Origin of the sequence: Neorhizobium sp. LMR1-1-1.1, from assembly GCF_040675795.1 — a bacterium.
GTDB lineage: Bacteria > Pseudomonadota > Alphaproteobacteria > Rhizobiales > Rhizobiaceae > Neorhizobium > Neorhizobium cellulosilyticum.
This window is the reverse complement of sequence record NZ_JBEGHE010000002.1, coordinates 1-110,105: the sequence shown is the minus strand read 5'-3', so window position 1 is coordinate 110,105 and position 110,105 is coordinate 1. Positions and strand designations below refer to the sequence as shown.

Genomic DNA, 110,105 nt, shown 5'->3' with positions numbered 1-110,105 from the left:
GATGCCAAGCGTATTCAGAAACTCGCGCAGCGTCTCCTGCTTGGCGAGCGACGGGCCGTCATGGGCGCGGTAGATCAGCGCCTGGCGCTTCTTTTCCAGCGTTTCGGCGGCACAGACATTCGCCTGGATCATCATCTCTTCGATGAGCTTGTGCGCATCCAGGCGATCAGGCACGAAAACCCGGTCGACTGTACCGTCGGACTTCAGCAGGATCTTGCGCTCCGGCATGTCGAGTTCGAGCGGCTGGCGGCGGTCGCGACCGATCTTCATGATCTTGTAGGCGGCCCAGAGCGGCTTCAGGATTGGCTCGAGCAGCGGCCCGGTCTTGTCGTCCGGCTTGCCGTCGATGGCCGCCTGTGCCTGCTGGTAGGAGAGCTTTGCTACGCTCTTCATCATGACGCGATGGAAGGTGTGGCCCGCCTTGCGGCCTTCCTTGGAGAACACCATGCGAACGGCTATGGCTGGCCGGTCCTCGCCCTCACGCAGCGAGCAGAGATCGTTGGAAATCCGCTCCGGTAGCATCGGCACGACGCGATCGGGGAAGTAGACCGAGTTGCCGCGCTTCAGTGCTTCGCGGTCGAGCGGCGAGCCAGTGCGCACATACCAGGAGACATCGGCGATCGCAACGGTGACGATCACGCCACCCGGATTGTCGTCAGATGTGTCCGGCTCTGCATAGACGGCGTCGTCATGGTCCTTGGCATCGGCCGGGTCGATCGTGACGAGCGGCACGTCGCGCCAGTCTTCATGCTTCGACATCGAGGCCGGTTTGGCCTCTTCCGCCTCATCCATGACCTGCTTTGGGAATATGTGGGGGATACCATGCGAATAGATGGCGATCATCGAGATCGCCTTTTCCGACGCGACGGATCCGACGACCGAGAGCACACGGGCGCGCGGCAGGCCGAAACGACCGGAACGTACGGTTTCGCTCTCGACCAGATCGCCATGCTTGGCATCGCCCAGACCATCGGGCTCGATCACCATTTCCTCGCCGCGCCGGTCTGTCGGCAGGAGGCGGATCTCGCCATCGGCAAGTTTGTGCACGACGCCGAGGGTGGCGCCGCGACGTTTGTCGATCACCTTGATGACGCGTGCCGTATAGGCGGGACCGGTGCGATCCTTGTTCGGGAAGATCTTTGCGAGAATTCGGTCGTTGAGGCCGGCGGCAGGGGCCTTACCCTTGCCGCGTTGTTCCGACGACTGACGGATCAGCACGGCCGGTGCCGCACCCTGGTCTTCCGGCCATTCCGCCGGACGGCCGATCAATTCTCCATCCTTGTCGCGGGTGGTGATGTCGAGAACCGTGACCGGGGGCAGGGCGCCGGGACGCGACAGGGATTTGCGGCTCTTGTTGACCAGACCCTCGTCTTCCAGCTGGCGAAGCAGGTCCTTCAACTCGACGCGCGTTTCTCCCTTCAGCCCGAAAGCCTTGGCAATCTCGCGCTTGGAGGCCTTGTCCGGATTGTCGGAGATGAATTCGAGCAGGACTTCGCGCGGCGGGATGGCGCCCTGAATGATCGCAGGTTTTCCCTTGGAACCGGTCGCCCCCGAACCAGAGGTCATGCCGCGTTCGGCTCTCTCCGCCCGCTTCCGCTGCCGGTGCGATCTGATGTCGTCGTCCTGCTCTTCGCTCACGTATCCGTCTTCTTTGTTTTCGCGGCAGTCTTCTTCGCCGGCGCCTTCTTGGCCGCCGCCTTCTTCGGTGCCGCCTTCTTGGTCTCGCCGTCAGCCTTGGCAGCAGCCTTCTTCGGCTTTGCCTTGGCCTTTCCGGAAGAGGCCTTGCCACCCTTTTCGATGATCAGCGCCATGGCCTGTTCCATCGTCACCGACTGCGGGTCCATGCCCTTGGGCAGTGTCGCGTTGACCTTGCCCCAGTTGACGTAAGGGCCGTATTTCCCGTCACGAACAGTGACTGCGCCGCCATCCGGATGGTCTCCGAGTTCCTTGAGCGCTGCCGGCGTGCCGCGGCCGCGCCCGCCCGGACCCTTGGCTGCCTTTTCGGCCAGCACGGTGACAGCGCGGTTCAGGCCGATCGAAAATACGTCCTCGATGCTTTCCAGGTTGGCATAGGTGCCATCATGCAGCAGGAACGGCCCGTAGCGGCCGAGGCCCGCCGAGATCATCTTCCCGGTTTCCGGGTTCTGACCCACGTCGCGCGGCAGGTTGATCAGCGCCAGCGCCTTTTCATGGTCGATGTCTTCCGGCCTCCAGCCCTTCGGCAGCGAGGAGCGCTTGGCTTCTTTGCCTTCGCCGCGCTGGATGTAAGGCCCGAAACGGCCCGAGCGCAGTGTCAGTTCTTCGCCGGTATGCGGATCTGCCCCGAGCGCCTTGGGTTCGTTGAGGCCGGATGCTTCAGCTTCATTGCCGTCAGACGAAAGCTGACGAGTGAAATTGCATTCGGGATAGTTTGAGCAGCCGACGAAAGCGCCGTATTTTCCGAGCTTGAGCGACAGGTTGCCGGTGCCGCAGACTTGGCAGATACGCGGGTCGGAGCCGTCCTCGCGCTTCGGGAAGACGAGCGGAGCCAGTGCCTCGTTCAGCGCATCGAGCACGTTGGTGACACGCAGTTCCTTGGTGTCTTCGATCTGGGCGAAGAAATCCTGCCAGAAATCGCGCAGGACCTGTTTCCAGTCGAGCTCGCCGGCGGAGATCCTGTCGAGCTTCTCTTCCAGATCGGCAGTGAAATCGTATTCCACATACTTGGTGAAGAAGTTCTCGAGGAAGGCTGTGACGAGACGACCCTTGGAATGCGGGATCAGCTTGCGCTTTTCGGTCACCACATATTCGCGGTCGGACAGCGTCTTAAGCGTCGCGGCATAGGTGGACGGGCGGCCGATGCCGAGCTCTTCCATCTTCTTGATCAGCGAAGCTTCCGAATAACGCGGCGGCGGCTCGGTGAAGTGCTGGCTGGAATTGATTTTCTGCTTGGCGAGATTTTCGCGCGCATTGATCTCCGGCAGGCGACCATCCTCGTCGTCATCCTCCGACTTTTCGTCTTCGTCGCGACGATCCATGTAGGCGCTCAAGAAGCCGTCGAAACGGACGACCGAGCCGACGGCGCGAAGGCCGGCTTTGTCCGCGCCATTGGAGGCGAGGATTTCGACCGTCGTGCGTTCCATCTCGGCGGACGCCATCTGGCTGGCGATACCGCGCTTCCAGATCAGTTCGTAAAGCCGCGCCTGGTCGGCATCGAGGAATTTCCTCACCTGATCCGGTGTGCGATTGAAGTCGGTCGGGCGGATCGCTTCGTGCGCTTCCTGGGCGTTCTTTGCCTTGGTGGAATAAAAACGCGGCTTTTCCGGCAGATAGCGGTTGCCGAACTGATCGACGATGGCCGCGCGGGCTGCATCGATCGCTTCGGGCGCCATCTGCACGCCGTCGGTACGCATATAGGTAATGAGACCGACCGTCTCGCCGCCGATATCGATGCCTTCATAAAGCTTCTGCGCCACCTGCATGGTACGCGATGCGTTGAAGCCGATATTCGACGAAGCTGCCTGCTGCAGGCTCGAAGTGGTGAAAGGCGGGCCGGGATTGCGCTTGACAGGCTTCGCCTCGACGCTGTCGACCACAAAGCTTGCGCCTTCGAGCAGGGCCTTCAGCCGGTTGGCATCATCGCCCGTCTTGACTGCGCGCGGTGCCAGGCGCTTGCCATCGGCAGACACAAGCTTGGCCTCGAACTCATCGCCGCGTGGTGTCTTCAGGAGAGCCGAGAGGTTCCAGTATTCTTCCGAAACGAAACGCTCGATCTCGTTTTCGCGATCGCAGACAAGGCGCAGCGCCACGGATTGCACACGACCGGCGGACCGTGCGCCCGGCAGCTTGCGCCACAGGACCGGCGACAGGTTGAAGCCGACGAGATAGTCGAGTGCACGGCGGGCCAGATAGGCGTCGACCAGCGGCACGTCGATATCGCGCGGAGCGGCCATCGCGTCGAGCACGGCCTTTTTGGTGATGGCGTTGAAGACGACGCGCTTTACCGGCTTGTCGCCGAGCACCTTCTTCTTCTTCAGGAGATCGAGAACGTGCCAGGAAATGGCTTCACCTTCGCGATCCGGGTCGGTCGCGAGAAACAGGCCGTCGGAGCCTTTTACGGCATCGGCGATGTCCTTCATGCGTTTCTGCGACGCGCTGTCGACCTCCCAGGACATTTCGAAATCCTGATCGGGAAGCACGGAGCCGTCTTTCGCGGGAAGATCGCGGACGTGGCCAAAGGATGCGAGAACCTTATAACCCGAGCCCAGATACTTATTGATCGTCTTGGCTTTGGCGGGAGATTCTACAACGACAACATTCATTTTCGGTTCTCTGTAATAGAGCAGGGCCCGGCACCGCATTCGGTCCAGGCGGAGATTTGCTTCCCGACATGGAGGGCGTTTGTCCCGCGGTCAAGGGCTTAAGTGAAATTAGCACATTTCGAAGGATGCAATCGGTGGATGCTTTAATCGGACTTGCAATCATGAATATTTCAAATAAAGTCCATAAAGTTTCTTGTAGTGAATAAAAATTCACTGAAACTTCTGGTGGGGTGGGGCATGTCGATTCACATGGGTGGGCTCCGCGAGGGGCATTCTGTCGATAACGTTGCATATATATGCCAGATGCTTGGCGAGCTGCGGCAGGTCGCTTTCGCCGAAGGCGCAGACATGCTCTGCTATCTCATCGAGATGGCCTATGTCGAAGCCGGTGATATCAAGTCCGGCCGCCGGCCGCGCTCAGCCGGGAAGCGCGATGGAAACGGATCCTCCGGGATGGCGGTATAGCCGTCCGGCCAGATCGAGTTCTAGCAGTACGAGATAGACGGACGACGCGGGAAGGCCCGTGTGGCGGATGATGTCATCTATTTCAGCAGGTGTGGGGCCGAGGGCTGAGATGATCGCATACCGGTCATCGTCATCCGGCGGCACGATGGCGCCTGTCTGCGTATCCGGCTCCTCGATCATAGGCGGCTCGAAAAGATCGAGTTGCGATAACGGGGCGAGAGCTTCCAGCACATCTTCCGGTCCGGTGGTCACAATCGCACCCTGCTTCAGCAGGGCGTTGGTTCCGTGGCAGCGCGGATCGAGCGGGGAGCCGGGCACGGCAAACACGATCCGGCCAAAATCACCTGCCATCCGGGCGGTAATCAGCGATCCGGATTTTTCCGCCGCCTCGACCACGACGACGCCAAGCGAAATGCCGGCGATCAGCCGGTTACGGCGAGGAAAATCCCGTGCTCTCGGCTCCCAGCCGAACGGCATTTCGCTGATCGCGAGACCTCCACCTTTGGTGATCTCATCGAGAAGCCCGAGATTTTCGGGCGGATAGGGGCGGTCAAGCCCGCCCGCAAGCACTGCGATCGTGCCGGTCTCGACGCTGGCCCGGTGTGCGGCGGTATCTATCCCGCGCGCCAGCCCCGAAGTGATGACATAACCGTTCTGGCCGCAGCGCCTGGCGATCATCGCCGCAAACTTGGCGCCGACGACCGAAGCGTTGCGCGAGCCGACGATGCCGACAGACGGACGTGTGGCGCTTGTCAGGTCGCCCTTGATGGCGACGAGCGGTGGAGCGCCATCTATATGCCTGAGCGCGGGCGGATAATCCGGCTCTCCGATGCCGACAAAGCAAGCCCCATGTCTGCTGGCGACTTCAAGCTCCCGCTCGGCATCCTCGATGCTGGAAATACGTAACGAGCGCGTGGCGCCGCCTCGCCGAGAAAGTTCCGGCAGCATGGCGAGTGCATTTTCTGCAGAGCCGCAATGGTTGATCAATTGCCGGAAAGTGGCCGGGCCGACATTGTCTGAGCGGATCAGCCTCAGCCAGGCGATCCTCTGCTTCTCGGTCAGCGCAATTCCCGATCTCCGTGCGCTGCCATCAGGCATGAATCGCCTCTTCGGGCAGATTGCCCGTTTGAGCCGATCTTGCTTTCGGTGCCGGCGATCAACCGCTCGATATTGGTGTTGTGCTTCACCCAGAAAATTACGGTCATGATTGTCGAATGGGTGCAATCTTGACGACACGTATGAACCACGACGCAACCGGAAAGGCAAGGGCGGAAAACGGTACCATGCGCTGTGAGCACGTGCCGGGCCCGGTGGCAGCGAGTGACGCAGTAGCGGCGAGCGCCGCCTGAAGTGACGCGGGCTTTTCCGCAGGCGCAATCGGCTTTCATGTCGTCGGACGGTCGGCTTTGATCCGCTTTTGTCGCTTTCTTTACAGGAAAGCCAAGCAGCCAGATTTGATGGCGGAAAATTTAAGGTACTGGCCGGGTCCAAAAATTAAAACAGAACGACAGGGAGCGGAAACTATCAGGAGGATAGGGAGGACAGTCTTTATATCACAGTTACGGCAGGCCGCGAAAGGCGTTTGAGACGCGCCGTATTTCGTGCCGCTGTCGCAAGCGATTTCGCGCAAGACTACGCGCGGCAATTCGGACGATGAAAGCGCTATCGGCTGCCCGTCATTTTTGACGGTAGCGCGCCATTCCGTCTTCACGCCCGAACAAAACCGGCTGCTCGCGCATACGGTTTGTTCTGATCCAGACGACCAGCTTTCGCTCTCCGCTGCCGAATGGCGGCGGCGTGATCTGCTGCGCCATTGCCTTCATCGAATAACGAATTCCCGACCGTATTGTGGTGAGAGACACAATGCGATGGGCTTCCTTTTTTCTCTGAAAACAGAAAAGACCCACGAAAATGAATGCAGCAAGGAAAATAACCTGGAAGAATTACTTTGGTGTGTCTTCCGTTAATATTTTTATTGCCACCACGCAGAATGTTTTATCTGCGTGGTTGATGTACTACTATACAACATATGCCGGCTTGTCGATAATGGCGGTGGGGACCCTGTTTGCGATCAGCAAACTGGCCGGGGCCTTTTTCTCTCTGTTTTTCGGTGAACTGTCGGACAAATTCGGCCAGACCCGCCTTGGCAAGAAATTCGGTCGTCGCCGCTTCTGGCTTCTCGCCATCATTCCGGTCCACACCATCCTCTTTCCGTTGGTGTGGCTCCCCGGCATGGGGGTGGCTTACTACTATTTCATCTACATTCTCTATAATTGCGTGCTGCGTGTTCCGCAGATCATCATCCCCACTTTGACAACCGAGATGACCACGGATTCGACCGTGCGCGCCAAGATCGAGGGTATGAAGCAGGCCGTTGGTGCGATCGCCACCACGGCGCTTTCGGCGCTGCCCGGCATCATGTTCCTCTATTTCGGCAAGGATCTGGCTGCCTTTACCTGGACCATGATTATTTGTGACGTTCTGGCCTGCGTGGCATTATTCCTGCAATACAAGTGGAGCTTCGAACGGCCGGCGGAGGAACTGCATTTCACCCCGGGCCGAAGCGCCTGGCAGGACATGAAGTTGATGTTCCGCGATCTGGGTTCCACGCTACGGGTCCGTGCATTTCGTCAGTTGCTGGCCATGTTCGTTGCGCAGATCTCGGAGCGTACCATCTCCGGATACGTCAACACCTATTTCATCATTTTCGTCATGTTGATGAGCCCGACCGTCGTTGCCGGTGCCAACAGCGTCGCTTACCTTTTAGGCCTGCTGTTTCTGTCCTTTTTCCTCTGGTACACGATCAAGACTGACGGTGCGACCTCGTTCCGCCTCGGCGCATGGGTAACGCTGCTTGTCTTTGCCGCTTTCGCCTGGCTGGCACTGGTACGCCCACCCCACGCGGAGATCTGGCTGATCGGTCTGACGATCGTCCTGAATTTCGGCAAGACCGGCATTGCCAACGCGTCTTTCTACCTGATGTCATTCATTCCCGATGTCGACGAAATGGTCACCCGCGAACGGCGTGAAGCTCTGTTCTCCGGCGTGTTCAACTTTGTTGATACTGTCATTCAGGCATCGATCATGTTCACCCTCGGTCTGGTTTTGTCGGCCACCGGCTTTCAGCAGGGCGTGGACGTCCAGCCGGAATCCACCGTTACCAGCATCATTGCCATCTATACCTGCGTGCCATTCTGCTTCGGGCTATGGGGTATCATCGTTTCCAAGCGCTTCAAGCTCAACCGCGAGAACCACCTGATCGTGTTGCAGGAAATCGCACGCCTCAAAAATGGCGGTGACCGCAGTGCGGTTGATCCGCAGACCCGCGCGACCGTCGAATTGCTGACTGGTCTTCCCTATGAGCAATGCTGGCAGGAACCGGCTGCGGCGACGGAACACCATGTGGCGGCTGCCGCAGCACGCTGATCCCCGCACTGAAAGGAATGGACAAATGATGATGGTTGAACCAGACGACTTTCCGACAGCGAAGGACGGCATTCCTGTCGCATGGTGTGACGAGGTGACGGGAAAGAAGATTATCCGGCTGTCTGCGCAAGCGGGCACGTCCTCCCTGTATTTCCATCAGCATGCCTATAGCCATGATGGACAACGCATGGTCGTCAGCCGACCTGACGGAATTGGCGTGATCGAACTGGGTAGTCGGCGCAACAGCCTCATCCTGGCAGACCCAGGCGCCGAAGTGCTGATGGTCGGCAGGCAAACTTCGCGGCTTTGGTACATTGATTGCAGTGGTCCTGATCGTGAAGTGTGCACTGTCGATCTTGAGGGCCAACAACGGCAAGGCCACTATCGGCTGTCGCCATCCGAGGCGATCTTCGCGGTCAACGCCGATGAAACCCTGCTGCTTGGAAGCGAGACCCATGAGGGCAAGTCGTTCAACGACGAGTTTACCTCCGGTTCGTCTGATGCGGCCGGAGGCAATGCCAATCCACAAGGAGAGTGGATGGTCGATAGCGACATGTACCACCCCGTCACGGGCCGGCGGCTGACATTCGCGGAACAGAAGGAGGTGCATATCAATAGGCGACTGGAGAGACGTCTTCCGATGACCATCTTCGTCGTCGATCTAAAGACCCGTCTGCGCCGCGATGTCTATCATGCCGCCGACTGGTTGAACCACCTGCAGTTTTCCCCCACCGACCCGCAGCAGATCATGTTCTGCCACGAGGGACCGTGGCACAAGGTGGACCGCATCTGGACAATGCGCCTGGGCAATGATCCCTGCGCCCCGCTTCGTGTGCATACACGCAGCATGAACATGGAGATCGCCGGGCACGAATTCTTTGGCCATGACGGTCAAACCATCTGGTACGATCTCCAGACGCCGCGCGGTGAAGTCTTTTGGCTGGCGGGCTACGAGCTTGAGAGCGGAAGGCGGCATTGGTACGCCCTGGAGCGGGACTTCTGGTCGGTTCATTTCAACGTGTCACCCGACGGCACTTGTTTCGCCGGCGACGGGGGGGATGAAGAAATGGTCGCTCACGCCAAAGACGGCAAATGGATTTCGCTATTCGTCCCTGAGTCGGTTCCGGATGTGGCGGGTATATCCGCGGCCAATGCCGGAGAACTCATCGATCCCGGAGTGCTGCGTGCGGTGCGTCTCGTCGATATGCAAAACCATAACTACCGGCTGGAGCCAAATCTCTCCTTCACGCCCGACGGGAAACAGTTGGTATTTCGCTCCAACATGCATGGAGATGTGCACACCTATGCCGTGGATATCGGCTAGTAACGTTGAGCCGAAAAAAAAACGGGGCTGAACAATGTTGCTCAGTCCCGTTTGTCATAATCTCTATTGTCCGCGGATGAACGGAGGTCAGGTTGAAAGGGCTATCCCTTCGAGCCGATCTTGCTTTCGGTGCCGGCGATCAGTCGCTCGATATTGGTCTTGTGCTTGACCCACGAGATTACTGTCATGACCGCCATCACGGCTGCAATCTTGGGTTCCTGTATGAACCACAGCACAACAGGAACAATAAGCGTCGCCACCAGAGCGGAGAGCGACGAATATTTGCTGAGCTTGGCGATCGTCAGCCACACGGCGGCAAAGACGAGCACCATCCATGGTGCGACGCCGAGCAGGGTGCCGATATAGGTCGCCACACCCTTGCCGCCCTTGAAACCGAGCCAAACCGGGTAAAGGTGTCCGATGAAGGCAGCGAAGCCTGCAAGCAGCCCGGCTTCGGAGCCGAAGAAATGCCAGCCGATGATGGCCGCGACAGTCGCTTTCAGCGCATCGAGCAGAAGCGTCGCTGCGGCGAGTTTTTTGTTGCCGGTTCGGAGCACATTGGTCGCGCCGATGTTCCCCGACCCAATCGAGCGGATGTCGCCGAGCCCTGCAGCACGGGTGAGCAGCAGGCCGAACGGGATCGAGCCGAGCAGATAGCCCAGGATCAGGGCGCCGGCTGCGATCGGCAGTGTGATCTGCCAGTTGAAGAGTTCGCTCACGCTCGGCCCCCATCGATTGCATGCACGCATTTGCCCGCCACATAGGTGGCGACCGCGCGGCCGGAGAAGCGCGCTTCGTCGAACGGCGTGTTCTTCGAGCGCGAGAGGATTGCATCCTTGGAGACGATCCAGGGATCATCGAGATCGATCAGCGTGATGTCGGCCTTGGCACCCACTTTCAGCGTGCCGGCGTCGAGGCCGAAGATATGTGCAGGGCGGGTCGACATGGCGTCGATCAGCCGCATCAGTGGCACGCGCCCGTCATGATGCAGGCGGAGCGCTGCGGACAGCATCGTCTCAAGCCCGATCGCGCCATCGGCGGCGTCGGCAAACGGCAAGCGCTTGGTATCGACGTCCTGCGGATCGTGCGACGAGACGATGATGTCGATATCGCCTGCAGCCAGGGCATCGGCCATGGAGACGCGATCGTCCTCGGTTCTGAGAGGCGGAGACAGCTTGAAGAAGGTGCGGTATTCGCCGATGTCATTTTCGTTGAGTGACAAATGGTTGATCGAGATGCCGCAGGTCACGTTTGCACCGCGGCCGCGAGCAACCTTCATCGCCTCTACCGATTCAGGCACCGAAATCTTGGCTGCGTGGTATTTGGCTTTGGTGAGAGCCGCAATCCTCAGATCACGTTCCAACGGAATGATTTCCGCTTCTTTGGGAACACCGGACAGGCCGAGCCAGCTGGCGAACAGCCCTTCGTTCATTACCCCGTTGCCGAGATATTTGTCACGCAGTTCAAGCGAGATGACCGCATCGAACTCCCGTGCGTAGGTCATTGCGCGGCGAAGCAGCAGCGAGTCGGAAAGCGCATGCCGGCCATTGGTGAAGGCGACGGCGCCGGCTTCCTGCAGCAGACCGAATTCCGTCATTTCCTTGCCTTCAAGGCCACGGGTCAGGGCGGCTGCGGCATGAACATTGACGAGCGCCTTGTCGCGGGCCGTCTTGTGGACGAATTCGACGAGCGCGATGTCGTCGATCACCGGATCGGTCTCGGGCATCATGATGAAGGAGGTGACGCCACCGGCCGCTGCCGCGCGACTGGCCGATTCGATCGTTTCAGTATGCTCTGCACCGGGTTCGCCTACATAGACGCGGGCGTCGACAAGGCCGGGAGTGGCAACGAGACCCTGGCATTCACGGACGCTGGAACCGTGCGGTACACCCTGGTTCAGGGCGTCTTTGCCGCAAGCAAGGATATGTCCGTCTTCGCCGATGATGATCGTGCCGGTTTCGTCAAGATTGCGCGACGGATCGAGGATGCGGACATTTTTGAGAACGGTTGATTTCATGCGCGTTCTCCCTGGTTGGAGGTGAGGAGCGTTTCCATCACGGCCATGCGCACGGCGACCCCCATTTCAACCTGCTGCTCGATCACGCTCTGCGGGCCGTCCGCCACTTCCGAGGCGATTTCAACGCCGCGGTTCATCGGGCCGGGATGCATGACGAGCGCGTCTTCCTTGGCCGCCTTCAGTTTTTCCGCATCAAGCCCGTAGAAATGGAAATATTCGCGAACCGACGGCACGAAGGAACCAGCCATGCGCTCGCGCTGCAGGCGCAGCATCATCACCACATCGGCGTTCTTCAGGCCTTCTGCCATGGAGTGGAAGACTTCCACGCTCATGTCACGAATGCCCGAAGGAAGAAGCGTGGAAGGAGCAACGACACGGACGCGGGCACCCATGGCGTTGAGAAGGATGATGTTCGAGCGGGCGACCCGCGAGTGCAGGACGTCGCCGCAGATCGCCACCGTGATACCGGTCAGCGTACCCTTGGCGCGGCGGATCGTCAGTGCGTCGAGCAGCGCCTGTGTCGGATGTTCATGCTGGCCATCGCCGGCATTGACCACCGAGCAGGCGACCTTCTGGGCAAGAAGCGCTGCCGCACCGGCGGAAGAATGGCGAAGCACCAGCACGTCGGGGCGCATGGCGTTCAGCGTCATCGCCGTATCAATCAGCGTTTCGCCCTTTTTGACCGACGAGTTGCCGACCGACATGTTCATCACGTCGGCGCCAAGCCGTTTTCCGGCAAGTTCGAAGGACGACTGTGTGCGCGTCGAGGCTTCGAAGAAAAGGTTGATCTGGGTAAGGCCGCGTAAGGTGGACGTCTTTTTCTCCCGCTGCCGGGAAATCTTCACGGCCTCGTCAGCCTTGTCGAGAAGATAGGTGATGTCCTGTTCTTTGAGACCCTTGATGCCGAGGAGGTGGCGATGAGGGAAGAAGACCATTGGGCGTGTCTCCGCTTGCGTTCGGCGGTCTATAAGGTTTGGGGGGGCAAGCTGCAAGCGGCATGGTGCAATATACCATCCCACTTTCTTCATTCTGCTTGTGTTTTGGCAGGCGGAAACGGCCATTTGTTGAGAAGCCCAATTTAGGGTCGTGCGCCCGTTCCCACTCCCGTTAACTTCCGCTAGAAGCGGAGCATGAACGAGTTAACCCGCGCCGAAGAAAAATTCGCCGAATTGAACCAGCCTGCGCCCTGGTCCGGCATCAATGCCTATCGCTCCGATCCGCTTCTGGTCGATCTGACGGGTGGGCTCAATCGCGTCATCCGCGAGGAATACGATCAGCTTGGCCGTTACGTGACGTCGCCCGAAGCGCAGGAGCTGGCGCGTATGGCGAATGAAAATCCGCCAAAGCTGAAGACCCACGGTCCGCGCGGCGAGCGTCTCGATGTGGCCGAATTCCATCCCGCATGGCATGCGCTGATGCGCCGTTCGATGCAAACGGGCCTTCATTCTTCCATATGGGAGAACATCCCGGAAGCGAAGGGCAGCGAGCACAAGGCGCGCGCCACGCGCTTCTATCTGACGGCGCAGCTTGAAAGCGGCCACCTCTGCCCGTTGACCATGACCAGCGCTTCCGTTGCAGCCCTGATGGCGTCGCCACGGGTGCAAAAGGAATGGGCTCCCAAAATCCTGTCGCGCAAGTATGATTCAACCAATCGTCCGGCCATGCAGAAAAGCGCGATCACGCTCGGTATGGGCATGACGGAAAAGCAGGGCGGCACCGACGTGCGCGCCAACCGCTCCATTGCCGAGCGGGTAGGTGAGGGCATCTATCGCCTGAATGGCCACAAATGGTTCATGTCGGCACCTATGAGTGACGGTTTCGTCATGCTGGCAAAGACCAAGGATGATATCAGCTGCTTCCTCGTTCCGCGTCTTCTCGAAGACGGTTCGGCCAACGGTCTGCAGTTCCAGCGGCTGAAGGACAAGATCGGTAATCGCTCCAACGCGTCGGCTGAAGTCGAGTTCTCCGATGCATTCGGTTTTCTGCTCGGTGAACCGGGTGCGGGTATTCGCACCATCCTCGATATGGTCACGCTGACGCGGCTTGATTGCGCGGTCGCTTCTGCCGGCATCATGCGCGCATCGCTTGCCGAGGCCGTTCATTTTACGCGCGGCCGCAATGTATTCGGCCGCAAGCTCGTCGATCAGCCTTTGATGACGCGCGTGCTTGCCGATATGGCGCTGGATGTGGCAGCCGCAACCGCACTTGGTTTCCGTCTTGCCGAAGCCTTCGATCGCGCCGCCGGCAATCCGGCGGACGCGGCCTTTGCCCGCGTCATGACCCCGGTCGTCAAATATTTCAACTGCAAGATTGCTCCGTCGCTGATCTACGAGGCAATGGAATGCCTTGGTGGCAACGGTTACGTGGAGGAACGCCCGATCGCGCGTCACTACCGGGAAGCGCCGGTCAACGCGATCTGGGAAGGCTCCGGCAACGTCATGGCGCTTGATGTCCTGCGTGTCCTCTCACGTGGTCGCGACCTGTTCGAGCTGGTACTTTCCGGTTTCGAGCGGGATCTTGGCGCATCCGGCCGCAAGACGATCGAGGTTCTGCGTGCCGCCATGGCGCTTTGCGAACGGGATGAGGGCGCGGCGCGCCTGCTGGTCGAACAACTGGCCCTGGCCGCCGGTGCCGCCGAACTGGCGCGTCTCGGCGCCGGCAAGATTGCCGATGCTTATCTCGAAACCCGCTTGGCCGGTGGCTGGCGCTCGACCTACGGCATGCTCGATGCCCGTTTCGACGCAAGCTATATCGTCGACCTTCTTTATCCGCCGGCAGCGTAGTTCGCTACGAACATCGCGACCGGAATGGAAAAGAAGGCGAGCGCCGTCTGCACGGTTGCGGCTGCAGCGTAAAAATCTGCGTCGCCGCCCATCTGCTTGGCAAGCACATAGCCATTCATCGCGGTCGGGACTGCGGCGCTCAGCGCCAGCAGCGCCAGATTGGTGCCGGTAAGTCCGACGGCAAGGCCGACTGCAATGGCGAGAGCCGGAAATACGACCAGTTTCATGACCACGGCCGACAGCACGCCGATGCTCGGCTTCAGCGCATCTGCAACCTTGAGGCCTGCTCCAACCGTGATCAGGCCAAGGCTGAGCGAGGCCTGAGACAACATCTCGACCGTTGCCATCACCGGCCGATAGAGCGGCAAGCCGATCAGGTTGATGCCGATGCCGAGAATGGTGGCGATGATCATCGGGTTGCTGATGATTTTGATCGCGATGGCGCGATAGTCGCGTTTCTGCCCGGAGAATACGGCAAGTACGGCGATGCTTCCTGCATTGACCGGTACGATCACCGCCGCCATCACCATGCCGACGACGACAAGCCCATGCGCATCATAGGTCTTGGCGGCGATTGCAAGCGCCATGAAGCCGTTCCAGCGCGTCGATGTCTGATAAAGCGAGGTGAAGGTGGAGGGTGTCATCTGGCCGCGTTTGAGAACCGGCCATGAGGCGAGCACGACGATGGACATCGTCGTGAAGGCAAGGATAGCGATCAGGCTGACATGGATGCTGCTTGCATCCGAGAAATCGGCCTTTGCCATGGTCTGAAAGAGAAGGGCGGGAAACAGCACATAATAGCTGCACTGCTCCATCCCCTCCCAGAAATTACCGTTGATGACGGTCGTCCGTTTGAGGCCGATGCCGAGAAGGACGAGCAGGAAGACGGGTAAAATGCTTTCGAATATGGTCAGCATGAGCCGCGGGCGCGCTTATCAGTTTATGTGTTATTCCTCCCGTGCGTCACTCTGCATGTAATCAGTGGCAAGGCAATGGCCGCAATTCTGTGCATCATGTCGCAACACGCTTGCTGCCCGGCGGCCGGGGGATTATCGCCTATGCTGGAGTTTCTTGAAGAATAGGCCGAAGATGCTGCAGATCCCCGAGATGACCACGCAACAGAACCAGCCATTACGGCCGCGCAATCGGGCCAATACCGAGCGTGCGATTTTTCTGGCGGCGCGTGGTCTCCTGTCCGAACACGGTTTCCAGGGTTTCGGGATCAATGCGGTGGCGCGCCGTGCCGGCTGCGACAAGCAACTGATCTACCGTTATTACGGCGGTCTCGATGGTCTGCTCGATGCAATCGGCGAGGAACTCGGCAGCTGGGTGAGCGACAAGATCCCGCAGGATACCGGCGGCATGTTCGTCCTCACCTATGGCGACCTGATGGAAAAGCTTTCGATGTATTTCATGGAAGCGCTGAGGGACGACCCGCTCGTCTGCAGGATCGTCGCCTGGGAAGTCTCTCAAGATACGCCGCAGGTTCGCCGACTTTCCGAGTCGCGCATGAAGGCGCTCGGCAAATGGCTGGAGCGGATGCAGGGAAGCCTGAAGCCGCCGAAAGGCGTCGATACCGCCACGACCAATGCGCTGCTGTTTGCGTCCATCCAGCATCTGGTCATTTCCGCTTCCGTCAGCGGCCAGTTTGCCGGTGTTGCGCTGAAGACGGAAAAGGACTGGGAAAAGGTGGCTGCCGCGGTTCGCCGCCTCGTTCGCGCCATATACGGCTGATCCCAACCATCATTGTCCACAGTCACACCTCGGAAATTAACCATAACCATGGGTTTCCGTTGCACTGAACTGCTGTGTCTTTAGGCTGGTTAATGTATTGTTAACCGAGTTTCGTAAGACAAATGCCAGCTGTGGTAACATTCCTCAGAGAGCGCCTTTTGCTGATCGTCCTGACGGGGGCTTTCGCCGCATTGGCGCTTAACATCGCGGTCCCTGCGTTGGTGCTGAGTGTTATGGCGCTGTCGAGATGGGTTGTCTCGGCGGATTTGGGTTTGGCAGAGCTTGAAGGTAAGGCCGCATGAAGTGGTTCTTGATACTCTGGGCAGGCCCGGTCGCACTGCTGTCGAGCTGGTATGGCTTGTCCTATTATGACATGAGCTTCGGCTTTTTCATGCTGACGCGGCACACCCACGATCTCGTTTTCGAGGTCTATGGAAACATTCTCGGCATTCCGCCCGAAACGATCCCGCCACTCGTTGCAAGGGCGATTGCGTTCGATAGCCTGATCGTCTTTGCGATCATCGCCTTCAGAAAGCGCAAGGCGATCGCTGCATGGTGGCGCAAGCGTCAGTCTTCGAAGGAAGACGTCATTGCCGTACGCAGAGACGAGAGCCTGTCGAGCGCCCCCTGAAGAATGAAGCTTGCCGCAGCCGAATCGATCCGTTCGGCCCGCTTGGCGCGCGAAACGTCCATTTCCAGCAATGCCCTTTCAGCCGCGACGGTCGAGAGCCGTTCGTCCCAGTAGACGAAGGGTAGGGCGGTCTTGTCCGACATGGAGCGGACAAAGGCGCGGGTCGCCTGAACGCGAGGGCCAGCCGAGCCATCCATGTTCATCGGCAGGCCGATGATGAAGGCAGCAACCTTCTCCTTTTCAGCAAATGCCAGCAGCACCTGGGCGTCCTGAGTGAATTTCACCCGCTTGATCACCGGCCGGGGGGATGAAAACCGCCGGCCGAGATCCGACATGGCAAGCCCGATCGTCTTGGTGCCGAGGTCCAGCCCGGCAATTGCCTGGTTCGGCTGAAGCGCTTCGGCCAGTTCTTCGATCGTCAATGTTGCCATGTCTAAAAATCCTGCACTCAGCTTTTCTTGCGCACGAATTCGGTACGCAGCACCAGTCCCTTGATCGTATCGTGCCGGCAGTCGATCTCTTCCGGGTTATCCGTCAGGCGGATGGAGCGGATCACCGTGCCCTGCTTCAGCGTCTGACCTGCGCCCTTGACCTTGAGGTCCTTGATCAGCGTGACGGCGTCGCCATCGGCAAGCACATTGCCGGCGCTGTCATGAACCGCTGAAGCCGCAGCTGCTTTTGCGGCCGCTTCAGATGCAGGCAGCCATTCGCCGCTTGCTTCGTCATAGATGTATTCGTCGTCATTGCCCGCCATGTCGTTTCCTTTGGTGATGAAATGTCGTCCGCTGCCAGTATTGCTCGCAGGAGCTGGGAGCGGCTGGAGGTCGCTTAGCCCACGGTCTACTGGCTGGCAACCGTTGTCGTCAGGACATGGCTATAGCACGATCAGGTATCGGTGGCGCTCATGATCACCATTCCCGCTCGAATCAACCATCGCGAAGTTTGAAATCGGCGAGTGACATGCTATCTTTGGGGCAGGAGGTGAGACGACCTTCATTCCGGTGGGAGCCGGGCTTTCGCTCGACCCCCGTGCTGTTAACGGCTTATCGTCATTGTCAGGCGCCAACCGAACAAACTGACGATCACCGTAACCCGGATTTCAATCGTCTCACCTCCTTTCGTCGCGCCGGAACGTCCGTTCCGACCTTTCCTTTTTATCAAATTTCGATTTGGTTTGTTCCCCCTGATTCCCCTGTATTGGAGGACGATTACCCATGAAGATCACCTGGCTCGGCCATGCCGCTTTCCGTATCGAGACAGCCAAGGCCAAAATCCTGATCGACCCATTTCTCAGCTATAACCAGCCTTTTGCCGATGCCGGTCTCGACATCAAGGATGTGTCTGAAGGTGTGACCCATATCCTACTGACGCACGGCCACGCGGACCATGTCGGCGACACGGTTGCGATTGCCAAGGAAAAGGGCGCGGTCGTTTTAGCCAACGCCGATCTCGGTTCCTGGCTCGGCACCAAAGGCGTCGAAAAGATCGAGATGGGCAATACCGGCGGCACGGTCGCATTCGACGGCTTCACCGCCACTTTCACCCAGGCACTGCATTCCTCCGGCCAGGTCGATGAAATGGGCGTTGCCCATTCACTCGGCTCCGCCAACGGCTTGATGCTGCATTTCGACGATGAGCTTTCGGTTCTCCACATGGGCGATACCGACATCTTCACCGACATGGGCCTGATCAACGAGCTGCACCAGCCGGATCTCGGCATCGTGCCGATCGGCGACCGTTTCACCATGGGCGGCGCGGTGGCGGCTTTGGCCTGCCAGCGCTTCTTCGATTTCAAGCACGCCATTCCCTGCCACTACGGCACTTTCCCGATCATCGACCAGACGCCGGAAAAGTTCGTCAAGGGCATGGAAGGCAGCCGCACCCGCGTTGAAACGCCAGCGCCGGGCACTGTGCTGAGCTATTAATTCCTTGAGCAAGTTTGGCGCGTCGCCACTGCGGCGCGCCGCCTGCGGCCAAATCGTTGCGCATTGTTGCTATTCCGGTTGCGCTTGTTGTTGCGATCACAATACATGGCCATTATAGCGAAGTAGATTTTTATTGCCCGGAGTTGAGCCATGTCCGTCGATCTCGCCACCGTAAAGCGCGTTGCGCGCCTTGCTCGCATTGCCGTCACTGAAGACGACGCCAATCGCATGGTCGGCGAGCTGAATGGTATCATCAATTTCGTCGAGCAATTGGGCGAGGTCGATGTGACCGGCGTCGAGCCGATGACGTCTGTCACCCCGATGGATATGCGCAAGCGCGTTGACGCCGTGACCGATGGCGACAAGGCCGACGACATCGTTGCCAATGCGCCCGTGACCGACCGCAATTTCTTCCTGGTGCCGAAGGTCGTTGAATAAGCCGCTTTTCAAAGCGCTTCCGACCCTCTCCACGCATTCGAACATTTTGAAGAGCCCATGACCGAACTCACCAGCCTCACCATTGCCGAAGCCCGCGAAAAGCTTGGCTCCAAGGAAATCACCTCGGTCGAGCTGACCAAGGCCTATGTCGACGCGATCGACGCCTTCAACAGCACGTTCAATGCCTACATCACCACCACGCCGGAAAAGGCGATGGAGATGGCAAAGGCTTCCGACGAACGCCGCGCTTCCGGTAAGGTCGGTACGCTGGAAGGCATTCCGCTCGGCATCAAGGACCTGTTCGCCACCGAAGGCGTCCACACCCAGGCCGCTTCGCACATTCTCGACGGCTTCAAGCCGAAATACGAATCGACCGTCACGCAGAACCTCTGGGACGATGGCGCCGTCATGCTCGGCAAGTTGAACATGGACGAATTCGCCATGGGCTCTTCGAACGAGACCTCCTTCTACGGTCCGGTCATCAACCCGTGGAAGGCGGAAGGCTCCAACCAGCAGCTCGTTCCGGGCGGCTCGTCCGGTGGTTCGGCTGCAGCCGTTGCTGCCCATCTGTGCGCCGGCGCCACCGCAACCGACACAGGCGGCTCGATCCGCCAGCCCGCCGCCTTCACCGGCACCGTCGGCATCAAGCCGACCTATGGCCGCTGCTCGCGCTGGGGCACGGTTGCCTTCGCATCCTCGCTCGACCAGGCCGGCCCGATTGCACGCGATGTGCGCGATGCCGCGATCATGCTGAAGTCGATGGCATCCGTCGACAAGAAGGACACGACCTCGGTTGATCTTCCGATCCCGGATTACGAGGCCGCACTCGGCCAGTCGGTCAAGGGCATGAAGATCGGCATTCCGAAGGAATACCGCGTCGACAACATGCCGGAAGAGATCGAGGCGCTCTGGCAGCAGGGTATCGCCTTCCTCAAGGATGCCGGTGCCGAGATCGTCGATATCACCCTGCCGCATACGAAATACGCCCTGCCGGCCTATTACATCGTCGCGCCTGCCGAAGCCTCGTCCAACCTTGCCCGTTATGACGGTGTTCGTTACGGCCTGCGCGTCGACGGCAAGGACATTGCCGACATGTACGAAAAGACCCGCGCGGCCGGCTTCGGCACAGAGGTAAAGCGTCGTATCATGATCGGCACCTATGTTCTGTCGGCCGGTTATTACGATGCCTATTACCTGCAGGCGCAGAAGGTCCGCACGCTGATCAAGCGCGACTTCGAGACCGTCTTCCACGCAGGTGTAGATGCGATCCTGACGCCGGCCACCCCGTCGTCCGCCTTCGGTATCGCCGACGAAAACCTCGCAGCCGATCCGGTCGCCATGTACCTGAACGACATCTTCACGGTGACGGTCAATATGGCCGGCCTTCCGGGTATCGCCGTCCCGGCCGGCCTCGACAAGAAGGGCCTGCCGCTCGGCCTGCAGCTTATCGGCAAGCCGTTCGAGGAAGAGACACTCTTCCGCACCGCCCATGTCATAGAACAGGCCGCCGGCAAGTTCACGCCGGCCAAGTGGTGGTAAGCGGGCTTAAAATTCGAGAAATGACTGTCGCCGATCACATTGTGGTCGGCGAAGTCGGTTTTGTGGCCTGGCAATCCAGCGATGCCTTCAAGGATGTCGAGCTTTCGGCCGACGTCCTGGAGCGGACCCGCAGGGCCTACGAGATTTTTGCCGGGGAAACCAAGGTAGACGTCTGGATTGCCGAACTGGACGGCAAGGTCGTTGGCTGGTGTGCGCGCGATGGCGCGCCCAATTATATCTCCGATCTCTGGATTCTGCCCGACCATCAGGGCAGGGGCATCGGCAAGGCGCTGGTTTGGGATGCAATCGCTCGCATCAAGGCGGAAGGGCATAGGACGGCCACCATCCATACCCATGGCCGCAATGCCGGTGCGATCCGGCTTTATCAGCGCTGCGGCTTTGCCATCACGTGGCGCGGCATCGAATATTCGAAAAGCATGGGCATCGACCTGGAAAAGGTTCATCTGGAACAGTCATTAATCTGACCTGGCCGAGGAGAGTAAGATGAACCCCGAACTGATGTCTCTGATCGCAGCATTCGACCGCCTTGCCGCAGCCGGCTTTAAGGTGGGGCCGGAATGGGAAGACGTTCACAATCTCTGCCAGCAACATGAAGGCGAACAGGCATTCGACTGGGGACACGCGCTCTGCCATCGCATCGAAGGCGACGACTGGAATGCCGATTACTGGTATCGTCGGGCGGGTCGGCGACGTATAGGGGCGATCAGCGAGGAGTGGACCGCGATGAAGGCCGCGCTTTCAGCCGCCTGAGGCAAGCAGGATTAGCCACGCGCCTTTGATGACGCGCGGCTCCGGTCCATTTACCGGTTATTCAGCTCGGCTCTCACCAGCACCAGTCCCCGCTCGGTAATCCGGTAGGGCCTGCCACCTTGCGATCGGATCGCCTTCTTCTGCTTCAACTTTCGAAAGGTGAGGAGATCAAGGCCCGAAAAGATCCAGCCTTCGCGGGTGAAGAGTTGCAGTTTTTCGATTTTGCGATTGTCGTCGCGGGTGATCTCGATCCGGCCGCCCTGGGCAAGCAGGTGGAGGATGCGCTGTTCGGCGCGGGAAATGTCCATTGTTTCGATGTCCGGAGAGGCGCTCGCATTGGAGCGCACAAAAACGGTTCCGACACCCGGATTGGGGGTCGGGGCTTACGTTTTTGTCTGGGCCAGTCGCCTGACGGCTACCGGCCCCTCAACGGGTCTCTTGGGACGAGAACATCAAAACTCCATCAATGCTCTTTCGGGTTAAACGCCTTGCGGGCGGCGGTCAAGTTTTGCAACCGTCGCGGTTCTTGAAGTCAGACGCAAAAAAAACGCGCCGGTTGCCCGACGCGTTTCCTGTTTCGAATGGGCGTTATCCGCTCAGTCGAGCGTATAGGCGATGACCGAATCGCCGGGCGTGGTGCCGAGCGAGCCGTGGCCACCGGCGGCAACCACGATATACTGCTTGCCGTCTTTGCCACGATAGGTCATCGGCGTTGCCTGGCCACCGGCCGGAAGTGCCATTTTCCACAGCACTTCGCCTGTCTGCATGTCGTAACCACGGATCGAGTCGTCGAGGGCTGCGGCCGTAAAGGCAACGCCGCCGGCGGTCGTCAGCGTTCCACCATGGGCGAGCATGCCCATTTCGAACGGGATCGGGAACTTCACGCCGGCGAACTGCTGTCCGGCCACCGTGCCGTTGCGGTATTTCCAGGCGGTCTTGCCGGTCTTCAGGTCGACGCCGACGCGCACACCCCAGGCCGGGGCATTGCATGGAGCGTTCAGCGCCGAACGGAAGTGCTGGATCGATACGGCATAGGGGCCGCCGAGGTTTTCGTTGCCCGGTTTGGACTCGCCGCCCGAATTGTCCCCGCCGAATACGCGCTTGTTAAGGTCGCCTGCCTGACGCGGATAAAGCTTGTAGAGATAGGCGAGATATTGCGGTGTGCCGATCAGCCACTTGTTGACCGGATCGGTTGCAACCGAACCCCAGTTGAACACGCCGATATTGCCCGGCCATACGAGCGAACCGGTCGTTGTCGGCGGCGTCCACGGATTGCCGTCATAACGATACTGGTTGTAGGTCGTGCGGCATGCCATCTGGTCGAATGGTGTCGCGCCCCACATGTCGGCTTCGCGCAGCGGAGCCGGTGTGAAGTTGAGCGAGGACATCGGTTGCGTCGGCGAAAGCTTCTCGCCGGCAATGTCGGTATTGGTGCTTACCGGCACGTCGCTGATTGGCAGGATCGGCTTGCCGTTGGTACGGTCGAGAACCCATAGATTGCCGATCTTGGTCGGGATGATGATCGCCGGTGTATCGACGCCGTCCTTCGGCAGGTTCAGGAGAACCGGCTGGGAAGGGTTGTCGCGGTCCCACAGATCGTGATGCGAAGTCTGGAATTTCCACTTCAGCTGGCCGGTCTTCAGGTCGAGGGCGGCGAGCGCATCGACGAATGCCTCCTGCTCGGGCGTGCGCGAAATGCCGACCTGGTCAGGCGAGGCGTTACCGAACGGGATATAGGCGAGACCGAGAGTTTCGTCCGCTGCGAACTGCGTCCACGCGACGACCGAATTCGGCTCGTAATGCTCGCCGGCAGCAAGCGGAGCCGTGTCTTTCGGCTTGCTTGCGTCGAACTTCCAGACGACCTTGCCGGTGCGAACGTCGAAGGCGCGGATAACGCCCGACGGATTGTTTTCGTAGTAGTTGTCGGCGATCGCGCTGCCGAGGATGATCAGATCCTTGGTCACAAGCGGAGCGGATGTCTGCTGGTAGGTGGCACGATTGGTATCGACCATGCCTTCCATCAGGTCGACATAACCGTCGGTGCCGAAGGTCTTGCACAGCGCGCCGTTATCGGCGTTGAGCGCAAACAGGCGGGCATCGACCGTGGAGGCAAGAATACGGCGCGGGCATTCGGCAACGGCGGCTGTGGTCGCTGCCTGCTGTTCCGGCGTGCTGTCCGCAGGAGCGGCATAGGCTGTCGAATCGTTCCACGAAACGCCACGGCAGGTCTGGTGCTGATAGAACGGATCGCGCTTCATCATCGGGTCGAAGGACCACAGGACCTTGCCGCTTTCCGGCTGGAGCGACTGGATGATGTTATGCGGCGTGCAGAAATAAAGCGCGCCATTCACTTTGATCGGCGTCGCTTCGAACGTGTATTCCTTGGAATCCTGATCTTCCTTGCGCAGGTCTCCGGTATGGTGTTCCCAGGCGACCTTCAGGCCTTTGACGTTTTCGATGTTGACGTCCTTCAAGGCCGAGTAGCGCTGGCCGAGATTGGTGCCGCCATAGGCGGTCCAGTCTTCCGCGGGATAGGCAATACCGCTCGGATCGGTCGCAGCATCTGCCGAAGCCGTCGTTTCCAGCTTTCCGGTGATCGACAGCGGATCGTAGAACCAGGCGATGACGCCGAGAACGGCAATCACGGCCACGACGGCGCGCAATGCAAGAACGCCGTTCTTGAGGCTCGGTGCCCAAGGTTTCTGCGGGCGGTCACTCAGGCTGTTTGTGACGAAGGAGAGGCTGAGCAGCAGACCTAGGAAGATGACAAGCGCGCCGCGGGGAATCCACTGCCACTTGTCGAAACCGACTTCGTAAAGCGTCCAGATGAAGGTGATGGCCAGCGTCAGCGCATAGACCCAAAGACCGGCCTGGCGTCGGGCAATCAGCAATGCGCCCGAGACGATGAGGCCAAGGGCCATGATAGCATAAAACGGGGAACCTCCCGCCAGCGCCAGCTTTGCTCCATACCAGAGAATAGCCAGGCCAAGCAGAGCGGTAATAACCCCTCCGATACGAGACATCATTTCGATGTGCTCCTTTATTGGGTTCAGGAATTGCGGTCGAAAATTGAATTTGAGAGGGGCGAGAGCCCTTAAACGGTGCGGCGTAAGGCCGCGGCCCTACGATGAAGGAGGTAGGCCGCATAATTCTTGGACACAATGCTTTTAAAGTTGTGTTGTCGTGCGTTTTGTCAATTGCCAAGCAAGGTGCTGCAATTGAAAGTGGTTTTGTCGATGAAGCGGCGGCGTGGGACCATCTCGCGGGCCGGATTTCGCGCATCATGTTCTCTCGCCCAGGGAAAGGGGCAGGTGACAGGGGAAAGAATGGCCACGACACGCAACGCACGGGAAGATGATGTCGATGTCTTGGCCGAAATCGGTTTTCGCGCTTGGGAAAAGGCGATGGAAGCGATCGGCGAGATGGCCGATATGCGAGTGAGCGCACGCGAAGCCTTCGTCAATTTCACCCGCTCCTCCTGGCTCACAATCACGGTGGTGGAGGAGTTCTCAACTGTTGCCGGATGGGCCGCGCGCGAGCATCTGGACGAACTGATCTCCGATTTCTGGATCGATCCCCAATATCAGGGACAAGGTCTGGGCAGGGCGCTGCTCGAGGAGGTCGAGGCCGAAATCCTCCGCCAGGGATTCAACAAAGCGCGTATCGAGACACATGCGCAGAACAATGAGGCGATCGGCTTTTTCGAAAAGCACGGTTATGCCATCCATTGGCTGTCAGTTGCCTATTCTCCTAAGATCGATCGCGACGTCCAGTCCGTCGGGCTGTCCAAGATGCTTGTCGAAGTGCCGCCGACGGCGAGCTACGGTCAGGAATTCTAGCCGAGGCCAAGCTTTTCCAGCAGTGTGATTACTGACTCTGGTACTGTTATCGCCACAACAAGCCATGCCATTTGCAGGACGAAGAACAAGGGCAAGGCGAAGTTGAAAGGCGGCTTGCGGGTCTTGTGGCGCAGCAGTCGCTGTGCCGCGAGCGCGCCCGGGCCGCCGGCGGTAAACGCAATCAGCAGCAACGTCGATTCCCTGACGCGCCGGCTGCCATTACGCGCCGCCCGCTTGTCCCACCAGTAGATTCCGAATACGAGCGCGTTGTAGGCAACAGCCAGCGCCGCTAGAGGCAGGATCGGGTTGATCCCCATGAATTTCTTCCTTCTGCCCGCATGCCGCGGATGAACGGCGCGGCGAAGCCCCTCAAGTCTTGCGCCACCACGGCATTTGTTCTACCTCACGAATTCAAAGAATTCACGCATGAGACGAGCCCAAGATGACCATTGTCGACGTCCGTACCCCTGATCCCAAACGCTTCATCCCCGGCGCCACCGGCGACTGGGAAGTGATCATCGGCATGGAGGTTCACGCTCAGGTCCTCTCCAATTCAAAACTCTTCTCCGGCGCCTCGACCGAATTCGGCAAGCCGGCCAATGGTAACGTGTCGCTCGTCGATGCCGCCATGCCGGGCATGCTGCCGGTCATCAACGAGGAATGCATCAAGCAGGCAGTGCGCACCGGTCTTGGCCTGAAGGCGCAGATCAACAAGCGCTCGATCTTCGATCGCAAGAACTATTTCTATCCGGATTTGCCGCAGGGCTACCAGATTTCACAGTTCAAGGACCCGATCGTCGGCGAAGGCAAGATCATCATCTCGCTCGGTCCAGACCGTCAGGGCCAGTTCGAGGATATCGAGATCGGTATCGAGCGCCTGCACCTGGAACAGGATGCCGGCAAGTCGATGCATGACCAGCATCCGACCATGTCCTATGTCGACCTCAACCGTTCGGGCGTCGCCCTGATGGAAATCGTCTCGAAGCCCGACATGCGCTCCTCGGACGAAGCCAAGGCCTACATGACCAAGCTGCGTTCGATCGTGCGCTATCTCGGCACCTGCGACGGCAACATGGACGAAGGCTCGATGCGTGCCGACGTCAACGTCTCCGTCCGCCGCCCGGGTGCTGAATTCGGCACGCGCTGCGAGATCAAGAACGTCAACTCGATCCGCTTTATCGGCCAGGCGATCGAATACGAGGCACGCCGCCAGATCGGCATTCTAGAAGATGGCGGTTCCATCGACCAGGAAACCCGTCTCTTCGATCCGGGCAAGGGCGAAACCCGCTCGATGCGCTCCAAGGAAGATGCGCATGACTACCGTTATTTCCCCGATCCGGACCTGCTGCCGCTCGAATTCGACGACGCCTTCATCGACGCCCTGCGCGCTGATCTGACCGAACTGCCGGACGATAAGAAGGCCCGTTTTGTTTCGGAACTCGGCCTGTCGATCTATGACGCCTCGGTTCTTGTTTCGGAAAAGGCGATCGCCGATTATTTCGAAGCCGTTGCCGAAGGCCGTGACGGCAAGACTGCCGCAAACTGGGTTATCAACGACTTGCTGGGTGCCTTGAACAAACTCGGCAAAGACATTGAAGAGACTCCGGTTTCGCCTGCCCAGCTCGGCGGCATCATCGACCTCATCAAGGCCGAAACCATTTCCGGCAAGATCGCCAAGGACCTCTTCGAGATCGTCTTGAACGAAGGCGGCGATCCGGCCGAAATCGTCGAATCTCGCGGTATGAAGCAGGTCACGGATACCGGCGCCATCGAAAAAGCCGTCGACGAAATCATCGCCGCAAATCCGGATCAGGTCGAGAAGGTCAAGGCCAAGCCGACGCTCGCCGGCTGGTTCGTCGGCCAGGTAATGAAGTCGACCGGTGGCAAGGCCAACCCGCAAGCCGTCCAGGCGCTGGTCAAGGCCAAGCTTGGCATCGAGGAATAGGTCTTGTTCTTCGTACGCACCGCCGGCGAAGAGGACGTGGAGAGGATCCGCGTCCTTTTAGGCGAAACGTTTCATGATGCTTATGATCCGTTTTACGGGGCTGATCAGGTGGCCAAGATGGTGAGCGGTTGGCATTCAGCGAATGCGATCCGCTCGCGCATCGGCAAACGCGACGGCGAGTTTCTGGTGGCCGACGACGGCCGCAAGCTCGGCGGCATCGCTTATGCGGCCATCTACCCCAAGATGGCCAAGACCGTGATGCTGCACCAACTCTACGTTCGCCCTTCCTGCCAGAACGAGGGTATCGGCCGCGATCTGTTCGCCGAGATGGAAACCTGCTTCCCGGACGCGGAAATCATGCGCGTCGAGGTTGCCCTTCCGAATGTCCGCGCCATGTCCTTTTACGAGCGCCTCGGTTTTTCCGAGGTCGACCGCATGGAGGAGTGGGGAGCGCCGAATTCGGGCCTGCCCGCCATCATCATGGAAAAACGCCTGCAGCAGCATTGAATGCGGACGAGGGGGAAGAGCTATGATCGACGTGATCATCCGACGCGCACATGAGGAGGATCTGAGCGCGATCGTTGCCATGTTTGCTGATGACCAAAAGGGTGGTCACGGCGACACGACCGATCCCGAAGCGTATGAGGATTATCTTCGCGCCTTCCACATGATCGATGCTTCCGCCAACGAACAGCTGTTCGTGGCGGAGTTGGATGGCGAGGTCGTCGGCACGTTTCAGTTGCTCTACACCCGCACGCTCACCTCGCGAGGATCCCTGTCGATGATCATCGAGGCGGTGCAGACGCGCTCGGATATGCGCAGCCGCGGTATTGGCGGTCGGATGATCGATTATGCTGTGCAAGAGGCAAGGCGCCACGATTGTCAGCTGGCGCAATTAACCTCCAATGCAGTTCGCACCGATGCGCATCGTTTCTACGAGCGGCAGGGCTTTGCCAGGACCCATACCGGTTTCAAGATGAAGCTCAAGTAGTCTTGAAGCCTAGAATCGCTGGACAGGACCGGCGGCAGGCGTCATAAGCAGGATAGCCATCTTTCGGCGTCCACAAGTCCAATTCGACGATTGTCAAAGCGACGGAATACCCCATGAAAGAACTTCTGCTGCAGATATTCACCTGGTGGAACGGTCAGACGATGGGGACGCGTTTCTTCACCTGGCGGCACGGCAAGAAGGTTGGCGAAGACGAAATGGGCAACGTCTATTACGAAGGCCCGATGACCTCTTGGGGCAAGCCCAAGCGCTGGGTCATCTACAAAGGCTACGCGGACGCTTCCGCCATTGCTCCCGGCTGGCACGGCTGGATGCATTATCGCACCGACGTTCCGCCGTCGCAGGAAAATTACGCGGCCCGCGAATGGCAGAAGCCGCATAAGCCGAACATGACCGGCACGCCGCTCGCCTATCACCCCAAGGGCTCTCTGGCTTCCACGGGCGAACGCCCGCGCGTCACCGGCGACTACGACGCCTGGACGCCCGGCAACTGAGACTGCTGGAGATCGGCCCGACCTTGACGGTCATTTGGCCATAATCGCAATCTAGTCATCGACCGTCAACGCGGCCGAGACGGGATGAAAATGACACGGACTATGCCTTTTCCACGCAAACTCATTCTCGGTGCGCTGATCGCGGTGGCACCGCTGCTTGCCACGGAACAGGCCGTTGCTGCCCGGATTTCCAATCCGGTTGCCGTCTTTGCCGGCATCGACAAGATCACCGGCCGCATCACCACCTTCGACGTCTATGTCAACGAGACGGTGCAATACGGTGCACTGCAGGTGACGCCTAAGGTCTGTTACTCACGCGACGACACCGAGGCACAGAAGATCGACGGCTTTATCGAAGTCGACGAGATCACCCTCGACCGCAAGATCCGCCGTATCTTTTCCGGCTGGATGTTTGCCGACAGCCCGGGCCTCAACGCCGTCGAGCACCCGATCTATGACGTCTGGCTGACCGGCTGCAAGCCGCAGTCCGATATTCCTGCGCCGGCAAAAGCCACAAATTGATCGATTAGAACTTTCCCTCAGAAGGGCAGGTGCGGCCGGTCGACGGCGTCGCGCAACAGAACAAGATATTCGTCTTTCGGAATATCGATCGCGCCGAATGTCTTCAGGTGATCGGTGGTAAACTGCGTGTCGAGCAATCTGAAACCGTTCCGGTTCAACCTTTCGACCAGATGTACGAGGCAGATCTTCGAGGCATCCGTTTTCCTCGAAAACATGCTTTCGCCGAAGAAGGCGGCTCCCAGAGACACGCCATAGAGCCCGCCGACCAGAGCGCCCTCCTGCCAGGCTTCGACGCTGTGTGCGTGGCCCATGCGGTGAAGCTCGCCATAGAGTTGGCGGATGGTCGCATTGATCCAGGTGCTCGGGCGGTCGGCGGCTGATTCCGCACACATGCCGATGACCTCGTCGAAGGCCGTGTCGAACCGAATTTCGAATGGCTGCTTGCGGACGGTTTTAGCGAGGCTTTTCGAGATGTGGAAATCGTAGAGCGGGATGATGCCACGCATCTCGGGCTCGACCCAGAAGATCTCCGGGTCATCGGCGGACTCCGCCATCGGGAAAAGGCCTATGGAATACGCTCGCAACAGAACGTCCGGTGTAATTGCCGGGTAATATCTGCCGCGCCGCCCTGCCATTTCGCTCCCTAAAGAATGTGCCCGGAACTTTCTGCTCCGGGCACATCATATACCTAGTGTTGGTCGCCGCCAGCCAGATAGTTTTCCAGCCAGTGAATGTCGTAGTTACCCTTCTGGATATCAGGGTTGTCGACCAGATCCCGGAAGAGGGGCAGCGTCGTCTTGATGCCGTCGACGACAAACTCGTCGAGCACGCGGCGCAGACGCCTCATGCATTCCTCACGGGTACGGCCATGCACGATTAGCTTGCCGATCAGGCTGTCGTAGTAAGGCGGGATCTTGTAGCCGGCATATGCGCCTGAATCGACGCGAACACCGAGACCGCCAGGTACATGGAAATGCGTGATCGTGCCGGGCGACGGCACGAAGGTGCGCGCATCCTCGGCATTGATACGGCATTCAATCGCGTGGCCCTGGAACTGGATTTCTTCCTGGGAAACGGAAAGTCCCTCGCCGGAAGCGACCCTGATCTGCTCGTGAACGAGATCGATATTGGTGATCGCTTCGGTGATCGGATGTTCCACCTGCAGGCGGGTGTTCATTTCAATGAAATAGAACTCGCCGTTTTCGTAGAGGAATTCGATCGTACCGGCACCGCGATACTTCATTTTCTTCATTGCGTCGGCGCAGATCTGGCCGATGTTCATCCGCTGCTCGACCGTCAGGGCAGGGGAATTGGCTTCTTCCCAGACCTTCTGGTGACGACGTTGCAGCGAGCAGTCGCGCTCACCGAGATGGATCGCATTGCCTTCGCCGTCACCGACCACCTGGATTTCGATGTGCCGCGGCATGCCGAGGTACTTTTCCATGTAGACTGCGCCATTGCCGAAAGCATTGAGCGCTTCGGTGCGGGCGGTGTCGAACGCTTCCTGCAAGTCGGCTTCGGTCTTGGCGACCTTCATGCCGCGTCCGCCGCCACCGGCGGTCGCCTTGATCAGGACCGGGAAGCCGATCTCCCTGGCGATGTCCATGACGTTTTCAGGCGTGACTTCGCCTTCGGAGCCCGGAACGACCGGGATGCCGAGTTCTACGGCCGTCTGCTTGGCGGTGATCTTGTCACCCATCAGGCGGATATGTTCGGCGGTCGGGCCGATGAAGGTGATGCCATGCGCTTCGAGGATTTCCGCGAACTTGGCATTCTCCGACAGGAAGCCGTAGCCCGGATGCACGGCGTCAGCGCCAGTGATCTCGCAGGCTGCAACGATCTGGTGGATGTTGAGATAGCTCTCGCGTGACGGCGGAGGGCCGATGCACACGCTCTCGTCGGCGAGGCGGACATGCATGGCGTCCGCATCGGCCGTGGAATGCACGGCGACGGTTGCGATGCCGAGTTCCTTGGCGGCTCTCAGGACACGCAGCGCGATCTCACCGCGATTGGCTATGAGGATCTTGGAAATCATAAAAAGCGCCTTACTCGACGATGACGAGCGGCTGACCGTATTCCACGGGCTGCGCGTCGTTGACCAGAATTTCAGTGACCTTGCCTGAGCGCGGCGCGGGGATCTGGTTCATGGTCTTCATCGCTTCGATGATGAGCAGCGTCTGGCCTTCCTTGACGGTCGCGCCGACTTCGATGAATGCCTTTGCGCCCGGAGCAGGCGACAGGTAAGCCGTGCCGACCATCGGTGCGGTAACCGCGTTCTTGTTGTCGGCCGCTGCGACAGGTGCTGCTACCGGAGCGGCGGCAACGGGTGCTGCGGCTGCAACCGGGGCGGCTGCCGCGATCGGCGCCTGTACGTACTGCATTGCCGAAGCGCGCGAAACGCGGATGCGCAGATCGTCCTGCTCGACTTCGATCTCGGTGAGATCGGTATCGTTGAGGATGTCAGCGAGGTCGCGGATCAGTCCCTTGTCGATCCCGTTCTTCTTCTCAGACATGGCAAACCCTATTGTTCTGTTCTATCTTGTCAGGCGATTGTGTATTTCAAGGCATGGAGCGCCAGAATGTAGCTCGCCGTGCCGAAGCCGCAGATGACGCCCTTGGCAGCCGGCGCGATCATCGAGTGATGGCGAAACTCTTCCCGTGCATGAACATTCGAGATGTGCAGCTCGATGACCGGTACCGACACCGCCTTGATCGCGTCGTGAAGCGCGATCGATGTGTGCGTATAGGCACCGGCATTGATGGCGACGCCGACGGCCTTGTCGCCGGCTTCGTGAACCCAGTCGATCAGCGTTCCCTCATGGTTGCTCTGCCGAAAATCGACATCGAAACCAAGCTCTTTGCCCGCTGCAATGCATTGCTGCTTAACGTCATCCAGCGTTTGCCCGCCGTAGATGCCCGGCTCTCTTTTGCCAAGCATATTGAGGTTTGGGCCGTTGAGGACGAAAATCGTCTTGCTCATACCGATCTTATGTTCCATCCGAATTCAGCGGCCACCTATAGACCGGTAGGCCGGCAAGGGAAAGCCCCTGCCGCGCCGAAACGCCGCTGGTCCACTAATCGATTCGCAATTCGTCAAAGATAGTCGGAAAGCAGGCCGGTCTCAGCAGCTTGCCTTGCCGCAAGAGCGGACATTGCCGACCTTTTCCTCGATCTGCTGCAGGCCGACGGCGCCGAACACCGCTTCATCGCCCACGACATAGGTCGGCGTGCCGGTGATTCCGATCGCGTTTGCCAGCTGATAGGCCTGCCGAACGATGTCGTCATTTGGCTTGTCGGTCATCGTCTTGCGAATCTTGGCCTCATCGACGCCGAGTTCGGTCGCAACGGAAATCGCCGTTGCTTCGGAGGCATGCTCCTGGCCGACGAGAAGTTCGCGGTGAAATTCCGGATACTTTTCAGGTGCGAGAATGCGCACCGCATCGGCCACCTTGTGCGCCGCCAAGGAATCCGGGCCAAGGATCGGAAATTCCTTCAGCACGAAACGGATATTCTTGTCCTTCGCAAGAATGTCGTCCATGTCGCTCATGGCCCGTTTGCAATAGCCGCAATTGTAATCGAAGAACTCGACCACCGTCACATCCCCCTTGGGGTTTCCAAGCACGATGTCATTGGGAGACGAGAAGATTTCGTCCTTGTTGGCGGCAACCGCCTTAGTCGACTGATCCGTCCGCTGCGCCTGCTGCTTCGCTTCCAATGCGTTCTGGACCTCGATCATGACCTCGGGGTTCTGGATCAGATATTCTCGGATGAACGCACCCATTTCCTTCTTCTGGCTGTCGTCGAGCGCAACGGCCGGTACTGCAGCGAGAGAAGCGGCAATCGCCACTCCTGCGGCGAAGGTTTTGAACAGGCGCGTCATGAAATTCCTCTTGAAGCTTTGCGCCACGAATCTCGAGACGCCGGCGTAATTGTGCCGCAAGGCTAAGCCAGCCGGCGCATCCGGGAAATAGGAAATGTGCATCGCGGCACGATCAAGGCTTCAAATCTCCGTAAGGCAACTGGACCACGGAGATTCCGATAGGCAACCACATACAGGAGCTTGCGGCTGTTTCCTAAACCGATTCCCCAACGGTTGAGACCGGAAAGCCAAAAACAAAAATGGCCGCATAAGCGGCCATTTTTTTACATCAAGTCAGTTGCGGATCAGAAGAATCCGCGGCGTTGCCACCAGCCGGCCTTTTTCGGCTTGGCTTGGTCAGCGTCACCTTCCGGCGTTGAATTGCCTTCAGAGCTTTTCACCACAGCCTCGCTAGAGGACGAGATATTAGAGGCACGGTTCGCGCGGGCAGGCTTGGCGTCTTCATCGGCTGCCGGCGTTGCTTCGACCGGTGCGGTCTCGGTTGCAGGCTCTTCGACCTTGATCTCGGCTGTCGGAGCGGCTTCCACCCTTTCGGCAACAACCTCTGCCGCCTCCGTGGCTGCAACTGCCGCAGCAGCTTCGGCTTCGATGGCCTTCTTGCTACGGCGTGCACGCTTCGGCTTTGCCGGAGCTTCTGCCTCTGCTGCAACTTCAGCCGGTGCAGCTTCCGCAATCGCTTCTGCCGGAGCAGGTTCTACGGCTTCAATTGTAGCCTCGACCACTTCGGCCACATAGGTTTCTTCGCCTTCGTTGTCCGAATCATCTTCCGCGCCGGCTTCTACACCGTCCTCGCCATTGCGGTTACGGCGACCACCACGCTTGCCGCGGCGACGGCGCTTGCGACGGCCGTTTTCGTCCGTCTCCGAATCTGCGGAAACCTCGGAGGTTGCGGAGACTTCGGCTGCATCGTCTTCGCTCTCGTCGTCACCATCCTCGGCGTCCTCGGAGATTTCGTCGATATTGCTGCCCTGTGTCTGGGCATCGCCATTCCGTTCGCCGTTACGGTTACGACGACGACGACGACGCTTGCGCTTGCGGCCGTTCTGGTCGTCGCCCTCGGCGCGTTCCGGCTTGCTGACAGCCTTGGCTGGCTCGATATCGTTTTCTTCCTCGTCCTCCTCCATGTCGATGACGACATCATCGTCTTCCTCGACAGGGATGGCGGCAAACTGCATCAGGCTTTCAATCTTGATCGGGTTCTCGACGGCTTCGCCGCGATCGATCGCAAAATGGGTCGAGCCGATGCTGACATCGGATTCGATGAAGATCGAGACCCCGAAGCGGTTTTCGTAATCCACCACGGTGCCGCGCTTGTGGTTCAGCAGGAAGAGCGCGATGTCCGGAGTGGTGCGCACGGTGATGTCGTGCGTGGTGTTCTTCAGCAGATATTCTTCGATGCCGCGCAGCACGTGCAGGGCAACGGAAGACTGCGAACGGACATGGCCGGTTCCGCCGCAATGCGAGCAGATCTGCGTTGTCGATTCAAGAACCGAAGCGCGGATACGCTGACGCGACATTTCCAGAAGACCGAAATGTGAGATTCGGCCGACCTGGATGCGGGCGCGGTCGTTCTTCAGGCAATCCTTCAGCTTCTTCTCGACGGCGCGGTTGTTGCGCTTTTCTTCCATGTCGATGAAGTCGATGACGATCAGGCCGGCAAGGTCACGCAGGCGAAGCTGGCGGGCAACTTCTTCGGCGGCCTCGAGGTTCGTCTGCAGTGCCGTGTCTTCGATCGAGTGCTCGCGGGTCGAACGGCCGGAATTGACGTCGACAGCCACCAGCGCTTCCGTCTGGTTGATGATCAGGTATCCACCGGACTTGAGCGTCACCTGAGGTTGCAGCATGCGGTCAAGCTGCGCCTCGATGCCGGAGCGGGCAAAGATCGGATGCAGGTCGCGATAAGGCTGAACCACCTTGGCATGGCTCGGCATCAGCATCTTCATGAAGTCTTTCGCTTCACGATAGCCTTCTTCGCCGGAAACGACGATTTCGCTGATATCCTTGTTGTAGAGATCGCGGATAGAGCGCTTGATCAGCGAGCCTTCTTCATAAACGAGGCAAGGCGCGGTCGACTGCAGCGTCAGCGTGCGGACGTTTTCCCACAGGCGCATCAGGTATTCGAAGTCGCGCTTGACCTCGACGCGGGTGCGGTTGGCGCCGGCAGTACGCAGGATGACGCCCATGCCCTGCGGCACGTCGAGCTCCTTGGCTATTTCCTTCAGGCGCTTGCGGTCCTGCGGCTGGGTGATCTTGCGGGAAATACCGCCACCACGCGCAGTGTTCGGCATCAGAACCGAATAACGGCCGGCAAGCGACAGATAGGTGGTGAGAGCCGCACCCTTGTTGCCGCGCTCTTCCTTGGCGACCTGCACGAGCAGGATCTGGCGGCGCTTGATGACTTCCTGGATACGGTACTGCTTGCGCGGCTTGCGCACGACGCGATCCGGAACCTCTTCCATGGCGTCTTCGGCGCCGACGGATTCGATCACTTCCTTTTCGTGGTTGTCGTCATCGTCGTCATCATCGTCGCTGTCACGACCACGGCGGGCATCGACATCTTCGGAAATCGAATCGGTATCGATCATCGCCGCCATGCTTTCTGGCGTCGAATCGTCGGCTTCGTCGGAAGGTGCGCTTTCAGCAGCTTCTGCGGTGGCCGCAGCTTCTTCCGGAGCGGCTTCCACCGCCTTCTTGCGCGAACGGGTGCGCTTCGGCTTGGCCTTCTTTTCAGGTTCGGCTTCAGCGGCAGCCTCGGCGACCGGAGCTTCCTTGGCCTCTACGGCTTCAGCAGCCACAGGGGCTTCAGCCGCCGGAATGCCGACATCTGGCTGTTCCTCGTTGGCTAGGTCCACCACCGGATCGGCGGCGTCTGCCTCGGCGATCTTGCGCTGGTCTTCCGCTTCCTGCTGCATCAGGGCCTGACGGTCCGCGAGCGGGATCTGGTAGTAGTCAGGGTGGATTTCCGCAAAGGCCAGGAAGCCGTGACGGTTACCGCCGTAATCGACGAAGGCCGCCTGAAGCGAGGGTTCGACGCGCGTTACCTTGGCGAGGTAAATATTGCCCCGGATCTGCTTCTTGTGCTGCGATTCGAAATCGAATTCTTCGATGCGGTTGCCGCGTACGACGACTACGCGCGTCTCCTCTTCGTGAGACGCGTCGATAAGCATTTTGTCTGCCATTGAAATTCTGCTCCTCGGCGCCGCCGTACAAATGCACGAAAGCCTGCCGCGAGGACAGGCTCGTTATGCACAACGGTCACGACGCCGGATAAGGGTGATCCCGCGGGGTCAAGGCGAGACGGCAAGCGGAGAGGCAGCGAAGCCGTGGGCTTCTTCCTTCTTTCCGAGACTTGAAAAAATTGCCGCAACATTAAGGACCAAGCGAGAATGACGATAATTGAACCCTTGCGGGTCCGATGGGGTGCTCCGTGCGAGCGGTGGGTGGCGTGCCACCCGGCATTTTTCCGGCCGTAGCCGGAGTGATCGGTTACGCAAGATCAAGAGTTGCGACGGCGGATGTTTACCGGTACTTGGCGCCAGTCCTTTAAGGCTGGCAAGCCCATCGGCAGACTATCCCGTCAACCCTCTAACCTCACTGGCTTTGTATGGTTTATCTGTCACAATAGCAAGGGAAAAGCCGTATCCGCCATATTGTGGATGGATTTAGCGGCCTTATCGAAAGTGGTGTTGCAATGTCGATTCTGAGGCTTTGTAACAGAAATGCCTGAAATGCAGGCCTTTCATGTGCGGACGGGCGCTGCATGGAGGATAAAGAGGCGGGATACGGCTTGAAATTGAATGAAGTGTTGATGATCGGCAAGGCGATCCTGATGCCTGTTGCGGCGAAAAAACTGCGAATCGCCAGCCGAATCGGTCTTCTGGCAATTCTGGCTCTGTTCCCAGTCTCGACCGCTTCTTATGCATCTCAGCAACCTATACTTGCATTTTCAGCAAGGGTCGCCGGCGATGATGCCCGTACCCGCGTCGTCATCGATTTCGAACAGAAACCTGAATTCGTCATTCACTATGTCGATAGCCCTGAGCGGATAATCGTCGATCTCTCCGCTTCCGCCTTCGGCTTTCCCGCCGCAGATCTTGCTCCACGCGGTCTGTTCAAGGATATTCGTTACGGCACGATGGGCAGCGACAGCGCCCGCATGGTGTTTACCGTCAATCGGCCGGTGAAGCTTGTCATGGCCGAGGTGCAGAAGAATGAGGAGAGGGGCTTTCGGCTGGTGCTCGATGCCGAGATGACCAGCAAGGAACAGTTTGCCGAAATTCTCAAGTCGCAGGACTGGAATACCTCTGCTGCCGTCCCGCCACAGGATGTCGGGCCGGTCATCGAGGATGGGGTCTTTACCGTTGCGGTCGACGCCGGGCATGGCGGGATCGATGCCGGTGCTAGCGGCGCGACGACGAAAACGCCGGAAAAGACGGTGACGCTGGATTTTGCCCGTTTGCTTGCCGAGCGTCTGAACAAGGTTGAGGGCGTCAAGGCTTTCCTGACCCGTGAGGACGACACCTTCCTGTCGCTGTCGCAGCGCGTCACGATTGCCCGGCAGAAACACGCCGATCTCTTCATATCTCTCCATGCCGACACCTTGGCGCAGAAGGACATTCGCGGCGCAACCGTCTACACGCTTTCCGACAAGGCATCGGACCGCATGGCTGAAAATCTGGCTGTCCGGGAAAACCTTTCCGACCAGTTGGCCGGTTTCAGTATCGAGAGCGGCCCGCCGGAAGTTGCCGATATCCTGCTCGACCTGACGCGTCGCGAAACCCAGGCATTCTCGGTCGCGCTCGCCGATAACGTTGTGAAATCATTCGAAGGTCAGGTCGGTCTGATCAACAATCCGCACCGGCAGGCCAATTTCCAGGTCCTGCGCGCGCCGGACATTCCGTCGGTCCTTCTGGAAATGGGCTTCCTCTCAAACCCTGAGGACGAGAAGCTTCTGCTCGATGAAGCCTGGAGAGCCAGGGTGGCGAGACTTGTTGCCGATGCTGTCGATCGCTACCGCCGCCGTTCCGTCGCCAATGGCGGGTGAGCGGCGGTGAAATCGACGTGGCTGCGATGCCACATCGGTCCGGCGAATACCCTCAAGTATCGCGAAGATACGGAATTACCTGTGAAAAGCCCTACTTTCCTCACATTCGAAGAGCAGGTCGCGGTAATAGATTTCGTACGGTCTCCGGTTTCGCGGAGTTGATCCGGTCTCCCTTGCACTGACGCAAACGTCGTGCAAAAGGCCTGTTGGCGTGCGATGGTGCTTTCCGCGCCGAGAGAAAGCTGAACGGTAGCTCAGATATGATCAGACTGATTGGATATTTCTTTGGAATGGCCTGCGTGCTCTTTTTGGGCGTTGCCGCGGCTGCTGCCATCTATTTGACTGGCATGACCAAGGATTTGCCCGACTACGAAGTGCTGGCCTCCTACGAGCCGCCGGTCGCGACGCGCATTCATGCCGGCAACGGCGCGCTGATGTCGGAATATGCGCGCGAACGCCGTCTGTTCCTGCCGATCCAGGCCATACCCGACCGCGTCAAGGCGGCGTTCCTTTCCGCTGAAGACAAGAATTTCTACAACCATCCGGGTGTCGATCCCTTCGGTCTTGCCCGTGCGGTGTTGAACAACCTGCAGAACATCGGCTCGGGCCGTCGCCCCGAAGGCGCCTCGACGATCACCCAGCAGGTGGCAAAGAACTTCCTGCTTTCCGCCGACCAGACGATGGACCGCAAGATCAAGGAAGCGATCCTGTCCTTCCGCATCGAGCAGGCCTATTCCAAGGACAAGATCCTCGAGCTTTATCTCAACGAGATCTTCTTCGGCCTGAACGCCTATGGCATCGCCGGCGCAGCGCTCACCTATTTCGACAAATCTGTGACCGAGCTGACGACGGCGGAAGCCGCCTATCTCGCAGCCCTGCCCAAGGGGCCGAACAACTATCATCCGTTCCGCCACGAACAGGCAGCACTCGAGCGCCGCAACTGGGTTATCGATCGCATGGCCGAGAACGGCTACATCACCCAGGTGGATGCCGACGAAGCCAAGACCCAGCCGCTCGGCGTCAAGCCGCGCCGCGGTTCCGGCAGCGTTATGGCATCGGAGTATTTCTCCGAAGCCGTCCGCCGCCAGCTCATCGAGCGCTATGGCGACAAGGCGCTTTACGAAGGCGGGCTTTCTGTGCGCACCTCGCTCGATCCCGATCTCCAGGTCATAGCCAGCCGCGTGATGCAGAACGCTCTCGTGGATTACGATGAACGCCGAGGCTTCCACGGTGCGCTCGCCTCGATTGAAACCTCTCCGGATTGGGCCCTGTCGCTTGGCAAGCTTCTTTCAGAAAACAAGGTTCCGGAACTGCGCGATGTGCCCGACTGGACGATCGCCGTCGTGCTCAGCGCTTCAGCGCATGACGTGGAAATCGGCCTGGAATCCCAAAACGGCAGCAAGACCGATCCGGAGCGCAAGACCGGTACGATCGCCGCCGACGACATGAAATGGGCCTATCGTGACGCCGCCAACGAGCGCAAGACGGCAAAAGGCCCCGATGGCGTGCTGAAGGCCGGCGACGTCATCTATGTCGAACCGCTGAAAGCTGGCGGCAACGCCTATCGCCTGCGCCAGCCTCCCAAGGTTCAGGGTGGTTTTGTTGCCATGGATCCGAATACGGGCCGCGTTCTGGCCATGGTCGGCGGCTTCTCCTATTCGCAGTCGGAATTCAACCGCGCCACGCAGGCCATGCGTCAGCCCGGTTCCTCCTTCAAGCCGTTCGTCTACGCGGCCGCACTCGATAACGGTTATACTCCGGCATCCGTCGTCCTCGACGCGCCGATTGAAATCGTTTCCGGCAACCAGGTCTGGCGTCCGTCCAACTATGGCGAAGAGGATGGCACCGGCCCGGCAACGCTACGCACCGGTATCGAAAAATCCCGTAACCAGATGACCGTGCGCCTCGCGCAGGACATGGGCATGGATCTCGTGGCCGAATATGCCGAACGCTTCGGCATATACGACAAGATGCAGCCCTATCTGCCGATGGCGCTCGGTTCGGGTGAGACGACCGTCATGCGCATGGTCTCGGCCTATGCTGTCATCGCCAATGGCGGCAAGCAGATCAAGCCGACCGTCATCGACCGCATTCAGGACCGTTACGGCAAGACGATCTTCCGTCATGAGGAACGTGGTTGCGAAGCCTGCAACGCCGGCGGATGGGCAAATCAGGAAGAGCCTGTTCTGGTCGACAATCGCGAGCAGGTCCTCGACCCGATGACCGCCTACCAGATCACCTCGATGATGGAAGGCGTCGTCCAGCGCGGCAGCGCCGCCGGCAAGATCCCGGTCAAGGATCGTTCGGTCGCCGGCAAGACCGGTACTACCAACGATGCGAAGGACACTTGGTTCGTCGGCTTCACGCCGAACATAGTCGCAGGTCTTTATATCGGTTTCGATACGCCGGCTCCGCTTGGAGCCCGTGCGACCGGCGGTGGCCTGGCCGCGCCGATCTTCGGAACGTTCCTGGAGCAGGCGGCAAAGCTCATGCCAGCCGAAAAATTCCAGGTGCCGGATGGCATGAAGTTCATCGCGGTCAACCGCAAGACCGGCATGATGGCCTTTGACGGCGAGCCCGATACGATTGTCGAAGCCTTCAAGCCTGGCACCGGCCCGGCCGATGTCTTCCAGGTCATCGGCGAAGGCGAATACATGACCCAGGAGCAAATTCTGGATTCGTCGCCCCAGGCCCAGCAAGCCATCACCTCCGGTGCCTCGGGTCTCTACTGACCCGGTCTGAGCGCTCGGCGGCCGGGGCGGCCTTTACATCCGGCCCCGGCGCAACTATGTCCCACCGCATCTTAATCCCTCAGAGATCACAGAGAGAGAAGAATACGCCATGCGCGCGGAAATGCTGAATGTTGTCGACGAAATCAAGCAGGCCATAAGCCTGCTGAGGAGGCATCTTTGACTGGGATCAGGCTGTAAGAAGACTGGACTGGTTGAACAACAAGGCAGAGGATCCGACCCTCTGGAACGATGCGCAGGAAGCCCAGAAGCTGATGCGCGAACGCCAGCAGCTCGATGAGAGCATTGGTGGCGTCAGGGCGATGGAGCAGCAGCTTGCCGACAACATCGAGCTCATCGAGCTTGGTGAAGAGGAAGGCGACGACGACATCGTCAAGGATGCCGAAGCTGCCTTGAAGGCGTTGAAGACCGAAGCTGCACGCCGTCAGGTGGAAGCCATGCTTTCCGGCGAGGCGGATGCCAACGACACCTATGTCGAAGTGCATTCCGGCGCTGGCGGCACCGAGAGCCAGGACTGGGCGAACATGCTGCTTCGCATGTATACGCGCTGGGCCGAACGCTCTGGCTATAAGGTCGAGCTTCTCGAAGTGCATGACGGTGAAGAAGCCGGCATCAAGTCCGCGACGATCCTCGTCAAGGGCCACAACGCTTTCGGCTGGATGAAGACGGAATCGGGCGTGCATCGACTTGTCCGTATTTCTCCCTACGATTCGAATGCGCGGCGGCACACGTCCTTCTCGTCGATCTGGGTCTATCCGGTCGTCGATGACTCGATCAACATCGAGATCAACGAAAGCGATTGCCGAATCGATACCTATCGTTCGTCGGGTGCTGGCGGCCAGCACGTCAACACGACTGACTCGGCCGTGCGTATCACCCATATCCCGACCGGTATCGTGGTCGCCTGCCAGCAGGAACGCTCGCAGCACAAGAACCGCGCCAAGGCCTGGGAAATGCTGCGCGCCCGCATGTATGAAGCCGAATTGATGAAGCGTGAAGAGGCAGCCAATGCCGAAGCCGCGTCCAAGAGCGATATCGGCTGGGGTCACCAGATCCGTTCCTACGTTCTGCAGCCCTACCAGTTGGTCAAGGATTTGCGCACCGGCGTTTCCTCGACGGCGCCGGACGATGTGCTAGATGGCGACCTGAACGAATTCATGGAAGCGGCCCTCGCGCACCGTATCAGCGGCAAGCCGGATGTCGATGTCGCCGACGTCGATTGATCCGCTTTCACATAAACGAAAAAAGCCGGGCGAAAGTCCGGCTTTTTTGTTTTTCCTGGGGCGGGTGGCCTCGTCGGCGAACGCCGAGACGAATCATGCCGTTTCAGTTGCTGAACTGCTCCGCCAGAATGCGGTCGGACCAGGAGTGGTCCGGATCGGAGAGAATGCGTGCGGTCAGCTCAGTGGACTGGGCGATGCGCACATGCAGCACCGACTTGACCTCGGCGTTGTCGGCAACCGCGTTGACGGGCCGCTTCTCCGGCTCGAGAATGCTGATGTCGACGCAGACATGATTGGGCAGAAGTGCGCCGCGCCAGCGCCGCGGCCGATAGGGCGAAACCGGCGTCATCGCCAGAAGCGGCGCCTCGAGCGGCAGGATCGGCCCGTGGGCGGATAGATTATAGGCCGTCGACCCCGCAGGTGTGGCGACCATCACCCCGTCGCAGATCAGTTCGTCGAGCCTGACGCGGCTATCGACCTCGACCTTGAGCTTGGCTGCCTGATAGGACTGGCGAAATAGATAGACTTCGTTGATGGCAAGCGCCGTGGAGATCGCGCCCTCCGTATCCGTAGTCGTCATCTTCAGCGGATGAAACTCGTTCTCGACCGCAACAAAAATCCGCTCCGGAAGATTTTCCACCCTGTAGTCGTTCATCAGAAAGCCGACCGACCCGCGGTTCATGCCATAGACGCGCGGCCCCGATGTGATCGTTTCATGCAGGGTCTGTAGCATGAAGCCGTCGCCGCCGAGCGCCACGATGACATCTGCCTCGCCAACCGGCCGATTGCCGTAAAGCCCGACAAGCTCCTTGAGCGCCGCTTGCGCCTCTGCTGCCGGAGACGCGATAAAGGACAACTTCTCGCAATGAATGGGCATGAAAAGGCGGACCTTTGAAACGTTGCCCTGAACGAAGCCCCTTGGGACCGCCCTCAATGGCGTTGGCTAAATTTGTCGATCACCCGGGGATCTAGAGCCTCGGGCGCAGCATTGGTACAGGAAAAGACGGTAGCCCGACAAGCGCTCCGGCCCCCGCCAACCGTCCTTCCCGCTTGAAGATACAGGGCAAATCTCTTCTGCTGCGACGTTTTTGCTTTACAGCAGAATAAAATATGGTAATTCCCGCACCCAGTGGATGCCCTTGTAGCTCAGTTGGTAGAGCACCTGATTTGTAATCAGGGGGTCACGAGTTCGAACCTTGTCGGGGGCACCACTTTTCTCCTCAAATGCTGATAGATCGCACAGCCCATACGTTGGCTGTGAACCCTAAGTGCCGCCGCCACATCGCGCCACGAAATCCGGGTTGGCGAAATCTGCGTATCCGTCGCGCCCCGTCTTGCCGTAAACCAGCGGCTGCCCCGCAAGATCGACAGTAACGCCGCCCGCAGCCCTCAAGACTGCATCGCCTGCTGCCGTGTCCCATTCCATGGTTCGGCCGAAGCGGGGATAGATATCGGCGGCCCCTTCGGCGATCAGGCAGAATTTCAGCGATGATCCGACGGTTCTGATCTCCTTTGCGCCACAGCGATTGAGGAAATCGTCGGTCTGGGCGCAGCGATGGGAGCGGCTTGCCACGGCTATGGTCGGAACTGGCGTCTTGCGGGCTTGCATCGGCTCCCGCCGGGAGATGCGAAACTCTTCGTCGACCCAAATTTTTTCCGCACCATCCGGGCGGCCCACATAGGCGATGCCGAGCGCCGGCGCATAGACGAAGCCGATGACAGGGGCGCCATTCTCGATCAGGGCGATGTTGACGGTGAAATCGGGATGCCCGTTGAGGAATTCCTTCGTTCCGTCGAGCGGATCGACAAGAATGAAGGCCTTGCCGGCAATATCCGGGATGCGGCCCGCTGCAGCCTGTTCTTCCGCAACGATCGGGATGCCGGCGCAGCTTTTATGGAGTTCCGACAGGATGACGGCCTCTGCCTGCTCGTCGGCTTCGGTTACCGGTGAGGCGTCGGCCTTGTAGCGCGCATGCGCTCCGGCCCGGTGAATGGCAAGAATCGGCCGGCCGGCTTCAAGCGCGGCCTTTTCAAAGACGGCGGCTATCGATTTCCACGATGAGGATTTGGGTTGGCTGATCGTCATGATCACATCCCATGCCACGATTTTGCGGGCGAGGGGAGTCTTGAGCAGGCTATTTGCCTGCGGTCGCTGACCGCGTCACTGTTCTATCAGGGCTGCCGAAAATGACTGGCGGGTTTACTGCGGCTGCCGATTCGCGCGACGTGCCATGCCGAACCCGAGAGGCATGAAGATCGATCGGCCGATTTCCAGTCCGATCAGGCCGAGCAGTTGGAAAAGCCGCGCCAAGAGATCCCTGAGACGGGGACGTTGGCTCTCACGCGCCAAAACTGACGGCTGGCTTGCGGCGACCGCAACGAGTTCAGGCTGATGGGTTTCGTTCTGTATGGCGGTGGCATGCCTGTCGACGGTGGCCGTTGCGCGCTTTCGTATCAGCTCGGCCAACCCTAATGCGGGCCTTGTTTTTTCCTCCGGCCGCGGAGTGAAATCCCACCGGTCGCCCAAAAAAGTTTCCGGTTCGATCCGATAACCCGCCTCGAGCGCGGCTTCGATGAAGTTGACGCGGGCAAGCACCGCATCAGCCTTGCCCACCAACACATCGCGGCAGCATAACACCGCCGCGATATGAGTTTCCGTCCGTTTCGTCGGCCAGGCACCGATCAGCATCAGCGCCGCATCGAGCGTGCCGGTGACGATCACCGTTCCCGGCCGGCCATACATCTCGATCACGACGGGACTTTTCCATGCTCCTGTTTCCATGCGCATCTCCTCAACTTAATATTAGGAAGTGATCACGGAAGGCTTGCGCGAGGATGGATTTATCAGCGCTGCCTAATGTTTCAGTGCAGGCGGCTATGCCTTCGTCAGATGCAGACGCGTTGCATAAAGCGCGATTGCCGCAGCGTTGGAGACATTGAGCGACTTGATCGCGCCGGGCATGTCCAGGCGAGCAAGTGCAGAAACCGTTTCCCGCGTCTTCTGCCGAATGCCCTTGCCTTCGGATCCGAGCACCAGGGCGACCTTGTCGCCGGAAAGCGTTTCTTCCAGCGGTGCCGGTCCTTCCGAATCAAGGCCGATCGTCGAAAAACCGAGCTTGTGCAGCTCGTTCAGTGCGTCGGCGAGATTGGTGATCTGGATGTAGGGGATCAGTTCGAGCGCGCCTGATGCGGATTTGGCAAGCACACCGGATTCCGTCGGGCTATGTCTCTGGGTGGTGATGACTGCGCCGGCACCGAATGCCACGGCAGAGCGCATGATCGCGCCGACATTGTGCGGATCGGTCACCTGGTCGAGCACGAGAAGGAGAGGGCTCTCTTTAAGCGCATCGAGCCGGCGAACCGGCAGCGGCCGTGTCTCCAGCATCACGCCCTGGTGGATCGCCTCGGGGCCGAGCACCTTGTCGATATCCTGAGGCGATACGAACTCCACAGGGAAGGGCTGGGCGGTAGAATCACCGATATCCAGACGGACGAAGGCGTTCTGGGTGACGGTAAGCTTGATCAGCTTGCGCTCGGGATTGTGGAGCGCTGCCCGCACCGTATGCAGGCCATAAAGGAAGACCTGATCCTGCTGCAGCTGCGGTGGTTTCCAGTCCTTGTTGGACTTCGGGCGTCTCTGTTGCTGCGGCGTCGGAATTTCGCCGCTCTCGCGCTTCTGGTCGCGCACTGCACGGCGCAGCGTCGCGTAATGGGTGTCGCGGGGGGATTTGTCTTTGGGGTCTTTTGTGCTCATGCCGCTTTATATAGGCGCGCATCTGTCCGGCAAAGCCTTTCCACAGGGGGCTCGGTGGACAACGTAATTTTTTCGTCATTTTTTCAATAAGGTCGTGTTGACAGACGGAAACGAGGCGGTCATATAGCCGCCACAGACGACGGGGCGACACGCTACCGGGTCTGACGAACTTGGTCTCATGATCCAGACGGAATACTGGAGGGATGCCCGAGTGGTTAAAGGGGACGGACTGTAAATCCGTTGGCTCAGCCTACGTTGGTTCAAATCCAACTCCCTCCACCATTCTGTCACCGGATCGGAACCAAACATACCGCGGGTATAGCTCAATGGTAGAGCAGCAGCCTTCCAAGCTGAATACGCGGGTTCGATTCCCGCTACCCGCTCCATTTCACGCTTGAAGACATTTTTGCATGAGTATCCGTAAATCGGGCATTTTGCTTTGATTTCTCGGCATTTCGGCAGCGATTCTGCGCCCGCGCCCTTGTACTCCGGCGCGCCGTAATTATGTCTTGCGCATTCTAGTGGAAAGCCTTAAACGGCTGCACCAAACCCGGTTCCGGGTCCACCTCTATGTTCACAGGAAGCATTCAATGGCAAAGAGCAAGTTTGAGCGCAATAAGCCTCACGTCAACATCGGCACGATCGGTCACGTTGACCACGGCAAGACGTCTTTGACGGCTGCGATCACGAAGTTTTTCGGTGAATTCAAGGCGTATGACCAGATCGACGCAGCACCGGAAGAGAAGGCCCGTGGTATCACCATTTCGACGGCACACGTTGAATATGAGACCCCGAACCGTCACTACGCTCACGTTGACTGCCCCGGCCACGCCGACTACGTCAAGAACATGATCACCGGTGCCGCACAGATGGACGGCGCGATCCTGGTTTGCTCGGCAGCCGACGGCCCGATGCCGCAGACCCGCGAGCACATCCTGCTTGCTCGTCAGGTTGGCGTTCCGGCCCTGGTGGTGTTCCTCAACAAGGTCGACCAGGTTGACGACGAAGAACTGCTCGAGCTCGTCGAGCTCGAAGTTCGTGAACTGCTGTCGTCCTACGACTTCCCGGGTGACGACGTTCCGGTCATCAAGGGTTCTGCTCTTGCTGCTCTTGAAGATTCGAACAAGAAGATCGGCGAAGACGCCGTTCGCGAACTGATGGCAGCTGTCGACGCCTACATCCCGACGCCTGAGCGTCCGATCGACCAGCCGTTCCTGATGCCGATCGAAGACGTGTTCTCGATCTCGGGTCGTGGTACGGTCGTGACCGGTCGCGTTGAGCGCGGCATCGTCAAGGTTGGTGAAGAAGTCGAAATCGTCGGCATCCGCGCCACCTCGAAGACGACGGTTACCGGCGTTGAAATGTTCCGCAAGCTGCTCGATCAGGGCCAGGCCGGCGACAACATCGGCGCACTGGTTCGCGGCGTTGACCGTAACGGCGTTGAGCGTGGCCAGATTCTGTGCAAGCCGGGCTCTGTCAAGCCGCACAAGAAGTTCATGGCTGAAGCCTACATCCTGACGAAGGAAGAAGGCGGCCGTCATACGCCGTTCTTCACCAACTACCGTCCGCAGTTCTACTTCCGCACGACGGACGTGACCGGTATCGTTTCTCTGCCGGAAGGCACGGAAATGGTTATGCCTGGCGACAACGTCACGGTTGCTGTTGAACTGATCGTTCCGATCGCGATGGAAGAAAAGCTGCGCTTCGCTATCCGCGAAGGCGGCCGTACCGTCGGCGCAGGCATCGTCGCTTCGATCATCGAGTAATCGATAATCATCTGAATTGAGAAAGGCCTCGCTGGAAACAGCGAGGCCTTTTTTTCGTTCGGTATTGTAGACGTTGAAAAGCGTTCATCCCGAAACGCGATATGTGCACGCCGGGCGCGGATAAAAGGTATTGAAAAGCTAGCGGGGCTGCTCCGGAAAAAGCTCTCGCTCGTAACGGAAAACGCCCCGGTCTCTCTGTTTGCGCAGGCTCTCCGGCAGCCTCTCGTCGGGCTCAAGCAGCCGCGAAGCGACATTGTCCGCTCCCGTGTTGAGCGCATCGCGCCCGATAAAGCCGCCGCGAACCTGCGTGGTGGCGGATAGCGCGCGCATGAAGGCGTCGAACAGATCCGGATCGGGCAGGGGTGGTCGCCTCCAGAAATCGGCAAGGGCTGCTTGAGATGTGAGACCGTCGACATCGTAGATCGCAGCGCCGAGTGCGATAACCGGACGGTTAAAAGCGAGTGCCGTGAGCCCCACTGTGGAGTTGACGGTGACGACGCCCGCCGATCGCTCGATCAGGCTGTCGGTATTCCCCCCATCGGCCACGAAGACCCGGTCACCTACATTCAGTCGCGAGGCGGCGTCGCCAATCCGTTGGGGCCAGCGTGAAAGACCATTGTCGATCGGGTGGACCTTGAACAGGAGCCGGGTTTCTTCGGGAGCATATCTGGCGAAAGACGCAATCACGGCCTCGACGATTGCAGATAAGTCACTGCCCGGTGAATGCTTGATTATCTGGTAGTCACCGGGCAATTGCAGCGGAAACAGAAAGAAACGGGCGTCCGTACCAGTCGCTAGCCGGGTAGATGCTGCGATAGCCTGTTCAGCCTGTCTTCGTCTTTTGCTGGCGAATAGTCCCTTCCAGATCCAGCCGCTATATTCGATGACGGGGTGGGCCGCGCCATGGGTTCTGTAGTGGCGGTGGAGGATAGGGCCGACCAGCACATTGGGAACATGATAGGCGAGATCGTAAAGCGCGTAGGTCAGGAAGCTTGATCGGAACAGGCCGCCGCGCGCCACGGGCGGCACGCCGTCGGCCAGAACCCTGATCGCCTCCGGTTCCTGCGGAAAACGCGAATGAGCCGACATGCCGTCCGGCTCGACCGTCAACCAGTCCGGCCGCAGATAGCCATGCTCGACAATATGTATCCTGACGCCCAGAGCCTGGCCGATTTCAGCGGCAGCCGCGTGATAATCACGGCCGTCACCGAGCATGACGATGTCTGTCACTGAGTGGTGATGTGTGAATGCCTCAAGGTAATCGGGCCACTCGCTCTTTTCTCCGCGAAAGAAGGCGCCTCTTTTCGGCCACCAGAAAACCATATCGCCAAGGCAGAAATTGATGCGCAAAACGCGCGCGCCATTAGCTTCCAGCCTGTCCGCGACAAGTCGGAAAAACGGCGACGCGGGGCCTTGAAGGAAAAGAAAGGTGCGGTTCTTCATGTCACAGTGCTTACGTGAAATTAACAGGCTGAAACCGTATTTGCATTGACGGCGGTATGGGTTTGGTGAGAATTCCAGCAACCTAACGACGAATAGCTGAATCTCACTGCTTTGTGTGGCCGATTTCTCGGTACCTCGAAGTTTAGAAGGCATTGATCGCGTATGACCAAAGTTCTCTTTCTGCAAGGTCCTCCGTCGGTTTTCTGGCGCGAGCTCTCCCAAGGGTTCGAAGCCAGGGGCGTGGAGACGAGGAGAGTGAACTTCTCCTTCGGTGATCAGGTCTACTGGTTCAAGCGCGGAGCGATCAACTACCGCGGAACTTTGAAGGCATGGCCGCGCTATCTTGCAGCGCTTCTGAAGCGGGAAGGCATCACCGACATTCTTTATTATGCGGATCGGTTGCCATATCACCGGCTTGCCGCGCGTGTCGCGCGGCGCCTTGGTGTGCGCTGTCACGCCGTGGAATTCGGTTATCTCCGACCTGACTGGATCACGCTTGAGCGTGACGGTATGGGGCGTTTCTCTCATTTTCCGAACGATCCGGACCGTATTCGCCAGATCGCCGCTAAGGTGGCCGATCCGGATTTGAAGAACCGCTATCCGCATACATTCGGGCAGGAGGCGACCAACGAGGTAATCTATAATCTGGTCGCCTATTTCGGCCGGATGATGTTTCCCTTTTATCGCTCCGACAAATATTACGACCCGTTGTTCGACTACCTATCCTGGCTGCCGCGCATGTTCCGTGAGAGGCACGATTTGCCGGAGGGGTATTTCGACGACAAGCTGAAGCGCAACTATCTGCTCGCGCTCCAACTCCAGAGCGATTACCAGATCAGGGCGAATTCGCCCTATAGGCATATTTCGCAGATGCTGGATCAGGTCATGCAGTCGTTTGCGCGTCATGCGCCTGAAAACGGCCGGTTGATCATCAAGCAGCATCCGCTCGATAATGATCTTGAGAACTGGCGCAAGGTCGTTGCTGAACTTGCCGCGAAATATCGGATCGAAAATCGTGTCGCCTTTATCGAAAAAGGCAATCTTGCGGAAATCCTGCGCGAGTGCCACGGTTCCATCGTGGTCAATTCCACGACAGGTCTTCACAGTCTGCGGGCAGACGTCCCTACCATCGTCTTGGGTGCTGCTGTCTTCGATATACCCGGACTGACGCATCAGGGTGGACTGGATGTATTCTGGCGGAATCCCGAGCGAATCGACCGAAGCCTTCTGGCTTGCTTCATCAAGGCGCTGGCCGGTGCGATCCAGATAAAGGGTAATTTCTATCATTCCGAAGGTCGCAAGCTCGGTATTTCGACAATCGTCGATCGAGTGATAGGGCAACTCGTGAATGAGCCGGATGCCTATGTCGCGCAGCCGCCTCGTTTGGCGTGGAAGCGCCTGCCGCTTACCAATGAGCGCAAGGGGGTGACTGCTGTTTTGCCGGGGGCGATGGATATTGCCGGCAGCGATATTCTCGGCGGCGCCGAGCCCGCTTTCGCGACGGTTCGTGCTGTAGATGCGGGCGATCGGCGCGGCGATGCATATTGAACATGTCGGAAACGAAAAAACATACTTGCCAAGTGGGGCAACGCACCGTAAAGGGAGCGCCTAGCTTAAAGACGACGCGGAATCGAATGTGATTTTTGCAGTCGGATAGGGCGAAGGGGTATAGCTCAGTTGGTAGAGCGGCGGTCTCCAAAACCGCAGGTCGTCGGTTCAAGCCCGGCTGCCCCTGCCACTCAATAAAGCTCGTTAGGCTGGGTGATTGATCCGCCGGAGCTGTGCCGAGTGGATCGGCGAAATTTAATCGAACATTGTTTTTCCTCTTGTGCAAAGGGGAGGCGGTGTTTATGTAGGGAAAAACAGACACGCGGCGCGTGGGGCTGAGCGAGTTCGGCTTTACGTGCCGTAATTGCGTGGAAAATCGATGGCATCCAAAACCAATCCGGTCACGTTCTTTAAGCAGGTTCGTTCCGAAGGTCTGAAAATCACTTGGCCGTCCCGCCGCGAGACTGCGATCTCTACGGCTATGGTTCTGGTTATGGTTGTCTTTGCTGCCCTGTTTTTCTTCGCGGCGGATCAGTTGATGGGCTGGCTTTTGCGCCTGATCCTGAACGTCAGCGTTTAAAACTGGAGAGTGAAGATGGCGGCACGCTGGTATATCGTCCACGCATATTCGAACTTCGAGAAGAAGGTCGCAGACGACATCGAGAACAAGGCTCGCCAGAAGGGGCTTGAGCATCTGTTCGAAAGGATTCTCGTTCCGACTGAAAAGGTGACGGAAGTGCGTCGCGGCCGCAAGGTCGACAGCGAGCGCAAGTTCTTCCCGGGTTACGTCCTTGTTCGCGCAAACCTGACGGATGAGGCCTATCACCTGATCAAGAATACGCCCAAGGTTACGGGCTTCCTCGGTTCCGACAATAAGCCGGTTCCGATCCCGGATTTCGAAGCCGAGCGTATCCTCGGTCAGGTCCAGGAAGGCGTAGAGCGTCCGAAGTCCTCGATCTCGTTCGAGATTGGCGAGCAGGTTCGTGTTTCGGATGGTCCTTTCGCATCGTTCAACGGTGTCGTTCAGGATGTCGACGAGGAGCGTGCGCGCCTCAAGGTCGAAGTATCGATCTTCGGTCGCGCAACCCCGGTCGAGCTGGAATACGCTCAGGTCGAGAAGGTCTGATTTCAAGTTGGGGCCCGCATGTCGGGCCTCGTGCGGTGTACGCCGCAAACCGCGTGGAAGGTGAGGAGTCTTAGCCGGGCTCCAATGATCCGAACCACGCAACCGCAGCCGCCGGAGAAATCCGGCAAGTTGGGTCGGGAAACCGCCCCGTTAGTGAAAGGCAGAGAGATATGGCTAAGAAAGTAGCAGGCCAGCTCAAGCTTCAGGTCAAGGCAGGATCGGCAAACCCGTCCCCGCCAATCGGCCCGGCGCTTGGTCAGCGTGGCATCAACATCATGGAATTCTGCAAGGCGTTCAATGCCGCCACGCAGGAAATGGAAAAGGGTATGCCGATCCCGGTCGTCATCACCTATTACCAGGACAAGTCCTTTACCTTCGTCATGAAGCAGCCGCCGGTTTCTTACTGGCTGAAGAAGGAAGCGAAGATCACCTCCGGTTCCAAGACGCCTGGTAAGGGCGGCAAGGCCGGTACTCTCACCAAGGCTCAGATCAAGTCGATCGCCGAAGCCAAGATGAAGGATCTCAACGCTGCCGATATCGAAGGCGCAATGGCCATGATCGAGGGTTCTGCCCGCGCCATGGGTCTGGAAGTGGTGGCTTAATATGGCAAAGCTTGCAAAGCGTATTCAGAAGATCCGCGAAGGCGTTGATCCGACCAAGCTCGTAGCCCTTTCCGACGCCATTTCGATGGTCAAGGAACGCGCAACCGCCAAGTTCGACGAGACCGTTGAAATCGCAATGAACCTCGGCGTTGACCCGCGCCATGCCGACCAGATGGTTCGTGGCGTTGTCAACCTGCCGAACGGCACCGGCCGCGACGTTCGGGTTGCCGTCTTCGCACGTGGCGCCAAGGCTGACGAAGCCAAGGCTGCAGGCGCAGACATCGTTGGCGCAGAAGACCTGCTGGAAATCGTCCAGGGCGGCAAGATCGACTTCGATCGTTGCATTGCAACCCCGGACATGATGCCGCTCGTCGGTCGCCTCGGTAAGGTTCTCGGCCCGCGTGGCATGATGCCGAACCCGAAGGTTGGTACGGTTACGATGGACGTCACGGGTGCCGTCAAGGCTTCCAAGGGTGGCGCTGTTGAATTCCGCGTCGAAAAGGCCGGTATCGTTCACGCTGGCATCGGCAAGGCTTCCTTCGACGCCAAGGCGCTCGAAGAAAACATCAAGGCCTTCGCTGACGCCGTCATCAAGGCAAAGCCGGCTGGCGCGAAGGGTAACTACGTCAAGCGCGTAGCGATCTCCTCGACCATGGGTCCAGGCGTCAAGATCGACCCGTCGTCGGTTACTGCTGCTTAATGACTGAAATTCCGAAGCTCAGAGTTTTCTCTAGGCTTCGGTCGCATGAATTCCCAACCCTGAAGGGCCAATCCTGAGGGGGAGGGGATTTCCGGAGAAATCCGGAATTCCTGTCCGAGATTGCGGGTGGCTGAAATCCTTGTTGATGATGCCTTAATCGAATGACCTGCATGAGACGGGTAAGAACCCAGAATTTGGAAGTGCGTATAGCGCTTTGATATTCGGTTCGAGCCTAGTGTGCCTTGTGCCTGAAGCCTTTGGTTTCAGTGCGGGGGGACAGGATCCTCAACCGCCGCTTACGGTCTCTCCGGAGATCGTCTGAGGCAAAGGCAACCCGGTGGGACTTGCAGGATTGCGGTCCTACCAACTGGAGACAGACAGTGGAAAGAGCGGAAAAGCGCGAATTTGTCACGGAGCTGAACGAAGTCTTCAAGGCTTCTGGTTCGGTTGTCGTGGCCCACTATGCTGGTGTCACAGTCGCACAGATGAACGATTTTCGTTCGAAGATGCGCGCTGCTGGCGGCACCGTCAAAGTCGCGAAGAACCGTCTGGCCAAGATCGCTCTTCAGGGCACGGAATCCGAATCGATGTCTGACCTGTTCAAGGGTCAGACGCTCATCGCTTACAGCGATGATCCGATTACGGCTCCGAAGGTCGTCATGGATTTCGCCAAGACCAACGACAAAATCGTTGTTCTCGGTGGTGCCATGGGCGCGACCTCGCTGAATGCGGATGCAGTCAAGTCGCTTGCGACCCTGCCTTCGCTCGACGAACTGCGTGCAAAGCTGGTGGGTATGATTCAGACCCCGGCAACCCGCATCGCAGGCGTCGTACAGGCACCGGCAAGTCAGCTTGCTCGCGTGTTTGCAGCCTATGCCAAGAAGGACGAAGCCGCGTAAGGCGGAACTTCGCTGTTTATTTAAAACCAGTTCGAACCGAACAGAAGGAACTACAAAATGGCTGATCTCGCAAAGATCGTTGAAGACCTCTCGGCCCTGACCGTCCTGGAAGCTGCTGAGCTTTCCAAGCTTCTCGAAGAAAAGTGGGGCGTTTCCGCTGCTGCTCCGGTAGCAGTTGCTGCTGCTGGCGGCGCTGGCGCACCGGCTGCTGCTGAAGAAGAAAAGACCGAGTTCGACGTTATCCTGGTTGACGCTGGCGCCAACAAGATCAACGTCATCAAGGAAGTCCGCGCCATCACCGGTCTCGGCCTCAAGGAAGCCAAGGACCTGGTCGAAGGCGCTCCGAAGGCTGTCAAGGAAGCTGTTTCCAAGGCTGAAGCCGCTGACCTCAAGAAGAAGCTTGAAGAAGCCGGCGCTAAGGTCGACGTCAAGTAATACTGGAATGTGGCGGGGGAGAGCCTATCTCTCTCCCGTCCGTTTCTTTTCGAACTTATTACCCAGGATCCGTATGAAAACGGGTCCTGGGTAATGGGTTCTCAAGAGGATGGTCCCCACCGAAGTGCTAGGCAATCCGGCTTAGGGTTTCGGCAAGCGGGACGAGATTGAGAAACCATGTTCGATGGTATATCGGTTGGCCTCCGATAGCCGTCCGTTGCAGGCCCGGATGCAATTTTGAAGGAGCGACGATGGCTCAGCAGACCCTTTCGTTTAATGGTCGCAGGCGCGTACGCAAGTTTTTTGGTAAGATCCCCGAAGTCACGGAAATGCCGAACCTCATCGAGGTTCAGAAGGCATCCTATGACCAATTCCTGATGGTAGAAGAGCCCAAGGGCGGCCGTCCGGACGAAGGCCTGAATGCGGTCTTTAAGTCCGTCTTCCCGATCACGGATTTCTCCGGCGCTTCGATGCTCGAGTTCGTTTCCTACGAATTCGACCCGCCGAAGTTCGACGTCGAGGAATGCCGTCAGCGCGACCTGACCTACGCAGCTCCCCTTAAGGTGACGCTGCGCCTCATCGTATTCGATATTGACGAGGATACGGGCGCGAAGTCCATCAAGGACATCAAGGAACAGTCTGTCTACATGGGCGACATGCCGCTCATGACGGATAACGGTACGTTCATCGTCAACGGCACCGAACGCGTTATCGTGTCCCAGATGCACCGTTCGCCGGGCGTCTTCTTCGACCACGACAAGGGCAAGAGCCATTCTTCCGGCAAGCTGCTCTTCGCGGCTCGCGTCATCCCGTATCGCGGTTCCTGGCTCGATATCGAATTCGACGCCAAGGACATCGTTTTTGCCCGTATCGACCGTCGCCGCAAGATCCCGGTATCTTCGCTGCTGATGGCACTCGGCATGGACGGCGAAGAAATCCTGTCGACCTTCTACACGAAGTCGAACTATGAGCGTTCCGGCGACGGCTGGCGCATTCCGTTCCAGGCCGAGACGCTCAAGGGCGCCAAGGCTCTGTCGGAAATGGTCGACGCCGATACTGGCGAAGTCGTCGTTGAAGCCGGCAAGAAGCTGACCCCGCGTCTGCTCCGTCAGCTGACCGAAAAGGGCCTCAAGGCCTTGAAGGCCACCGACGAAGACCTTTACGGCAACTACCTCGCTGAAGACATCGTCAACTACTCGACCGGTGAGATCTATCTCGAAGCCGGCGACGAAATCGACGAGAAGACTCTGCCGATCATCCTCGAAGCTGGCTTCGACGAGATCCCGGTTCTCGGCATCGATCACATCAATATCGGCGCCTACATCCGCAACACGCTTGCGGCTGACAAGAACGAGAACCGTCAGGACGCTCTGTTCGACATCTACCGCGTCATGCGTCCGGGTGAGCCGCCGACCATGGAATCCGCGGAAGCCATGTTCAACTCGCTGTTCTTCGACGCAGAGCGCTACGACCTCTCGGCCGTTGGTCGCGTCAAGATGAACATGCGTCTCGACCTGCAGGTCGAAGATACCGTTCGCGTTCTGCGCAAGGACGACATCCTGGCCGTGGTCAAGATGCTGGTCGAGCTGCGTGACGGCAAGGGCGAAATCGACGACATCGACAACCTCGGCAACCGCCGTGTTCGTTCGGTCGGCGAGCTGATGGAAAACCAGTACCGTCTCGGCCTGCTCCGTATGGAGCGCGCGATCAAGGAACGCATGTCGTCGATCGAGATCGACACCGTCATGCCGCAGGACCTGATCAACGCCAAGCCGGCTGCTGCTGCCGTTCGCGAATTCTTCGGCTCCTCGCAGCTGTCGCAGTTCATGGACCAGGTGAACCCGCTTTCGGAAATCACCCACAAGCGCCGTCTTTCGGCTCTTGGACCGGGTGGTCTGACCCGCGAGCGCGCAGGCTTCGAAGTCCGCGACGTTCATCCGACCCACTACGGCCGTATTTGCCCGATCGAAACGCCGGAAGGCCCGAACATCGGTCTGATCAACTCGCTGGCAACCTTCGCCCGCGTCAACAAGTACGGCTTCATCGAATCGCCGTACCGCAAGATCGTTGACGGCGTCGTCACCAAGGACGTGATCTACCTCTCCGCCATGGAAGAGGCCAAGTATTACGTGGCTCAGGCCAATTCCGAGCTGACGGCTGAAGGCGCTTTCGTTGAAGAGTTCGTGGTTTGCCGTCATGCTGGCGAAGTCATGCTGTCTCCGCGCGACACCATCAACCTGATGGACGTTTCGCCGAAGCAGCTGGTTTCGGTTGCCGCCGCTCTGATCCCGTTCCTCGAAAACGACGACGCCAACCGCGCTCTCATGGGCTCGAACATGCAGCGTCAGGCCGTTCCGCTGGTTCGCGCCGAAGCTCCGTTCGTCGGCACCGGCATGGAACCGGTCGTTGCCCGTGACTCCGGTGCGGCGATCGCTGCCCGTCGTGGCGGCGTGGTCGACCAGGTCGATGCGACGCGTATCGTTATCCGCGCCACGGAAGATCTCGATGCCGGCAAGTCCGGTGTTGACATTTACCGCCTGCAGAAGTTCCAGCGCTCCAACCAGAACACCTGCGTCAACCAGCGTCCGCTGGTCGCCGTCGGCGACGTTCTGAACCGCGGTGACATCATCGCTGACGGTCCGTCCACGGATCTCGGTGACTTGGCACTCGGCCGCAACGCGCTCGTCGCGTTCATGCCTTGGAACGGCTACAACTACGAAGACTCGATCCTGATGTCGGAACGCATCGTCGCTGACGACGTGTTCACCTCCATCCACATCGAAGAATTCGAAGTTGCTGCCCGCGACACGAAGCTTGGTCCGGAAGAAATCACGCGTGACATTCCGAACGTTTCGGAAGAAGCGCTGAAGAATCTCGACGAAGCCGGTATCGTCTACATCGGTGCGGAAGTTGCTCCTGGCGACATCCTCGTCGGCAAGATCACGCCGAAGGGCGAAAGCCCGATGACGCCGGAAGAAAAGCTTCTGCGCGCCATCTTCGGTGAAAAGGCTTCCGACGTCCGCGACACGTCCATGCGCATGCCTCCGGGCACGTTCGGCACGATCGTCGAAGTTCGCGTCTTCAATCGTCACGGCGTCGAGAAGGACGAACGTGCGATGGCGATCGAGCGTGAGGAAATCGAACGCCTCGCCAAGGACCGCGACGACGAACAGGCGATCCTCGACCGTAACGTCTACAGCCGTCTGGTCGACATGCTGCGTGGCCAGATGTCCGTTGCCGGCCCGAAGGGCTTCAAGAAGGGCGTCGAACTTTCCAACGCAGTCGTTTCCGAATATCCCCGCTCGCAGTGGTGGATGTTCGCAGTCGAAGACGAGAAGGTTCAGGGCGAGATCGAAGCTCTGCGCGGCCAGTACGATGAGTCCAAGTCGCTGCTTGAGCATCGCTTCATGGACAAGGTCGAAAAGGTCCAGCGGGGCGACGAAATGCCTCCGGGCGTCATGAAGATGGTCAAGGTCTTCGTCGCTGTGAAGCGCAAGATCCAGCCGGGCGACAAGATGGCCGGCCGTCACGGTAACAAGGGCGTTGTCTCGCGTATCGTGCCTGTCGAAGACATGCCGTTCCTTGAAGACGGAACGCACGTCGACATCTGCTTGAACCCGCTCGGTGTTCCGTCGCGTATGAACGTCGGTCAGATCCTCGAAACCCACCTTGCCTGGGCTTGCGCCGGCATGGGTAAGAAGATCGGCGAGATGCTCGACGAGTATCGCAAGACCATGGACATCAGCAACCTGAAGACTGTCCTGACGGACGTGTACTCCAGTGAGGCGAAGGACGAAGTGGCACACTTCGACGACGACGCGCTCGTCAAGCTTGCCGAACAGTCCCGCAAGGGCGTCTCCATCGCAACACCGGTCTTCGACGGTGCGCATGAGCCGGACGTTGCTGCGATGCTGAAGAAGGCAGGCCTGCACGAAAGCGGTCAGTCGGTTCTGTACGATGGTCGTACCGGCGAGCCCTTCGACCGTAAGGTCACCGTCGGCTACATGTACATGATCAAGCTGAACCACCTCGTGGACGACAAGATCCACGCGCGTTCGATCGGTCCGTACTCGCTCGTCACCCAGCAGCCGCTCGGTGGTAAGGCGCAGTTCGGCGGCCAGCGCTTCGGGGAAATGGAAGTCTGGGCTCTGGAAGCCTATGGCGCAGCCTACACCCTGCAGGAAATGCTGACCGTGAAGTCGGACGACGTGGCCGGCCGTACCAAGGTCTACGAGGCGATCGTCCGTGGCGACGACACGTTCGAGGCGGGCATTCCGGAGAGCTTCAACGTTCTCGTCAAGGAAATGCGCTCGCTCGGTCTGTCGGTCGAGCTGGAAAACTCGAAAGTCGAGTTGCCAGCCGAAGGTCAGCTGCCGGACGCAGCCGAATAATCGTCAAGGAGGCGCGCGCTGTCTGCGCGCGCCGCTCCCTGCACCGGTTCCCGCCGGGTGTCGGGGAAAGTTTTGCCGCATTTTGCGGCTAGCACCGTACTGACGTGACAGACCATCCATCGCGGGAAACAGGATGGTACCGTCGCAAGCCGAGGGCTCTTTGCCCCAAAGGAGATAGGCATGAACCAAGAGGTCATGAACCTTTTCAATCCGCAGATGCCTGCGCAACACTTTGACTCGATCCGTATTTCGATCGCGTCGCCCGAGAAGATTCTCTCCTGGTCCTATGGCGAAATCAAAAAGCCGGAGACCATCAACTACCGTACGTTCAAGCCGGAACGTGACGGTCTTTTCTGCGCGCGTATCTTCGGTCCCATCAAGGACTACGAATGCCTGTGCGGCAAGTACAAGCGCATGAAGTACAAGGGCATCATCTGCGAAAAGTGCGGCGTCGAAGTTACGCTGTCGCGCGTTCGCCGTGAGCGCATGGGCCATATCGAGCTCGCCGCTCCGGTCGCCCATATCTGGTTCCTGAAGTCGCTTCCTTCGCGCATCTCGACCCTGCTCGACATGACGCTGAAGGATGTCGAACGCGTTCTCTATTTCGAGAACTACATCGTCACCGAGCCGGGCCTGACCGCTCTCAAGGAGAACCAGCTTCTCTCCGAAGAAGAGTATATGCTCGCCATCGACGAATATGGTGAAGACCAGTTCACGGCGATGATCGGCGCGGAAGCCATCTACGAGATGCTCGCTTCGATGAACCTCGAAAAGATCGCCGGCGACCTGCGTGCGGAACTTGCTGAGACGACTTCTGAACTGAAGCAGAAGAAGTTCATGAAGCGCCTGAAGATCGTCGAGAACTTCATCGAATCCGGCAACCGCCCGGAATGGATGATCATGAAGGTCGTTCCGGTCATCCCGCCGGACCTGCGTCCGCTGGTTCCGCTTGATGGCGGCCGTTTCGCGACGTCCGACCTCAACGATCTGTACCGCCGCGTCATCAACCGTAACAACCGTCTGAAGCGCCTGATCGAACTGCGAGCTCCGGGCATCATCATCCGTAACGAAAAGCGCATGCTGCAGGAATCTGTAGACGCGCTGTTCGACAACGGCCGCCGTGGCCGCGTCATCACCGGCGCCAACAAGCGTCCGCTGAAGTCGCTGTCCGACATGCTCAAGGGCAAGCAGGGCCGCTTCCGTCAGAACCTTCTCGGCAAGCGCGTCGACTATTCCGGTCGTTCGGTCATCGTGACTGGTCCGGAACTGAAGCTGCACCAGTGCGGCCTGCCGAAGAAGATGGCGCTCGAACTGTTCAAGCCGTTCATCTACGCCCGTCTTGACGCCAAGGGCTTCTCGTCCACCGTCAAGCAGGCCAAGAAGCTGGTTGAAAAGGAAAAGCCGGAAGTCTGGGATATCCTCGACGAGGTTATCCGCGAGCATCCGGTTCTCTTGAACCGCGCACCGACGCTGCACCGCCTGGGCATCCAGGCCTTCGAACCGACCCTAGTCGAAGGCAAGGCAATTCAGCTGCATCCGCTCGTCTGCACGGCCTTCAACGCCGACTTCGACGGTGACCAGATGGCTGTTCACGTGCCGCTGTCGCTCGAAGCTCAGCTCGAAGCCCGCGTCCTGATGATGTCGACGAACAACATCCTGCATCCGGCAAACGGTGCACCGATCATCGTTCCGTCGCAGGACATGGTTCTCGGCCTGTATTACCTGTCGATCATGAACGAGCGCGAGCCGGGCGAAGGCATGGCCTTCTCCGACATGGGCGAACTGCACCATGCGCTGGAAAACAAGGTCGTCACGCTGCATTCGAAGATCAAGGGTCGTTTCAAGACCATGGATGCCGACGGCAAGTTGGTTTCCAAGATCTATGACACGACGCCTGGCCGTCTGATCATTGGCGAGCTTCTGCCGAAGAACGTCAACGTGCCGTTCGAGACCTGCAACCAGGAAATGACCAAGAAGAACATCTCCAAGATGATCGACACGGTCTACCGTCATTGCGGTCAGAAGGACACGGTCATATTCTGCGACCGGATCATGCAGCTCGGCTTTACCCATGCTTGCCGCGCCGGCATTTCGTTCGGCAAGGACGACATGATCATCCCGGATTCCAAGGAGAAGATCGTCGGTGATACCGAGGCTCTCGTTAAGGAATACGAGCAGCAGTACAATGACGGCCTGATCACTCAGGGCGAAAAGTACAACAAGGTCGTCGACGCCTGGGGCAAGGCAACCGAAAAGGTCGCCGAAGACATGATGGCCCGCATTAAGGCTGTCGAATTCGACGCCGAGACCGGTCGCCAGAAGCCGATGAACGCGATCTACATGATGTCCCACTCGGGTGCCCGTGGTTCTCCGAACCAGATGCGCCAGCTGGGCGGCATGCGCGGCCTGATGGCGAAGCCGTCGGGTGAAATCATCGAGACCCCGATCATCTCGAACTTCAAGGAAGGCCTGACCGTTAACGAGTACTTCAACTCGACCCACGGTGCCCGTAAGGGTCTGGCAGACACCGCCTTGAAGACGGCAAACTCCGGTTACCTGACTCGTCGTCTCGTCGACGTGGCCCAGGACTGCATCGTCAACCTCGTGGATTGCGGCACTGAAAACGGCCTCACCATGACCGCCATCGTCGATGCTGGTCAGGTTGTTGCTTCGATCGGCGCTCGCGTTCTCGGACGTACGGCACTCGACAACATCGACCACCCGGTAACGGGCGATCGTATCGTCGATGCCGGCAAGATGATCCTTGAGCCGGATGTCATCGAAATCGAGAAGGCTGGCATCCAGTCGATCCGCATTCGCTCCGCACTGACCTGCGAAGTTCAGACGGGCGTCTGCTCGGTCTGCTACGGGCGTGACCTTGCTCGCGGTACGCCGGTCAATATGGGCGAAGCAGTCGGCGTTATCGCTGCTCAGTCCATCGGCGAGCCGGGCACGCAGCTGACCATGCGTACGTTCCACCTTGGTGGTACGGCAAACGTGGTCGACCAGTCGTTCCTGGAAGCATCGTATGAAGGTACGATCCTGATCAAGAACCGCAACATGCTGCGGAACTCGGAAAACGTTCTCGTCGCGATGGGCCGTAACATGGCCATCACCATTCTCGACGAACGTGGTGTCGAGCGTTCCTCGCAGCGCGTCGCGTACGGTTCTAAGATCCATGTCGATGACGGCGACAAGGTTCGTCGCGGTCAGCGTCTGGCAGAGTGGGATCCGTATACACGCCCTATGATGACGGAAGTCGCCGGTACGGTTCAGTTCGAAGATGTCGTCGACGGTATCTCGGTTCTGGAATCGACCGACGAATCCACCGGCATCACCAAGCGTCAGGTTATCGACTGGCGTTCGACGCCGCGCGGTGCGGATCTGAAGCCGGCAATCGTCATCAAGGACGCTTCCGGTGCGATCATGAAGCTGTCGCGTGGTGGTGAGGCCCGTTTCAACCTGTCGGTTGAAGCAATCCTCTCCGTCGAACCGGGCCAGAAGATCGCCCAGGGCGACGTGCTTGCACGTATCCCGATGGAAAGCGCCAAGACCAAGGACATCACCGGTGGTCTGCCGCGCGTCGCAGAACTGTTCGAAGCACGCCGTCCGAAGGACCACGCTATCATCGCTGAAATCGATGGTACGATCCGCCTCGGCCGCGACTACAAGAACAAGCGTCGCGTCATGATCGAACCGGCGGAAGATGGTGTCGAACCGGTCGAATACCTGATCCCGAAGGGCAAGCCCTTCCATCTTCAGGATGGCGACTATATCGAAAAGGGTGACTACATCCTCGACGGCAATCCTGCGCCGCACGACATTCTGGCGATCAAGGGCGTGGAAGCACTCGCTTCCTACCTCGTGAACGAAATCCAGGAAGTCTACCGCCTGCAGGGCGTTGTCATCAACGACAAGCACATCGAAGTCATCGTTCGTCAGATGCTTCAGAAGGTCGAAATCACCGATGCCGGCGACAGCCAGTACATCGTCGGTGATAACGTCGACCGCATCGAGCTTGAAGATGCCAACGACGCGCTGATCGAAGAAGGCAAGAAGCCTGCCTATGGCGAGCCGGTTCTGCTCGGCATCACCAAGGCATCGCTGCAGACGCCGTCCTTCATCTCGGCTGCATCCTTCCAGGAAACCACCAAGGTTCTCACGGAAGCTGCAATCGCCGGCAAGATCGACACGCTGCAGGGCCTGAAGGAAAACGTCATCGTCGGCCGCCTGATCCCGGCTGGTACAGGTGGTACCATGACCCAGATCCGTCGTATCGCAACCACGCGCGACGACTTGATCCTAGACGAGCGCAAGAAGGGCACTGGTGCAGACTCGGCAACGCCGATGCTGCAGAACCTGAACCCGGAGAAAACGCCTGCCGAATAAGGCAGACGAGGGGGATTTTCTTCCGTTTTCGCGACGCATTCAAAAACGCCCGGAGTAATCCGGGCGTTTTTATTTTGACTAATTCTAAAGTGTTGATCGAAGACAAGGCATCAATTTGGAGCCGTTCTAAGCTTCTCGCATTCGATGATGATGGAGGCTCGAATGAAAAAGCTAATGACGTCCGTCGCTGCCTGTCTGCTTCTGGCAACGACCGCTTATGCTGCCGATCTCAATCCTGCGGAACTGAGGCAACAGGCGCAGGAACTGTTCAAGCCATTGCCTTCGACTGTTCCGGCGGTGAAGGGCAACAAGATCACGGCGGAAAAGATCGCGCTCGGCAAGGCGCTCTTCTTTGACCCGCGCATGTCTGCATCCGGCGTCTTTTCCTGCAATTCCTGCCATAATCTGGCGACCGGCGGCGACGACAATCTCGAAACTTCGATCGGTCACGGTTGGCAGAAGGGACCGCGTAACTCTCCGACGGTCTTCAACGCGGTCTTTAATATCGCCCAGTTCTGGGACGGACGGGCGGAAGATCTCAAGGCTCAGGCAAAAGGCCCGGTTCAGGCGGGTGTCGAAATGGCCAATACGCCCGGCAAGGTGGTCGCAACCCTGAAATCCATGCCGCGATATGTAGAGTGGTTCAAGGCGGCATTCCCCGGCGATGCGGATCCGGTGACATTCGATAATTTCGCCATGGCGATCGAAGCCTTCGAGGCTACGCTGATAACACCGGCACCGTTCGATTCATTCCTCAATGGTGACGATGATGCATTGACCGCAGAGGCAAGGCAGGGCCTGCAGCTTTTCATGGACAAGGGCTGCGCATCCTGCCATGCGGGCATCAATGTGGGCGGGGAGGGCTATTATCCGTTTGGTCTGATCGAGAAGCCAGGCGCCGATGTTCTTCCCGAAAATGACAAAGGTCGCTTTGCGGTGACAAATACGGCTGACGACAGTTACGTCTTCCGCGCCGCGCCACTTCGTAACATTGCGCTCACCGCGCCTTATTTCCATTCCGGCAAGGTCTGGGGTCTAAAGCAGGCTGTGGCAATCATGGGTACGGCGCAGTTAGGTGAAAAGCTGGAAGGCAACGACGTCGATCTGATCGTCGCGTTTCTGGAAAGCCTGACGGGCAGGGCGCCAGATGTAACCTACCCGGTCCTACCTGCAGAAACGGCAACAACGCCTAAGCCGGCCAGTCAGATAATACCGGTCAAGTAGGCCGGGGAGACGAGAAATTTTCCCGCATGGGGCAAAGGCCGTGCCGAAACAGGGGCGGCCTTTATCCCAGGAGGTCGGACATAAGCCCGATTCTTGCTGTGGGGTGATAGTTCCCTTAGTCGAAACGGATGATCGCGACTTCGCCCTCTAGGGCGCCTTGATAGGCCGAAGCATGTGGTTCTTCCGGCGGTTCATCCTGAAGCACGCCGATCTGATCAAGATCTGCTTCCAGAAAACCTTCCTCAGAAAGGGCATTCAACGCGTCTCTCACAGCGGTATCGTCATCGGGCGCACGCAGCATGATGTGGAGTTCGATACCTTCGCCCCCCTTCGTCTCATAGGCTTTGCCAATGATGATGAAGATCATCGGGTCGTCGGTATTGTCGTTGTCTGCGGGTGAAATCATGATATTCTCCTGAATGGGCCTTCATAAGGGAAGCTAGTCCCGTCTGAAAAGTTCCCGGTTTCAATAGACGTCTCGACTGCGATTCCCAAACACAATCGCGACTCGGTTCCAATATCGATATGCCGACTGCTGCCGCGCTGATGAAAACCCCGCAAAACCGGCGCCTGAACCATTATTTTGGGGCCGACCCTTGACGCAGAAGGGTTAAGACAGTAAACGCCCGGCATCGGAAGCTATGTGAGACTCGTGCGTCCGGGATTAATCTATTCCGGAACTCGTCTCAAACAGGCTCCTAAAACGCACGTAGACTATATGAATGCTGCACGCACGACGCATGAATAATGCGTCCTCTGTCTTCCGTGGTCCATCCGAAAACGGGATCGGGCCACGTTTGTGTATGAGGAAAGTGCGTGTTGCCGCCGGAAACGGCATCTCGATGGTCCCGAAAGGGGCTTTGAAGAAGATTTTGCAAGGGATGGTTATATGCCTACCGTAAACCAGCTGATCCGTAAGCCGCGTCAGGCCAACGTAAAGCGCAATAAGGTTCCTGCTCTGCAGGAAAACCCGCAGAAGCGCGGCGTTTGCACGCGCGTCTACACCACGACCCCGAAGAAGCCGAACTCGGCTCTGCGTAAGGTCGCCAAGATTCGCCTCACCAATGGCTTCGAAGTCATCGGCTACATTCCGGGTGAAGGTCACAACCTGCAGGAGCACTCTGTCGTCATGATCCGTGGCGGCCGCGTAAAGGACTTGCCGGGCGTTCGTTACCACATCATCCGCGGCGTTCTCGATACCCAGGGTGTCAAGAACCGTAAGCAGCGTCGTTCGAAGTACGGTGCAAAGCGTCCGAAGTAATCCTTCGGGCTTTGACTTTATCAATCCGGCGCTGCGCGAGGTTCTCCGCGTGATAAAGCGCCCGTAACGTTTAGAGACGAGATTAGTATGTCCAGACGCCATCGTGCAGAAAAGCGTGAGATCAACCCGGACCCGAAGTTCGGCGATCTGATCGTCACCAAGTTCATGAATGCCATCATGCTCCACGGCAAGAAGTCCGTGGCTGAAAGCATTGTTTACGGCGCATTTGACGCTGTGCAGGGCAAGGCCAAGTCTGACCCGCTTGCAATCTTCCATTCGGCGCTCGACAATGTCGCGCCGCATGTTGAAGTTCGCTCGCGTCGTGTTGGTGGTGCTACTTACCAGGTTCCGGTTGACGTGCGTCCGGAACGCCGCCAGGCCCTCGCAATTCGCTGGCTGATCACTGCAGCCCGCAAGCGCAACGAAACCACCATGATCGATCGTCTGTCCGGCGAACTCATGGATGCCGCAAACAACCGTGGCTCGGCCGTCAAGAAGCGTGAAGACACGCACAAGATGGCAGACGCGAACCGCGCATTCTCGCACTATCGCTGGTAATCTTAACCGATCGAATTTCGAAAGGCAGTCATTATGGCTCGCGAATATAAAATCGAAGACTACCGCAACTTCGGTATCATGGCGCATATCGACGCCGGCAAGACCACGACCACCGAGCGTATCCTTTACTACACCGGTAAGTCGCACAAGATCGGCGAAGTTCATGACGGCGCAGCCACCATGGACTGGATGGAGCAGGAGCAGGAGCGTGGCATCACGATCACGTCCGCTGCCACCACGACCTTCTGGAAGGGCCGTGACGGCAAGATGCGCCGCTTCAACATCATCGACACCCCCGGCCACGTCGACTTCACCATCGAAGTCGAACGTTCGCTGCGCGTTCTCGACGGTGCTGTTGCCCTTCTCGATGCCAACGCCGGCGTAGAGCCGCAGACGGAAACCGTCTGGCGTCAGGCTGAGAAGTACAACGTTCCGCGCATGATCTTCTGCAACAAGATGGACAAGACCGGCGCGGACTTCTACCGCTCGGTTGAAATGATCAAGACGCGTCTTGGCGCCACCGCAGTTGTCATGCAGCTCCCGATCGGTGCAGAAACCGAATTCAAGGGCGTTGTCGACCTGATCGAGATGAACGCGCTCGTATGGCGCGATGAGTCCCTGGGCGCTGCCTGGGACGTTGTCGAGATCCCGGAAGACCTGAAGGAAAAGGCTGCCGAATATCGCGAAAAGCTGATCGAGACCGTTGTCGAGATCGACGAAGAAGCGATGGAAGCATACCTGAACGGCGATCTGCCGGACAACGACAAGATTCGCGCCCTGGTTCGCCGCGGCACGATCGACGTCAAGTTCCACCCGATGTTCTGCGGTACCGCGTTCAAGAACAAGGGCGTTCAGCCGCTTCTCGACGCAGTCGTCGACTATCTGCCGTCGCCGGTCGATATTCCGGCCATCAAGGGCATCGACTTCAAGACCGAAGAAGAAATCGAACGTCATGCTGACGATGCCGAGCCTCTCTCGATGCTCGCGTTCAAGATCATGAACGACCCCTTCGTCGGTTCGCTGACCTTCGCACGCATCTATTCCGGCAAGCTCGAAAAGGGTTCGTCGGTGATCAACACGGTCAAGGACAAGCGCGAGCGCGTCGGCCGTATGCTGCAGATGCACTCGAACTCCCGTGAAGACATCGAAGAAGCCTTTGCAGGCGACATCGTTGCTCTGGCCGGCCTCAAGGAAACCACTACTGGCGATACGCTCTGCGATCCGCTGAAGCCGGTTATCCTCGAGCGCATGGAATTCCCGGAACCGGTCATCCAGATCGCGATCGAGCCGAAGTCCAAGGGCGACCAGGAAAAGATGGGCCTCGCGCTCAACCGCCTGGCTGCTGAAGACCCGTCGTTCCGCGTCAAGACCGACCAGGAATCCGGCCAGACGATCATCGCCGGCATGGGCGAACTTCACCTCGACATTCTCGTCGACCGTATGCGTCGCGAGTTCAAGGTTGAAGCCAACGTCGGTGCTCCGCAGGTTGCATACCGCGAAACCATCACGCGTCAGCACGAAGAAGACTACACGCACAAGAAGCAGTCCGGTGGTACCGGTCAGTTCGCGCGCGTCAAGATCATCTTCGAACCGAATCCGGAAGGCGAAGAGTTCAAGTTCGAATCCAAGATCGTCGGTGGTGCTGTTCCGAAGGAATACATCCCGGGTGTTCAGAAGGGTATCGAAAGCGTTCTCTCTTCCGGTCCGCTCGCTGGCTTCCCGATGCTCGGCGTCAAGGCTACCCTCATCGATGGTGCCTTCCACGACGTCGACTCCTCGGTCCTCGCCTTCGAAATCGCATCGCGTGCCTGCTTCCGTGAAGCAGCCAAGAAGGCCGGCGCTCAGCTGCTCGAGCCGATGATGAAGGTCGAAGTCGTAACGCCTGAAGATTACGTCGGTGACGTTATCGGCGATCTGAACTCGCGTCGTGGCCAGATCCAGGGCCAGGAACAGCGCGGCATCGCGATCGTTATCAACGCTCACGTTCCGCTGGCGAACATGTTCAAGTACGTCGACAACCTGCGCTCCATGTCCCAGGGCCGCGCGCAGTACTCGATGACCTTCGATCACTACGCACCGGTTCCGTCGAACGTCGCAACCGAAATCCAGGCGAAGTATTCCGGTCAGAAGTAATCGGAATACCCACACTGAATACGCCCCGGTCTCGAACCGGGGCGACAACAAGAATTTAGCCCTCAAGGGCTTGTACAAGATGGAGAGCCTGCAATGGCAAAGAGCAAGTTTGAGCGCAATAAGCCTCACGTCAACATCGGCACGATCGGTCACGTTGACCACGGCAAGACGTCTTTGACGGCTGCGATCACGAAGTTTTTCGGTGAATTCAAGGCGTATGACCAGATCGACGCAGCACCGGAAGAGAAGGCCCGTGGTATCACCATTTCGACGGCACACGTTGAGTATGAGACCCCGAACCGTCACTACGCTCACGTTGACTGCCCCGGCCACGCCGACTACGTCAAGAACATGATCACCGGTGCCGCACAGATGGACGGCGCGATCCTGGTTTGCTCGGCAGCCGACGGCCCGATGCCGCAGACCCGCGAGCACATCCTGCTTGCTCGTCAGGTTGGCGTTCCGGCCCTGGTGGTGTTCCTCAACAAGGTCGACCAGGTTGACGACGAAGAACTGCTCGAGCTCGTCGAGCTCGAAGTTCGTGAACTGCTGTCGTCCTACGACTTCCCGGGTGACGACGTTCCGGTCATCAAGGGTTCTGCTCTTGCTGCTCTTGAAGATTCGAACAAGAAGATCGGCGAAGACGCCGTTCGCGAACTGATGGCAGCGGTTGACGCCTACATCCCGACGCCTGAGCGTCCGATCGACCAGCCGTTCCTGATGCCGATCGAAGACGTGTTCTCGATCTCGGGTCGTGGTACGGTTGTGACCGGTCGCGTTGAGCGCGGCATCGTCAAGGTTGGTGAAGAAGTCGAAATCGTCGGCATCCGCGCCACCTCGAAGACGACGGTTACCGGCGTTGAAATGTTCCGCAAGCTGCTCGATCAGGGCCAGGCTGGCGACAACATCGGTGCTCTCGTTCGCGGCGTTGACCGTAACGGCGTTGAGCGTGGCCAGATTCTGTGCAAGCCGGGCTCTGTCAAGCCGCACAAGAAGTTCATGGCTGAAGCCTACATCCTGACGAAGGAAGAAGGCGGCCGTCATACGCCGTTCTTCACCAACTACCGTCCGCAGTTCTACTTCCGCACGACGGACGTGACGGGTATCGTTTCTCTGCCGGAAGGCACGGAAATGGTTATGCCTGGCGACAACGTCACGGTTGCTGTTGAACTGATCGTTCCGATCGCGATGGAAGAAAAGCTGCGCTTCGCTATCCGCGAAGGCGGCCGTACCGTCGGCGCCGGCATCGTCGCTTCGATCATCGAGTAATCGATAAAGGGCAGGGCGGTATCTTCGGATGCCGCCCGCTTCAATTTTTTTTAAGCAAGTGGCCTATTGCGACTTGCTTATGACACAAAAACATTGCAAATGGCGCGCAAGCGCGATTTGCGCCTGCTTCGCTTTGGCGATTCAGGAAGTTGCACAAGAATTTAAGGTGGGCCTTCGGGCCTGAAGACTGGAAGTGGGCACCTGCTGGAAGCGGTGTTCTCTTCGATCTTTGAAACCGGTGATCCGCCTTAGGTAAACGAACAACCCGTGCCATCACGTTTGGTATCGGGAGAACAGAAAACAAGGATAACGTCGAATGAACGGCCAAAATATCCGCATTCGCCTTAAGGCATTCGATCATCGTATTCTCGACGCTTCCACGCGCGAGATCGTGTCGACGGCGAAGCGCACCGGAGCAAGTGTCCGGGGCCCCGTTCCGCTTCCGACCCGCATCGAGAAGTTTACGGTTAACCGGTCCCCCCACATCGACAAGAAGAGCCGCGAGCAGTTCGAGATGCGCACTCATAAGCGCCTTCTCGATATCGTTGACCCGACACCGCAGACGGTGGACGCGCTGATGAAGCTCGACCTCGCCGCCGGCGTCGATGTTGAGATCAAGCTCTGAGAAATCAGAGCTGAGTTGGAAGGATTGAACCGATGCGTTCAGGTGTAATTGCACAGAAGATTGGGATGACCCGCGTCTACAATGACGCCGGTGAGCATATCCCGGTAACCGTATTGCGTCTCGACAACTGCCAGGTCGTTGCTCATCGCACTGAAGAGAAGAACGGCTATGTCGCTCTTCAGCTCGGTGCAGGCGCTGCCAAGGTGAAGAACACCTCCAAGGCAATGCGCGGCAACTTTGCCATCGCAAATGTTGAGCCGAAGTCGAAGCTCGTCGAGTTTCGCGTATCTGAAGACAACTTGATTGAAGTTGGCACCGAGCTGAAGGCTGACCATTTTACGGCTGGCCAGCTGGTCGACGTGACCGGTACCTCGATCGGTAAGGGCTTCGCCGGCGCCATGAAGCGCCATAACTTCGGCGGTCTGCGTGCGACCCACGGTGTTTCCGTTTCGCACCGTTCGCACGGTTCGACTGGTAACAACCAGGATCCGGGCAAGGTCTGGAAGGGCAAGCGCATGGCTGGTCACATGGGCCAGACGCGCGTCACCACCCAGAACCTCGAAGTCGTGTCCACCGATGAAGGCCGCGGCCTGATCCTCGTCAAGGGTGCCGTCCCCGGCTCCAAGGGCGCCTGGATCGTTGTTCGCGACGCCGTCAAGTCGGCTGCGAAGTAAGGGAGCCATTATTATGGAATTCAACGTCAAGACCCTCGAAGGCAAAGACGCTGGCAAGGTTTCCCTGTCGGACGCGATCTTCGGCCTCGACCCCCGCGAGGACATCCTCGCTCGTATGGTTCGTTACCAGCTCGCCAAGAAGCAGCAGGGCACGCATCAGACACTGACCCGTGGCGAAGTTTCGCGCACCGGTTCCAAGATGTACAAGCAGAAGGGTACGGGCCGCGCTCGTCACCATTCGGCTCGCGCTCCGCAGTTCCGCGGTGGTGGTAAGGCTCATGGCCCGGTTTCCCGTAGCCACGCCTTCGATCTGCCGAAGAAGGTTCGCGCTCTGGCCCTGCGTCATGCTCTTTCCGCCAAGCTGAAGTCCGAAGATCTGATTGTTATCGACGATCTGGTTGCGACCGAAGCAAAGACCAAGGCTCTCGTCGGCACGTTCGCGTCGCTCGGCCTGACCAATGCTCTGGTTATCGGTGGCGCCGAGCTGGACAGCAATTTCAAGCTCGCAGCCCAGAACATCCCGAACATCGATGTTCTGCCGGTTCAGGGCATCAATGTTTACGACATCCTGCGTCGCGGCAAGCTCGTGCTTTCCAAGGCTGCGGTTGAAGCCCTCGAGGAGCGTTTCAAGTGACCGACATTCGCCACTATGATGTGATCGTATCTCCCTCGATCACCGAAAAGTCGACCCTTCTGTCTGAACAGAACCAGGTTGTCTTCAACGTTGCCAAGACTGCTTCGAAGCCCGAAATCAAGGCTGCCGTAGAAGCTCTCTTCGGTGTGAAGGTCACTGCCGTCAATACGCTGGTCCGTTTGGGCAAGACGAAGCGCTTCCGCGGCTTCATCGGTAAGCAGAAGGACGTCAAGAAGGCTATCGTCACCCTGGCCGAAGGTCAGACGATCGACGTCTCCACCGGTCTTTGAGGTAAGAAACAATGGCATTGAAAAGCTACAATCCGACGACCCCGAGCCAGCGTCAGCTGGTCATCGTCGACCGTTCGGGCCTGTGGAAGGGCAAGCCGGTCAAGGCGCTCACCGAGGGTCTCTCCAAGAGCGGCGGCCGTAACAACAACGGCCGCATCACCGCCCGCTTCATCGGCGGTGGTCACAAGCGTACCTACCGCCTGGTCGACTTCAAGCGTCGCAAGTTCGACGTTGAGGGCACGGTCGAGCGTCTGGAATACGACCCGAACCGCTCTGCATTCATCGCGCTCGTCACCTACACGGACGGCGAACAGGCCTACATCATCGCTCCGCAGCGCCTTGCTGCCGGCGACAAGGTCATCGCTTCCGACAAGGCTGTCGACGTCAAGCCTGGCAACACCATGCCGCTGCAGTACATTCCGGTTGGCTCGATCGTTCATAACGTCGAGATGAAGCCGGGCAAGGGTGGCCAGATCGCTCGTTCGGCTGGCACCTACGTACAGCTCGTCGGTCGTGATAGCGGCATGGCGATCCTTCGTCTGAACTCTGGTGAGCAGCGTCTCGTCCCGGGTTCCTGCCTCGCCTCGATTGGCGCCGTATCCAACCCGGATCACGGCAACATCAATGACGGCAAGGCCGGTCGCACCGTATGGCGTGGCAAGCGTCCGCATAACCGCGGCGTTGTCATGAACCCGGTCGACCACCCGCACGGCGGTGGTGAAGGTCGTACCTCGGGCGGCCGTCATCCGGTCTCGCCTTGGGGCAAGCCCACCAAGGGCAAGCGCACACGTTCGAACAAGTCCACGGACAAGTTCATCATGCGCTCGCGCCACGTGAAGAAGTAAGAGAGGAAGTCGTTCAATGGCTCGTTCAGTATGGAAAGGTCCGTTTGTTGACGGCTATCTTCTCGCCAAGGCTGAGAAGGTACGTGAAGGCGGCCGCAACGAAGTGATCAAGATGTGGAGCCGTCGCTCCACCATCCTGCCGCAGTTCGTCGGTCTCACCTTCGGCGTCTACAATGGCTCGAAGCACATCCCGGTTAATGTCAACGAAGACATGGTCGGTCACAAGTTCGGTGAATTCGCTCCCACCCGGACCTATTACGGTCACGGCGCGGACAAGAAAGCGAAGAGGAAGTAATCATGGCCAAGGCAAAGACCGAACGCCGGCTGAAGGACAACGAAGCACAGGCAGTTGCCCGTACGCTTCGCGTCAGCCCGCAGAAGCTGAACCTGGTTGCCGCCATGATCCGCGGCAAGAAGGTAGAGCGCGCTCTCGCAGAACTCGAGTTCTCGCGCAAGCGCATCTCCGGCACGGTGAAGAAGACTCTCGAGTCTGCTATCGCCAACGCTGAAAACAACCATGACCTCGACGTCGACAGCCTGATCGTAGCGGAAGCTTACGTCGGCAAGTCGATCACCATGAAGCGTTTCCACGCTCGTGGTCGCGGCCGCGCATCGCGCATTGAAAAGCCGTTCGCGCATCTGACGATCGTCGTTCGCGAAGTCGAGGAAAAAGGGGAGGCCGCATAATGGGCCAGAAAATTAATCCGATCGGTTTCCGCCTCGGCATTAACCGCACCTGGGACAGCCGTTGGTTCGCCGATAACTCGGAATACGGCCAGCTGCTCCACGAAGACCTGAAGATCCGTGCATACCTCATGCAGGAACTGAAGCAGGCCGGTATCGCCAAGGTCGTCATCGAGCGTCCGCACAAGAAGTGCCGCGTCACGATCCACTCGGCTCGCCCGGGTCTGATCATCGGCAAGAAGGGTGCAGACATCGAAAAGCTCCGCAAGAAGCTTTCCGAAATGACTTCCTCCGAAACGCACCTCAACATCGTTGAAGTTCGCAAGCCGGAAGTTGATGCGACGCTGGTTGCACAGTCGATCGCTCAGCAGCTCGAACGCCGCGTGGCTTTCCGCCGTGCGATGAAGCGCGCTGTTCAGTCCGCAATGCGTCTTGGCGCCGAAGGCATCAAGATCACCTGCGCCGGCCGTCTGGGTGGCGCGGAAATCGCTCGTACCGAATGGTACCGCGAAGGCCGCGTTCCGCTTCACACGCTGCGTGCAGACATCGACTACGGTACGGCTGAAGCCGAAACCGCATTCGGTATTTGCGGCATCAAGGTCTGGATCTTCAAGGGCGAAATCCTTGAGCACGATCCGATGGCTTCCGAACGTCGCGCGCTGGAAGGCGATGCGCAGGGTCCGGCAAGCCGCGACCGTGATCGTGGCGATCGTCGCCGCGAACGCGAAAACGCTTGATTATCGCTGGCGAAAGATAAGCTCGGAGAAGTAATAAAATGTTGCAGCCAAAGCGTACCAAGTACCGCAAACAGTTCAAGGGTCGCATCAAGGGTGTGGCCAAGGGCGGTTTTGATCTGGCATTCGGCGAATTCGGCCTGAAGGCTCAGGAACCGAACCGTGTGAACGCCCGCGAAATCGAAGCGGCTCGCCGCGCGATTACGCGTTACATGAAGCGCGCGGGTCGAGTATGGATCCGCGTCTTCCCTGACGTCCCGGTTACTGCAAAGCCCACCGAAGTTCGTATGGGTAAGGGTAAGGGTTCGGTTGAATACTGGGCTTGCAAGGTCAAGCCTGGTCGTATCATGTTCGAGATCGACGGCGTTTCGGAAGAAATCGCGCGCGAGGCACTTCGCCTCGGTTCTGCCAAGCTCTCGGTCACGACGCGCTTCGTTCAGCGCATCGCAGAGTAAGGAGAAGGCACGATGAAAGCCGAAGACGTACGCGGCCTCAGCGCCGACCAGCTCAAGGACAAGCTCGCCGAGCTCAAGAAGGAGCAGTTCAACCTGCGCTTCCAGAAGGCCACCGGCCAGCTCGAGAAGTCCTCGCGCATCACTGAAGTTCGCAAGGACATCGCTCGCGTGAAAACCATTGCCCGCCAGAAGGCGGCAGAAGCCAAGGCCTAAGGAAGAATAATATGCCAAAACGCATTCTGCAGGGCGTTGTCGTTTCCGACAAGAACGAAAAGACCGTTGTTGTCCGCGTCGAGCGCCGCTTCGCTCACCCTCTGCTTCAGAAGACCGTTCGCCGGTCCAAGAAGTACAAGGCCCATGACGAAAACAACCAGTACAAGGTTGGTGATGTCGTTTCCATCGAGGAATGCGCACCGATCTCCAAGGACAAGCGCTGGACGGTAATTGCCGCCCAGGCTTAAGAAGACCAGGAATTTCCGTCAGGCACTTGCGTCTGGCGGAGAATCCTGTATGAAGCACGCCACTGGCGTAGAACGCTCGGAAACGGGCGTTCTTTTGCTTTGAGCGCACGGAAGGTCCCTTTCAGGGAAACCACCTTGGCAAGACCCATCCCGCGCACACTGAAAATCTGTTCATAGCCGGCATCACGCGCTTCGGTGTGTGGTGTTCCGGTCATTAGAAAAAGGCGACCTGACATGATTCAGATGCAAACAAACCTCGACGTGGCGGATAATTCCGGCGCACGTCGTGTCATGTGCATCAAGGTGCTGGGCGGCTCCAAGCGCAAGTACGCTTCGGTCGGCGACATTATCGTCGTTTCGATCAAGGAAGCTATTCCGCGCGGCCGCGTGAAGAAGGGCGACGTGATGAAGGCGGTTGTTGTGCGTACCGCTAAAGACATCCGTCGCGCCGACGGCAGCGTCATCCGCTTCGATAACAACGCAGCGGTTCTCATCGACAACAAGAAAGAGCCGATCGGCACCCGTATCTTCGGACCGGTTCCGCGCGAACTTCGCGCCAAGAACCACATGAAGATCATCTCGCTGGCTCCAGAAGTACTGTAAGGAGCGGGACCCATGCAGAAGATCAAGAAGGGCGACAACGTCGTCATCCTCGCCGGCAAGGACAAGGGCCGTACCGGTGAAGTTCTCCAGGTTCTGCCGAAGGAAGACCGTGCGGTCGTCCGCGGTATCAACATGGTGAAGCGCCACCAGCGTCAGACCCAGACGCAGGAAGCTGGCATCGTCAACAAGGAAGCATCCATCCATCTGTCGAACGTCGCGATCGTGGCGAAAGACGGCAAGCCGACCCGCGTTGGCTTCTCTGTCGTCGACGGTAAGAAGGTGCGTGTAGCCAAGCGTACGGGAGATGTCATCGATGGCTGAGGCAAATTACGAGCCGCGGCTCAAGGTCGAATACACCACCCGCATCCGCGCAGCACTTCAGGAGCAATTCTCGTTCGCTAACGAGATGATGATCCCGAAGATGGAAAAGATTGTCATCAACATGGGCGTGGGCGAGGCAACTGCCGACTCCAAGAAGCCTACTGTTGCTGCAGCCGACCTTGCTGCGATCGCTGGCCAGAAGCCGGTTATCACGCGCGCCCGCAACTCGATTGCAGGCTTCAAGGTTCGCGAACAGATGCCGATCGGCGCGAAGGTTACCCTTCGTGGCGCCCGCATGTATGAATTCATGGATCGCCTGGTCAACATCGCGCTTCCGCGCGTTCGCGACTTCCGCGGCCTGAACCCGAAGTCCTTTGATGGTCGTGGCAACTTCGCCATGGGCCTCAAGGAGCACATTGTGTTCCCGGAAATCAACTACGACAAGGTTGATCAGATGTGGGGCATGGACATCATCGTTTGCACGACGGCTACGAACGACGACGAAGCACGGGCTCTTCTGAAAGAGTTCAACTTCCCGTTCCGTGCGTAACCGTAACGACGAGCGTTAAAAAGGAACTACGATATGGCGAAGACCAGCGCAGTTGAAAAGAACAAGCGCCGCCGCAAGACGGTCGCCGACCATGCTGCCAAGCGCGCAGCATTGAAGGCAACCATCATGAACCAGGAGCTTCCGATCGAAGAGCGGTTCAAGGCAACTATCAAGCTCGCTTCCCTGCCGCGCGATGGCTCGAAGACGCGTATCCGCAACCGTTGTGAAGTCACCGGTCGCCCGCGCGCTTTCTATCGCAAGCTCAAGATGTCGCGTATCGCGCTTCGTGAGCTCGGCAACCTCGGCAAGGTGCCGGGTATTGTTAAGTCGAGCTGGTAAGGAGATCGTTCGATGACCATGACTGATCCCTTGGGCGATATGCTCACCCGTATCCGCAACGGCGCTTCCCGCCGCAAGAACTCCGTCACGACGCCGGCTTCGCGCCTGCGCGCTCGTGTCCTGGATGTCCTGCAGGCTGAAGGCTACATTCGCGGCTACACCCAGACCGATTTCGGCAACGGCAAGTCCGAGATTGAAATCGAACTGAAGTACTACGAAGGTGCGTCCGTGATCCGTGAGATCGGCCGCGTTTCGAAGCCGGGCCGCCGAGTTTATGTCTCGGTTAAGTCCATTCCGCAGGTCGCGAACGGCCTCGGCATCACCATCCTTTCGACCCCGAAGGGCGTGATGGCCGATCACCAGGCTCGCGAACAGAACGTAGGCGGCGAGGTTCTTTGCTCGGTCTTCTAAGACTGGGCAAGGATCTCCATAACGGACAGACAGGATAACAAAATGTCTCGTATCGGTAAAAAGCCCGTTCCGGTTCCTGCAGGCGTTACGGCTTCGGTCGAAGGCCAGAAGATCACCGCGAAGGGCCCGAAGGGCGAACTTCACTTCGTCGCTAATGACGAAGTCAAGGTTGAGCTGAATGATAACGCCGTTTCGGTGACCCCGGTCAACGATTCCAAGGATGCTCGTTCGAAGTGGGGCATGTCCCGCACGATGGTCGAGAACATCTTCAAGGGCGTTAAGGACGGTTACGAGCGCAAGCTCGAAATCAACGGCGTTGGTTACCGCGCAGCCATGCAGGGCAAGAACCTGCAGCTGGCTCTCGGTTTCTCCCACGACGTAGTCTACGAAGCCCCTGAGGGCATCACCATTGCCGTGCCGAAGCCGACGGAAATCATCGTCTCCGGCATCAACAAGCAGCAGGTCGGTCAGGTTGCCGCGGAAATCCGCGAATACCGTGGTCCCGAGCCCTACAAGGGCAAAGGCGTCAAGTACGCCGAGGAACGGATCGTCCGCAAGGAAGGCAAGAAGAAGTAAGGACGCGGAACAATGGCTACTCGGAAAGAAGCACTCACCAAGCGTGCGAGCCGTGTTCGCCGTCAGATCAAGAAGGTCGCAAATGGCCGTCCGCGTCTGTCGGTTCACCGCTCGTCCAAGAACATCTACGTACAGGTCATCGACGATGTGGCCGGCCGCACGCTTGCAGCCGCCTCCACGCTCGACGCCGACCTGCGCAAGTCGCTGAAGACCGGCGCGGACGTTGCAGCAGCTGCTGCCGTCGGCAAGCTGGTTGCAGAGCGCGCCTCCAAGGCTGGCGTGAAGGAAGTCGTGTTCGATCGCGGCGCCTTCATCTACCACGGCCGTATCAAGGCACTTGCTGAAGCTGCCCGCGAAGGCGGTCTGAGCTTCTAAGAAATTTTCGCCCGGTCTTCCTTTGAATAGGGGAGGCCGGGCGAAATGCGGTTTCTCCGCACCACCCGGATTTTCCGGGTTATCTTTAACCTGCCGTTCTACCCGCAAAAGAAAAAGGACAAGGACAATGGCACAGGAAAGAAAGGGCCGCGACGATCGTCAGGCCCGTGAAGAGCGCGATAGCGAATTCGTCGACAAGCTGGTCGCGATCAACCGCGTCGCTAAGGTCGTCAAGGGCGGCCGTCGTTTCGGTTTTGCTGCTCTCGTCGTCGTTGGCGACCAGAAGGGTCGCGTTGGCTTCGGTCATGGCAAGGCTCGTGAAGTGCCGGAAGCTATCCGCAAGGCAACTGAATCCGCAAAGCGCGATCTGATCTTCGTACCGCTGCGTGACGGCCGTACGCTGCATCACGACGTCAATGGCCGCCACGGCGCCGGCAAGGTTCTGCTGCGCTCCGCCAAGGCTGGTACCGGTATCATCGCTGGTGGCCCGATGCGTGCTGTTTTCGAAACGCTGGGCGTTCACGATGTTGTTGCGAAGTCGACCGGTTCGTCGAACCCGTACAACATGATTCGTGCAACGTTCGACGCCCTCAAGGCCCAGGTGCATCCGAAGGACATCGCAGCTCAGCGCGGCATGAAATATGCTACGCTTCAGGCTCGCCGTGCCGCCTCCGGCAATGCTGCTGAAGAATAAGAGGAGTCTGACCCATGGCTAAGGCTACGAAGAAGACTGAAGCAAAGACGGTTACGGTCGAACAGATCGGATCGCCTATTCGCCGTCCGGCTATCCAGCGCGCAACGCTGGTTGGTCTGGGCCTCAACAAGATGCACCGGGTAAGCACGCTGGAAGATACGCCTTCCGTCCGTGGCATGATCCGGGCCGTCCAGCATCTCGTCCGCGTCGTCGACGAGAAGTGAGGGTTTGATCATGAAACTGAATGAGATCAAGGACAACGAAGGTTCGTCCAAGGACCGTATCCGCGTAGGTCGTGGTATCGGTTCCGGCAAGGGCAAGACCGGTGGTCGCGGCGTCAAGGGTCAGAAGGCTCGTTCTGGCGTTGCCATCAACGGCTTCGAAGGCGGTCAGATGCCGATCTACCGTCGCCTGCCGAAGCGCGGCTTCAACAACATCTTCGCTTCTGAATACGTCACCGTTTCGGTTGGCCGTATCCAGACCGCGATCGATGCTGGCAAACTCGACGCCAAGGCAACGGTTGATGCGGCAGCTCTCAAGGCTGCCGGCGTTATCCGTCGCGAGAAGGACGGCGTTCGCGTTCTTTCCGATGGCGAACTGAAGGCAAAGCTGACGATCGAAGTTGCCGGTGCCTCCAAGGCTGCCGTCGAAAAGATCGAAAAGGCTGGCGGCTCTATCAAGCTGCTCGTCGTTGCGGAAACTGCCGCAGAGTAAAACGTTTAAAATCGCCCGGTGTGAGCTTCACACCGGGCGATTTTATGTCCATATGTGAGCCTCACGATTTGGCGGCCCCGATGGGCGCCGATCACATGAAAACAGGGTGAGGCACCCGATTGCTCCCGCAATCTCCGCGCCCGGTTTTTTGAACCAGAATTTGCGACTGCTTTCCTGACCAGGCATTTTGCGCCCGGGGAAAGTGATCGGGCGGAGAAACGCATGGCGTCTGCAGCGGAACAACTTGCCTCTAATCTCAATTTTTCAACCTTCGCCAAGGCAGAGGATCTCAAGAAGCGGCTGTGGTTTACCCTTGCTGCTCTCCTCGTTTACCGCCTCGGCACGCATATCCCGCTTCCGGGCCTAAACCCCGAAGCCTATGCGCAGGCCTTCCGCGGCCAGGCTGGCGGTATCCTCGGCCTCTTCAACATGTTTGCCGGTGGCGCTGTCGAGCGCATGGCGATCTTCGCGCTCGGCATCATGCCGTATATCTCCGCGTCGATCATCGTGCAGCTGATGACCTCGGTCGTTCCTTCGCTTGAGAATCTCAAGAAGGAAGGCGAAGCCGGCCGCAAGATCATCAACCAGTACACCCGCTACGGCACGGTGATTCTCGGCACCCTCCAGGCCTACGGCATTGCCGCCGGTCTCGAGAGCGGGCAGGGCATCGTCAACGATCCCGGTATGTTCTTCCGCCTGTCGACCGTTGTCACGCTTCTCGGCGGCACCATGTTCATGATGTGGCTGGGTGAACAGATCACCTCGCGTGGCATCGGTAACGGCATTTCGCTGATCATCTTCGCAGGTATCGCTGCAGGTCTTCCGTCCGCTCTCGCTGGCACGCTGGAACTCGGCCGCACCGGCGCGCTGTCGACCGGTCTGATTCTCGCCGTCATCCTCGTCGCGATCTTCGTCATCGGCCTGATCGTCTTCGTAGAGCGCGCCCAGCGTCGTCTTCTGATCCAGTATCCGAAGCGCCAGGTCGGCAACCGCATGTTCCAGGGCGACACCTCGCACCTGCCGCTCAAGCTCAACACGTCCGGTGTTATTCCGGCGATCTTTGCCTCGTCGCTGCTGCTTCTCCCCGCAACGGCTGCCGGCTTCGCAGGCAATTCCGACCTGCCTGCATGGGCAACAGCCGCCATTGCTGCCCTCGGCCATGGCCAGCCGCTGTTCATGCTGCTTTACGGCCTGCTGATCGCCTTCTTTGCCTTCTTCTACACGGCCATCGTCTTCAATCCGAAGGACACGGCCGACAACCTGAAGAAACACGGTGGTTTCATCCCGGGCATCCGTCCGGGCGAACGGACTGCCGAATATATCGACTATGTACTGACCCGCATCACAGTTATCGGTGCGATCTACCTCGTCTTCGTCTGCATTCTGCCAGAGTTTCTGATCGCCCGTACGGGCGTGCCATTAGCCCTTGGTGGTACTTCGCTTTTGATTGTTGTCAGTGTAACCCTCGATACGGTTGCGCAGATCCAAGGACATCTCATTGCGCAGCAGTATGAGGGTCTGATCAAGAAGTCGAAACTGCGCGGAGGAAAGAGGGGACGATGAGACTTATATTCTTGGGGCCACCCGGCGCCGGTAAGGGTACGCAGGCAAAGCTGCTGACTGAGAAATACGGTATTCCGCAGCTTTCCACGGGTGACATGCTTCGTGCCGCCAAGGAAGCAGGAACCGAGATCGGTCTGAAGGCGAAGGCGGTTATGGATGCCGGCCAGCTGGTGTCCGATGATATCGTCAACGCCATCGTCGCTGAGCGTATCGATCTCGACGACTGTTCGAATGGTTTCATCCTGGATGGTTATCCGCGCACCGTGCCCCAGGCCATCGCGCTGGAAAAGATGCTGCAGGACAAGGGCTGCCCTCTCGACGCAGTCATTGAACTGAAGGTGGACGAGGGGGCTCTTATGGGCCGAATCGAAAACCGCGTGGCCGAAACCATTGCCGCTGGCGGCAAGGTTCGCGCCGACGATATGCCGGAGGCTTTCAAGAAGCGTCTGGTCGAATATCGTGAAAAGACTGCTCCGCTCTCGGCTCATTACGAATCGACCGGTCAGTTGAAGACAATCGACGGCATGGCTGACGTGAAGGCCGTGACTGCCGAAATCGAAAAGACACTGTCTGCTCTTTGAGCTGTCACAGGTCTGTTAAAGAATCTCGGGCTCGGCGGTTGCAATTCAGCGCTGATTCCGTTAAACACCGCGCCAACTCGCGACAGATTTGAGCGATTGGCGCGGATTTCCGCAAGGATATCCGGGGCTGGTCGTTTTGACCTGTCTCGTTTGGTGTTGTTGAACTGGTGGCCTTGATCAGGCTGCTATCATGGAAGAAGTACCGCTTGCCGGATGGCAACCGGAACGAAGGAGAATAGACGTGGCACGTATCGCTGGCGTCAACATCCCGACTGCGAAGCGCGTTGTTATCGCGCTGACCTACATTCACGGGATCGGCCCGAAATTTGCGCAGGAAATCATGGACAAGGTCGGTCTTCCGGCTGAAAAGCGCGTCCATCAGCTGACGGACTCTGAAATCCTTCAGATCCGCGAAACCATCGACCGCGACTACGCTGTCGAAGGTGATCTTCGTCGTGAAACCGCGATGAACATCAAGCGTCTTATGGACCTCGGTTGCTACCGTGGCCTGCGTCACCGTCGTGGCCTTCCGGTCCGCGGTCAGCGCACCCACACCAACGCTCGTACCCGCAAGGGTCCGGCTAAGGCAATCGCCGGTAAGAAGAAGTAATTCTGAGGCATTAGCCAATAGGCATTGGGCGAAAGCCCAATTGTCTGCTGCCTAAAACCTACTGCCTCTCAAGGTGGAGCCGCTGGAACTACGGCGGTGCAGAGATCAACGAAAGGGATAAAATGGCCAAGGAAGCCACTCGCGTTCGCCGTCGCGAACGCAAGAATATCACGTCGGGCGTTGCCCACGTCAATTCTACCTTCAACAACACCATGATCACCATCACCGACGCGCAGGGCAATGCTATTGCCTGGTCGTCTGCCGGTGCAAAGGGCTTCAAGGGTTCGCGTAAGTCGACCCCGTTTGCTGCTCAGATCGCCGCTGAAGACTGCGCCAAGAAGGCTCAGGAACACGGCATGAAGTCGCTCGAAGTTGAAGTCTGCGGTCCGGGTTCCGGCCGTGAATCGGCTCTGCGCGCGCTCCAGGCTGCCGGTTTCATGATCACTTCTATCCGCGACGTTACGCCGATCCCGCACAACGGCTGCCGCCCGCGCAAGAAGCGCCGCGTCTAATGGACGTATTGGGGCTCGCTTTTTAAGGCGAGTGCCATCTGAACTCGGTAATAGCCGCTTTGTCTCCTGCAGGGGTCGAGGCGGCTTTCACCGTATCGCCGGAAGGGTATTTTCCGGTGTTCCTCGTGCTCGGTTGCCACGATTGGATGGTGGCAACGAACGGAAGGTATAGGTCATGATCCAGAAGAACTGGCAGGAACTGATTAAGCCGAACAAGGTGGAATTCACCTCGTCCGGTCGTACCAAGGCAACGCTTGTTGCTGAACCTCTTGAGCGCGGCTTCGGCCTGACGCTCGGCAACGCGCTTCGCCGCGTGCTTCTGTCGTCGCTCCGCGGTGCAGCCGTTACGGCTGTCCAGATCGACGGCGTCCTGCATGAGTTCTCCTCTATCCCGGGCGTTCGGGAAGATGTGACGGACATCGTGCTCAACATCAAGGAAATCGCCATCAAGATGGACGGCGATGACCCGAAGCGCATGGTCGTGCGCAAGCAGGGCCCTGGTGCCGTTACCGCTGGTGATATCCAGACGGTTGGCGACATCGAGATCCTGAACCCCGACCACGTGATCTGCACGCTGGACGACGGCGCTGAGATCCGCATGGAATTCACGGTCAACAACGGCAAGGGTTATGTCCCGGCCGAGCGTAACCGTGCAGAGGATGCCCCGATCGGTCTCATCCCGGTCGACAGCCTCTACTCGCCGGTCAAGAAAGTGTCCTACAAGGTGGAAAACACCCGCGAAGGCCAGGTTCTCGACTACGACAAGCTGACCATGACTATCGAAACCGATGGTTCGGTCACGGGTGAAGACGCCGTAGCCTTCGCCGCCCGCATTCTTCAGGATCAGCTGTCGGTCTTCGTCAACTTCGACGAGCCGCAGAAGGAACAGGAAGAAGAGTCCGTCACTGAACTCGCGTTCAACCCGGCGCTCCTCAAGAAGGTCGACGAACTGGAACTGTCCGTTCGTTCGGCCAACTGCCTGAAGAACGACAACATCGTTTATATCGGCGACCTCATCCAGAAGACCGAGGCGGAAATGCTCCGCACTCCGAACTTTGGTCGTAAGTCGCTGAACGAGATCAAGGAAGTTCTGGCATCCATGGGCCTCCATCTTGGTATGGAAGTTCCTGCTTGGCCGCCGGAAAACATCGAAGATCTCGCTAAGCGTTACGAAGACCAATACTAACAAATCATACTGCAGGCGAATGCCTGCAAGTGAAGGAGACCAGATATGCGTCACGCAAAAGCCGGCCGCAAGCTTAACCGCACTGCAAGCCACCGCAAGGCTATGTTCACCAACATGGCAGCATCGCTCATCACCCATGAGCAGATCGTAACCACCCTTCCCAAGGCGAAGGAAATTCGCCCGATCGTCGAAAAGCTCGTCACCCTCGGCAAGCGCGGCGATCTGCACGCTCGTCGTCAGGCGATCTCGCAGGTTCAGGACCAGGACGCTGTCAAGAAGCTGTTCGACGTCATCGCTTCTCGTTACGCAACCCGCAACGGCGGTTACCTGCGTATCATGAAGGCTGGCTACCGTCAGGGCGACAATGCTCCGCTCGCAGTCATCGAGTTCGTTGAACGCGACGTCACTGCCAAGGGCGCAGCCGACAAGGCTCGCGTTGCCGCTGAAGCAGAAGCTGCTGAAGCCGCATAATTTTCGATCTTTGATCGCAAATTTGAAAAGCCGGGTGGAAACGCCCGGCTTTTTTATTTCTGGAGATGGCATGACAGGTGGAAGGTGGATGCTGAGGGCTCGGTTGCAAAGACTAATGTGCGTCGGCGCTGTTATTGTCGCCGGACTTGCACTTCGCGGTTTCGGTTATGACCTGGGCCTGCCTTTCAGTGTCGTGAAATATGGCGGTTCTCTTCTTTGGGGTTGCATGGTTTTTTTGCTGGTCGCAGCTGCCATCGTGTCCCGCCGCGTGGCCGTTATGGCCGCAATCGCACTGGCGATAGCCGTTTCTGTAGAGTTCTCCCGACTTTACCAGACCCCGGCTCTCGACGAATTTCGCCTGACCCTGGCAGGAAGGCTTCTGCTCGGTCGGGTATTCTCGCTCTGGAACATTGTCGCCTATGCCGCGGGCATCGGATTGGGAATGGCTATCGAAAACCGGCTGCGTTTTCTTGACCGGAATCAATGATGAAGCGCAAGGCAGGCTTAGTGTCGAAACATATCAACCAGTGGGGTTGTGAGGGACGACAATGGCATACACACCCGTATTTGAGAACGAACGTAAAGATTTGATAATTCCCGCCCTTGGCGGCTTTTATGAGAAGGTCGCCCAGCCTATGGCCTGGAGCATGTTTCGCCTGGCCGTCGGTGGCATGCTGGTTGTGGAGGGCTGGCCGAAACTGATGGCTCCGCTCGCACAGGTCGGATTCGTCGAAAATCTCGGCTTTTATCCCGGCTGGCTCTGGTCGCCGGTTCTTGCACTGATCCAGGTGGTCGGTGGCATCCTGATCGCAGTCGGACTTTTCACCCGTCCCGCCGCGCTGGCAAGCGGCGTGATGCTGGCGATAACTCTCTGGTACCATTTCGCCCATCCCTATGGCGACGCGCTTCTGACGCAGGCAGGCATCGATGCCCTGAAGGCGGGGGGCGAGTACTTCACGCCAACTGGTGTGGCGCGTCTTGCCGATGGAGGCGCCAAGTTCCTGCATCAGGTTCAGGAAAAGGCCGAGCAGGATTCGCTCTTCTGGACGGGCGGCGCCTTTCTCTTCGCAGCCTTCGGCGGCGGTTACCTGTCGCTGGACAGGCTTCTGTTCAAGAAGCAGTTCTGAACCGGAAGCGAGTTCTATCAATCCAGGAAGGGCCGGGCCATTGGCGCCGGCCCTTGTGCATTTACAGGCATGACGTATCGGGAACTGGGATAGGGCTTCATATCCCAAGCATGGACGCCATCGTTCGTTGCTCTATGATCATTCCGATCATGATCGGGGAGGAGCGTGACATCATGAAAGGCAAGGGCAAGGCGCAGCAGGGCTCCCCCAAGCTCCTGTCCGGCGGCAATCCGCAAATCCCGAAAGGTTACGGAAACGAGCCGGTTCAGGCCTATATTGCTGCGATGCCGGGCTGGAAAAGCGAGGTCGGGCGGAAGCTCGACGTGCTTGTCGAGCGCTGTGTTCCCAATGTCGCCAAGGCAGTAAAGTGGAACACGCCTTTGTATGGGATCGAAGGGCAGGGCTGGTTCCTCGGTCTTCATTGTTTCACCAAATATGTGAAGCTGACTTTCTTTCGCGGCGTATCGCTGGATCCCGTCCCGCCGGAGAATTCAAAAATGCCCGAGACGCGTTATTTCCATATCCACGAAACCGACGAGTGGAACGAGGCACAGCTCGCAACCTGGGTCAGGCAGGCAAGCGCGCTGCCCGGCGAAAAGCTTTAGGATGATGCCATGAACAATGATGCTGAAGGCAGTACACAGGATTCCTCCCTGTTGATCGATCAGCGCATCTCGGAACTCGACGACTGGCGCGGAGAGATGCTGGCTCATGTCCGTGCTCTCATCCACAAGGCTGTTCCAGATGTCGTCGAGACTTGGAAATGGCGCGGTGTACCGGTCTGGGAAAAGGACGGCATTATCTGCACCGGCGAGACCTATAAGGCGGTCGTCAAGCTGACCTTCTCCAAGGGAGCGTTCGTCGAGGACCCGTCCGGCCTTTTCAACGCCAGCCTTGAAGGCAATGCCCGTAGGGCGATCGACCTGCGGGAGGGCGAGACGATCGATGAGCAAGCCTTCATGGCGCTGATCCGCAACGCGGCGGCGCTGAATACTGCCAAGGCAAAGTCGAAAAGCCGCTCCTGATTAAGCAAAACCCGCGCTGGCGTTCTGCGCGCAGCAGCGTTACCCATTGTCATCCAATAGCATCGAAAGGCTTGAAGAGATGTCGGAAGCAAGGGTAGCGATCGTAACGGCGGGCGGCAGCGGCATGGGCGCAGCCTCGGCAAGAAAACTCGCAGCGGACGGTTTCAAGGTCGCGATCCTGTCGTCTTCCGGCAAGGGTGAGGCGCTGGCGCAGGAACTCGGTGGCATCGGTATCACCGGGTCGAACCAGTCCAATGACGATCTCAAGCGCCTCGTCGATACGGTGATGGATAGCTGGGGCCGCATAGATGTCCTAGTCAACAGCGCCGGCCACGGCCCTCGCGCCCAGATCATCGAGATCACCGACGAGCAGTGGCACACCGGCCTCGACGTCTACCTGATGAACGTCATCCGCCCGGTGCGCCTCGTGGCACCCATCATGCAGACGCAGAAATCCGGCAGCATCGTCAACATCTCCACGGCCTGGGCCTTCGAACCGTCGTCGATGTTCCCGACCTCCGCCGTTTTCCGCGCCGGACTTGCCTCCTACACGAAGATTTTCGCCGATACCTATGCCGCCGATAACGTGCGGATGAACAATGTCCTGCCTGGCTGGATCGACAGCCTGCCGGCCACCGAAGAGCGTCGTGATGGCGTGCCGATGAAGCGCTACGGCACGAGCGAGGAAATCGCAGCGACCGTCGCTTTCTTGGCTTCCGAAGGTGCGGGCTACATTACCGGCCAGAACCTTAAGGTTGACGGCGGTTTGACGCGCTCCGTGTGAGCGTGTCTCCATGTGGTGACGTCAGCGGACGACCTGCGCCGACTGACGTCGCCCACGCTTCCAGTTCACGAGCGGCCGCCGGATGAGGCGGTAGGCAACGAGTATGCCGATAAGCGCAATATGGGCGAATGGCCCCGAGGTCACCGATTTGACCGCCAGCACATAATGGATCGCACCACCAATGGCGATAAGATAGATCAGCTTGTGCAGCCGTATCCAGCCTTGCCCCATCTTGCGGATCGACCAGTTGTTGGATGTCACCGCCAGGGGAATAAGGCATAGCAGCGCTGCGAACCCGATGGTGATATAGGGCCGCTTTGCGATATCACCGCCGACCGCCGCGAAATTGAGCTGCAGGTCGAGAAGCAGATAAACAGAAAAATGCATCAGCACATAATAGAAGGCGAGCAGTCCGAGCGCCCGTCGATAACTCACCCAGTTGATGCCGAAGAGATCGCGCAAGGGTGTGATCGCGAGCGTCGCGATGATCAGGCGCAAGGCCCATATGCCGAGAAGGTGTTCAAAGGTCTTGACCGGATTGAAGCCGAGCCCGCCGGTTGCCGCCTGATAGAAATACCAGGCGGCCGGACAGAGGCCGATCACGTAGAGCGCCCAGATGCTGGCCGCATGATATTTGCGCGGCAGCGCAGGGATGGCGGCAGAGATCGAGGTCATTTTCAGTAATTCGCCTTAAGGTCCATGCCGGAGTAAAGGCTTGCCACCTCGTTAGCATAGCCGTTGAACGGCAGCGTATCGACCCGCTTCGTCCCGAAGAACCCGCCTTCACCGATCCGCTGTTCCGTCGCCTGGCTCCAGCGCGGATGATCCACCGCCGGGTTGACGTTGGAATAGAATCCGTATTCGCGGGCGTTTGAATTCTTCCAGGTGGTCTGCGGCTGTTCTTCCACCAGCTTGATCTTGACGATCGACTTGATGCTCTTGAACCCGTATTTCCATGGAACGACCAGCCGGATCGGTGCGCCGTTCTGGTTCGGCAACGTTTCGCCATAAAGCCCGGCGGCAAGAATGGTCAGCGGATGCCGCGCCTCGTCCATTCTGAGGCCCTCGATATAGGGCCAGGGCAGGGGCTGGAAGAGGCCGCCCTGACCCGGCATTTCCTCGGGCCGCACCACCGTTTCGAAAGCGACATATTTGGCGCTGCCAAGCGGCTCGACCTGATCGAGGATGGCCGAAAGCGGAAAACCGATCCACGGGATTACCATCGACCAGCCCTCGACGCAGCGCATCCGGTAGGTCCGGTCCTCGAGCTTCATCTTAAGGATTTCATCAAGCCCGAATTCCTTCGGCTTGCCGACCATACCCTCGACTTTGACGGACCAGGGCGTCGTCTTGAAGGCACCGGAATTCTGCGAGGGATCTTCCTTGTTGACACCGAATTCGTAGAAATTGTTATAGGTCGTCACCGCCTCCTTTGGTGTCAGCTTCTCATTCAGCTTGTAGGGACCGGGCACGGCGCTCAATGGCGCAGCTAAGGCTTCACTACTCGCTGCCAGACCGAACCCAGCGGCAGCTGCGGCGCCGATGAAGCCGCGGCGGGAGAGATAGATATCTTTCGGCGTGATCTCCGATGGCGAGATATGCGGCGGACGATAGGCGGGCATGGGATGTCTCCTCGGGCGCGATGCCGTTCCTTTGAACTATACGTAATCCCAAACCACTCGGTTTCACAGATGCCGGATTTTTCGCCGGAACCACGTTTGCGTGAGAAAAACCACATATTCTCTGTCCGGCCATCTTGGAACCGACATCCGCGATTCTCATTTGTAGCTTTGAACGAATATGGAGAATTGCCGGATGGCGACGAAGACCTGGGATGCCGCCAGCGGGCGGTTCGTCAAGGACGATCTGGATCACGTCGAAAAGCTCAAGCGCCTGCGCCGGCTGAACGGTATTGCGCGCCTGATGGATACGGCGATCCGCATTCCGGGTACCGGAATCCGTTTCGGCGCAGATTCCGCCTTCGGTCTCATTCCCGTAATCGGTGATGCGGGTGGAGCGCTGGTTGGTCTCTACCTCATCAACGAGGCGCGCCGCATGGGCGTGCCGTCCGCAAAGCTCGTCCAGATGCTGGGCAATCTTGGTGTGGATGCTTTCGTCGGCAGCGTGCCGGTCGCGGGTGACCTGTTCGACCTTTTCTTCAAGTCGCATCGCCGAAATCTCGATATTATTCTCGATCATTTCGACTTGCGTCGCGAGGATCTACGATAGGGCGGAGATCGGTTTGGATGAGAACCGTACCGTACCGTACTGATTTATCGATAACCGGCAGTGACAGTGATCAGCAGTTGGTTTAGGACATTTTTCAAAAATGCGGCCTTTTGTGTCTCTGCCGAGGAGCGGGTAGACTAGGGGCCTGATCGAGCGAGGAAAGATCCATGCCTGTTTATCGTTCCAGAACCACCACCCACGGCCGCAACATGGCCGGCGCACGCGGCCTTTGGCGCGCCACCGGCATGAAGGACGGCGATTTCGGTAAGCCGATCATTGCTGTCGTTAACTCGTTCACCCAGTTCGTGCCGGGCCACGTGCACCTGAAGGATCTCGGCCAGCTGGTTGCCCGTGAAATCGAGGCTGCCGGCGGCGTCGCCAAGGAATTCAACACGATCGCCGTCGATGACGGCATCGCCATGGGCCATGACGGCATGCTCTATTCGCTGCCGTCGCGCGAGATCATCGCCGACTCGGTCGAATACATGGTCAATGCGCATTGCGCCGATGCCATGGTCTGCATCTCCAATTGCGACAAGATCACCCCCGGCATGCTGAATGCCGCCATGCGCCTCAATATCCCCGCCGTTTTCGTTTCCGGTGGTCCGATGGAGGCCGGTAAGGCGACCGTGCATGGCAAGAAGGTCGCGCTCGATCTCGTCGACGCCATGGTCGCAGCGGCAGACGAGAGCTATACGGACGAGGAAGTCGAGACCATCGAACGCTCCGCCTGTCCCACCTGCGGCTCCTGCTCCGGGATGTTTACTGCAAACTCGATGAACTGCCTGACCGAGGCGCTCGGCCTGTCTCTGCCCGGTAACGGCTCGACGCTCGCCACCCATTCGGATCGCAAGCGCCTGTTCGTCGAAGCCGGTCACCTGATCGTCGATCTTGCACGTCGTTATTACGAACAGGACGACGCGAGCGTTCTGCCGCGCAACATCGCCACCAAGCAGGCTTTCGAGAACGCTATGTCGCTCGATATCGCCATGGGCGGTTCGACCAACACGGTTCTTCACATTCTCGCTGCTGCGTATGAAGGCGGTGTCGATTTCGGCATGGAAGATATCGATGCGCTGTCGCGCCGTGTCCCGTGCCTGTCCAAGGTCGCGCCGGCCAAGCAGGATGTCCACATGGAAGATGTCCACCGCGCCGGCGGCATCATGCGCATCCTGGGCGAACTCGACCGCGGCGGCCTGATCAACCGCGATTGCTCCACGGTCCATGAAGCGACGCTCGGTGACGCCATCGATCGTTGGGATATCACCCGCACCAATTCCGAAACCGTCCGCACCTTCTTCAAGGCCGCTCCCGGCGGCGTGCCTACCCAGGTCGCGTTCTCGCAGTCCTCTCGCTGGGATGAACTCGACACCGACTCCGAAAAAGGCGTTATCCGCTCGGTCGAAAAGCCGTTCTCCAAGGACGGCGGTCTGGCCGTGCTTTACGGCAATATCGCGCTCGATGGCTGCATCGTCAAAACCGCCGGCGTCGATGAATCGATCCTGAAGTTCTCCGGCCCGGCTCGCGTGTTCGAAAGCCAGGACGCCTCCGTCAAGGCCATCCTCTCCAACGAGGTCAAGGCCGGCGATGTCGTCGTCATCCGCTACGAAGGCCCCAAGGGCGGTCCGGGCATGCAGGAGATGCTTTATCCGACCAGCTATCTGAAGTCGAAGGGTCTCGGCAAGGCCTGTGCGCTGATCACCGACGGCCGGTTCTCAGGTGGTACCTCGGGCCTCTCCATCGGCCACGCTTCGCCTGAAGCCGCCCAGGGCGGCGCCATCGGCCTCGTGCAGGAAGGCGACCTGATCGAGATTGATATTCCGAACCGGACGATCAACCTCAAGGTCTCCGACGCCGAGCTTTCCGCCCGCCGTCACGAGCAGGATGCGCTTGGCTGGAAGCCGGCTGCTCCCCGCAAGCGCAATGTCACGACAGCGCTCAAGGCCTACGCCGCGTTTGCCGCCTCTGCCGACAAGGGCGCAGTCCGGATCCTGCCGGAGTAAGGATTTTCACTGCTGCAAATTTCTCCAAAGCCCCGCCCGGTTTTCCCGGCGGGGCTTTGTGTTATGGTGGAGCAATCACGCAAGGAAACAGGATATGTCCGAGCTTCATCGCATCACATTCGATCCGCAGGTCTGCTCCGGCCGCCCGACCATCCGTGGGCTGCGCATTCGCGTGAAGGATATTCTGGAGCTTATGGCTGCCGGTGCCGGCCACGACGAGATACTTGAGGATTATCCAATGCTGGAAAGAGAAGATCTTACCGCCATATTGGAATACGCCGCGCGCCAGAGCGACCACACGGTTCTGCGCGTCGCCTGATGCGTTTCCTGATCGATGCGCAACTTCCACCAGCGCTTGCCAGATGGCTGACAGAGCGAGGCCACCGGGCCGAACATGTCATCGACCATGACCTCCAGTCGGCGTCGGATCGGCAGATCTGGGAATTCGCGCTAGACAATACTTGCGTCATCGTCACCAAGGACGAGGACTTCGCCCAGCGGCGAGCGCTGACCAAAGTCGGTCCGGCAATCATATGGGTGCGATTGCCCAATTCCAGACGCCGGGACCTGCTAAATTGGTTTGAACAGGTGTTTCCCGGTATCTTGAACGCCCTGGATCGTGGTGAAACGATCATCGAAGTTCTTTGAAAGATGGCCGCTGGGGCAGCGGTCTTTGCTGCAAGGGTGGGCGATCACAGCAGAATGTGATCCACCGGCTTGGGCATGGGCGGCAGGTCTGTATCTCCCAGCATGCTGCGTAGGTCGATTTCGATCACGGTTGAGATGGCGGCAATCGGCAGGTCGTTTGGCAATGTCCCGAACGGCTCTTCCAGCTCATCACCGAGCGCATCGAGCCCGAAGAACGTATAGGCGACGAGACCTGCGGCTAGCGGCGTCGCCGGACCGAGCACATCGGCGAAGCCGAACGGCACCATGAAGCAGAACATGTGCGCCGTTCGATGGATGAGCAGCGTATAGCCGAACGGAACCGGCGTCGTTCTCAATCTTTCGCAGGCGGCGAGCGAGCCACTCAGTCGCGTCATTGTCCGGTCGAACAGCGAGAATTCCACATCGCTCAGCATACCGTTTCGCTGTAGCTCGATCAGCTGGCGGCCGATAAGGTCGACGATATGGACGGGCGGATGCCTAGAGGCCTTGATCGCGTCGGACATCTCCTTCGGCAGGAGGCGGACTGCGCTGTTGTTCGGACAGTCGCCACCGCGCAGGAATTTTACCAGTTCGTCGGCAAGTACGACGGTCAGAAGCAGGATGAGGCGTCGTGCTTGAGCCGCCTCCGCGCTGCGGGCCTCGAAAAGCTCCGTCTGCCGTGCAAGATCGCGGCTCGCCGCCAGCAGCTCCCCCCAGTTCTTGCGCGCTTCCCACCAGCGCTCGTAACAGGCACTGTTGCGGAACGAGAGGAAGATCGATAGCGCGATGCCGATCAGCGTAAACGGCGCGCCGGCGACCGAAGGCACGAATTGTGGTGCGAGGCGATGCGCGATGACGATAATCGCCGACATCGCGACGACGACGAGCATCTGGGGAAAGATCCGCTGGATGACGGATCCGCGGTAGATGAAGAAAAGCTGCCCGAGCGTGGGGCGTTCACGAATGATCATGCTGAAATGCCGAATTGGCCGACGCTAATTGTCGATGACAGGAGGGGTGTTTCCGGACGCGGCCGGACCCGGTCATCCGCCGCCTTGAGACACCCGCGCTCCCGTCCGCTCCTTGGGAATCTCGTCCGCGACCAGACGACGCAGCAAGATTAGTCGATTGTCGGCGGCACCGCACCGGTCAAGCTTGGGCATGCGGCGGAAAGCCGCATGGCTTCGCTCGATCGGATTGCGGCAGATCATTGCACGCCGAATTAAAGCGGTCGGCTGAGCCCTTCAAAGGCTTGCGTGAGCTGCTTCATGCGCGCTTCATAGGCCGCCGTCAGGCAAGCGACATCGCCGCCGCAGGCCTGGCGCTTTTTTAGCCATGCGCTCTGTTCGTCACGAAGTGCGTCTCGGGTTCCCATGGCAAGCAGGCTAGTGAGGATATCGAAAGTCGTGGCCATCTTCACATCCGCGTCGTTGAGCACGCGCGTATCGCAGATCGCCTTTTCATCGGCGGCAAGATCGGTCCGTTCGCAGTCGAAACTCGCAGCAGATGCAGGAATGGGAAAGGTGGGGGCGATGAGAAAGCTCATTACGCCTAAAACAGCCAGTCTCGATTTCATCGTCCATGCTCCTGATCTTGCGCCGGAGACCGGTCAGAAGAACTCCTTCAGGCTCCAGACCATGAAGATGATGCAGGCAAGCCATATGGCAAGGATGAAGAAGAGACCCGACCGACTGACGGGACGGCCCGACCGTTGTTCGGCCGCCAGACGGAACTCCGACATCAGCTCCTGCGGCACAAGCCGGATGGCGATCAGGATGCCGACCGGCACCAGAATGAGATCGTCGAGATAACCGAGAACGGGAATGAAGTCGGGGATAAGGTCGATAGGGGAGAGCGCGTAGGCCGCCACTGCTCCTGCCACCAGTTTGGCGCTCAGCGGCACGCGCGGGTCACGGGCGGCAAGCCACAGGGCGACGATATCGCGCTTGAGGGCCTTTGCCCATGCTTTTGCCTTTTTCAGCATCTTCTTATCTCGGTTGAGGCCGCTACCCTATAGACGAACGAATGCCCGTTTTGTCTGGCAAGGTCACCTTTATTTTCCAGCCTCCGGCGCTAAAACTCGATCCGGAAATTCGCAAAGAGGAATCACATGCCCAACCTGCTCAAGCGTCTCTCGGTCGGTCTTCTCGTCCTAGCCGTGGTTTGTCCCGTAACTGCCTATGCGCAGGACAGCAAAGCGGTCCCCCAGAGCCGTCAGGAGATGCAACTGTCCTTCGCGCCGCTGGTCAAGCAGACGGCCGGTGCCGTGGTCAATGTCTATGCCGAACGCCTCGTGCAGCGCCCGAACATGATGACAGGCGACCCCTTTTTCGATCAATTCTTCGGCCAGCGCATGCCGAACAGATCGGAAAAGCAGTCCTCTCTCGGCTCCGGCGTGATCCTCTCGCATAACGGTCTCGTGGTCACCAACAATCACGTCATCCAGGGCGCCGACGACATCAAGATCGCGCTCGCCGATGGCCGCGAGTTCCCTTGCGAGCTGGTGCTGAAAGATGAGAGCGTCGATCTCGCGGTCCTGCGGATCAAGAGTAAGGAGAATTTCCCGGTGCTTGGCATCGCCGATTCCGACCGCACCGAGGTCGGTGATCTGGTTCTGGCGATCGGCAATCCCTTCGGTGTCGGCCAGACCGTCACCAGTGGTATCGTTTCGGCGCTTGCCCGTAATCAGGTGTCGAGCGGTGATTTCGGCTTCTTCATCCAAACGGACGCATCCATCAATCCGGGCAATTCCGGCGGCGCGCTGATGAACATGAATGGCGAGCTGATCGGTATCAATACGGCGATCTTTTCCCGTGGCGGCGGCTCGAATGGCGTCGGTTTCGCCATACCCGCCAATCTCGTGAAAGCTTTTCTGGTTGCGGCCGAAGAAGGCAAGACGACGTTCGAGCGGCCCTATGTCGGTGCGACCTTCGATGCCGTCACCTCCGATGTCGCCGAAGCTCTTGGTCTGAAAGCCGCTCGCGGCGCCTTGGTCGTGCGGACTGTCGAGGGTGGTCCGGCCGACAAAGCGGGCCTCAAGCCCGGCGAAGTGATCACTGCCGTCAATGGCGTTGCAGTCGAGCATCCCGATGCCCTCGGTTACCGCCTGACCACGGCCGGTCTCGGCAAAAAGGCGGATCTCACGGTCCAGACAAGTGACGGGCAGCGGGAGATGACGCTGGTGTTGAACACCGCCCCGGAAACCACGCCGCGCGACGAGCGCTTGATGGAGGGCCGCAACCCGTTTTCCGGCCTGCATGTTGCGAACCTATCGCCCAAGCTTGCAACCGAGCTTCACCTGTCGACCGAAAAGACCGGCGTCGTCGTGACCGATGTCACCCGCGGATCGCCTTCTGCACGTCTTGGTTTCCAGCCGAACGACATCATCGTTTCCATCAACGGCAGCACGGTCAACACCACCAAGACGCTCGAAGACATGCTGGATGCAGACCCGAGCTTCTGGCGCGTCGAAATCGAACGTGGCGGCCAGCGCATCCGGCAATTCTTCCGATGAGCAACGACCTGTTCTCTCCCAGTATTCCAGATGATGTCGCCAGCCGGAGACCGTTGGCCGACAGGTTGCGCCCGACCTCGCTCAGCGAGGTCACCGGCCAGTCACATCTGACGGGAGAGGACGGTACGCTGCGCCGCATGATCGCATCCGGCACGCTTGGCTCGATGATCTTCTGGGGACCGCCGGGAACGGGAAAGACAACCGTTGCCCGGCTCCTGTCCGGAGAGACGGGCCTCGCCTTCGAGCAGATTTCGGCGATATTCTCGGGTGTCGCCGACTTGAAAAAGGTTTTCGAGATGGCGCGCCTGCGCCGGATGGACGGGCGACAGACGCTCCTCTTCGTCGACGAGATCCATCGGTTCAACCGCGCCCAGCAGGATAGCTTCCTGCCGGTCATTGAGGATGGCACCGTGATCCTTGTCGGCGCGACGACCGAAAATCCGAGCTTCGAACTGAATGCCGCTCTCCTGTCACGTGCCCGCGTCCTGACATTCAGGGCGCATGACGAGGAGAGCCTGGAGGAACTTCTCAAGCGTGCCGAAGATGTGGAGAAAAAGCCGCTACCGCTCGATGACGAGGCACGGGCGACACTCATCCGCATGGCGGATGGCGACGGCCGTGCAGTCTTGACGCTGGCGGAAGAAGTCTGGCGCGCCGCAAGGGCAGGGGAAGTCTTCGATACGGCCGGCCTGACCGAGATCGTCCAGCGCCGCGCTCCGATCTATGACAAGGGGCAGGACGGTCATTACAATCTGATCTCGGCCCTGCACAAAGCCGTTCGCGGCTCCGATCCGGATGCTGCACTCTATTATCTCGCCCGTATGTTCGATGCCGGTGAGGATCCGCTCTATCTCGGTCGACGCCTGGTCAGGATGGCGATCGAGGACATCGGCCTTGCCGATCCGCAGGCGCTCGTCGTCTGCAATGCCGCCAAGGATGCCTACGATTATCTCGGTTCGCCGGAGGGCGAACTGGCGCTCGCCAATGCCTGCGTCTATCTCGCAACCGCTCCGAAATCCAATGCTGTCTATACCGCCTTCAAGTTAGCGATGCGGGCAGCCAAGGAGAACGGCTCGCTTGTACCGCCCAAGCACATCCTCAATGCACCGACCAAGCTGATGAAGCAGGAAGGCTATAGCGACGGCTATCGCTATGACCACGATGAGCCGGATGCCTTTTCCGGCCAGAACTATTTCCCCGAGAAAATGGGCCGCCAGACGTTTTACGACCCGCCGGAGCGTGGTTTCGAGCGTGAGATCCGGAAAAGGCTGGAGTGGTGGTCGAAACTGCGCAGGGAACGCGGCGAACCCTGATGTCTTGGCCTAGAGATGCCGTTCTATCCATTGCTCCGCGAGGCTCGCCCAGGACGCATGCGTGCCGGATTTGTCTCTGAGCGCAAAACCGTGAGGAGCTGTCCCGAAGATATGGGCATCCACCTCACGCTTGGCCTGCCGGGCCGATCGGATCAGGTTGAGCACGTGATCCACCGGCACGGATTGATCATGCAACGCATAGGCAAGAAATAGCGGTATATTTGGCATTCCGTGCGGTATCGCCGCTATCCCGATCGGCCAGTCATCGTAAAAAGCCTGTTTCTCGACCGGAGGATAGTCTGGTTTTCCCGCAGGCGCTTTGTAATCCCGGTGATTGGCGTTTACCGGTGCATAGGCGATGATCGCACCTTTTGCTGCAAGCGGATGATTTTGGCAGGCCATCACGCCAGCGAGGTGCCCTCCTGACGAAAGGCCGACATGGAAAAGCGGCAGATGCGGGCTGTTTTTATGCAGATAATCGAGGCAGGAAAGCGAGTCGGTTAGTGCAATATCCTTGGGATGCAGACCTTCCTCAGCTTGGGAGCCAGGCAGGCGATGCGTCACGACATAGGCGTCGATAGAAAGCGAATTCAGCCAGAGCGCGACCTCGACGCCTTCCTTGTCATGCATCAGCTTCAGATATCCGCCGCCGGGATAGATCAATGCCTGTGCTTTCGGCTTCGTGACTTTATAGGCATGTAGTTCCAGCCGCCGGACAATCTCATAACTCCGGTCAGGCCACGAGCCGCTCAGCTGGTTAGCCGCCTCGTTTGAGAGGGGAATAACGTTTCCATCCATGCTGGTCTCGATATGTTGCAATTCCGCCAAAGCTGTATCCTCCCATGCAGCATGCTCATCACGACCTGGTGAAGAGCAGGCCGCATGGTGTTCACAGAACGCATGGCGATCAAGATGATGAGATTACGCATCTTGACGCATCATGCGCCCACGCGTCCGTATAATTTGATCACGAAACCTGCTATTGTGGGCTTTGCATCGCTGGTGCGGGAATAAGTTTGACAGAAGATTCCGCCAATCCATGGTGGCCTTCGGTATCGACGATCAAGTGCCAGTGCCCATTTTCTGGGATGACCAGCCGAACCGGCGATTTGCGCGCAATGCCACCGGCATATTTGAAATCGAGTCGTTCTGTAAATCGCTGATAGTTCACCGCATTCATGAGGCGAATATTGTTTACCGCACTCAATGTCACCTCGATCGCGGTGCCCGCGCGCTGTGGTTTGAGATCGTAATGGGTGAAACGGAAATTTGGTCCCGTCATGTAAGTCTCTTTGCTACCCCGTCCAGGTTTGCGCAACTTTAGCGGCTGTCGGGTTAAGGATTGGTGGAACCTAACCCTCGCTGGTGGGTTATATTGGTGAATGGCAAAGCTGAGAGCGATCGATGCAGTTGCCATAGGAATAAAGCCGGTGGTGCCCGTCCCCTGTGCCGCCCGACAATAAAAATGAGACATATAATTAGAACCTCGCCGCGTCCCCTCGGCGAGGTTTCTTTTGCGTTGAGTTATCTCCGATTTTCGACATCAAGCTGTTGAGCGAGTGTCAATATTGTGTCGCAGATTGGTGTCGGGACGTTCGCAAGCTTTCCGAGTTCGACCACCATCCCGTTGAGCGGAATGATTTCCAGCGCCTTTCCGGCAATCAGGTCTTGAAGCATGGACGTCTTGACCGGGCCAAAGCCGTTGGCGCTAGCAAACTGTTCGTCTGCTGATCGTTGGAACTGGCAACCGAGCGCGATACCGACCGCCTGCACCTCGTTCATGATCTTGCGAACCATCTGCGCCAATTCTGGATTGGCCATCAGGTCGACCATCAGTGTCCGCGTCAACGCGCTGATCGGATTGAACGCGGCATTGCCCCTAAGCTTGGACCAGATCTCGTCGCGGATGCGAGCAGTAGGTCGGATATCGAGACCGGCCTGACCGAGCAAGTCTGCAACGGCCTGCAAATCGTCGGAGAGCTTGCCGTTTGGTTCTCCGAGGAAGAAATGGCCCTTGCCGTTGAGCTTGGTACGGCCGGGCTGGATTACTTCGGCGCCCTGGTATGCCACGCAACCAATGACGCGCTTGGGACCGATCAGCGTCCACAATTTGCCGTCCGGATCGAGTTGCGGCAATTGCAATTCTGCAAATCCGCTTGTCTCATCTTTATGGAAGTACCACCATGGTATGCCATTGAGGATCATCATCACCCGCGTTTGGGGGTGAAGCAGAGATGCGATGCCGTCGGCTGCTGCGGAAAGTTGATGCCCCTTCAGGCCGGTGATCACGAGATCCTGCGGTGGAAGGCTTGAAGGATCGTCAGTTGCCGTAACTCGTACTGAAATCGCAGGAAAAGCCTCGTTGTCATATATGACACTCAAGCCCTGTTCTCGAATTGCTGCGAGTTGTGCCCCTCGGGCAATGACGGAAACGTCCACCTTCCCTTCAAGGGCATGCGCGATATTTGCCGCAAACGCCCCTCCAAGTGCGCCTGCGCCATAAATGCAAATTGTCTTTATGCTCATCGTCCCTCGCTGCATTCCAATTGTCTGAGGCAGGGTAGAGCAGCGAGGGCCGCAAGGTGAAGGAGTTTTTGTAATAATTCAATTTCTGCGTAGCGCCGCAGGTCAGTGAGGTCGAAGGATTGGCAAGAGTTCGTTTCGCCTCAACTCATCTATCGCGACCACAGCTTCGTCGAGAGGCCATCCTGCATCGAGTGCAGCGGAAAGCATCTTGAGCTCGGCCTCCTGCTCAAGGGCCAGAAACAACGGCTCAAGAGCCTCCTGGACCGTGAGAACATGGTCTTTCGGCGAGGCGACGGATTGGCGTGCGTCGTTCGGCATGGATGCAGTTCTCCTCTCTTTTTTTGCGCGAATCCCTGTCAATTTCCCGGGAACGGAAAAAGTTCCCGTCGAAACCTCTTTTATTTTTGAACTAGCGCTGGCCGATGGAGAATTCGCCTCTTGAAGCGTTTCTGCAATGGCTGGTCGAGCCAAATCGTCACGCACCATGAAATGGCGACGATCAAGGTGACGAGAGCAATGCCGGGAAATGGCATCATTTCCGGGTTGGCGATGCCGGGAGCGATAACATGCGCCCAGTCAAGCAACGGAGTATGCAGCACATAGACGGCATAGGAGGCGACCCCGAGAAAATTCGCGACGGATGAGGTCCTCGGGCCGGGCACGATCGCACTAGCCCAGTAGAGTAGTATCGGCCAGACGAAGAAAACGACAAGCAGGTCGAAGATCCATCGCCAGTCCCGTGGAGTCGGGAACGCGAGTACAAGCATCAGTATCCCAAGGCAAAGGAGTGCCTGTACCGGTCGCATCACGGGCATCTTGCGACGGTAGCGATAGATCAGCATCCCCATGGAGAATGAAAAGAAGACGCGAGCCATACCTGCATACATTTCATGCCAGCGGAAACCGGCATGCAGACGCTCGAATTGCAGGGCGGCCACCACCAGAAGCATAGCGCTTATTGCGAGCACGATGCCAATCTGGATCAGCGTAGCCCGCGCCCCCCGCAGAGCATAGGCCATGTTTGCAACAAGTTCGTTGAACAGCGACCATGCCGGATGGACCAGGAAAAGCGCCGCGTTGAACGAGATGGTGACAGGCGAGGGAAGGAAGAAAAGCCCGGTTGCGAAAGCAAGCAGAAGTTCGTTCGGGATCACATGTTCGTCTGCCATGACCGGAAGGCCCGCAAGATACATATAAATGTAGTACGCCGTAACCAGCGCCAGCGCGATCGCATAAAGGGGATAAAGTCTCAGCAGCCGGGCTTTCATGAATTGTAGCGGTGAAATACGCCCTTCTGAAAGCGAAGTGCCGTAGGCATGGGCAAGCACGAAGCCACTCAAGGCGAAAAACAGATCGACCCCCAGATAGCTGGAGGGCAAGGCGTCTCCTAGCAGATCCTCGGCATGACGCTGGATGATGAATATCGCAGCAATGCCCCTCAACCCGTCGAGGAGGACAAAACGGTCTCTGGCTGATCGTTTTCCTGTTTCCATAATACCCCGAGGGTTGCTGTCTGGCGGACTCGATAGGATTCCGAACAAGATAGTATCCAACGTTGCGCCGGCCAGATCTTTCGCTGATTTGGCTTCTGGAATTTGTCTAAGCTGACAATGAATTGTCAGACGAAATGCGGCTCTCAACCCCCCTCGCGATGTCGTGAATGCCCGGTGCAAGCCTTTCTGCGGTGACACCGGTAGCAGTTAATGGAGTGTTTATAAATTCGTGAAATTAGAAGGCAATCGGTGCGGGATCGCACATGCGGCCGGGGGTAGGGCAAATCCGCATGAGTGACCCGAGGCTTAAGAGCTGGATGTATCGCCTGCCCATCCACCAGACGCAGGCTGTGTATGGAGTAAATCTATTATGAACAACAAGCCCTTCGCGCTGGCTCTTGCCGCCGTTTTCGTTTCCGGCTCTGTAATGTCGGTATCTGCTGCTGACCTGACCAGCTCCTATGAGCCGCCCGCTTACAACGAGCCTTCTGGCCCGTCCTCCGACTGGAGTGGCGCTTACGTTGGTCTGAATGCCGGTACCGCTTCCGACAAGCTGAACCCGTTCTCGAGTTCCTCTGAATTCACGGGCGGCATTCATGGCGGTTACAACACCGAAATCAATGGTGTCGTGGTTGGTGGTGAAGCCGAGCTCTCCCATCTCGGTGATGCGGAAGTTGGTGTGCGCGGCGGTACGCTGAAGGAACGTTACCGCGTCGCAGCCAAGGGTAAGGTCGGTGCACCGCTTGGCAATACGCTGGTTTACGGTACCGCCGGTGTGGCAATGACCAGCCTGCGTGACAACGGTGCGACTGAAGGCCCGGATGGCTGGAAGCCTGGCTGGCTGGTCGGCGCAGGTGTCGAGCAGAAGATCACCGGCAATCTCTCGGGTCGGGTTGAATACAACTATACCCAGACCAACGATGTTCGCAGCTTCCGTGCTGGCACGACTTCCGAGAAGGATATCGGCGACCACACGATCAAGGCCGGCGTAAACTACCGGTTCTAAAATATCGAGCTTCAAGGCTCGTGAATGACATGACGATGGCGCCGCATACCTTAGGGTCTGCGGCGCCATTTTCGTTTGTCTTAAACGAAATGCGTGGGCTACGGGCGTCGGCTGCATGAATAAGATGTGGGCGGCTGCCGAAGCCGATAATCAGGCGATCTGCAATAATTAGGTTTTCTGATTACAGAAATTATACTTGAGTATAGATTCATAAATTCAGGTTTTTCCTGTTTTAAATATGAAGAATTACCAATAAATCGACTTGTTTTTTGACGTTTGTCACTGTTTTTCAAGTATTTGTACTTGGTTATTTTCGATGCATTAATTCATCTGGGATCTTCTGTCGACACTGCAGGTGAGCCTGCTTGAGCCGTCGCATGATGCGCGCACCCAATCCTCAGTCATTTCTGTGACGCCGCTGCACATTCAGTTGCGGTTATGGCGCATTTCCCACCCTGTCGATTTCATAGGTACTATTACGATGTTGAAGCATATACGCATCAGAACCAAGATCCTTCTGTCCATCGGCGTATTGGCGCTTATCTCTCTCTGCGGAGTGTCCTACCTCACTTACAAGTTCGATGAAGCCAGTCTCGCCTATAACGAATTTCTAAATACCGAAGCGAAGGCTGCCCTGTTGTCGGCAAGAGCAAGCTCCGGCGTCAACGGCGCCGCCGTTCGCCTGGGCCGCCTTTTGCTGTTTTCGCCCGATGCACCGCAATTCGAAACGGCACAGAAGGAATTCAATTCACTTCTTGATATCGCCGTCGGCCGCATGCAGGAGCTTTCGGTACTTGTTCCGAGCACCAAACAGGCGATGGACAACCTTATGGTCGACATTAGCGGCGTGCGGGAGCTTCTTGCTGATATCGTGAAGCTGCGCGATGATGGGCAGTATCCGGCTGCCGTGGCTCGGATGGGGGCGCTTGAAGGTCTGACAACGCGGATCTCCAAGCAGTTCAACGACAGCAATAGCGCCTTGCAGGCGGTGCAGACCGCCGGCACGGATCGTCTGGCGGCACTCGTGCACAAAACAATCGTGACCAACATGGCCGCTATGGTCATCAGCATTGTTCTCGTTCTTGTACTCGCTGCGTATTTTGTCCAACAAGGAATAACCAAGCCGATGAATGGCTTGCGCGCGCAGATGCAGCAATTGGCACGCGGAGAGACATCCGGAGAGATCGTCGGTCGCGATCGGCGTGACGAGATTGGGGAGATGGCGGCCACAGTCGCGATTTTCCGGGAAAATGCGATTGAGCGTGCTCGTCTGGAAGAGCAGACGGAAGCAACCAGGAGCAACGCCGAAAGCGAAAGAGCGCGTCAGGAAATCGAGAAAGCCACGGAGGCCCGCAACGTCCAGTTCGCACTTCAGTCGCTCGGCAATGGGCTGAAGCGGCTGGCCGCTGGCGATCTGGTGACAAGTATCGATACGCCGTTTGTGGCTGATCTCGACATCGTTCGCGAGGATTTCAACGACTCGCTGAGCAGGGTTCGCGAGGCGATGCAATCCGTTGGTTTCAATGCGAAGGCAATTACCGCCAGTGCCAACGAGCTTCTTGCTTCGGCTGACGATATGTCCAGTCGCACGGAGCAGCAGGCTGCTTCTGTCGAAGAGACGGCCGCAGCGCTCGAGGAGATCACCACCACCGTCAAGGACGCGGCGAGCCGTGCCGAAGAAGCCAGCCAGCTTGTTGCCCGTACGCGTGCAGGGGCGGAGAAATCCGGCGAGATCGTTCGAGACACAGTGAATGCGATGCATCAGATCGAGCGTTCCTCGTCTGAAATCAGCAACATCATCGGTGTGATAGACGATATTGCCTTCCAGACGAACCTTCTGGCGTTGAATGCCGGGGTCGAGGCCGCACGCGCGGGTGATGCGGGCAAGGGCTTCGCCGTAGTGGCTCAGGAAGTTCGCGAGCTGGCCCAGCGTTCAGCCGCTGCCGCCAAGGAAATCAAGACGCTGATCAATACCTCCGGCGGCCATGTCGAGCAGGGCGTCAATCTGGTCGGCGAGACCGGGAAGGCACTTGATGCAATCGTGGCTGAGGTCCATGAGATAAATCGGCATGTTCAAGCGATCGCAGAAGCGTCACGCGAACAGTCGCTTGGCCTTCAGGAAATCAGCACGGCCGTCAATACGATCGATCAGGGAACGCAGCAGAATGCGGCAATGGTTGAGCAATCGACCGCTGCCAGCCATAGTCTTGCAAAGGATGCCGAGGCGCTGATGACGTTGCTTGGCCAGTTCCAGGTCGGCAGCGAAAGTCCGCAATCTTTCCGCTCCGCCGAGCGGCCTGCTTTCGATCGGCAGGCCTCACGTGTATCCGCACCGGTGCGCGTCGCCGAGCAGGATGAACGGCCTCGCTTGTCTCCTGCTCGTTCCCTGGGGCGAAAACTCGCCTCCGCATTCGGTGGTGGTTCGGCATCAGCCGCTGCGGTAAAAGAGTCGGAATGGACTGAGTTCTGAGGCTTCTCTAACTCAAGCCATCCATGAGTTGCAGCCAAATCTGAACGGGCCTTCGAACCTTTGTGGCGAAGGCCCGTAATCATTTTACGGATTGATCACGTCAGGTGGGATTGCACTTCATTCCATTGCGTCGGGCATTGTCGACACAGTCACTCCTGTTGACGTAGCTCTCTGCCGAAGCGCCTACTATGCGGCCATTTGATGCCGTGCGGCGCCAGCGCCATTGGCTGCCACTCTGATAGATTTCCCAAGTATCCCCATTGCTGTCCTTGCAATTCGGCATGTCGTCCTCCCGAGTGTTACAGCGAGAACGCTAGGCGATTCGGCAGGACCGCTCCACGAAGCGGATGCAGCTGCTAGGTGTATCTATGCGCGGATCCGGTTGTGCTTGTGGCTGACTTCCGCTAGCTCCGTTAGCCGCCGGACCAGAATCGGTCGTGATCGAATTCTTCTGCGATCGAAAGCGGCAACGGCGTTGTGCTCTCCGGTTTTGCCGTCAGGTCCGTCAATGTTCTGCCGATGACGACCGGCGCGGCCATGCCGACATTCTCGGCAGGGGCAGCGAGCGCCCATGACAGAAGCGTGTCTTCGCCATCGAATTCGTCCTCGACATCGAGATCTGGTCCCGAGATCGGCAGCAAAGCGATCGAGCCTTCCGGTGCTCGCAGCAATTTCATCCCGTCTGGTGCAGCAAGTGCCGCAAGGGCGCTGAAGGCCGGCGTGCTTGCAGGCGCCGAAGCCGCTACCGGTCTTGCCGCAATGACGGGCGCAAGGCTCGGTGTCGGCACGAGCGATGCGGTCTGCACGGGATCAACATCGACAGCCTTCGAAGGCCGCAGGATTGGCAATGGTGCGGAGAGAGCTGCAAGATCGGCAAATTCTGGATCGCTCTTGCGGCTCGCTGCCTTGGCGATAGCCGTTGGGCTCGTCTGTTCCGCAAGTGCTTCCGCCGCACGGCTCTTCGGTGTCGGCAGCATCGCGGTCAAGAGGCCGCTGCCACCACGTTTTGCGCTGCCGGTATCCTCGTCATCATCCGGTGCCGTGCTGGCGATCTGGATCGATTGCGATCCGATGCGACGCTTGTAGTCGGCCACCGCCTGATCATAACCGGGGAGCGGTCGTCCATCTGCCGGCACATGCATCGTCCTGCCGTTCGGAAAAACACCCACCAGTTCCTTGCGCGACATGCGCGGCCAGGCGCGCACACTGCCGACATCGAGATGCACGAAGGGGGAACCGGAGGTCGGGTAAAAGCCGACACCGCCGACCTGCGCTTGCATGGCAAGCCGGCGCAACGTCGAGATTTTTACGCCCGGAATATAGAAATCCATCGCCTTGCCCAGCATGTGCTGGCTTTTCTTGGCAACGCCGGTACTGCGCGAGCGACCGCGCAGCATGCTGTTGGTGGCCGGCGAGCGATAGGCGGAAACGACATGGATATAGTCGGTGGCGCCGCTGCGCTGGTAAACTTCCCAGACGAGATCGAGAAGGCGCGGGTCCATCCGCGTCGACTGGTTGCGACGCCAGTCGCGCAACAGCCGGTTGGCCTGCGCAAGGCCCTTCTGGTCAAACCTGCCATTGCGCTTGTAGGTAATCGCTGCCCGCTCGCCTGTATGGGTAAAGTGCAGTTTCAGCGTCCGGTCTTCCGCAAACGCCATCGCGGCAGTTCCAGCACATGCGGAAAGCGCGAGAACCACGGCGCAGGAGGCCTTGGCGATGGTCAATGCCGTATCGGCGGCATGGCCAAGAAGCGTGCGGATAGCACTCTTGATGGGAGCATTCGACAGGGGCTGGAACACGACACAACTCGCTTTACGCCAAGATCACCACACCGGGACAAAGGACGAGAACCCGGCAACGAAGCCCTGATTATGGTCAATGAAATGCTAATAGGAGGTTGACGAAATATTAGCCGTGCCGATCCGACACGCTTTCGTGAAGCCCATGGCAGCTTTTGCACCAATCTGTTGGCCGGTCCGGCTTGTCTGAGCCGCCGACATGATGCCGGCAGAGGCTTGTGGATTTTCCCGCTGAAGTCGTGCAGGTTGCGCAGATGAGTGGCCGTGGCTCGCTGGATCTCATGACCTCGCGCGCTATTTGCCTTGATGGCGACAGATGGGGTGTTTCGAGCAGTTGGGCGGGCGAATATTGCGATTTGTTTTGCGGTTTATGGGATCCCTGAGCGCAACGGGGGTGTTGCTCGCACTTCTCTTTTTTGCAGCCTCCCTCACGCCAAGCCTCATGCCACGGTCCTGGCTCATCCAGGGTGTCTTGTCCGGTGCCTGCGCTGCGACCGGTTATGCGTTCGGCGTCTTCATCGGCTGGCTCTGGCGTTATCTGGAACTTCCATGGTTTTCGAAACAAGCGGCCCCTTTGAGGGCAACCACGCTTCTGTTCGCCATCATCGTATCGGTCGTGTTCCTCTGGCACGCGGTCGAATGGCAGAATTCGATCCGCACGCTCTGGCAGATGCAGCCGCAGCAAAGCGCCGATCCGTTTCGTCTGGCAGGGATAGCCGCAATCACCTTTGCGATATTGTTGGCGCTTGGCTGGCTATTCCAATTGGCTGCGAGCCGTTTTTCCCACTGGCTCGATGCGATCATGCCGCGCCGGGTTTCCAACGTTATCGGCCTGACACTTGCGATCGCCGTATTCTGGTTGATCGGGCAGGGGCTGCTTGTCAGATGGGCGCTCGATGCGACCGATGCCTCGTTCCAAAAGGCCGACGCGCTGATCGAGCCTGACGAGACACCGCCGGCAAGCCCCTTCGTGACCGGCGGCCCGGGATCGCTGGTGGGCTGGGACACGCTTGGCCGACAGGGCAGGGCGTTCGTCTCAAGTGGCCCGAAAGCCGCCGCTATCGGCGATTTCCGGCAGAAGCAGGCCATCGACCCAGTGCGCGTCTATGTCGGTCTGAACAGTGCCGAAACCGTCGAGGAGCGTGCGGCGCTTGCCCTGAGGGAACTTCAACGACAAGGCGGCTTCGAGCGCTCGCTCCTGGTCGTCGTTGTTCCCACCGGCACCGGCTGGGTCGATCCGGCCGCCATGGATACGCTCGAATATCTGCATGACGGCGATGTCGCGAGCGTCGCCCTGCAATATTCCTATCTGTCAAGCTGGCTATCGTTGCTGGTCGAACCGGAAAACGGACAGGATGCGGCGCGGGCGCTGTTCCAAGCCGTCTATGACCATTGGAAAACACTGCCGAAGGATCGGCGGCCGCGCCTCTACCTGCATGGCCTTAGTCTCGGCGCGCTGAATTCGCAGCTCTCCACCGACATCTATGATGTAGTGGCCGATCCGTTCCAGGGCGCTCTGTGGAGCGGTCCGCCATTCCGTAGCGCCAGATGGAATGCGATCACCGCGATGCGCCAGAAGGGTTCTCCCGCCTGGCTGCCGAAATTCCGCGACGGATCGAATGTGCGTTTTGCAAATCAGGAGGAAACCGCGTCAGACGGCTTTGCGCCCTGGGGGCCGATCCGCATGATCTATCTGCAATATGCGAGCGACCCCGTTACCTTCTTCGATCCGTCCTCGTTTTTCCGCGAGCCTGCCTGGTTGAGAGGTACGCGCGGGCCGGACGTGTCGCCGAGCTTTACCTGGATCCCGGTCGTAACCGGCCTGCAGCTGGCGGTCGACATGGCGATCGCTACCAGCTCGCCGATCGGCCACGGCCATGTCTATGCGTCGGAACACTATATCGATGCCTGGATCCCGCTGACGGATCCGGCGGTCTCGGTCGATGACGTGACCCGCCTCAAGCAACATTTCCGCTCGATCGTCGACTGATGCTTCGGCTGCCGAAATGGCGGGGGTTTCGGATTGAAAACAACGCGTCCATCATGCGGTGGCCGGCTGGTTATCCGCGCTCGGGCGCAAGGGAGAGTAGGTTACATTTCATTGTTTTCGCTCGGTTTAATTCCTTTGCCTGCAATGATCTGCCTCAATGAACTATCCGCCCGCCGCTCCATTCTGGCTGGTAACGGTTTCGTTGGTTGCGCCCAAAAGCCTTGCCTTGGATCGCCAGCCGGTCGATATCCGCGTGGTAGTTTTTCCATTGATGAACTGGAAGTGACAGACATGACCAAGCGAATTTTTGCCTCCCCCGGCCGTTATATTCAAGGAAGCGGCGTCATTGCCGAACTCGGCGATTATCTTTCCGAAATGGGCACCAAGGCTCTTCTCGTCTCCGACGATATCGTCTGGGGTCTGATTGGCACGAAGGTCGAGGCGGCAGTCTCCGGCAAGGTCGAATTTGCCCGCGAAAAATTCTCAGGCGAAGCCTCCACCAACGAGATCAACCGTCTCGTCGACGTGGCGAAGAAAAACGGCACCAACCTCGTCGTCGGCATCGGCGGCGGCAAGACGCTGGATACGGTGAAGGCCGTGGCTGACGAGTTGAAGAGCCCCGTCATCATCGTGCCGACCATCGCCTCCACAGACGCGCCCTGCAGCGCGCTTTCGGTCATCTATTCCGATGACGGCGTCTTCGAGAAATACCGTTTTTATGCCAAGAACCCGGATCTGGTTCTGGTCGATACCTGGATCTGCGCCCAGGCGCCGGTCCGCCTCTTCGCATCGGGCATCGCCGATGGCCTTGCGACCTATGTCGAGGCGCTCGCCGTTCAGCGCTCCAATTCCAAAACCATGGTCGGCGGCTCCGCCACCATCGCCGGCATGGCAATTGCCGAAGCCTGCGAAAAGACGCTTCTGACCTATGGTCTGAGCGCCTATCAGGCCGTCGAAAAGAAGCTGGTGACGCCGGCCGTCGAAGCAGTCGTCGAAGCCGCAACGCTTCTCTCCGGCCTTGGCTTCGAAAATGGTGGTCTGGCTGCCGCCCACGCCATCCATAACGGCTTCACGGCGCTCAATGGTGATATCCATCACCTCACCCACGGCGAAAAGGTCGCCTACGGCACACTCGCCCATATGATCCTCGAACAGCGCCCCGACGACGAGATCGCCGGCTATATCGACTTCTACCGCTCGATAAAGATGCCGGTAACGCTCGCCGAACTGCATCTGGAAGGCGTCTCCCGCGAAGACCTGATCAAGGTCGGCCAACTCGCCAACAGCAAGGACGACACGCTGCAGAACCTGCGCGCCGACTTCACGGCGGAAGAGGTGGCGGATGCGATCTTTGCGGTGGATGCACTGGCGAAGGTTGTTTGATCAATGACTGCGCCGGGCATCTTCGGGTGCCCGGTTGCTGCCGCCGGCATGTTCGGCGGTCACTCTCGCGAACGAGGCACTAGGCCACAAGCGCCTAGGCGGTGCCTTCAAGGTCAAATCAGGCTATGCCTCGTGAAATTGATCGACGCCTTCAGCCTATGCTGTTGAAAGTCTGAAAATAGGTGAGCGCAAGTTTTCCTTATGTAGTGGCCCCCTAAACCCCCGGACACGATCTCCCACTTGTTAAGTGTTAGGAGTAATGTGCCCATTATGACCAGTCACATACCTAAGATAGAAGTGTTGTCCGGCCCTGAGCGCCGCCGTCGCTG

At 58.6% G+C, this 110,105-nt stretch carries 113 protein-coding genes and 4 tRNA genes (1 of these 117 running past the window's edge); 80 read left to right on the top strand and 37 right to left on the bottom strand.

The annotated features are described in order from the left end of the window. The 4 genes from rnr to MRBLMR1_RS08345 form a co-directional block, all read right to left on the bottom strand. Positions 1–1,566, bottom strand: the 5' portion of a protein-coding gene (gene rnr / locus MRBLMR1_RS08360; RefSeq protein ID WP_500064107.1) for a ribonuclease R. It extends 753 nt beyond the left edge of the window; the window shows 1,566 of its 2,319 coding nt (coding positions 1–1,566); the start codon lies at positions 1,564–1,566; its stop codon lies off the left edge, out of view. Positions 1,567–1,634: 68 nt separating this feature from the next. Further along, positions 1,635–4,301: a type I DNA topoisomerase gene (gene topA, locus MRBLMR1_RS08355; RefSeq protein WP_148147991.1), complete on the bottom strand. Its 2,667-nt coding sequence runs from the start codon at positions 4,299–4,301 to the stop codon at positions 1,635–1,637. A 417-nt stretch (positions 4,302–4,718) separates the two neighbouring features. Then, on the bottom strand, positions 4,719–5,864 hold the full coding sequence (gene dprA, locus MRBLMR1_RS08350; protein WP_500064081.1) for a DNA-processing protein DprA: 1,146 nt from the start codon (positions 5,862–5,864) through the stop codon (positions 4,719–4,721). A gap of 578 nt (positions 5,865–6,442) precedes the next feature. Then, a complete protein-coding gene (locus tag MRBLMR1_RS08345; protein ID WP_500064080.1) occupies positions 6,443–6,580 on the bottom strand; it encodes a hypothetical protein in 138 nt (45 codons plus the stop codon). Positions 6,581–6,677: 97 nt separating this feature from the next. Here MRBLMR1_RS08345 and MRBLMR1_RS08340 point away from each other — a divergent pair, with 97 nt between their 5' ends. Both MRBLMR1_RS08340 and MRBLMR1_RS08335 read left to right on the top strand, forming a co-directional pair. Further along, positions 6,678–8,192 (top strand): MFS transporter, encoded by a 1,515-nt coding sequence (locus tag MRBLMR1_RS08340; RefSeq protein WP_148147994.1) that lies wholly within the window; start codon positions 6,678–6,680, stop codon positions 8,190–8,192. Between the two features lie 25 nt (positions 8,193–8,217). Then, positions 8,218–9,516: an oligogalacturonate lyase family protein gene (locus MRBLMR1_RS08335; RefSeq protein ID WP_500064079.1), complete on the top strand. Its 1,299-nt coding sequence runs from the start codon at positions 8,218–8,220 to the stop codon at positions 9,514–9,516. Positions 9,517–9,617: 101 nt separating this feature from the next. Here the strand turns inward: MRBLMR1_RS08335 and plsY are convergent, their stop codons facing one another. From plsY to MRBLMR1_RS08320, 3 genes are read right to left on the bottom strand one after another with little or no spacing between them, the layout of a single operon-like run. Further along, positions 9,618–10,265: a glycerol-3-phosphate 1-O-acyltransferase PlsY gene (plsY, locus tag MRBLMR1_RS08330; protein WP_206825161.1), complete on the bottom strand. Its 648-nt coding sequence runs from the start codon at positions 10,263–10,265 to the stop codon at positions 9,618–9,620. Beyond that, entirely contained in the window at positions 10,232–11,533 is a 1,302-nt protein-coding gene (locus MRBLMR1_RS08325; protein WP_500064078.1) for a dihydroorotase, read from the bottom strand. The genes plsY and MRBLMR1_RS08325 overlap by 34 nt, the downstream gene beginning before the upstream one ends. After that, complete coding sequence (locus MRBLMR1_RS08320) at positions 11,530–12,468, bottom strand: aspartate carbamoyltransferase catalytic subunit (RefSeq protein ID WP_183826883.1); 939 nt, start codon at positions 12,466–12,468, stop codon at positions 11,530–11,532. Before MRBLMR1_RS08320 ends, MRBLMR1_RS08325 begins: the two co-directional genes overlap by 4 nt. A gap of 195 nt (positions 12,469–12,663) precedes the next feature. On the opposite strand from MRBLMR1_RS08320, the gene MRBLMR1_RS08315 reads away from it, so the two are divergent. Continuing rightward, positions 12,664–14,316 carry an acyl-CoA dehydrogenase family protein gene (locus tag MRBLMR1_RS08315; RefSeq protein ID WP_500064077.1) on the top strand — a complete coding sequence of 551 codons (1,653 nt, stop codon included), beginning with the start codon at positions 12,664–12,666 and terminating at the stop codon, positions 14,314–14,316. On the opposite strand, the gene MRBLMR1_RS08310 is transcribed toward MRBLMR1_RS08315, so the two are convergent. Further along, positions 14,298–15,233 (bottom strand): AEC family transporter, encoded by a 936-nt coding sequence (locus MRBLMR1_RS08310; RefSeq protein WP_148148000.1) that lies wholly within the window; start codon positions 15,231–15,233, stop codon positions 14,298–14,300. The genes MRBLMR1_RS08315 and MRBLMR1_RS08310 overlap by 19 nt on opposite strands. 172 nt (positions 15,234–15,405) lie before the next feature. Between MRBLMR1_RS08310 and MRBLMR1_RS08305 the strand changes: the two genes are divergently transcribed. Together MRBLMR1_RS08305 and MRBLMR1_RS08300 are read left to right on the top strand one after the other, a co-directional pair. Beyond that, entirely contained in the window at positions 15,406–16,050 is a 645-nt protein-coding gene (locus MRBLMR1_RS08305) for a TetR/AcrR family transcriptional regulator (RefSeq protein WP_148148001.1), read from the top strand. A gap of 298 nt (positions 16,051–16,348) precedes the next feature. Beyond that, positions 16,349–16,681 carry a DUF6105 family protein gene (locus MRBLMR1_RS08300; RefSeq protein ID WP_148148003.1) on the top strand — a complete coding sequence of 111 codons (333 nt, stop codon included), beginning with the start codon at positions 16,349–16,351 and terminating at the stop codon, positions 16,679–16,681. Here MRBLMR1_RS08300 and ruvX read toward each other — a convergent pair. Then, on the bottom strand, positions 16,618–17,112 hold the full coding sequence (ruvX, locus tag MRBLMR1_RS08295) for a Holliday junction resolvase RuvX (RefSeq protein ID WP_148148004.1): 495 nt from the start codon (positions 17,110–17,112) through the stop codon (positions 16,618–16,620). The two genes, MRBLMR1_RS08300 and ruvX, sit on opposite strands and share 64 nt — an antisense overlap. Positions 17,113–17,129: 17 nt before the next feature. Beyond that, the gene (locus tag MRBLMR1_RS08290; RefSeq protein ID WP_148148005.1) at positions 17,130–17,435 is read right to left on the bottom strand and encodes an alkylphosphonate utilization protein; all 306 of its coding nucleotides are present in this window, start codon (positions 17,433–17,435) and stop codon (positions 17,130–17,132) included. A 460-nt stretch (positions 17,436–17,895) separates the two neighbouring features. Between MRBLMR1_RS08290 and MRBLMR1_RS08285 the strand changes: the two genes are divergently transcribed. From MRBLMR1_RS08285 to MRBLMR1_RS08265, 5 genes are all read left to right on the top strand, one after another. Beyond that, on the top strand, positions 17,896–18,606 hold the full coding sequence (locus tag MRBLMR1_RS08285; RefSeq protein WP_148148006.1) for a metal-dependent hydrolase: 711 nt from the start codon (positions 17,896–17,898) through the stop codon (positions 18,604–18,606). Between the two features lie 150 nt (positions 18,607–18,756). Next, positions 18,757–19,044, top strand: a complete 288-nt coding sequence (gene gatC, locus MRBLMR1_RS08280; protein ID WP_148148007.1) for an Asp-tRNA(Asn)/Glu-tRNA(Gln) amidotransferase subunit GatC — start codon at positions 18,757–18,759, stop codon at positions 19,042–19,044. Between the two features lie 57 nt (positions 19,045–19,101). Continuing rightward, on the top strand, positions 19,102–20,583 hold the full coding sequence (gene gatA / locus MRBLMR1_RS08275; protein WP_500064076.1) for an Asp-tRNA(Asn)/Glu-tRNA(Gln) amidotransferase subunit GatA: 1,482 nt from the start codon (positions 19,102–19,104) through the stop codon (positions 20,581–20,583). Between the two features lie 20 nt (positions 20,584–20,603). Continuing rightward, positions 20,604–21,068 carry a GNAT family N-acetyltransferase gene (locus MRBLMR1_RS08270; RefSeq protein WP_500064075.1) on the top strand — a complete coding sequence of 155 codons (465 nt, stop codon included), beginning with the start codon at positions 20,604–20,606 and terminating at the stop codon, positions 21,066–21,068. Positions 21,069–21,087: 19 nt separating this feature from the next. Then, positions 21,088–21,354 (top strand): hypothetical protein, encoded by a 267-nt coding sequence (locus tag MRBLMR1_RS08265; protein ID WP_500064074.1) that lies wholly within the window; start codon positions 21,088–21,090, stop codon positions 21,352–21,354. Positions 21,355–21,404: 50 nt separating this feature from the next. Here the strand turns inward: MRBLMR1_RS08265 and MRBLMR1_RS08260 are convergent, their stop codons facing one another. Both MRBLMR1_RS08260 and MRBLMR1_RS08255 read right to left on the bottom strand, forming a co-directional pair. Beyond that, a complete protein-coding gene (locus MRBLMR1_RS08260; RefSeq protein WP_500064073.1) occupies positions 21,405–21,662 on the bottom strand; it encodes a YjhX family toxin in 258 nt (85 codons plus the stop codon). A gap of 288 nt (positions 21,663–21,950) precedes the next feature. Further along, on the bottom strand, positions 21,951–24,380 hold the full coding sequence (locus MRBLMR1_RS08255; protein ID WP_500064072.1) for a membrane-bound PQQ-dependent dehydrogenase, glucose/quinate/shikimate family: 2,430 nt from the start codon (positions 24,378–24,380) through the stop codon (positions 21,951–21,953). Positions 24,381–24,680: 300 nt separating this feature from the next. On the opposite strand from MRBLMR1_RS08255, the gene MRBLMR1_RS08250 reads away from it, so the two are divergent. Beyond that, positions 24,681–25,193, top strand: coding sequence for a GNAT family N-acetyltransferase (locus tag MRBLMR1_RS08250; RefSeq protein ID WP_500064071.1), 513 nt, complete (start codon positions 24,681–24,683; stop codon positions 25,191–25,193). Here MRBLMR1_RS08250 and MRBLMR1_RS08245 read toward each other — a convergent pair. Beyond that, positions 25,190–25,510, bottom strand: coding sequence for a DUF1294 domain-containing protein (locus MRBLMR1_RS08245; protein ID WP_500064070.1), 321 nt, complete (start codon positions 25,508–25,510; stop codon positions 25,190–25,192). The genes MRBLMR1_RS08250 and MRBLMR1_RS08245 overlap by 4 nt on opposite strands. A gap of 125 nt (positions 25,511–25,635) precedes the next feature. Here MRBLMR1_RS08245 and gatB point away from each other — a divergent pair, with 125 nt between their 5' ends. The 5 genes from gatB (at position 25,636) to MRBLMR1_RS08220 (ending at position 29,163) form a co-directional block, all read left to right on the top strand. Then, positions 25,636–27,138, top strand: a complete 1,503-nt coding sequence (gene gatB, locus MRBLMR1_RS08240) for an Asp-tRNA(Asn)/Glu-tRNA(Gln) amidotransferase subunit GatB (RefSeq protein ID WP_500064069.1) — start codon at positions 25,636–25,638, stop codon at positions 27,136–27,138. 3 nt (positions 27,139–27,141) lie between these two features. Beyond that, the gene (locus MRBLMR1_RS08235) at positions 27,142–27,645 is read left to right on the top strand and encodes a GNAT family N-acetyltransferase (RefSeq protein WP_500064068.1); all 504 of its coding nucleotides are present in this window, start codon (positions 27,142–27,144) and stop codon (positions 27,643–27,645) included. A gap of 22 nt (positions 27,646–27,667) precedes the next feature. Then, on the top strand, positions 27,668–28,129 hold the full coding sequence (locus tag MRBLMR1_RS08230; protein WP_500064067.1) for a GNAT family N-acetyltransferase: 462 nt from the start codon (positions 27,668–27,670) through the stop codon (positions 28,127–28,129). A gap of 113 nt (positions 28,130–28,242) precedes the next feature. Then, entirely contained in the window at positions 28,243–28,641 is a 399-nt protein-coding gene (locus tag MRBLMR1_RS08225) for an NADH:ubiquinone oxidoreductase subunit NDUFA12 (RefSeq protein WP_183991462.1), read from the top strand. Positions 28,642–28,743: 102 nt separating this feature from the next. After that, complete coding sequence (locus MRBLMR1_RS08220) at positions 28,744–29,163, top strand: DUF2155 domain-containing protein (RefSeq protein WP_394353679.1); 420 nt, start codon at positions 28,744–28,746, stop codon at positions 29,161–29,163. Between the two features lie 17 nt (positions 29,164–29,180). On the opposite strand, the gene aat is transcribed toward MRBLMR1_RS08220, so the two are convergent. From aat to MRBLMR1_RS08190, 6 genes are all read right to left on the bottom strand, one after another. Beyond that, on the bottom strand, positions 29,181–29,798 hold the full coding sequence (gene aat / locus MRBLMR1_RS08215; RefSeq protein WP_500064066.1) for a leucyl/phenylalanyl-tRNA--protein transferase: 618 nt from the start codon (positions 29,796–29,798) through the stop codon (positions 29,181–29,183). A 53-nt stretch (positions 29,799–29,851) separates the two neighbouring features. Further along, the gene (accC, locus tag MRBLMR1_RS08210; protein ID WP_500064065.1) at positions 29,852–31,198 is read right to left on the bottom strand and encodes an acetyl-CoA carboxylase biotin carboxylase subunit; all 1,347 of its coding nucleotides are present in this window, start codon (positions 31,196–31,198) and stop codon (positions 29,852–29,854) included. A 10-nt stretch (positions 31,199–31,208) separates the two neighbouring features. Continuing rightward, positions 31,209–31,676: an acetyl-CoA carboxylase biotin carboxyl carrier protein gene (gene accB / locus MRBLMR1_RS08205; protein WP_183826845.1), complete on the bottom strand. Its 468-nt coding sequence runs from the start codon at positions 31,674–31,676 to the stop codon at positions 31,209–31,211. A 29-nt stretch (positions 31,677–31,705) separates the two neighbouring features. Continuing rightward, on the bottom strand, positions 31,706–32,143 hold the full coding sequence (gene aroQ / locus MRBLMR1_RS08200) for a type II 3-dehydroquinate dehydratase (protein WP_183826842.1): 438 nt from the start codon (positions 32,141–32,143) through the stop codon (positions 31,706–31,708). A gap of 141 nt (positions 32,144–32,284) precedes the next feature. After that, positions 32,285–33,043, bottom strand: a complete 759-nt coding sequence (locus MRBLMR1_RS08195; protein ID WP_500064064.1) for a DsbA family protein — start codon at positions 33,041–33,043, stop codon at positions 32,285–32,287. A 284-nt stretch (positions 33,044–33,327) separates the two neighbouring features. After that, positions 33,328–36,222: an Rne/Rng family ribonuclease gene (locus MRBLMR1_RS08190; protein ID WP_500064063.1), complete on the bottom strand. Its 2,895-nt coding sequence runs from the start codon at positions 36,220–36,222 to the stop codon at positions 33,328–33,330. Positions 36,223–36,851: 629 nt separating this feature from the next. Here MRBLMR1_RS08190 and MRBLMR1_RS08185 point away from each other — a divergent pair. The 3 genes from MRBLMR1_RS08185 to prfB all read left to right on the top strand — a co-directional run bounded on the left by MRBLMR1_RS08185 (position 36,852) and on the right by prfB (position 42,060). After that, positions 36,852–38,087: an N-acetylmuramoyl-L-alanine amidase gene (locus MRBLMR1_RS08185; RefSeq protein ID WP_500064106.1), complete on the top strand. Its 1,236-nt coding sequence runs from the start codon at positions 36,852–36,854 to the stop codon at positions 38,085–38,087. A gap of 260 nt (positions 38,088–38,347) precedes the next feature. Continuing rightward, positions 38,348–40,819 carry a penicillin-binding protein 1A gene (locus MRBLMR1_RS08180; RefSeq protein WP_500064062.1) on the top strand — a complete coding sequence of 824 codons (2,472 nt, stop codon included), beginning with the start codon at positions 38,348–38,350 and terminating at the stop codon, positions 40,817–40,819. Between the two features lie 109 nt (positions 40,820–40,928). Further along, positions 40,929–42,060, top strand: a protein-coding gene (gene prfB, locus MRBLMR1_RS08175) for a peptide chain release factor 2 (RefSeq protein ID WP_500064061.1) whose coding sequence is annotated in 2 segments (ribosomal slippage) — positions 40,929–40,997 and positions 40,999–42,060 — 1,131 coding nt in all. Because the reading frame shifts where the segments join, the coding sequence is not laid out codon by codon here. Positions 42,061–42,163: 103 nt separating this feature from the next. Here the strand turns inward: prfB and MRBLMR1_RS08170 are convergent. Beyond that, positions 42,164–42,937, bottom strand: a complete 774-nt coding sequence (locus tag MRBLMR1_RS08170) for an NAD kinase (protein WP_500064060.1) — start codon at positions 42,935–42,937, stop codon at positions 42,164–42,166. A gap of 258 nt (positions 42,938–43,195) precedes the next feature. Here MRBLMR1_RS08170 and MRBLMR1_RS08165 point away from each other — a divergent pair. Continuing rightward, a tRNA-Thr gene (locus MRBLMR1_RS08165) sits at positions 43,196–43,271 on the top strand. A gap of 53 nt (positions 43,272–43,324) precedes the next feature. Here the strand turns inward: MRBLMR1_RS08165 and cysQ are convergent. The 3 genes from cysQ to rlmB form a co-directional block, all read right to left on the bottom strand. Further along, a complete protein-coding gene (gene cysQ, locus MRBLMR1_RS08160) occupies positions 43,325–44,146 on the bottom strand; it encodes a 3'(2'),5'-bisphosphate nucleotidase CysQ (protein ID WP_500064059.1) in 822 nt (273 codons plus the stop codon). Between the two features lie 114 nt (positions 44,147–44,260). Continuing rightward, positions 44,261–44,842, bottom strand: a complete 582-nt coding sequence (locus MRBLMR1_RS08155) for a DUF982 domain-containing protein (protein ID WP_183685047.1) — start codon at positions 44,840–44,842, stop codon at positions 44,261–44,263. Between the two features lie 93 nt (positions 44,843–44,935). Continuing rightward, positions 44,936–45,814, bottom strand: coding sequence for a 23S rRNA (guanosine(2251)-2'-O)-methyltransferase RlmB (rlmB, locus tag MRBLMR1_RS08150; RefSeq protein ID WP_500064058.1), 879 nt, complete (start codon positions 45,812–45,814; stop codon positions 44,936–44,938). Positions 45,815–46,011: 197 nt separating this feature from the next. On the opposite strand from rlmB, the gene MRBLMR1_RS08145 reads away from it, so the two are divergent. From MRBLMR1_RS08145 to tuf (MRBLMR1_RS08135), 3 genes are all read left to right on the top strand, one after another. Next, positions 46,012–46,096: transfer RNA gene (locus MRBLMR1_RS08145), tRNA-Tyr, on the top strand. A gap of 30 nt (positions 46,097–46,126) precedes the next feature. After that, positions 46,127–46,200 (top strand) — tRNA-Gly (locus MRBLMR1_RS08140). 204 nt (positions 46,201–46,404) lie between these two features. Further along, positions 46,405–47,580: an elongation factor Tu gene (gene tuf / locus MRBLMR1_RS08135; protein ID WP_148145303.1), complete on the top strand. Its 1,176-nt coding sequence runs from the start codon at positions 46,405–46,407 to the stop codon at positions 47,578–47,580. A 138-nt stretch (positions 47,581–47,718) separates the two neighbouring features. Here tuf (MRBLMR1_RS08135) and MRBLMR1_RS08130 read toward each other — a convergent pair whose 3' ends face one another. Next, positions 47,719–49,023 carry a capsule polysaccharide biogenesis protein gene (locus MRBLMR1_RS08130; protein WP_500064057.1) on the bottom strand — a complete coding sequence of 435 codons (1,305 nt, stop codon included), beginning with the start codon at positions 49,021–49,023 and terminating at the stop codon, positions 47,719–47,721. A 255-nt stretch (positions 49,024–49,278) separates the two neighbouring features. Between MRBLMR1_RS08130 and MRBLMR1_RS08125 the strand changes: the two genes are divergently transcribed. The 11 genes from MRBLMR1_RS08125 (at position 49,279) to MRBLMR1_RS08075 (ending at position 64,337) form a co-directional block, all read left to right on the top strand. Beyond that, complete coding sequence (locus MRBLMR1_RS08125; RefSeq protein ID WP_500064056.1) at positions 49,279–50,571, top strand: capsule polysaccharide biogenesis protein; 1,293 nt, start codon at positions 49,279–49,281, stop codon at positions 50,569–50,571. Positions 50,572–50,685: 114 nt separating this feature from the next. Beyond that, positions 50,686–50,761, top strand: a tRNA-Trp gene (locus MRBLMR1_RS08120). A 189-nt stretch (positions 50,762–50,950) separates the two neighbouring features. Then, positions 50,951–51,151 (top strand): preprotein translocase subunit SecE, encoded by a 201-nt coding sequence (gene secE, locus MRBLMR1_RS08115; protein WP_112459118.1) that lies wholly within the window; start codon positions 50,951–50,953, stop codon positions 51,149–51,151. Positions 51,152–51,166: 15 nt separating this feature from the next. Further along, on the top strand, positions 51,167–51,697 hold the full coding sequence (gene nusG / locus MRBLMR1_RS08110) for a transcription termination/antitermination protein NusG (RefSeq protein WP_148148081.1): 531 nt from the start codon (positions 51,167–51,169) through the stop codon (positions 51,695–51,697). A 170-nt stretch (positions 51,698–51,867) separates the two neighbouring features. Further along, positions 51,868–52,299, top strand: coding sequence for a 50S ribosomal protein L11 (gene rplK, locus MRBLMR1_RS08105; protein WP_112459116.1), 432 nt, complete (start codon positions 51,868–51,870; stop codon positions 52,297–52,299). Between the two features lies 1 nt (position 52,300). Then, a complete protein-coding gene (gene rplA / locus MRBLMR1_RS08100; RefSeq protein ID WP_148148080.1) occupies positions 52,301–52,999 on the top strand; it encodes a 50S ribosomal protein L1 in 699 nt (232 codons plus the stop codon). 380 nt (positions 53,000–53,379) lie between these two features. Beyond that, entirely contained in the window at positions 53,380–53,898 is a 519-nt protein-coding gene (rplJ, locus tag MRBLMR1_RS08095; RefSeq protein WP_148148079.1) for a 50S ribosomal protein L10, read from the top strand. A 57-nt stretch (positions 53,899–53,955) separates the two neighbouring features. After that, complete coding sequence (rplL, locus tag MRBLMR1_RS08090) at positions 53,956–54,333, top strand: 50S ribosomal protein L7/L12 (protein WP_148148078.1); 378 nt, start codon at positions 53,956–53,958, stop codon at positions 54,331–54,333. Between the two features lie 251 nt (positions 54,334–54,584). Further along, complete coding sequence (rpoB, locus tag MRBLMR1_RS08085; protein WP_148148077.1) at positions 54,585–58,724, top strand: DNA-directed RNA polymerase subunit beta; 4,140 nt, start codon at positions 54,585–54,587, stop codon at positions 58,722–58,724. 180 nt (positions 58,725–58,904) lie between these two features. Beyond that, positions 58,905–63,113, top strand: coding sequence for a DNA-directed RNA polymerase subunit beta' (gene rpoC / locus MRBLMR1_RS08080; protein WP_148148076.1), 4,209 nt, complete (start codon positions 58,905–58,907; stop codon positions 63,111–63,113). Between the two features lie 162 nt (positions 63,114–63,275). Continuing rightward, positions 63,276–64,337 (top strand): cytochrome-c peroxidase, encoded by a 1,062-nt coding sequence (locus tag MRBLMR1_RS08075; protein ID WP_148148075.1) that lies wholly within the window; start codon positions 63,276–63,278, stop codon positions 64,335–64,337. 115 nt (positions 64,338–64,452) lie between these two features. Here the strand turns inward: MRBLMR1_RS08075 and MRBLMR1_RS08070 are convergent, their stop codons facing one another. Continuing rightward, positions 64,453–64,743, bottom strand: coding sequence for a transcriptional regulator (locus MRBLMR1_RS08070; protein WP_148148074.1), 291 nt, complete (start codon positions 64,741–64,743; stop codon positions 64,453–64,455). Between the two features lie 483 nt (positions 64,744–65,226). On the opposite strand from MRBLMR1_RS08070, the gene rpsL reads away from it, so the two are divergent. The 36 genes from rpsL (at position 65,227) to MRBLMR1_RS07890 (ending at position 87,402) form a co-directional block, all read left to right on the top strand. Continuing rightward, positions 65,227–65,598, top strand: coding sequence for a 30S ribosomal protein S12 (rpsL, locus tag MRBLMR1_RS08065; protein WP_003547537.1), 372 nt, complete (start codon positions 65,227–65,229; stop codon positions 65,596–65,598). 87 nt (positions 65,599–65,685) lie between these two features. Continuing rightward, positions 65,686–66,156 carry a 30S ribosomal protein S7 gene (gene rpsG, locus MRBLMR1_RS08060; RefSeq protein WP_148148073.1) on the top strand — a complete coding sequence of 157 codons (471 nt, stop codon included), beginning with the start codon at positions 65,686–65,688 and terminating at the stop codon, positions 66,154–66,156. A 33-nt stretch (positions 66,157–66,189) separates the two neighbouring features. Next, positions 66,190–68,289, top strand: a complete 2,100-nt coding sequence (fusA, locus tag MRBLMR1_RS08055) for an elongation factor G (RefSeq protein ID WP_148148072.1) — start codon at positions 66,190–66,192, stop codon at positions 68,287–68,289. 93 nt (positions 68,290–68,382) lie between these two features. Then, on the top strand, positions 68,383–69,558 hold the full coding sequence (gene tuf, locus MRBLMR1_RS08050) for an elongation factor Tu (RefSeq protein WP_148145303.1): 1,176 nt from the start codon (positions 68,383–68,385) through the stop codon (positions 69,556–69,558). A gap of 316 nt (positions 69,559–69,874) precedes the next feature. Continuing rightward, complete coding sequence (rpsJ, locus tag MRBLMR1_RS08045) at positions 69,875–70,183, top strand: 30S ribosomal protein S10 (RefSeq protein WP_003547547.1); 309 nt, start codon at positions 69,875–69,877, stop codon at positions 70,181–70,183. Positions 70,184–70,215: 32 nt separating this feature from the next. Continuing rightward, positions 70,216–70,857, top strand: a complete 642-nt coding sequence (gene rplC / locus MRBLMR1_RS08040; protein WP_148145295.1) for a 50S ribosomal protein L3 — start codon at positions 70,216–70,218, stop codon at positions 70,855–70,857. A 13-nt stretch (positions 70,858–70,870) separates the two neighbouring features. Further along, positions 70,871–71,491 carry a 50S ribosomal protein L4 gene (gene rplD, locus MRBLMR1_RS08035; protein ID WP_148145294.1) on the top strand — a complete coding sequence of 207 codons (621 nt, stop codon included), beginning with the start codon at positions 70,871–70,873 and terminating at the stop codon, positions 71,489–71,491. After that, a complete protein-coding gene (locus MRBLMR1_RS08030) occupies positions 71,488–71,781 on the top strand; it encodes a 50S ribosomal protein L23 (RefSeq protein ID WP_148145293.1) in 294 nt (97 codons plus the stop codon). The genes rplD and MRBLMR1_RS08030 overlap by 4 nt, the downstream gene beginning before the upstream one ends. A gap of 11 nt (positions 71,782–71,792) precedes the next feature. Beyond that, positions 71,793–72,626 (top strand): 50S ribosomal protein L2, encoded by an 834-nt coding sequence (rplB, locus tag MRBLMR1_RS08025; RefSeq protein WP_148145292.1) that lies wholly within the window; start codon positions 71,793–71,795, stop codon positions 72,624–72,626. Positions 72,627–72,642: 16 nt separating this feature from the next. Then, the gene (gene rpsS, locus MRBLMR1_RS08020; protein WP_112454903.1) at positions 72,643–72,921 is read left to right on the top strand and encodes a 30S ribosomal protein S19; all 279 of its coding nucleotides are present in this window, start codon (positions 72,643–72,645) and stop codon (positions 72,919–72,921) included. A 2-nt stretch (positions 72,922–72,923) separates the two neighbouring features. Then, complete coding sequence (gene rplV / locus MRBLMR1_RS08015) at positions 72,924–73,313, top strand: 50S ribosomal protein L22 (RefSeq protein WP_112511001.1); 390 nt, start codon at positions 72,924–72,926, stop codon at positions 73,311–73,313. Further along, positions 73,313–74,047 (top strand): 30S ribosomal protein S3, encoded by a 735-nt coding sequence (rpsC, locus tag MRBLMR1_RS08010; RefSeq protein WP_148145291.1) that lies wholly within the window; start codon positions 73,313–73,315, stop codon positions 74,045–74,047. Before rplV ends, rpsC begins: the two co-directional genes overlap by 1 nt. A gap of 38 nt (positions 74,048–74,085) precedes the next feature. Continuing rightward, complete coding sequence (rplP, locus tag MRBLMR1_RS08005; RefSeq protein ID WP_093000489.1) at positions 74,086–74,499, top strand: 50S ribosomal protein L16; 414 nt, start codon at positions 74,086–74,088, stop codon at positions 74,497–74,499. Positions 74,500–74,511: 12 nt separating this feature from the next. Next, a complete protein-coding gene (gene rpmC / locus MRBLMR1_RS08000; protein ID WP_148145290.1) occupies positions 74,512–74,712 on the top strand; it encodes a 50S ribosomal protein L29 in 201 nt (66 codons plus the stop codon). 11 nt (positions 74,713–74,723) lie between these two features. Next, positions 74,724–74,960, top strand: a complete 237-nt coding sequence (gene rpsQ / locus MRBLMR1_RS07995) for a 30S ribosomal protein S17 (RefSeq protein WP_046792687.1) — start codon at positions 74,724–74,726, stop codon at positions 74,958–74,960. Positions 74,961–75,194: 234 nt separating this feature from the next. Then, positions 75,195–75,563 carry a 50S ribosomal protein L14 gene (gene rplN / locus MRBLMR1_RS07990; RefSeq protein WP_003495199.1) on the top strand — a complete coding sequence of 123 codons (369 nt, stop codon included), beginning with the start codon at positions 75,195–75,197 and terminating at the stop codon, positions 75,561–75,563. Between the two features lie 12 nt (positions 75,564–75,575). After that, entirely contained in the window at positions 75,576–75,884 is a 309-nt protein-coding gene (gene rplX / locus MRBLMR1_RS07985) for a 50S ribosomal protein L24 (protein WP_148145289.1), read from the top strand. Then, entirely contained in the window at positions 75,877–76,434 is a 558-nt protein-coding gene (gene rplE / locus MRBLMR1_RS07980) for a 50S ribosomal protein L5 (protein ID WP_500064055.1), read from the top strand. The genes rplX and rplE overlap by 8 nt, the downstream gene beginning before the upstream one ends. A gap of 33 nt (positions 76,435–76,467) precedes the next feature. Continuing rightward, positions 76,468–76,773 (top strand): 30S ribosomal protein S14, encoded by a 306-nt coding sequence (rpsN, locus tag MRBLMR1_RS07975; protein ID WP_112454897.1) that lies wholly within the window; start codon positions 76,468–76,470, stop codon positions 76,771–76,773. Positions 76,774–76,785: 12 nt separating this feature from the next. Next, on the top strand, positions 76,786–77,184 hold the full coding sequence (gene rpsH / locus MRBLMR1_RS07970) for a 30S ribosomal protein S8 (protein WP_112510991.1): 399 nt from the start codon (positions 76,786–76,788) through the stop codon (positions 77,182–77,184). A gap of 42 nt (positions 77,185–77,226) precedes the next feature. Further along, on the top strand, positions 77,227–77,760 hold the full coding sequence (rplF, locus tag MRBLMR1_RS07965) for a 50S ribosomal protein L6 (protein WP_148145288.1): 534 nt from the start codon (positions 77,227–77,229) through the stop codon (positions 77,758–77,760). A 12-nt stretch (positions 77,761–77,772) separates the two neighbouring features. Beyond that, positions 77,773–78,135 carry a 50S ribosomal protein L18 gene (gene rplR / locus MRBLMR1_RS07960; RefSeq protein ID WP_112510987.1) on the top strand — a complete coding sequence of 121 codons (363 nt, stop codon included), beginning with the start codon at positions 77,773–77,775 and terminating at the stop codon, positions 78,133–78,135. Between the two features lie 127 nt (positions 78,136–78,262). Then, a complete protein-coding gene (rpsE, locus tag MRBLMR1_RS07955; protein WP_148145287.1) occupies positions 78,263–78,829 on the top strand; it encodes a 30S ribosomal protein S5 in 567 nt (188 codons plus the stop codon). Positions 78,830–78,843: 14 nt separating this feature from the next. Further along, positions 78,844–79,053 carry a 50S ribosomal protein L30 gene (rpmD, locus tag MRBLMR1_RS07950; protein WP_112510983.1) on the top strand — a complete coding sequence of 70 codons (210 nt, stop codon included), beginning with the start codon at positions 78,844–78,846 and terminating at the stop codon, positions 79,051–79,053. Positions 79,054–79,063: 10 nt separating this feature from the next. Then, on the top strand, positions 79,064–79,543 hold the full coding sequence (gene rplO, locus MRBLMR1_RS07945; protein WP_148145286.1) for a 50S ribosomal protein L15: 480 nt from the start codon (positions 79,064–79,066) through the stop codon (positions 79,541–79,543). 222 nt (positions 79,544–79,765) lie between these two features. Continuing rightward, the gene (secY, locus tag MRBLMR1_RS07940) at positions 79,766–81,106 is read left to right on the top strand and encodes a preprotein translocase subunit SecY (protein WP_500064054.1); all 1,341 of its coding nucleotides are present in this window, start codon (positions 79,766–79,768) and stop codon (positions 81,104–81,106) included. Then, positions 81,103–81,687, top strand: coding sequence for an adenylate kinase (locus MRBLMR1_RS07935; RefSeq protein WP_139672176.1), 585 nt, complete (start codon positions 81,103–81,105; stop codon positions 81,685–81,687). Before secY ends, MRBLMR1_RS07935 begins: the two co-directional genes overlap by 4 nt. A gap of 241 nt (positions 81,688–81,928) precedes the next feature. Continuing rightward, positions 81,929–82,297 carry a 30S ribosomal protein S13 gene (gene rpsM / locus MRBLMR1_RS07930; RefSeq protein ID WP_093000503.1) on the top strand — a complete coding sequence of 123 codons (369 nt, stop codon included), beginning with the start codon at positions 81,929–81,931 and terminating at the stop codon, positions 82,295–82,297. A 122-nt stretch (positions 82,298–82,419) separates the two neighbouring features. Further along, the gene (rpsK, locus tag MRBLMR1_RS07925; protein ID WP_007766864.1) at positions 82,420–82,809 is read left to right on the top strand and encodes a 30S ribosomal protein S11; all 390 of its coding nucleotides are present in this window, start codon (positions 82,420–82,422) and stop codon (positions 82,807–82,809) included. 175 nt (positions 82,810–82,984) lie between these two features. Next, a complete protein-coding gene (locus MRBLMR1_RS07920) occupies positions 82,985–83,995 on the top strand; it encodes a DNA-directed RNA polymerase subunit alpha (RefSeq protein ID WP_112510977.1) in 1,011 nt (336 codons plus the stop codon). Positions 83,996–84,040: 45 nt separating this feature from the next. Beyond that, positions 84,041–84,466 (top strand): 50S ribosomal protein L17, encoded by a 426-nt coding sequence (rplQ, locus tag MRBLMR1_RS07915; RefSeq protein WP_148145284.1) that lies wholly within the window; start codon positions 84,041–84,043, stop codon positions 84,464–84,466. Positions 84,467–84,536: 70 nt separating this feature from the next. Next, the gene (locus MRBLMR1_RS07910; protein ID WP_148145302.1) at positions 84,537–84,953 is read left to right on the top strand and encodes a ribosomal maturation YjgA family protein; all 417 of its coding nucleotides are present in this window, start codon (positions 84,537–84,539) and stop codon (positions 84,951–84,953) included. Between the two features lie 61 nt (positions 84,954–85,014). Continuing rightward, the gene (locus MRBLMR1_RS07905) at positions 85,015–85,593 is read left to right on the top strand and encodes a DoxX family protein (protein ID WP_148145283.1); all 579 of its coding nucleotides are present in this window, start codon (positions 85,015–85,017) and stop codon (positions 85,591–85,593) included. A 149-nt stretch (positions 85,594–85,742) separates the two neighbouring features. After that, positions 85,743–86,198, top strand: a complete 456-nt coding sequence (locus MRBLMR1_RS07900; protein WP_500064105.1) for a DUF1801 domain-containing protein — start codon at positions 85,743–85,745, stop codon at positions 86,196–86,198. Positions 86,199–86,207: 9 nt separating this feature from the next. Beyond that, positions 86,208–86,618, top strand: a complete 411-nt coding sequence (locus MRBLMR1_RS07895; RefSeq protein ID WP_148145282.1) for a DUF1801 domain-containing protein — start codon at positions 86,208–86,210, stop codon at positions 86,616–86,618. A 79-nt stretch (positions 86,619–86,697) separates the two neighbouring features. Further along, a complete protein-coding gene (locus MRBLMR1_RS07890; RefSeq protein ID WP_148145300.1) occupies positions 86,698–87,402 on the top strand; it encodes an SDR family oxidoreductase in 705 nt (234 codons plus the stop codon). Positions 87,403–87,423: 21 nt separating this feature from the next. Here the strand turns inward: MRBLMR1_RS07890 and msrQ are convergent, their stop codons facing one another. Further along, entirely contained in the window at positions 87,424–88,077 is a 654-nt protein-coding gene (gene msrQ / locus MRBLMR1_RS07885) for a protein-methionine-sulfoxide reductase heme-binding subunit MsrQ (protein ID WP_500064053.1), read from the bottom strand. Between the two features lie 2 nt (positions 88,078–88,079). Beyond that, the gene (msrP, locus tag MRBLMR1_RS07880) at positions 88,080–89,024 is read right to left on the bottom strand and encodes a protein-methionine-sulfoxide reductase catalytic subunit MsrP (protein ID WP_148145280.1); all 945 of its coding nucleotides are present in this window, start codon (positions 89,022–89,024) and stop codon (positions 88,080–88,082) included. Positions 89,025–89,217: 193 nt separating this feature from the next. Here msrP and MRBLMR1_RS07875 point away from each other — a divergent pair, with 193 nt between their 5' ends. The 4 genes from MRBLMR1_RS07875 to MRBLMR1_RS07860 all read left to right on the top strand — a co-directional run bounded on the left by MRBLMR1_RS07875 (position 89,218) and on the right by MRBLMR1_RS07860 (position 92,282). Beyond that, positions 89,218–89,631, top strand: a complete 414-nt coding sequence (locus MRBLMR1_RS07875) for a DUF4112 domain-containing protein (RefSeq protein ID WP_148145279.1) — start codon at positions 89,218–89,220, stop codon at positions 89,629–89,631. A gap of 167 nt (positions 89,632–89,798) precedes the next feature. After that, the gene (ilvD, locus tag MRBLMR1_RS07870) at positions 89,799–91,634 is read left to right on the top strand and encodes a dihydroxy-acid dehydratase (protein ID WP_148145278.1); all 1,836 of its coding nucleotides are present in this window, start codon (positions 89,799–89,801) and stop codon (positions 91,632–91,634) included. Between the two features lie 94 nt (positions 91,635–91,728). Further along, a complete protein-coding gene (locus tag MRBLMR1_RS07865; RefSeq protein ID WP_148145277.1) occupies positions 91,729–91,953 on the top strand; it encodes a DUF433 domain-containing protein in 225 nt (74 codons plus the stop codon). Further along, on the top strand, positions 91,953–92,282 hold the full coding sequence (locus MRBLMR1_RS07860) for a DUF5615 family PIN-like protein (RefSeq protein WP_148145276.1): 330 nt from the start codon (positions 91,953–91,955) through the stop codon (positions 92,280–92,282). The genes MRBLMR1_RS07865 and MRBLMR1_RS07860 overlap by 1 nt, the downstream gene beginning before the upstream one ends. Before the next feature lie 44 nt (positions 92,283–92,326). Here the strand turns inward: MRBLMR1_RS07860 and MRBLMR1_RS07855 are convergent, their stop codons facing one another. From MRBLMR1_RS07855 to MRBLMR1_RS07845, 3 genes are all read right to left on the bottom strand, one after another. After that, positions 92,327–93,253 carry a bestrophin family protein gene (locus tag MRBLMR1_RS07855; protein ID WP_148145275.1) on the bottom strand — a complete coding sequence of 309 codons (927 nt, stop codon included), beginning with the start codon at positions 93,251–93,253 and terminating at the stop codon, positions 92,327–92,329. A 251-nt stretch (positions 93,254–93,504) separates the two neighbouring features. Beyond that, positions 93,505–93,858 (bottom strand): lysozyme inhibitor LprI family protein, encoded by a 354-nt coding sequence (locus MRBLMR1_RS07850; RefSeq protein WP_500064052.1) that lies wholly within the window; start codon positions 93,856–93,858, stop codon positions 93,505–93,507. 33 nt (positions 93,859–93,891) lie between these two features. Beyond that, positions 93,892–94,266 (bottom strand): YkvA family protein, encoded by a 375-nt coding sequence (locus MRBLMR1_RS07845; protein ID WP_148145274.1) that lies wholly within the window; start codon positions 94,264–94,266, stop codon positions 93,892–93,894. A gap of 126 nt (positions 94,267–94,392) precedes the next feature. Here MRBLMR1_RS07845 and MRBLMR1_RS07840 point away from each other — a divergent pair, with 126 nt between their 5' ends. Both MRBLMR1_RS07840 and MRBLMR1_RS07835 read left to right on the top strand, forming a co-directional pair. After that, entirely contained in the window at positions 94,393–95,796 is a 1,404-nt protein-coding gene (locus tag MRBLMR1_RS07840; protein WP_148145273.1) for a DegQ family serine endoprotease, read from the top strand. Beyond that, the gene (locus MRBLMR1_RS07835) at positions 95,793–97,109 is read left to right on the top strand and encodes a replication-associated recombination protein A (RefSeq protein WP_148145272.1); all 1,317 of its coding nucleotides are present in this window, start codon (positions 95,793–95,795) and stop codon (positions 97,107–97,109) included. The genes MRBLMR1_RS07840 and MRBLMR1_RS07835 overlap by 4 nt, the downstream gene beginning before the upstream one ends. A 9-nt stretch (positions 97,110–97,118) precedes the next feature. Here the strand turns inward: MRBLMR1_RS07835 and MRBLMR1_RS07830 are convergent, their stop codons facing one another. The 5 genes from MRBLMR1_RS07830 to MRBLMR1_RS07810 all read right to left on the bottom strand — a co-directional run bounded on the left by MRBLMR1_RS07830 (position 97,119) and on the right by MRBLMR1_RS07810 (position 101,275). Next, the gene (locus tag MRBLMR1_RS07830; RefSeq protein ID WP_210297779.1) at positions 97,119–97,937 is read right to left on the bottom strand and encodes a prolyl oligopeptidase family serine peptidase; all 819 of its coding nucleotides are present in this window, start codon (positions 97,935–97,937) and stop codon (positions 97,119–97,121) included. A 151-nt stretch (positions 97,938–98,088) separates the two neighbouring features. Beyond that, the gene (locus MRBLMR1_RS07825) at positions 98,089–98,391 is read right to left on the bottom strand and encodes a DUF1883 domain-containing protein (protein WP_148145271.1); all 303 of its coding nucleotides are present in this window, start codon (positions 98,389–98,391) and stop codon (positions 98,089–98,091) included. 242 nt (positions 98,392–98,633) lie between these two features. Continuing rightward, positions 98,634–99,635 (bottom strand): 2-dehydropantoate 2-reductase, encoded by a 1,002-nt coding sequence (locus tag MRBLMR1_RS07820; RefSeq protein WP_148145270.1) that lies wholly within the window; start codon positions 99,633–99,635, stop codon positions 98,634–98,636. Between the two features lie 102 nt (positions 99,636–99,737). Beyond that, the gene (locus tag MRBLMR1_RS07815) at positions 99,738–99,953 is read right to left on the bottom strand and encodes a hypothetical protein (protein ID WP_148145269.1); all 216 of its coding nucleotides are present in this window, start codon (positions 99,951–99,953) and stop codon (positions 99,738–99,740) included. An 80-nt stretch (positions 99,954–100,033) separates the two neighbouring features. Next, positions 100,034–101,275, bottom strand: coding sequence for an acyltransferase family protein (locus MRBLMR1_RS07810; RefSeq protein WP_500064051.1), 1,242 nt, complete (start codon positions 101,273–101,275; stop codon positions 100,034–100,036). A gap of 223 nt (positions 101,276–101,498) precedes the next feature. Here MRBLMR1_RS07810 and MRBLMR1_RS07805 point away from each other — a divergent pair, with 223 nt between their 5' ends. Further along, on the top strand, positions 101,499–102,134 hold the full coding sequence (locus MRBLMR1_RS07805) for an outer membrane protein (RefSeq protein WP_148145268.1): 636 nt from the start codon (positions 101,499–101,501) through the stop codon (positions 102,132–102,134). Positions 102,135–102,615: 481 nt separating this feature from the next. After that, positions 102,616–104,604: a methyl-accepting chemotaxis protein gene (locus MRBLMR1_RS07800; RefSeq protein WP_148145267.1), complete on the top strand. Its 1,989-nt coding sequence runs from the start codon at positions 102,616–102,618 to the stop codon at positions 104,602–104,604. A 100-nt stretch (positions 104,605–104,704) separates the two neighbouring features. Here MRBLMR1_RS07800 and MRBLMR1_RS07795 read toward each other — a convergent pair whose 3' ends face one another. Both MRBLMR1_RS07795 and MRBLMR1_RS07790 read right to left on the bottom strand, forming a co-directional pair. Next, entirely contained in the window at positions 104,705–104,887 is a 183-nt protein-coding gene (locus MRBLMR1_RS07795) for a DUF1508 domain-containing protein (RefSeq protein WP_148145266.1), read from the bottom strand. A 130-nt stretch (positions 104,888–105,017) separates the two neighbouring features. Continuing rightward, on the bottom strand, positions 105,018–106,403 hold the full coding sequence (locus MRBLMR1_RS07790; RefSeq protein WP_500064050.1) for a peptidoglycan L,D-endopeptidase MepK: 1,386 nt from the start codon (positions 106,401–106,403) through the stop codon (positions 105,018–105,020). 442 nt (positions 106,404–106,845) lie between these two features. Here MRBLMR1_RS07790 and MRBLMR1_RS07785 point away from each other — a divergent pair, with 442 nt between their 5' ends. Together MRBLMR1_RS07785 and MRBLMR1_RS07780 are read left to right on the top strand one after the other, a co-directional pair. Beyond that, on the top strand, positions 106,846–108,393 hold the full coding sequence (locus MRBLMR1_RS07785) for an alpha/beta hydrolase (RefSeq protein WP_500064049.1): 1,548 nt from the start codon (positions 106,846–106,848) through the stop codon (positions 108,391–108,393). Positions 108,394–108,684: 291 nt separating this feature from the next. Continuing rightward, positions 108,685–109,776, top strand: coding sequence for a glycerol dehydrogenase (locus MRBLMR1_RS07780; protein ID WP_148145264.1), 1,092 nt, complete (start codon positions 108,685–108,687; stop codon positions 109,774–109,776). Positions 109,777–110,105 lie beyond the last annotated feature (329 nt).

What these genes read in the sequence shown, in the direction of transcription:
- topA (WP_148147991.1), bottom strand. Translation starts at nt 4,301, where the DNA reads ATGAATGTTGTCGTTGTAGAATCTCCCGCCAAAGCCAAGACGATCAAT.
- dprA (WP_500064081.1), bottom strand. Translation starts at nt 5,864, where the DNA reads ATGCCTGATGGCAGCGCACGGAGATCGGGAATTGCGCTGACCGAGAAG.
- MRBLMR1_RS08345 (WP_500064080.1), bottom strand. Translation starts at nt 6,580, where the DNA reads ATGGCGCAGCAGATCACGCCGCCGCCATTCGGCAGCGGAGAGCGAAAG.
- MRBLMR1_RS08340 (WP_148147994.1), top strand. Translation starts at nt 6,678, where the DNA reads ATGAATGCAGCAAGGAAAATAACCTGGAAGAATTACTTTGGTGTGTCT.
- MRBLMR1_RS08335 (WP_500064079.1), top strand. Translation starts at nt 8,218, where the DNA reads ATGATGATGGTTGAACCAGACGACTTTCCGACAGCGAAGGACGGCATT.
- plsY (WP_206825161.1), bottom strand. Translation starts at nt 10,265, where the DNA reads ATGCGTGCATGCAATCGATGGGGGCCGAGCGTGAGCGAACTCTTCAAC.
- MRBLMR1_RS08325 (WP_500064078.1), bottom strand. Translation starts at nt 11,533, where the DNA reads ATGAAATCAACCGTTCTCAAAAATGTCCGCATCCTCGATCCGTCGCGC.
- MRBLMR1_RS08320 (WP_183826883.1), bottom strand. Translation starts at nt 12,468, where the DNA reads ATGGTCTTCTTCCCTCATCGCCACCTCCTCGGCATCAAGGGTCTCAAA.
- MRBLMR1_RS08315 (WP_500064077.1), top strand. Translation starts at nt 12,664, where the DNA reads ATGAACGAGTTAACCCGCGCCGAAGAAAAATTCGCCGAATTGAACCAG.
- MRBLMR1_RS08310 (WP_148148000.1), bottom strand. Translation starts at nt 15,233, where the DNA reads ATGCTGACCATATTCGAAAGCATTTTACCCGTCTTCCTGCTCGTCCTT.
- MRBLMR1_RS08305 (WP_148148001.1), top strand. Translation starts at nt 15,406, where the DNA reads ATGCTGCAGATCCCCGAGATGACCACGCAACAGAACCAGCCATTACGG.
- MRBLMR1_RS08300 (WP_148148003.1), top strand. Translation starts at nt 16,349, where the DNA reads ATGAAGTGGTTCTTGATACTCTGGGCAGGCCCGGTCGCACTGCTGTCG.
- ruvX (WP_148148004.1), bottom strand. Translation starts at nt 17,112, where the DNA reads ATGGCAACATTGACGATCGAAGAACTGGCCGAAGCGCTTCAGCCGAAC.
- MRBLMR1_RS08290 (WP_148148005.1), bottom strand. Translation starts at nt 17,435, where the DNA reads ATGGCGGGCAATGACGACGAATACATCTATGACGAAGCAAGCGGCGAA.
- MRBLMR1_RS08285 (WP_148148006.1), top strand. Translation starts at nt 17,896, where the DNA reads ATGAAGATCACCTGGCTCGGCCATGCCGCTTTCCGTATCGAGACAGCC.
- gatC (WP_148148007.1), top strand. Translation starts at nt 18,757, where the DNA reads ATGTCCGTCGATCTCGCCACCGTAAAGCGCGTTGCGCGCCTTGCTCGC.
- gatA (WP_500064076.1), top strand. Translation starts at nt 19,102, where the DNA reads ATGACCGAACTCACCAGCCTCACCATTGCCGAAGCCCGCGAAAAGCTT.
- MRBLMR1_RS08270 (WP_500064075.1), top strand. Translation starts at nt 20,604, where the DNA reads ATGACTGTCGCCGATCACATTGTGGTCGGCGAAGTCGGTTTTGTGGCC.
- MRBLMR1_RS08265 (WP_500064074.1), top strand. Translation starts at nt 21,088, where the DNA reads ATGAACCCCGAACTGATGTCTCTGATCGCAGCATTCGACCGCCTTGCC.
- MRBLMR1_RS08260 (WP_500064073.1), bottom strand. Translation starts at nt 21,662, where the DNA reads ATGGACATTTCCCGCGCCGAACAGCGCATCCTCCACCTGCTTGCCCAG.
- MRBLMR1_RS08255 (WP_500064072.1), bottom strand. Translation starts at nt 24,380, where the DNA reads ATGATGTCTCGTATCGGAGGGGTTATTACCGCTCTGCTTGGCCTGGCT.
- MRBLMR1_RS08250 (WP_500064071.1), top strand. Translation starts at nt 24,681, where the DNA reads ATGGCCACGACACGCAACGCACGGGAAGATGATGTCGATGTCTTGGCC.
- MRBLMR1_RS08245 (WP_500064070.1), bottom strand. Translation starts at nt 25,510, where the DNA reads ATGGGGATCAACCCGATCCTGCCTCTAGCGGCGCTGGCTGTTGCCTAC.
- gatB (WP_500064069.1), top strand. Translation starts at nt 25,636, where the DNA reads ATGACCATTGTCGACGTCCGTACCCCTGATCCCAAACGCTTCATCCCC.
- MRBLMR1_RS08230 (WP_500064067.1), top strand. Translation starts at nt 27,668, where the DNA reads ATGATCGACGTGATCATCCGACGCGCACATGAGGAGGATCTGAGCGCG.
- MRBLMR1_RS08225 (WP_183991462.1), top strand. Translation starts at nt 28,243, where the DNA reads ATGAAAGAACTTCTGCTGCAGATATTCACCTGGTGGAACGGTCAGACG.
- MRBLMR1_RS08220 (WP_394353679.1), top strand. Translation starts at nt 28,744, where the DNA reads ATGCCTTTTCCACGCAAACTCATTCTCGGTGCGCTGATCGCGGTGGCA.
- aat (WP_500064066.1), bottom strand. Translation starts at nt 29,798, where the DNA reads ATGGCAGGGCGGCGCGGCAGATATTACCCGGCAATTACACCGGACGTT.
- accC (WP_500064065.1), bottom strand. Translation starts at nt 31,198, where the DNA reads ATGATTTCCAAGATCCTCATAGCCAATCGCGGTGAGATCGCGCTGCGT.
- accB (WP_183826845.1), bottom strand. Translation starts at nt 31,676, where the DNA reads ATGTCTGAGAAGAAGAACGGGATCGACAAGGGACTGATCCGCGACCTC.
- aroQ (WP_183826842.1), bottom strand. Translation starts at nt 32,143, where the DNA reads ATGAGCAAGACGATTTTCGTCCTCAACGGCCCAAACCTCAATATGCTT.
- MRBLMR1_RS08195 (WP_500064064.1), bottom strand. Translation starts at nt 33,043, where the DNA reads ATGACGCGCCTGTTCAAAACCTTCGCCGCAGGAGTGGCGATTGCCGCT.
- MRBLMR1_RS08190 (WP_500064063.1), bottom strand. Translation starts at nt 36,222, where the DNA reads ATGGCAGACAAAATGCTTATCGACGCGTCTCACGAAGAGGAGACGCGC.
- MRBLMR1_RS08185 (WP_500064106.1), top strand. Translation starts at nt 36,852, where the DNA reads ATGATCGGCAAGGCGATCCTGATGCCTGTTGCGGCGAAAAAACTGCGA.
- MRBLMR1_RS08180 (WP_500064062.1), top strand. Translation starts at nt 38,348, where the DNA reads ATGATCAGACTGATTGGATATTTCTTTGGAATGGCCTGCGTGCTCTTT.
- MRBLMR1_RS08170 (WP_500064060.1), bottom strand. Translation starts at nt 42,937, where the DNA reads ATGCCCATTCATTGCGAGAAGTTGTCCTTTATCGCGTCTCCGGCAGCA.
- cysQ (WP_500064059.1), bottom strand. Translation starts at nt 44,146, where the DNA reads ATGACGATCAGCCAACCCAAATCCTCATCGTGGAAATCGATAGCCGCC.
- MRBLMR1_RS08155 (WP_183685047.1), bottom strand. Translation starts at nt 44,842, where the DNA reads ATGGAAACAGGAGCATGGAAAAGTCCCGTCGTGATCGAGATGTATGGC.
- rlmB (WP_500064058.1), bottom strand. Translation starts at nt 45,814, where the DNA reads ATGAGCACAAAAGACCCCAAAGACAAATCCCCCCGCGACACCCATTAC.
- tuf (WP_148145303.1), top strand. Translation starts at nt 46,405, where the DNA reads ATGGCAAAGAGCAAGTTTGAGCGCAATAAGCCTCACGTCAACATCGGC.
- MRBLMR1_RS08130 (WP_500064057.1), bottom strand. Translation starts at nt 49,023, where the DNA reads ATGAAGAACCGCACCTTTCTTTTCCTTCAAGGCCCCGCGTCGCCGTTT.
- secE (WP_112459118.1), top strand. Translation starts at nt 50,951, where the DNA reads ATGGCATCCAAAACCAATCCGGTCACGTTCTTTAAGCAGGTTCGTTCC.
- nusG (WP_148148081.1), top strand. Translation starts at nt 51,167, where the DNA reads ATGGCGGCACGCTGGTATATCGTCCACGCATATTCGAACTTCGAGAAG.
- rplK (WP_112459116.1), top strand. Translation starts at nt 51,868, where the DNA reads ATGGCTAAGAAAGTAGCAGGCCAGCTCAAGCTTCAGGTCAAGGCAGGA.
- rplA (WP_148148080.1), top strand. Translation starts at nt 52,301, where the DNA reads ATGGCAAAGCTTGCAAAGCGTATTCAGAAGATCCGCGAAGGCGTTGAT.
- rplL (WP_148148078.1), top strand. Translation starts at nt 53,956, where the DNA reads ATGGCTGATCTCGCAAAGATCGTTGAAGACCTCTCGGCCCTGACCGTC.
- rpoB (WP_148148077.1), top strand. Translation starts at nt 54,585, where the DNA reads ATGGCTCAGCAGACCCTTTCGTTTAATGGTCGCAGGCGCGTACGCAAG.
- rpoC (WP_148148076.1), top strand. Translation starts at nt 58,905, where the DNA reads ATGAACCAAGAGGTCATGAACCTTTTCAATCCGCAGATGCCTGCGCAA.
- MRBLMR1_RS08075 (WP_148148075.1), top strand. Translation starts at nt 63,276, where the DNA reads ATGAAAAAGCTAATGACGTCCGTCGCTGCCTGTCTGCTTCTGGCAACG.
- MRBLMR1_RS08070 (WP_148148074.1), bottom strand. Translation starts at nt 64,743, where the DNA reads ATGATTTCACCCGCAGACAACGACAATACCGACGACCCGATGATCTTC.
- rpsL (WP_003547537.1), top strand. Translation starts at nt 65,227, where the DNA reads ATGCCTACCGTAAACCAGCTGATCCGTAAGCCGCGTCAGGCCAACGTA.
- rpsG (WP_148148073.1), top strand. Translation starts at nt 65,686, where the DNA reads ATGTCCAGACGCCATCGTGCAGAAAAGCGTGAGATCAACCCGGACCCG.
- fusA (WP_148148072.1), top strand. Translation starts at nt 66,190, where the DNA reads ATGGCTCGCGAATATAAAATCGAAGACTACCGCAACTTCGGTATCATG.
- tuf (WP_148145303.1), top strand. Translation starts at nt 68,383, where the DNA reads ATGGCAAAGAGCAAGTTTGAGCGCAATAAGCCTCACGTCAACATCGGC.
- rpsJ (WP_003547547.1), top strand. Translation starts at nt 69,875, where the DNA reads ATGAACGGCCAAAATATCCGCATTCGCCTTAAGGCATTCGATCATCGT.
- rplC (WP_148145295.1), top strand. Translation starts at nt 70,216, where the DNA reads ATGCGTTCAGGTGTAATTGCACAGAAGATTGGGATGACCCGCGTCTAC.
- rplD (WP_148145294.1), top strand. Translation starts at nt 70,871, where the DNA reads ATGGAATTCAACGTCAAGACCCTCGAAGGCAAAGACGCTGGCAAGGTT.
- rplB (WP_148145292.1), top strand. Translation starts at nt 71,793, where the DNA reads ATGGCATTGAAAAGCTACAATCCGACGACCCCGAGCCAGCGTCAGCTG.
- rpsS (WP_112454903.1), top strand. Translation starts at nt 72,643, where the DNA reads ATGGCTCGTTCAGTATGGAAAGGTCCGTTTGTTGACGGCTATCTTCTC.
- rplV (WP_112511001.1), top strand. Translation starts at nt 72,924, where the DNA reads ATGGCCAAGGCAAAGACCGAACGCCGGCTGAAGGACAACGAAGCACAG.
- rpsC (WP_148145291.1), top strand. Translation starts at nt 73,313, where the DNA reads ATGGGCCAGAAAATTAATCCGATCGGTTTCCGCCTCGGCATTAACCGC.
- rplP (WP_093000489.1), top strand. Translation starts at nt 74,086, where the DNA reads ATGTTGCAGCCAAAGCGTACCAAGTACCGCAAACAGTTCAAGGGTCGC.
- rpmC (WP_148145290.1), top strand. Translation starts at nt 74,512, where the DNA reads ATGAAAGCCGAAGACGTACGCGGCCTCAGCGCCGACCAGCTCAAGGAC.
- rpsQ (WP_046792687.1), top strand. Translation starts at nt 74,724, where the DNA reads ATGCCAAAACGCATTCTGCAGGGCGTTGTCGTTTCCGACAAGAACGAA.
- rplN (WP_003495199.1), top strand. Translation starts at nt 75,195, where the DNA reads ATGATTCAGATGCAAACAAACCTCGACGTGGCGGATAATTCCGGCGCA.
- rplX (WP_148145289.1), top strand. Translation starts at nt 75,576, where the DNA reads ATGCAGAAGATCAAGAAGGGCGACAACGTCGTCATCCTCGCCGGCAAG.
- rplE (WP_500064055.1), top strand. Translation starts at nt 75,877, where the DNA reads ATGGCTGAGGCAAATTACGAGCCGCGGCTCAAGGTCGAATACACCACC.
- rpsN (WP_112454897.1), top strand. Translation starts at nt 76,468, where the DNA reads ATGGCGAAGACCAGCGCAGTTGAAAAGAACAAGCGCCGCCGCAAGACG.
- rpsH (WP_112510991.1), top strand. Translation starts at nt 76,786, where the DNA reads ATGACCATGACTGATCCCTTGGGCGATATGCTCACCCGTATCCGCAAC.
- rplF (WP_148145288.1), top strand. Translation starts at nt 77,227, where the DNA reads ATGTCTCGTATCGGTAAAAAGCCCGTTCCGGTTCCTGCAGGCGTTACG.
- rplR (WP_112510987.1), top strand. Translation starts at nt 77,773, where the DNA reads ATGGCTACTCGGAAAGAAGCACTCACCAAGCGTGCGAGCCGTGTTCGC.
- rpsE (WP_148145287.1), top strand. Translation starts at nt 78,263, where the DNA reads ATGGCACAGGAAAGAAAGGGCCGCGACGATCGTCAGGCCCGTGAAGAG.
- rpmD (WP_112510983.1), top strand. Translation starts at nt 78,844, where the DNA reads ATGGCTAAGGCTACGAAGAAGACTGAAGCAAAGACGGTTACGGTCGAA.
- rplO (WP_148145286.1), top strand. Translation starts at nt 79,064, where the DNA reads ATGAAACTGAATGAGATCAAGGACAACGAAGGTTCGTCCAAGGACCGT.
- secY (WP_500064054.1), top strand. Translation starts at nt 79,766, where the DNA reads ATGGCGTCTGCAGCGGAACAACTTGCCTCTAATCTCAATTTTTCAACC.
- MRBLMR1_RS07935 (WP_139672176.1), top strand. Translation starts at nt 81,103, where the DNA reads ATGAGACTTATATTCTTGGGGCCACCCGGCGCCGGTAAGGGTACGCAG.
- rpsK (WP_007766864.1), top strand. Translation starts at nt 82,420, where the DNA reads ATGGCCAAGGAAGCCACTCGCGTTCGCCGTCGCGAACGCAAGAATATC.
- MRBLMR1_RS07920 (WP_112510977.1), top strand. Translation starts at nt 82,985, where the DNA reads ATGATCCAGAAGAACTGGCAGGAACTGATTAAGCCGAACAAGGTGGAA.
- rplQ (WP_148145284.1), top strand. Translation starts at nt 84,041, where the DNA reads ATGCGTCACGCAAAAGCCGGCCGCAAGCTTAACCGCACTGCAAGCCAC.
- MRBLMR1_RS07910 (WP_148145302.1), top strand. Translation starts at nt 84,537, where the DNA reads ATGACAGGTGGAAGGTGGATGCTGAGGGCTCGGTTGCAAAGACTAATG.
- MRBLMR1_RS07905 (WP_148145283.1), top strand. Translation starts at nt 85,015, where the DNA reads ATGGCATACACACCCGTATTTGAGAACGAACGTAAAGATTTGATAATT.
- MRBLMR1_RS07900 (WP_500064105.1), top strand. Translation starts at nt 85,743, where the DNA reads ATGATCGGGGAGGAGCGTGACATCATGAAAGGCAAGGGCAAGGCGCAG.
- MRBLMR1_RS07895 (WP_148145282.1), top strand. Translation starts at nt 86,208, where the DNA reads ATGAACAATGATGCTGAAGGCAGTACACAGGATTCCTCCCTGTTGATC.
- MRBLMR1_RS07890 (WP_148145300.1), top strand. Translation starts at nt 86,698, where the DNA reads ATGTCGGAAGCAAGGGTAGCGATCGTAACGGCGGGCGGCAGCGGCATG.
- msrQ (WP_500064053.1), bottom strand. Translation starts at nt 88,077, where the DNA reads ATGACCTCGATCTCTGCCGCCATCCCTGCGCTGCCGCGCAAATATCAT.
- msrP (WP_148145280.1), bottom strand. Translation starts at nt 89,024, where the DNA reads ATGCCCGCCTATCGTCCGCCGCATATCTCGCCATCGGAGATCACGCCG.
- MRBLMR1_RS07875 (WP_148145279.1), top strand. Translation starts at nt 89,218, where the DNA reads ATGGCGACGAAGACCTGGGATGCCGCCAGCGGGCGGTTCGTCAAGGAC.
- ilvD (WP_148145278.1), top strand. Translation starts at nt 89,799, where the DNA reads ATGCCTGTTTATCGTTCCAGAACCACCACCCACGGCCGCAACATGGCC.
- MRBLMR1_RS07865 (WP_148145277.1), top strand. Translation starts at nt 91,729, where the DNA reads ATGTCCGAGCTTCATCGCATCACATTCGATCCGCAGGTCTGCTCCGGC.
- MRBLMR1_RS07860 (WP_148145276.1), top strand. Translation starts at nt 91,953, where the DNA reads ATGCGTTTCCTGATCGATGCGCAACTTCCACCAGCGCTTGCCAGATGG.
- MRBLMR1_RS07855 (WP_148145275.1), bottom strand. Translation starts at nt 93,253, where the DNA reads ATGATCATTCGTGAACGCCCCACGCTCGGGCAGCTTTTCTTCATCTAC.
- MRBLMR1_RS07850 (WP_500064052.1), bottom strand. Translation starts at nt 93,858, where the DNA reads ATGAAATCGAGACTGGCTGTTTTAGGCGTAATGAGCTTTCTCATCGCC.
- MRBLMR1_RS07845 (WP_148145274.1), bottom strand. Translation starts at nt 94,266, where the DNA reads ATGCTGAAAAAGGCAAAAGCATGGGCAAAGGCCCTCAAGCGCGATATC.
- MRBLMR1_RS07840 (WP_148145273.1), top strand. Translation starts at nt 94,393, where the DNA reads ATGCCCAACCTGCTCAAGCGTCTCTCGGTCGGTCTTCTCGTCCTAGCC.
- MRBLMR1_RS07835 (WP_148145272.1), top strand. Translation starts at nt 95,793, where the DNA reads ATGAGCAACGACCTGTTCTCTCCCAGTATTCCAGATGATGTCGCCAGC.
- MRBLMR1_RS07825 (WP_148145271.1), bottom strand. Translation starts at nt 98,391, where the DNA reads ATGACGGGACCAAATTTCCGTTTCACCCATTACGATCTCAAACCACAG.
- MRBLMR1_RS07820 (WP_148145270.1), bottom strand. Translation starts at nt 99,635, where the DNA reads ATGAGCATAAAGACAATTTGCATTTATGGCGCAGGCGCACTTGGAGGG.
- MRBLMR1_RS07815 (WP_148145269.1), bottom strand. Translation starts at nt 99,953, where the DNA reads ATGCCGAACGACGCACGCCAATCCGTCGCCTCGCCGAAAGACCATGTT.
- MRBLMR1_RS07805 (WP_148145268.1), top strand. Translation starts at nt 101,499, where the DNA reads ATGAACAACAAGCCCTTCGCGCTGGCTCTTGCCGCCGTTTTCGTTTCC.
- MRBLMR1_RS07800 (WP_148145267.1), top strand. Translation starts at nt 102,616, where the DNA reads ATGTTGAAGCATATACGCATCAGAACCAAGATCCTTCTGTCCATCGGC.
- MRBLMR1_RS07795 (WP_148145266.1), bottom strand. Translation starts at nt 104,887, where the DNA reads ATGCCGAATTGCAAGGACAGCAATGGGGATACTTGGGAAATCTATCAG.
- MRBLMR1_RS07785 (WP_500064049.1), top strand. Translation starts at nt 106,846, where the DNA reads ATGCCACGGTCCTGGCTCATCCAGGGTGTCTTGTCCGGTGCCTGCGCT.
- MRBLMR1_RS07780 (WP_148145264.1), top strand. Translation starts at nt 108,685, where the DNA reads ATGACCAAGCGAATTTTTGCCTCCCCCGGCCGTTATATTCAAGGAAGC.